102 protein-coding genes and 4 tRNA genes (2 of these 106 cut by a window edge) are annotated in these 115,343 nt (G+C 60.2%); 52 read left to right on the top strand and 54 right to left on the bottom strand.

Annotation, left to right across the window (positions count from 1 at the left end; translation table 11 throughout):
* From DES53_RS17500 to DES53_RS17490, 3 genes are all read left to right on the top strand, one after another.
* Positions 1–1,638, top strand: partial view of an efflux RND transporter permease subunit gene (locus DES53_RS17500; RefSeq protein ID WP_113959584.1) — the 3' portion only. Its footprint begins 1,494 nt before the window's first position; the window shows 1,638 of its 3,132 coding nt (coding positions 1,495–3,132); its start codon lies beyond the left edge, outside the window; its stop codon occupies positions 1,636–1,638.
* A gap of 113 nt (positions 1,639–1,751) precedes the next feature.
* A complete protein-coding gene (locus DES53_RS17495) occupies positions 1,752–2,180 on the top strand; it encodes a hypothetical protein (RefSeq protein ID WP_147263456.1) in 429 nt (142 codons plus the stop codon).
* A gap of 186 nt (positions 2,181–2,366) precedes the next feature.
* The gene (locus DES53_RS17490; RefSeq protein ID WP_113959582.1) at positions 2,367–2,717 is read left to right on the top strand and encodes a DUF3147 family protein; all 351 of its coding nucleotides are present in this window, start codon (positions 2,367–2,369) and stop codon (positions 2,715–2,717) included.
* A gap of 416 nt (positions 2,718–3,133) precedes the next feature.
* On the opposite strand, the gene DES53_RS17485 is transcribed toward DES53_RS17490, so the two are convergent.
* A complete protein-coding gene (locus DES53_RS17485; RefSeq protein ID WP_113959581.1) occupies positions 3,134–3,934 on the bottom strand; it encodes a tetratricopeptide repeat protein in 801 nt (266 codons plus the stop codon).
* Between the two features lie 82 nt (positions 3,935–4,016).
* On the opposite strand from DES53_RS17485, the gene lexA reads away from it, so the two are divergent.
* The 6 genes from lexA (at position 4,017) to DES53_RS17455 (ending at position 9,835) form a co-directional block, all read left to right on the top strand.
* The gene (gene lexA, locus DES53_RS17480) at positions 4,017–4,628 is read left to right on the top strand and encodes a transcriptional repressor LexA (protein WP_113959812.1); all 612 of its coding nucleotides are present in this window, start codon (positions 4,017–4,019) and stop codon (positions 4,626–4,628) included.
* 14 nt (positions 4,629–4,642) lie between these two features.
* Positions 4,643–5,311 (top strand): glutathione S-transferase family protein, encoded by a 669-nt coding sequence (locus DES53_RS17475; protein ID WP_147263455.1) that lies wholly within the window; start codon positions 4,643–4,645, stop codon positions 5,309–5,311.
* Positions 5,312–5,567: 256 nt separating this feature from the next.
* Positions 5,568–6,620, top strand: a complete 1,053-nt coding sequence (locus DES53_RS17470; RefSeq protein ID WP_211325590.1) for an isocitrate/isopropylmalate family dehydrogenase — start codon at positions 5,568–5,570, stop codon at positions 6,618–6,620.
* Positions 6,621–6,629: 9 nt separating this feature from the next.
* Positions 6,630–8,546, top strand: a complete 1,917-nt coding sequence (locus DES53_RS17465; protein ID WP_113959578.1) for an aldehyde dehydrogenase family protein — start codon at positions 6,630–6,632, stop codon at positions 8,544–8,546.
* 150 nt (positions 8,547–8,696) lie between these two features.
* Positions 8,697–8,782 (top strand) — tRNA-Leu (locus DES53_RS17460).
* A gap of 366 nt (positions 8,783–9,148) precedes the next feature.
* Complete coding sequence (locus tag DES53_RS17455) at positions 9,149–9,835, top strand: hypothetical protein (RefSeq protein ID WP_211325589.1); 687 nt, start codon at positions 9,149–9,151, stop codon at positions 9,833–9,835.
* An 826-nt stretch (positions 9,836–10,661) separates the two neighbouring features.
* On the opposite strand, the gene DES53_RS17450 is transcribed toward DES53_RS17455, so the two are convergent.
* The 5 genes from DES53_RS17450 to DES53_RS17430 form a co-directional block, all read right to left on the bottom strand.
* Positions 10,662–11,120 (bottom strand): hypothetical protein, encoded by a 459-nt coding sequence (locus DES53_RS17450; RefSeq protein WP_113959577.1) that lies wholly within the window; start codon positions 11,118–11,120, stop codon positions 10,662–10,664.
* Positions 11,117–11,335 (bottom strand): hypothetical protein, encoded by a 219-nt coding sequence (locus tag DES53_RS17445; protein WP_113959576.1) that lies wholly within the window; start codon positions 11,333–11,335, stop codon positions 11,117–11,119. The genes DES53_RS17450 and DES53_RS17445 overlap by 4 nt, the downstream gene beginning before the upstream one ends.
* A 26-nt stretch (positions 11,336–11,361) precedes the next feature.
* On the bottom strand, positions 11,362–11,625 hold the full coding sequence (locus DES53_RS17440; protein ID WP_113959575.1) for a hypothetical protein: 264 nt from the start codon (positions 11,623–11,625) through the stop codon (positions 11,362–11,364).
* A 38-nt stretch (positions 11,626–11,663) separates the two neighbouring features.
* Positions 11,664–11,858, bottom strand: a complete 195-nt coding sequence (locus DES53_RS17435; RefSeq protein WP_113959574.1) for a helix-turn-helix domain-containing protein — start codon at positions 11,856–11,858, stop codon at positions 11,664–11,666.
* Between the two features lie 179 nt (positions 11,859–12,037).
* Positions 12,038–12,235, bottom strand: coding sequence for a hypothetical protein (locus tag DES53_RS17430; RefSeq protein ID WP_113959573.1), 198 nt, complete (start codon positions 12,233–12,235; stop codon positions 12,038–12,040).
* Between the two features lie 212 nt (positions 12,236–12,447).
* Here DES53_RS17430 and DES53_RS17425 point away from each other — a divergent pair, with 212 nt between their 5' ends.
* Positions 12,448–12,720, top strand: coding sequence for a hypothetical protein (locus tag DES53_RS17425; RefSeq protein WP_113959572.1), 273 nt, complete (start codon positions 12,448–12,450; stop codon positions 12,718–12,720).
* A gap of 3 nt (positions 12,721–12,723) precedes the next feature.
* On the opposite strand, the gene DES53_RS17420 is transcribed toward DES53_RS17425, so the two are convergent.
* The 12 genes from DES53_RS17420 to DES53_RS17365 all read right to left on the bottom strand — a co-directional run bounded on the left by DES53_RS17420 (position 12,724) and on the right by DES53_RS17365 (position 21,475).
* Positions 12,724–14,529 (bottom strand): hypothetical protein, encoded by a 1,806-nt coding sequence (locus tag DES53_RS17420; protein WP_113959571.1) that lies wholly within the window; start codon positions 14,527–14,529, stop codon positions 12,724–12,726.
* Positions 14,526–14,960 carry a hypothetical protein gene (locus DES53_RS17415; RefSeq protein ID WP_113959570.1) on the bottom strand — a complete coding sequence of 145 codons (435 nt, stop codon included), beginning with the start codon at positions 14,958–14,960 and terminating at the stop codon, positions 14,526–14,528. Before DES53_RS17415 ends, DES53_RS17420 begins: the two co-directional genes overlap by 4 nt.
* A 32-nt stretch (positions 14,961–14,992) precedes the next feature.
* Complete coding sequence (locus DES53_RS17410; protein WP_113959569.1) at positions 14,993–15,598, bottom strand: hypothetical protein; 606 nt, start codon at positions 15,596–15,598, stop codon at positions 14,993–14,995.
* Complete coding sequence (locus DES53_RS17405; RefSeq protein ID WP_113959568.1) at positions 15,595–15,831, bottom strand: hypothetical protein; 237 nt, start codon at positions 15,829–15,831, stop codon at positions 15,595–15,597. The genes DES53_RS17410 and DES53_RS17405 overlap by 4 nt, the downstream gene beginning before the upstream one ends.
* 108 nt (positions 15,832–15,939) lie before the next feature.
* Positions 15,940–16,335 (bottom strand): hypothetical protein, encoded by a 396-nt coding sequence (locus DES53_RS17400; RefSeq protein ID WP_113959567.1) that lies wholly within the window; start codon positions 16,333–16,335, stop codon positions 15,940–15,942.
* 23 nt (positions 16,336–16,358) lie between these two features.
* The gene (locus DES53_RS17395; protein WP_147263453.1) at positions 16,359–17,216 is read right to left on the bottom strand and encodes a hypothetical protein; all 858 of its coding nucleotides are present in this window, start codon (positions 17,214–17,216) and stop codon (positions 16,359–16,361) included.
* Positions 17,217–17,233: 17 nt separating this feature from the next.
* Positions 17,234–18,067: a S49 family peptidase gene (locus DES53_RS17390; RefSeq protein WP_113959565.1), complete on the bottom strand. Its 834-nt coding sequence runs from the start codon at positions 18,065–18,067 to the stop codon at positions 17,234–17,236.
* Between the two features lie 6 nt (positions 18,068–18,073).
* On the bottom strand, positions 18,074–18,457 hold the full coding sequence (locus DES53_RS17385) for a hypothetical protein (RefSeq protein WP_113959564.1): 384 nt from the start codon (positions 18,455–18,457) through the stop codon (positions 18,074–18,076).
* 69 nt (positions 18,458–18,526) lie between these two features.
* The gene (locus tag DES53_RS17380; RefSeq protein WP_113959563.1) at positions 18,527–19,003 is read right to left on the bottom strand and encodes a Clp protease/crotonase-like domain-containing protein; all 477 of its coding nucleotides are present in this window, start codon (positions 19,001–19,003) and stop codon (positions 18,527–18,529) included.
* 239 nt (positions 19,004–19,242) lie between these two features.
* Positions 19,243–20,196 carry an ATP-binding protein gene (locus tag DES53_RS17375; protein WP_113959562.1) on the bottom strand — a complete coding sequence of 318 codons (954 nt, stop codon included), beginning with the start codon at positions 20,194–20,196 and terminating at the stop codon, positions 19,243–19,245.
* Positions 20,197–20,198: 2 nt separating this feature from the next.
* Positions 20,199–21,110: a helix-turn-helix domain-containing protein gene (locus DES53_RS17370; RefSeq protein WP_170157189.1), complete on the bottom strand. Its 912-nt coding sequence runs from the start codon at positions 21,108–21,110 to the stop codon at positions 20,199–20,201.
* 113 nt (positions 21,111–21,223) lie between these two features.
* Positions 21,224–21,475: a helix-turn-helix transcriptional regulator gene (locus DES53_RS17365; RefSeq protein WP_170157188.1), complete on the bottom strand. Its 252-nt coding sequence runs from the start codon at positions 21,473–21,475 to the stop codon at positions 21,224–21,226.
* Positions 21,476–21,566: 91 nt separating this feature from the next.
* On the opposite strand from DES53_RS17365, the gene DES53_RS17360 reads away from it, so the two are divergent.
* A complete protein-coding gene (locus DES53_RS17360) occupies positions 21,567–22,043 on the top strand; it encodes a hypothetical protein (protein ID WP_170157187.1) in 477 nt (158 codons plus the stop codon).
* Here DES53_RS17360 and DES53_RS17355 read toward each other — a convergent pair.
* The gene (locus DES53_RS17355; protein WP_113959558.1) at positions 22,033–23,256 is read right to left on the bottom strand and encodes a tyrosine-type recombinase/integrase; all 1,224 of its coding nucleotides are present in this window, start codon (positions 23,254–23,256) and stop codon (positions 22,033–22,035) included. The two genes, DES53_RS17360 and DES53_RS17355, sit on opposite strands and share 11 nt — an antisense overlap.
* Here DES53_RS17355 and DES53_RS33060 point away from each other — a divergent pair.
* The 6 genes from DES53_RS33060 to DES53_RS17330 all read left to right on the top strand — a co-directional run bounded on the left by DES53_RS33060 (position 23,249) and on the right by DES53_RS17330 (position 29,001).
* A tRNA-OTHER gene (locus DES53_RS33060) sits at positions 23,249–23,380 on the top strand. The genes DES53_RS17355 and DES53_RS33060 overlap by 8 nt on opposite strands.
* Before the next feature lie 199 nt (positions 23,381–23,579).
* The gene (locus tag DES53_RS17350) at positions 23,580–24,101 is read left to right on the top strand and encodes a hypothetical protein (protein ID WP_113959557.1); all 522 of its coding nucleotides are present in this window, start codon (positions 23,580–23,582) and stop codon (positions 24,099–24,101) included.
* Between the two features lie 97 nt (positions 24,102–24,198).
* Entirely contained in the window at positions 24,199–24,585 is a 387-nt protein-coding gene (locus DES53_RS17345) for a hypothetical protein (protein WP_113959556.1), read from the top strand.
* A 206-nt stretch (positions 24,586–24,791) separates the two neighbouring features.
* Positions 24,792–25,025: a hypothetical protein gene (locus DES53_RS17340; protein WP_113959811.1), complete on the top strand. Its 234-nt coding sequence runs from the start codon at positions 24,792–24,794 to the stop codon at positions 25,023–25,025.
* Positions 25,026–25,033: 8 nt separating this feature from the next.
* Complete coding sequence (gene treZ, locus DES53_RS17335) at positions 25,034–26,953, top strand: malto-oligosyltrehalose trehalohydrolase (protein WP_113959555.1); 1,920 nt, start codon at positions 25,034–25,036, stop codon at positions 26,951–26,953.
* Positions 26,950–29,001, top strand: coding sequence for an amylo-alpha-1,6-glucosidase (locus DES53_RS17330; protein WP_113959554.1), 2,052 nt, complete (start codon positions 26,950–26,952; stop codon positions 28,999–29,001). Before treZ ends, DES53_RS17330 begins: the two co-directional genes overlap by 4 nt.
* Positions 29,002–29,003: 2 nt before the next feature.
* Here the strand turns inward: DES53_RS17330 and DES53_RS17325 are convergent, their stop codons facing one another.
* A complete protein-coding gene (locus DES53_RS17325; protein WP_113959553.1) occupies positions 29,004–29,288 on the bottom strand; it encodes a plasmid stabilization protein in 285 nt (94 codons plus the stop codon).
* 21 nt (positions 29,289–29,309) lie between these two features.
* On the bottom strand, positions 29,310–29,567 hold the full coding sequence (locus DES53_RS17320; RefSeq protein ID WP_113959552.1) for a hypothetical protein: 258 nt from the start codon (positions 29,565–29,567) through the stop codon (positions 29,310–29,312).
* Between the two features lie 181 nt (positions 29,568–29,748).
* Here DES53_RS17320 and DES53_RS17315 point away from each other — a divergent pair, with 181 nt between their 5' ends.
* The 3 genes from DES53_RS17315 (at position 29,749) to DES53_RS17305 (ending at position 32,259) form a co-directional block, all read left to right on the top strand.
* Positions 29,749–30,366: an HAD family hydrolase gene (locus DES53_RS17315; RefSeq protein WP_170157186.1), complete on the top strand. Its 618-nt coding sequence runs from the start codon at positions 29,749–29,751 to the stop codon at positions 30,364–30,366.
* Positions 30,367–30,478: 112 nt separating this feature from the next.
* The gene (locus DES53_RS17310; protein WP_170157185.1) at positions 30,479–31,201 is read left to right on the top strand and encodes an ROK family protein; all 723 of its coding nucleotides are present in this window, start codon (positions 30,479–30,481) and stop codon (positions 31,199–31,201) included.
* Between the two features lie 185 nt (positions 31,202–31,386).
* Complete coding sequence (locus DES53_RS17305; RefSeq protein ID WP_113959549.1) at positions 31,387–32,259, top strand: helix-turn-helix domain-containing protein; 873 nt, start codon at positions 31,387–31,389, stop codon at positions 32,257–32,259.
* Positions 32,260–32,630: 371 nt separating this feature from the next.
* Here the strand turns inward: DES53_RS17305 and DES53_RS17300 are convergent, their stop codons facing one another.
* The 8 genes from DES53_RS17300 to DES53_RS17265 all read right to left on the bottom strand — a co-directional run bounded on the left by DES53_RS17300 (position 32,631) and on the right by DES53_RS17265 (position 43,894).
* Positions 32,631–33,914: a Gfo/Idh/MocA family protein gene (locus tag DES53_RS17300; protein ID WP_113959548.1), complete on the bottom strand. Its 1,284-nt coding sequence runs from the start codon at positions 33,912–33,914 to the stop codon at positions 32,631–32,633.
* Between the two features lie 194 nt (positions 33,915–34,108).
* Positions 34,109–34,846 carry a 3-keto-disaccharide hydrolase gene (locus tag DES53_RS17295; protein ID WP_113959547.1) on the bottom strand — a complete coding sequence of 246 codons (738 nt, stop codon included), beginning with the start codon at positions 34,844–34,846 and terminating at the stop codon, positions 34,109–34,111.
* Between the two features lie 54 nt (positions 34,847–34,900).
* Entirely contained in the window at positions 34,901–36,175 is a 1,275-nt protein-coding gene (locus tag DES53_RS17290; protein ID WP_113959810.1) for an outer membrane protein assembly factor BamB family protein, read from the bottom strand.
* 142 nt (positions 36,176–36,317) lie between these two features.
* Entirely contained in the window at positions 36,318–37,622 is a 1,305-nt protein-coding gene (locus tag DES53_RS17285; protein WP_113959546.1) for a PQQ-binding-like beta-propeller repeat protein, read from the bottom strand.
* A gap of 123 nt (positions 37,623–37,745) precedes the next feature.
* A complete protein-coding gene (pgsA, locus tag DES53_RS17280; protein ID WP_113959545.1) occupies positions 37,746–38,333 on the bottom strand; it encodes a CDP-diacylglycerol--glycerol-3-phosphate 3-phosphatidyltransferase in 588 nt (195 codons plus the stop codon).
* 148 nt (positions 38,334–38,481) lie between these two features.
* Positions 38,482–38,946 (bottom strand): ester cyclase, encoded by a 465-nt coding sequence (locus DES53_RS17275; RefSeq protein WP_170157184.1) that lies wholly within the window; start codon positions 38,944–38,946, stop codon positions 38,482–38,484.
* Between the two features lie 187 nt (positions 38,947–39,133).
* On the bottom strand, positions 39,134–39,517 hold the full coding sequence (locus DES53_RS17270; RefSeq protein ID WP_170157183.1) for a molybdopterin synthase catalytic subunit: 384 nt from the start codon (positions 39,515–39,517) through the stop codon (positions 39,134–39,136).
* A 54-nt stretch (positions 39,518–39,571) separates the two neighbouring features.
* Positions 39,572–43,894, bottom strand: a complete 4,323-nt coding sequence (locus tag DES53_RS17265) for a beta strand repeat-containing protein (protein ID WP_113959542.1) — start codon at positions 43,892–43,894, stop codon at positions 39,572–39,574.
* Between the two features lie 531 nt (positions 43,895–44,425).
* Here DES53_RS17265 and gnd point away from each other — a divergent pair.
* The 4 genes from gnd (at position 44,426) to DES53_RS17245 (ending at position 51,380) form a co-directional block, all read left to right on the top strand.
* Positions 44,426–45,865 (top strand): decarboxylating NADP(+)-dependent phosphogluconate dehydrogenase, encoded by a 1,440-nt coding sequence (gene gnd / locus DES53_RS17260; protein WP_113959541.1) that lies wholly within the window; start codon positions 44,426–44,428, stop codon positions 45,863–45,865.
* Between the two features lie 244 nt (positions 45,866–46,109).
* Positions 46,110–47,822, top strand: a complete 1,713-nt coding sequence (locus tag DES53_RS17255; RefSeq protein WP_113959540.1) for a chloride channel protein — start codon at positions 46,110–46,112, stop codon at positions 47,820–47,822.
* 203 nt (positions 47,823–48,025) lie between these two features.
* A complete protein-coding gene (locus DES53_RS17250) occupies positions 48,026–48,469 on the top strand; it encodes a hypothetical protein (protein WP_113959539.1) in 444 nt (147 codons plus the stop codon).
* Between the two features lie 397 nt (positions 48,470–48,866).
* On the top strand, positions 48,867–51,380 hold the full coding sequence (locus DES53_RS17245) for a hypothetical protein (RefSeq protein WP_113959538.1): 2,514 nt from the start codon (positions 48,867–48,869) through the stop codon (positions 51,378–51,380).
* Here DES53_RS17245 and DES53_RS17240 read toward each other — a convergent pair.
* Complete coding sequence (locus tag DES53_RS17240) at positions 51,346–51,594, bottom strand: helix-turn-helix transcriptional regulator (RefSeq protein ID WP_113959537.1); 249 nt, start codon at positions 51,592–51,594, stop codon at positions 51,346–51,348. The genes DES53_RS17245 and DES53_RS17240 overlap by 35 nt on opposite strands.
* Positions 51,595–51,610: 16 nt before the next feature.
* Positions 51,611–52,012, bottom strand: a complete 402-nt coding sequence (locus DES53_RS17235) for a hypothetical protein (RefSeq protein WP_113959536.1) — start codon at positions 52,010–52,012, stop codon at positions 51,611–51,613.
* 154 nt (positions 52,013–52,166) lie between these two features.
* Here DES53_RS17235 and DES53_RS17230 point away from each other — a divergent pair, with 154 nt between their 5' ends.
* Positions 52,167–54,119, top strand: coding sequence for a RecQ family ATP-dependent DNA helicase (locus tag DES53_RS17230; protein WP_113959535.1), 1,953 nt, complete (start codon positions 52,167–52,169; stop codon positions 54,117–54,119).
* Between the two features lie 157 nt (positions 54,120–54,276).
* Here the strand turns inward: DES53_RS17230 and DES53_RS17225 are convergent, their stop codons facing one another.
* Positions 54,277–54,933, bottom strand: coding sequence for an SH3 domain-containing protein (locus DES53_RS17225; protein WP_113959534.1), 657 nt, complete (start codon positions 54,931–54,933; stop codon positions 54,277–54,279).
* A 246-nt stretch (positions 54,934–55,179) separates the two neighbouring features.
* On the opposite strand from DES53_RS17225, the gene DES53_RS17220 reads away from it, so the two are divergent.
* Both DES53_RS17220 and DES53_RS17215 read left to right on the top strand, forming a co-directional pair.
* Positions 55,180–55,920 (top strand): RNA ligase family protein, encoded by a 741-nt coding sequence (locus tag DES53_RS17220; RefSeq protein ID WP_113959533.1) that lies wholly within the window; start codon positions 55,180–55,182, stop codon positions 55,918–55,920.
* A 14-nt stretch (positions 55,921–55,934) separates the two neighbouring features.
* Positions 55,935–57,053 carry an AAA family ATPase gene (locus tag DES53_RS17215; protein ID WP_113959532.1) on the top strand — a complete coding sequence of 373 codons (1,119 nt, stop codon included), beginning with the start codon at positions 55,935–55,937 and terminating at the stop codon, positions 57,051–57,053.
* On the opposite strand, the gene DES53_RS17210 is transcribed toward DES53_RS17215, so the two are convergent.
* Positions 57,050–58,315 (bottom strand): serine hydrolase domain-containing protein, encoded by a 1,266-nt coding sequence (locus DES53_RS17210; protein WP_113959531.1) that lies wholly within the window; start codon positions 58,313–58,315, stop codon positions 57,050–57,052. The two genes, DES53_RS17215 and DES53_RS17210, sit on opposite strands and share 4 nt — an antisense overlap.
* Positions 58,316–58,482: 167 nt before the next feature.
* On the opposite strand from DES53_RS17210, the gene DES53_RS17205 reads away from it, so the two are divergent.
* Positions 58,483–59,160 (top strand): hypothetical protein, encoded by a 678-nt coding sequence (locus tag DES53_RS17205; RefSeq protein ID WP_113959530.1) that lies wholly within the window; start codon positions 58,483–58,485, stop codon positions 59,158–59,160.
* A gap of 168 nt (positions 59,161–59,328) precedes the next feature.
* Here DES53_RS17205 and DES53_RS17200 read toward each other — a convergent pair whose 3' ends face one another.
* Entirely contained in the window at positions 59,329–59,928 is a 600-nt protein-coding gene (locus DES53_RS17200) for an SMI1/KNR4 family protein (RefSeq protein ID WP_113959529.1), read from the bottom strand.
* Between the two features lie 422 nt (positions 59,929–60,350).
* On the opposite strand from DES53_RS17200, the gene fusA reads away from it, so the two are divergent.
* Positions 60,351–62,459 (top strand): elongation factor G, encoded by a 2,109-nt coding sequence (gene fusA, locus DES53_RS17195; RefSeq protein ID WP_113959528.1) that lies wholly within the window; start codon positions 60,351–60,353, stop codon positions 62,457–62,459.
* Between the two features lie 66 nt (positions 62,460–62,525).
* Here fusA and DES53_RS17190 read toward each other — a convergent pair whose 3' ends face one another.
* Positions 62,526–63,374, bottom strand: a complete 849-nt coding sequence (locus DES53_RS17190) for a polysaccharide biosynthesis/export family protein (RefSeq protein ID WP_170157182.1) — start codon at positions 63,372–63,374, stop codon at positions 62,526–62,528.
* Between the two features lie 71 nt (positions 63,375–63,445).
* Positions 63,446–64,732 carry an NAD(P)/FAD-dependent oxidoreductase gene (locus DES53_RS17185; protein ID WP_113959526.1) on the bottom strand — a complete coding sequence of 429 codons (1,287 nt, stop codon included), beginning with the start codon at positions 64,730–64,732 and terminating at the stop codon, positions 63,446–63,448.
* A gap of 129 nt (positions 64,733–64,861) precedes the next feature.
* On the opposite strand from DES53_RS17185, the gene DES53_RS17180 reads away from it, so the two are divergent.
* Entirely contained in the window at positions 64,862–65,995 is a 1,134-nt protein-coding gene (locus tag DES53_RS17180; RefSeq protein ID WP_113959525.1) for a hypothetical protein, read from the top strand.
* A gap of 52 nt (positions 65,996–66,047) precedes the next feature.
* Complete coding sequence (locus DES53_RS17175; protein WP_113959524.1) at positions 66,048–66,707, top strand: GNAT family N-acetyltransferase; 660 nt, start codon at positions 66,048–66,050, stop codon at positions 66,705–66,707.
* Here DES53_RS17175 and DES53_RS17170 read toward each other — a convergent pair.
* Both DES53_RS17170 and DES53_RS17165 read right to left on the bottom strand, forming a co-directional pair.
* A complete protein-coding gene (locus DES53_RS17170; protein ID WP_211325588.1) occupies positions 66,640–68,724 on the bottom strand; it encodes a prolyl oligopeptidase family serine peptidase in 2,085 nt (694 codons plus the stop codon). The genes DES53_RS17175 and DES53_RS17170 overlap by 68 nt on opposite strands.
* Positions 68,725–69,234: 510 nt before the next feature.
* On the bottom strand, positions 69,235–69,612 hold the full coding sequence (locus DES53_RS17165; protein ID WP_147263452.1) for a hypothetical protein: 378 nt from the start codon (positions 69,610–69,612) through the stop codon (positions 69,235–69,237).
* A 192-nt stretch (positions 69,613–69,804) separates the two neighbouring features.
* Here DES53_RS17165 and DES53_RS17160 point away from each other — a divergent pair, with 192 nt between their 5' ends.
* Entirely contained in the window at positions 69,805–70,392 is a 588-nt protein-coding gene (locus tag DES53_RS17160) for a hypothetical protein (protein ID WP_113959522.1), read from the top strand.
* A gap of 18 nt (positions 70,393–70,410) precedes the next feature.
* Here DES53_RS17160 and DES53_RS17155 read toward each other — a convergent pair whose 3' ends face one another.
* The 3 genes from DES53_RS17155 to tsaD form a co-directional block, all read right to left on the bottom strand.
* Complete coding sequence (locus DES53_RS17155) at positions 70,411–71,646, bottom strand: serine hydrolase domain-containing protein (protein WP_113959521.1); 1,236 nt, start codon at positions 71,644–71,646, stop codon at positions 70,411–70,413.
* A 119-nt stretch (positions 71,647–71,765) separates the two neighbouring features.
* Positions 71,766–72,416 (bottom strand): EcsC family protein, encoded by a 651-nt coding sequence (locus tag DES53_RS17150; RefSeq protein WP_113959520.1) that lies wholly within the window; start codon positions 72,414–72,416, stop codon positions 71,766–71,768.
* A 114-nt stretch (positions 72,417–72,530) separates the two neighbouring features.
* Positions 72,531–73,565 carry a tRNA (adenosine(37)-N6)-threonylcarbamoyltransferase complex transferase subunit TsaD gene (gene tsaD / locus DES53_RS17145; protein ID WP_113959519.1) on the bottom strand — a complete coding sequence of 345 codons (1,035 nt, stop codon included), beginning with the start codon at positions 73,563–73,565 and terminating at the stop codon, positions 72,531–72,533.
* 101 nt (positions 73,566–73,666) lie between these two features.
* Here tsaD and DES53_RS17140 point away from each other — a divergent pair, with 101 nt between their 5' ends.
* Complete coding sequence (locus DES53_RS17140) at positions 73,667–76,216, top strand: hypothetical protein (protein ID WP_113959518.1); 2,550 nt, start codon at positions 73,667–73,669, stop codon at positions 76,214–76,216.
* Between the two features lie 47 nt (positions 76,217–76,263).
* On the opposite strand, the gene DES53_RS17135 is transcribed toward DES53_RS17140, so the two are convergent.
* Positions 76,264–77,151: a DUF6268 family outer membrane beta-barrel protein gene (locus DES53_RS17135; RefSeq protein ID WP_113959517.1), complete on the bottom strand. Its 888-nt coding sequence runs from the start codon at positions 77,149–77,151 to the stop codon at positions 76,264–76,266.
* Positions 77,152–77,290: 139 nt separating this feature from the next.
* On the opposite strand from DES53_RS17135, the gene DES53_RS17130 reads away from it, so the two are divergent.
* The 3 genes from DES53_RS17130 (at position 77,291) to DES53_RS17120 (ending at position 80,080) form a co-directional block, all read left to right on the top strand.
* Entirely contained in the window at positions 77,291–78,157 is an 867-nt protein-coding gene (locus tag DES53_RS17130; RefSeq protein ID WP_170157181.1) for a YicC/YloC family endoribonuclease, read from the top strand.
* A 234-nt stretch (positions 78,158–78,391) separates the two neighbouring features.
* Positions 78,392–79,387 (top strand): DUF3500 domain-containing protein, encoded by a 996-nt coding sequence (locus DES53_RS17125; protein WP_113959515.1) that lies wholly within the window; start codon positions 78,392–78,394, stop codon positions 79,385–79,387.
* A 162-nt stretch (positions 79,388–79,549) separates the two neighbouring features.
* Positions 79,550–80,080 carry a hypothetical protein gene (locus DES53_RS17120; RefSeq protein ID WP_147263451.1) on the top strand — a complete coding sequence of 177 codons (531 nt, stop codon included), beginning with the start codon at positions 79,550–79,552 and terminating at the stop codon, positions 80,078–80,080.
* Here the strand turns inward: DES53_RS17120 and DES53_RS17115 are convergent.
* Positions 80,054–81,244, bottom strand: a complete 1,191-nt coding sequence (locus DES53_RS17115; RefSeq protein WP_113959513.1) for a hypothetical protein — start codon at positions 81,242–81,244, stop codon at positions 80,054–80,056. The two genes, DES53_RS17120 and DES53_RS17115, sit on opposite strands and share 27 nt — an antisense overlap.
* A gap of 100 nt (positions 81,245–81,344) precedes the next feature.
* On the opposite strand from DES53_RS17115, the gene DES53_RS17110 reads away from it, so the two are divergent.
* The 14 genes from DES53_RS17110 to DES53_RS17045 all read left to right on the top strand — a co-directional run bounded on the left by DES53_RS17110 (position 81,345) and on the right by DES53_RS17045 (position 99,655).
* Positions 81,345–82,652: an APC family permease gene (locus DES53_RS17110; protein WP_147263450.1), complete on the top strand. Its 1,308-nt coding sequence runs from the start codon at positions 81,345–81,347 to the stop codon at positions 82,650–82,652.
* Positions 82,649–83,005 carry a diacylglycerol kinase family protein gene (locus DES53_RS17105; protein ID WP_113959511.1) on the top strand — a complete coding sequence of 119 codons (357 nt, stop codon included), beginning with the start codon at positions 82,649–82,651 and terminating at the stop codon, positions 83,003–83,005. Before DES53_RS17110 ends, DES53_RS17105 begins: the two co-directional genes overlap by 4 nt.
* Positions 83,006–83,341: 336 nt before the next feature.
* Positions 83,342–83,416, top strand: a tRNA-Thr gene (locus tag DES53_RS17100).
* Between the two features lie 62 nt (positions 83,417–83,478).
* Positions 83,479–84,663: an elongation factor Tu gene (gene tuf / locus DES53_RS17095; protein WP_113959510.1), complete on the top strand. Its 1,185-nt coding sequence runs from the start codon at positions 83,479–83,481 to the stop codon at positions 84,661–84,663.
* 127 nt (positions 84,664–84,790) lie between these two features.
* Positions 84,791–84,866 (top strand) — tRNA-Trp (locus tag DES53_RS17090).
* Between the two features lie 35 nt (positions 84,867–84,901).
* Positions 84,902–85,111: a preprotein translocase subunit SecE gene (locus DES53_RS17085; RefSeq protein ID WP_113959509.1), complete on the top strand. Its 210-nt coding sequence runs from the start codon at positions 84,902–84,904 to the stop codon at positions 85,109–85,111.
* 58 nt (positions 85,112–85,169) lie between these two features.
* On the top strand, positions 85,170–85,739 hold the full coding sequence (gene nusG, locus DES53_RS17080; protein WP_113959508.1) for a transcription termination/antitermination protein NusG: 570 nt from the start codon (positions 85,170–85,172) through the stop codon (positions 85,737–85,739).
* Between the two features lie 69 nt (positions 85,740–85,808).
* Positions 85,809–86,234, top strand: coding sequence for a 50S ribosomal protein L11 (gene rplK / locus DES53_RS17075; protein WP_113959507.1), 426 nt, complete (start codon positions 85,809–85,811; stop codon positions 86,232–86,234).
* Between the two features lie 69 nt (positions 86,235–86,303).
* Positions 86,304–87,008, top strand: a complete 705-nt coding sequence (gene rplA / locus DES53_RS17070) for a 50S ribosomal protein L1 (RefSeq protein ID WP_113959506.1) — start codon at positions 86,304–86,306, stop codon at positions 87,006–87,008.
* A gap of 18 nt (positions 87,009–87,026) precedes the next feature.
* Positions 87,027–87,542 carry a 50S ribosomal protein L10 gene (rplJ, locus tag DES53_RS17065; protein ID WP_113959505.1) on the top strand — a complete coding sequence of 172 codons (516 nt, stop codon included), beginning with the start codon at positions 87,027–87,029 and terminating at the stop codon, positions 87,540–87,542.
* Between the two features lie 140 nt (positions 87,543–87,682).
* The gene (rplL, locus tag DES53_RS17060; protein WP_113959504.1) at positions 87,683–88,063 is read left to right on the top strand and encodes a 50S ribosomal protein L7/L12; all 381 of its coding nucleotides are present in this window, start codon (positions 87,683–87,685) and stop codon (positions 88,061–88,063) included.
* A 331-nt stretch (positions 88,064–88,394) separates the two neighbouring features.
* The gene (gene rpoB / locus DES53_RS17055) at positions 88,395–92,234 is read left to right on the top strand and encodes a DNA-directed RNA polymerase subunit beta (RefSeq protein ID WP_113959503.1); all 3,840 of its coding nucleotides are present in this window, start codon (positions 88,395–88,397) and stop codon (positions 92,232–92,234) included.
* Between the two features lie 36 nt (positions 92,235–92,270).
* Positions 92,271–96,410 (top strand): DNA-directed RNA polymerase subunit beta', encoded by a 4,140-nt coding sequence (gene rpoC, locus DES53_RS17050; RefSeq protein WP_113959502.1) that lies wholly within the window; start codon positions 92,271–92,273, stop codon positions 96,408–96,410.
* 575 nt (positions 96,411–96,985) lie between these two features.
* Positions 96,986–99,655 (top strand): right-handed parallel beta-helix repeat-containing protein, encoded by a 2,670-nt coding sequence (locus tag DES53_RS17045; protein WP_113959501.1) that lies wholly within the window; start codon positions 96,986–96,988, stop codon positions 99,653–99,655.
* A gap of 233 nt (positions 99,656–99,888) precedes the next feature.
* Here the strand turns inward: DES53_RS17045 and DES53_RS17040 are convergent, their stop codons facing one another.
* The 4 genes from DES53_RS17040 to DES53_RS17025 form a co-directional block, all read right to left on the bottom strand.
* A complete protein-coding gene (locus DES53_RS17040) occupies positions 99,889–101,361 on the bottom strand; it encodes an MFS transporter (RefSeq protein ID WP_113959500.1) in 1,473 nt (490 codons plus the stop codon).
* A gap of 98 nt (positions 101,362–101,459) precedes the next feature.
* Positions 101,460–102,374, bottom strand: a complete 915-nt coding sequence (locus DES53_RS17035; protein ID WP_113959499.1) for a sugar phosphate isomerase/epimerase family protein — start codon at positions 102,372–102,374, stop codon at positions 101,460–101,462.
* Positions 102,371–105,133, bottom strand: coding sequence for a glycosyltransferase family 4 protein (locus DES53_RS17030; protein ID WP_113959498.1), 2,763 nt, complete (start codon positions 105,131–105,133; stop codon positions 102,371–102,373). Before DES53_RS17030 ends, DES53_RS17035 begins: the two co-directional genes overlap by 4 nt.
* Before the next feature lie 39 nt (positions 105,134–105,172).
* Positions 105,173–106,711: a formylglycine-generating enzyme family protein gene (locus tag DES53_RS17025; protein WP_113959497.1), complete on the bottom strand. Its 1,539-nt coding sequence runs from the start codon at positions 106,709–106,711 to the stop codon at positions 105,173–105,175.
* Between the two features lie 92 nt (positions 106,712–106,803).
* On the opposite strand from DES53_RS17025, the gene DES53_RS17020 reads away from it, so the two are divergent.
* Together DES53_RS17020 and DES53_RS17015 are read left to right on the top strand one after the other, a co-directional pair.
* Positions 106,804–107,253, top strand: coding sequence for a hypothetical protein (locus tag DES53_RS17020; RefSeq protein ID WP_113959496.1), 450 nt, complete (start codon positions 106,804–106,806; stop codon positions 107,251–107,253).
* Between the two features lie 35 nt (positions 107,254–107,288).
* Positions 107,289–108,512: an alpha/beta hydrolase gene (locus DES53_RS17015; protein ID WP_113959495.1), complete on the top strand. Its 1,224-nt coding sequence runs from the start codon at positions 107,289–107,291 to the stop codon at positions 108,510–108,512.
* A gap of 154 nt (positions 108,513–108,666) precedes the next feature.
* Here the strand turns inward: DES53_RS17015 and thiH are convergent, their stop codons facing one another.
* The 7 genes from thiH to DES53_RS16980 all read right to left on the bottom strand — a co-directional run.
* Positions 108,667–109,788: a 2-iminoacetate synthase ThiH gene (gene thiH / locus DES53_RS17010; protein WP_113959494.1), complete on the bottom strand. Its 1,122-nt coding sequence runs from the start codon at positions 109,786–109,788 to the stop codon at positions 108,667–108,669.
* Between the two features lie 36 nt (positions 109,789–109,824).
* Complete coding sequence (locus DES53_RS17005) at positions 109,825–110,889, bottom strand: prephenate dehydratase (RefSeq protein ID WP_113959493.1); 1,065 nt, start codon at positions 110,887–110,889, stop codon at positions 109,825–109,827.
* A 5-nt stretch (positions 110,890–110,894) separates the two neighbouring features.
* Positions 110,895–112,193, bottom strand: coding sequence for a tyrosine--tRNA ligase (gene tyrS / locus DES53_RS17000; protein WP_113959492.1), 1,299 nt, complete (start codon positions 112,191–112,193; stop codon positions 110,895–110,897).
* A 191-nt stretch (positions 112,194–112,384) separates the two neighbouring features.
* The gene (locus DES53_RS16995; protein WP_113959491.1) at positions 112,385–113,275 is read right to left on the bottom strand and encodes an MBL fold metallo-hydrolase; all 891 of its coding nucleotides are present in this window, start codon (positions 113,273–113,275) and stop codon (positions 112,385–112,387) included.
* 50 nt (positions 113,276–113,325) lie between these two features.
* Positions 113,326–113,709 carry a hypothetical protein gene (locus tag DES53_RS16990; protein WP_113959490.1) on the bottom strand — a complete coding sequence of 128 codons (384 nt, stop codon included), beginning with the start codon at positions 113,707–113,709 and terminating at the stop codon, positions 113,326–113,328.
* A gap of 55 nt (positions 113,710–113,764) precedes the next feature.
* Entirely contained in the window at positions 113,765–114,724 is a 960-nt protein-coding gene (locus DES53_RS16985) for a thiamine pyrophosphate-dependent enzyme (protein WP_113959489.1), read from the bottom strand.
* 66 nt (positions 114,725–114,790) lie between these two features.
* Positions 114,791–115,343, bottom strand: the final stretch of a protein-coding gene (locus DES53_RS16980; protein ID WP_113959488.1) for a 2-oxoacid:acceptor oxidoreductase subunit alpha. Its footprint extends 1,265 nt past the window's final position; only the last 553 of its 1,818 coding nucleotides appear in the window; its start codon lies beyond the right edge, outside the window; its stop codon occupies positions 114,791–114,793.

The raw sequence follows: 115,343 nt of genomic DNA, 5'->3' as shown, positions 1-115,343 counted from the left end.
TGCTCGCTGCTGCTGAAACCGAAGGAGGGCAAGGACCATGGCGATGGCTTCGTGGTGCGTGCCATGAAGAACCTGGTGCGTCACACCTTCCTGCGTGCGGCGCTGGGCGCGCCGCTCGTGGTGATTGCCATCGTGGGAGCCCTGATGGTGGCCGCGTTGCTGCTCTATCCTGTGATGGGCAAGGAGTTCCTGCCGGCCTTCAATGAAGGCAGCGCTACCATCTCCCTCGCGAATGCGCCGGGCACCTCGCTCGCGCAGACGAATGAAGTGGGCGAGCTTGGTGTGAAGATCCTCATGGACATCAAAGGGGTGAAGAGCGTGGGCCGCCGTGCCGGACGTGCCGAGCGAGATGACCACGTGGTGCCGGTGAGTGTGAATGAGTTCGACGTGGAGTTCGACGAAGGCGGCCGCCCGCGTGAGGAGGTCTTCAAGGAGATTCGAGAGAAGCTGGCTGCGATCCCCGGCACCGCGGTGAATGTGGGCCAGCCCATCGGTCACCGACTCAGTCACATGCTCAGCGGCGTGAGCGCGAAGATTGCCATCAAGGTCTTCGGTCCGAACATCGATGTGTTGCGCGAGAAAGGCGCGCAGATACGCGACATCGGCCAGAAGATTCCAGGTCTCACGGATGTGTATCTGGAAGCGCAGGTGCCGATTCCGCAGTTGAAGATTGAGGTGAACCGCGAACGTGCCATGGCATATGGCATCCAGCCCGGCGCGCTCAATGAACAGATGAGCGCTCTCATCGGCGGCACCGCGCTCACGGAGTTGCGCGAAGGCGAGCGCAGCGTGGACCTGGTGCTGCGCCTGCCTCCCGAGTGGCGCGACTCACCGGAGAAGCTCGGTGACGTGCTCGTGGAAGCCGCGGGTGGACGTCGTGTGCCCTTGCGCCTCGTCGCGGACATTCGCGAGAGCAAGGGGCCGAACGTCATCAACCGCGAGAACACGCAACGCCGCATCGTCATCAGCGCGAACACGAGCGAGCGTGATCTGCAATCCATCGTGCAGCGGTGGGAGAAGGAAGTGAAGGAGAAGGTCGACTTTCCCGAGGGCTACTACCCGAGCTTCGAGGGTGAGTTCCGCGCGCAGCAGGAGGCGGCCAGGACCATCGCCTTCTACTTCGTGCTCGTGCTCTTCGCGATTGTCATCCTGCTCTACGGCTACTTCCGCAGCCTGTCACTCGCCTTGCAGGTGATGCTGAATATCCCACTGGCCCTCATTGGCGGTCTCGCGCTGACGTGGTTCCTCATCAACAACATCAGCATCGCCACCATCGTGGGTTTCATCGCCGTGGGTGGGGTGGCAGCGCGCAACGGCATCATGATGATCAGCCACTATCTGCACCTCATGAAGCACGAGGGTGAGTCCTTCGGTCCGCAGATGATCATCCGCGGCACGCTGGAGCGACTCGTCCCCGTGGTGATGACGGCCTTGAGTGCGGGCATCGCTCTCATCCCGCTGCTGTTGTCCGCACATGAACCGGGGAAGGAAATCCTGCATCCTGTGGCCGTGGTCATCGTGGGCGGCCTGGTGTCTTCCACGTTGCTGGACCTCGTGGTCACACCCGCCGTCTTCTACCTCTTTGGCCGAAGCGCCGCTGAATCTGCCGTCCGGAATGAAGCTCCCGCGGCACACTGAAAAACCAACCGACAAGAACTGACAGGACAAACATCGAAATCATTTCTGACTTGAATCAGAGAACCAACCCAATCGTCAAACCAACCCAAAGCCAAACCCACTAGATGAAATCCATGAAAACGAAATTGATGACCCTCGCGCTGGCGCTTGTAACCAGCTTTGCCTTCGGCCACGGCGGTGTGCCTCTCGGCCCCAAAGGCGGACGCCTGCTGGAACTCAGCAAGGATGAAACCGTACACGCCGAGGTCACCGTGAAGGATGGGAAATTTCAAATCGCGCTTCTCGACAAGGACCTCAAGCCCATGAAGGCAGGCGAGGGCACGCTCACCGCCACCACCGGAGATCGCAAGAACCCCGTGAAACTGGAAGTGACCAAGACGGAGACCGGCTTCACCGTGCCCGTGGTGAAGGATGGTGAATGGCTCATCGTCCAGTACAAGGCCACGCCCAAGGCCAAGGCTGTGACTGCCCGCTTCGAGTATGACACCGGCGAGTGCGGCGAGTGCAAGAGTCCCGAGTGGCTCTGCAAGTGCAAGGAGTGAGAAGGCTGAATAGATTTCTGCCAAGGACGCCCGCTGCCGTGAGAGGTGGCGGGCGTTTTTCTATTTATGATTGATGATTTGTGATTTTTGATTGGGGCAGCGCCTGCGGTTGAACTCGGCGCGAGCCTGCGATGCAGACATCTGGCACGCATCACTCCAGCATTCCAACACTCCAACACGTACCCCATGTTCTACTACCTCATCAAACTCGTGCTCAGCGCCGGCATCATCGTGGTGGTGACGGAGACGGCGAAGCGGAATAATTTTGCCGCGAGCATCATCCACTCGCTGCCGCTCACTTCGCTGCTGGCCTTCATCTGGCTCTATGTGGAGAAGAAGGACACCGCGCTGATTGCGAATCACGCCTTCGGCACCTTCTGGTTTGTGCTGCCCACGCTTCCCATGTTTCTCGTGCTGCCGTGGCTTCTGCGTCAGGGCTGGGGCTTCTGGGCGGCGCTGGGTGTGTGCATCGTGGGCACGGTGGGATTGTATTTTGTCACGATGAAGCTGTTGAAGGTGGCGGGGGTGGATTTGTGAGTGGGATTGACTACAAGCGACAGATCCAGATGCTGTGACGCGAAGCGGCCTTGGACTGTGACGTGCTTCAAAAGCCAGGCAACTGTCTGCGCCTCTGAATTGGAATTAACTTATTGAGATTTGGGCAATAGACTGACCAATTCCCAGTGTTATTCGACTTGGCCAAATACTCGAAGCAGACCCTGCCCTCCTCTCCTGGACCCCTTCAGGGTCCGAGGGTTTTTTTCGTCTACCAGGGTGTCGGTCGCCAAGACTCCCTAACCCCGGGCTGGGCTCCGGCAGCCCTTCAGGCTGCAACTTCGAATGTGCCATCCGTCTTGTGCCGCTTGAAGCTCTTCTGTCTGTCGATAGCGCAAGGGTCCATAGGCCCGCACCGCCATCGCAAAACCCTATTCACAAGGCCCGCTCTCCCCCCCTCAATCCTTCAGCTTCTCCTCCACCAGCTCATCACGAGCCGCGCCGAGGGCGACGGCTTTCTCATAGTGGCGTTTGGCAAGCTCCAGGGCCGGGGGCTTGCGCTCGAGGTACATGATGCAGAGATTGAAGTGCGCGTTGCCGTAGTTGGGGTCCAGTTCGATGGCGCGAAGCAGTTCCGCCTCGGCGGCGTCCAGCCAGCCGAGTTTTTTCGACACAGCAGCGAGGTAGTTGTGCGCACGGGCATCCGTGGGGTCCTCATGGATGGCACGGCCAATGGCGTGCAGGGCGTAGTAGAGGTCGCCCTTTTCATAACTCACCAGCCCCAGCGCGACCCAGGTCTGCTGCAAATCCGGATTGATGGCGACGGCGCGGCTGAAGAGTGCCTGCGCTTCCTTGAGCCTGCCCGCCTGCTGCTCCACGGCGCCAAGGTTGGCATGCGTCAGCGCATTGAGCGGGTCATCACGCAGCATCTGCTCGTAATACTTGCGCGCGGTCTCCCAGTCCTTGCGACCAAACGCCTGCGCGGCGAGTTCCGAGATGCTGGTGTTGTTCGGAGGAAGTGTGCCGGTCTTCATCTGGTTCGGAAGTCCGAGCGTGGCGGCGTCCTGGGGTTTTTGCCCGGCATCGGCACTCTCCTTGCCCTCCTCTTTTTTTGGTTCGTCCTTTGGTGGAACGGCAGGCTGCGCCGCAGCGGGCTTCGCGGCAGGTGGGGAGGCAGGCGCAGGCTTTGTTTCCTGGGAAAAAACTGGCGAGATGATGAGTGTAAGGAGCAAAATCCAATACTGAGCGGGGGCGGGCATGGCGCAAATATCCTCAGGGTGAGCGCGCAGGCAAAACAGATTTCTCTTGCCTGGCTGCCTGAACAGTGTTCAAATGCGCCTCATGCTTACCGAACGTCAACAGGAACTTGTCGGATTCTTACGCACCTACCAGCGTACGCACGGTGTGATGCCCAGCACAAGGGACATCCAGCAGCACTTCGGATTCGCCAGCCAGACGGCGGCGATGAGCCACCTGAAAGCCCTGGAACGCAAGGGCGCCATCCGTCGCCTGGCCGGCAAGGCACGCGCCGTGGTCTTCCCGGAAGACATGGAGCGCGATACGGTGGACATCCCCTTCTACGGCCTCATCCCTGCGGGTTTCACCGCAGACAATCCCCAGTTCGCCGACGGCAAGCTGAGCATGGACCTGGGAACGATGGGTCTGCGCCCGACCTCGAAACCTTTTGCCCTGAAAGTGCGCGGCGACTCGATGATTGGCGCCCACATCTGCCACGGTGACTTCGTCATCCTGGAGCAGAAAGAGCCCAAGCCTCGCGACATCGTGGCCGCCCTCATGGACGGAGAGACGACGCTGAAGCGCTACCTCATCGACAAGGGCCGCCCCTTCCTGCGTGCTGAGAATCCGGCGTACCCGGACCTCGTCCCCGTTCGCGAATTGTCCATTCAGGGTGTCATGGTGGGACTCTTCCGTCCCAATCCGAACGCCGCCTGACGCTGACAGTGACCATGAGCGCGAGCCTGACCCTCTACGACCTGCCTCACAGCCCCTACTGCCTGCCCATCAAGCGCATCCTGCAGGCGTATGAGGTGCCCTTCGAGATCGTAGACGTGCCGAACTGGGACCGCCGTGCGGTCATCGAGGCGAGCGGTGGGCAGTACTATCAGGTGCCGATGCTGGTACACGAGGGCAGGGCCATCTACGAAAGCAGTGCCGAGAGCAATGATGTGGCGCGCTATGTCGACAAGACCTTCGCGGGCAGCACCCTCTTTCCCGGGACTCTTGCAGGACTGCACGACATCCTCATCGCGTATCTCGATGATGAAGTGGAGGGCGCGACCTTTCGCTGCACGGATGTCTTTTACGTGCCCTCCATTGAAGACCCCGTGGGCCGCATGATGACCTTGCGCCACAAGGAGCGCAAATTCGGTCGCGGCTGCATCGACCAATGGCGGGCCTCCCTGGCAGAGCTGCGTGCAGGGTCCGCGAAACATTTCGCCCGCTTCGATGCCATGCTGCAGCATCAGCCGTTTCTCCTGGGCAGCTCTCCCGTGTTTGCAGACTTCCTGCTCTACGGCATCCTCACCAACTACACGTGGAAGGGTTGGAATGAACTTCCCCCGGACATGCCCACACTCAGGCTGTGGCTGGAGCGCATGCGCGGGTGGAGGGCCTGAGGGACAGGCACCTGAAAAACGACAGGGGCATCCCTGTCTGCAGCAGCCTGGGATATGGCAAACCCGTGTTCAAGGGTTGTCTCGCACCGGAATCGCGTTAGCATGGCGGTCAATTCAAAAACCTTCCCGGATGTCGTCTGTCCCCCGCCCCCCCAGACTCCTCCCATCGCAGGTTTCAGCAAGTCACTGCAGCAACTGGATCAGCGCGGTGACAGGCCTGAGCCCGCGGCGGCGTTTTGACACGCCACTCATCGGCGTGTTGCCAGGTGAAGGTATCGGCCCGCAGGTCACGCGCGCGGCATTGCAGGTGCTGGAGGCCGTGAGCGCCGTCACCGGCATCCGGTCGGAAGTGACCACAGGCGGCGACATCGGGTGCGATGCGGAGAAGACCGGTGGCAATCCACTGCCGGAAGACGTGGTGGCATTTTGCCGGGATGTTTTCGAGCGCTCAGGCGCCATTCTCAATGGCCCCGGCGGCAGCAGGTATGTGTACGACTTGCGCCGCCAGTTTGATTTGTTTTTCAAAATCAGTCCCATTCAGGCCCATTGTGGTCTGGCGGATGCATCCCCACTGAAGACGGACCTGCTGCAAGGGCTCGACTTGCTGATTGCGCGGGAGAACATCTCCGGTCTGTATCAGGGACTGGGTGACTCGATCATCGATAGCGATGGCGCTCTCATCACGCGGCACGCATTCACCTATCGCGAATCCGAGGTGATGCGGTTCCTCAACGCGGCGGCGCGACTCGCAGCCACGCGCCGGGGCATTCTCACCGTGGTATTCAAACAACACGGCGTGCCCACCATCAGCGCGATGTGGCAGAAGTGCGCCCAAGAGGTCGCCAGAATCCAGGGTGTGCTCTGCAAGATGGTGGACATCGACCTGATGGCCTATCAGTTGATCAGCCAGCCCTCGGAGTTCGACGTCATCGCGGCTCCCAACATGTTCGGCGATGTGCTTGCGGATCTCGCCGCCGCGCTGCTGGGTTCGCGGGCGATGTCCTTTTCAGGGAACTTCACTCCGCTGGGTCATGGGGTGTACCAGACGAACCACGGTGCGGCCTATGACCTTGCGGACACGGACGACGCAAGCCCTGTCGGCCAGATTCTTTCCCTCGCCATGATGTTGCGACACAGCTTCGGCCTGGAGGCAGAGGCCAGCGCCATCGAGCAGGGAGTCCAGCAAGTCTGGCGTGATGGATGGCGCACGCGGGAAGTGATGGCAGAAGGCGCGAAGCTGGCCGGTACGCGAAAGATGACGGAGCTCATCACTGAAGCTGCCGCGAATGCTGCGGAGAGGGCCCAGTAGCTTCTCCCTATGAAGCCAGTGCTTCTGCTCGTGGACCTCCAGAGGGACTATCTCGACGCGCCGGGATTGGAGCCTTCGGCCGGACAGCTCATCCACGAATGCAGCCGCTTGCTCAATGCCTGCCGGGCGCGGGGCATCCCCGTCATCCACATTTGGACGAGCGTCTCACGTGAACGCGATGAGCGCATGCCCCACTGGAAGGCGGCTGACAGGTGGCGCTGCGAAGTGGGGACCCCGGGGCATGCACCTCCTGCATCACTGGCGCCCCAGCCCGGTGAGCACACCGTGCACAAGACCGGATTCAGCCCTTTCACGAAGCCTGAGCTTGGGCATCACCTCGCGGAGGGCGGGTTCGACCATGCAATCATTGCCGGCGTGCATCTTCACGCGTGTGTGAGAGAGACCATCCTGGGGGCCTATGAGCGTGGCATGACGGTGTGGGTGGCAGATGGCGCCACCGGCAGCGATGATCCACTGCATGCCGCCATCACGCGGCGCTATCTGGGTCAGCGTGGGATTCGTTTCGCGAGTGTCGCTGACATCTCCGCGATGCTGGAGTGCAACGGCACCGTGGTAACGGCGGCCCGCCCTGCCATCATCCCGACTCACACGGATATTCCAGTCCCACGGCCTGCTTCAGAAGGGATGAATCTCGTCCCCATGGCAGAGCGCGCGCACCTTCTCGAAACTCTCGCCCGCCAGCTCGAGCATCAAGCTCATGAGCTGGCACGGGCCATGGCAGATGAAATCGGCAAGCCCGTATACCATGGCGAACGCGAGGTCCGGCACACGGCGGCCATGCTCCGCAAAGTCATGCAGCGCGCCGCGGACGATGCCGCCACCAATCACGGCGATGCACCGGAGGTGCGCCACCGCCCGCTTGGCACCGTGGCAATCGTCACTCCGTGGAACAATCCCTTTTACATCCCACTGAGCAAGATCGCCCCGGCCTTGCTCTACGGGAATACGGTTGCCTGGAAACCATCGCCACTGGCCCCTGGAATCGCGAGGCGTGTCATCCAGATGCTACAGGAGAGCCGCCCAGACCTTCCCCTTCCCAGCATCCTCACCCTCGTGGAGGGAGGGAGAGAAGCCGCCGCACAGCTCATGAATCACCCGGGCATCCATGCCGTCACGCTCACCGGTTCGCTGGAGACGGGTTTCAGTGCTCACGAGATCTGTGCACGACGGCATCTCCCCTTCCAGGCGGAACTTGGAGGAAACAACGCCGCCCTTGTGTGGGAAGATGCGGACCTGCCCGAGGCCGCACGCCTCATCGCCAAGGGCGCCTTTGCCCAGGCGGGACAGCGCTGCACCGCCAACCGGCGGGTCATCGTCCATACCTCCTGCAAAGATGCCTTCCTGTCGCACCTGCAGCAGGAAACGCGACGCCTGTGCTGGGGCGACCCGCTGCAGGAGAGCACGCGCATCGGCCCCATGGTGACGCCCGCCCACTGCGAACGTTTTCGGCGGCTCCTCGACCGTGCTGAGACTTCCGGCGGGACATTGACCTGTCCCCAAGAGGAGCGCGAACCCCACCCCTCGTGGGGGCATGAGGGAGCCTGGCATCCGCCCGCCATCATCTCCTGCGACAATCCACGCGCTGAAGTGGTGCAGCATGAATCCTTCGGACCGCTGCTGGTGATGCAAACCGCAAACCGCTGGGACGAAGCCATCTCACTTCTCAATGGTGTGCCCCAAGGGCTGGCGGCAGCTGTGTTCACCCGTTCCGAGGAAGTCACCGCGCGCTTTCTCGCGGATGCCCGAGCCGGGATTCTCAAGGTGAACCAATCCACCGCCGACGCCGGGCTCGACCTGCCATTCGGCGGCTGGAAAAGTTCAGGCATCGGCCCACCCGAGCACGGGCGCTTTGACCGGGAATTCTACACCCGTGCGCAGACGGTCTACGGCATCGGCCGCGGGTGAGAGGGATGCAACGAATCTGCCTCAGGCTGAAGCAAGGTAGAATTTACCGGACATCGCCCTCATCCGTAGTACGTTGCGCCGCGGATGGAACAATTGACGCTTGCGCAGTCAGCCTTGCTCTTCAAAAGACTCCATCCCGCAATGCCCAAGGCCGACATGGCGGAACCGGTAGACGCAACGGACTTAAAATCCGTTGGTGGGCGACCACCGTGCGGGTTCGAGTCCCGCTGTCGGCACTCTCTAAGTCGCTCACACTGAACACATACCTCTTGGTAATCGCCTTTGGCAGCTCATACACCAAGACGCATAAAGACACACCAAAACACACGAAAATACACTGAAAATTGGCAGTTTTTGGCAGTAGAACGCATATGAGCGCCACGATTTTATCTCCAGGCTCCCCGAACGAGGATGAAGTTTCCTTCGCTGAGTTCCTTGAGTCGTGCCCACCCAACCAAACGAGAGGCATATCAAACATCGTGGGTTCACACCAAGGGACCACACGTTATTGCATAGGACCAGAAATTCAGCTTCACTGCCCAAATGAGAAATGCAACGGCGTACGAGTGTTTAGACCTGCGAGTACGCCGCCTTTCCTGTCCGTGGAAGGCCTGAGGAACAGCTATTTCATCTACCGATGTTCGAACTGCCAAGTCTTCACCAAAACCTTCTCGCTGGCACTTCAGGAAAACAACCACAATGATGGGGGCACTGCGTACAAGTACGGAGAGTCTCCCCCGTTCGGTCCGCCGACCCCGGCCCGGTTGATCAGTCTAGCAGGCCCGGACCGCGACGCTTTCTTGAAGGGTCGGAGGTGTGAAAACCAAGGATTAGGCATCGGCGCTTTCATTTATTATCGCCGTGTCGTTGAGAATCAAAAAGCTCGGATCATCACCAGAATCGCGGATGTGGCGGAGCGCCTCCAAACTTCACCTAGCGATGTTCAGAAACTCCGTGCAGCGGCTACGGAGGACCAATTCGCGAAGGCTATGGAAATGGCTAAGCCATACATACCTCAAAGCCTGCTCATAGACGGCCACAACCCACTCGGGCTTCTTCACTCCGCCCTGAGTGATGGTGTCCACGCTCAAGCTGATGAACACTGTCTCGCTTTAGCAACGAGCATTCGCGTGGTTCTTGCGGAGCTGTCGGATCGCATGACGCAACTTTTGAAGGACGAAGCCGAACTGAAGCATGCACTGAGCATCATTCTGAAGAATGATGCTGCATCAAAGAGTGAAGAGGGGCCACCAAAAGGTTCCACCAGCAGCGCTGGAGGGGGCTTATGAAATTCCATTCCGGTCCCACCCCTGGCTTTCCGCTGGAATCGGAACCGGAATTTCACGCTGACACACGCACGAGCCCCCCTTGCCTCGAATAGTCTGTGGCCCGCCAAGTGGGAGCTTGGTTGGTCGTTCAAATGTGTTTGATGTGTGTGCCCGCTGGACGAATGGGAGTTCTCCAGCGGGTCTTTTTTGCGCACGGCCTGACGCTCGGCGAGGTCATCAAGGCGTGGATGATGTGATTCTCGCAGGAGCTTGACGCCCCTTCGACACGGCATCATGTTTCAGTGTTCCCGTCGGTGAGGGATTCACCACTGTTTGAGTCGGCGGGGACGGCGGCTGGCCTGGTGATGGCACAGAAGCAGCAAACAGCACCAAAGCGCCCTCAAACTGTTTCGACGGCTTGGGGGCGTGTTGCGTTCGGGCCTCTATTTTCCATTCCGGTCAGATCATGGACTTTGGTCGGAATTGGAAGGCGGAATGATTGGTCATCCACAAGGACCAAGTTCAACCAGTCACCGCGAGTGACTGGTTGATGGTCACTGAGGAGTACCATCTATTTAACTTCGGCAGTCATCCTCGATGACGACCGAGAAGGTGCGGTACCCAAGAGTGACCGCACCTCAAAAGTGCCCTACGCGACAAGGAGAGCACTTCTCCACGCGGTCCACGCGAATGACCGCGTGGACCGCACCTCCGTGGTGGTCGTGGTCGACCACGGGGATTTGGTTCCCGAGAGGTACCTATTAGGCGGTCGTTCCGCTCGACCGCCTAAACGAAACCCGCCAGCACCACGAAGGCACTGACGGGCTCGCATTCGCTCAAGGATGGCCTACCGCTGGCCAGACGGTGTAAGCGCCAGCCTTGCCCCTGCCAGCCTCTCCACGGCCACGGCATCACGTTCTATGGCCAGCTTGAGGCATAGCCACAGTTCGACGCCCGGACCGCCGTTCTTGGCCCGCTGCTTGCCCTCCTCGCCATGCTGGAGGCAGAATAGCACCCACTCGGCACGAAGCCGGTTGAGCTCCTCTCTGGCCTCCTGTGCATCGCGGTGGAGGTCGTCCAGGGTGGGACCCTTGGTGGCGTTCTTGCTCCCAAGCTTCCGGCCACGGCGCGAGGGCTTCCGCAAGGCTGCACCGACCGCCACTTTGCCGGTGGTGTGGTACTCCTGCAAAACCCTGTCCGTGCCGATGCGCACGAGGTGAGCCACGGAATGGCCCGTCTCTTCCGCGCAATCCTCGATGGCAGCGCCCATGCCTTTCCATGGGCCGATGAAGTAGGGGGAGTTCATACTAGAACCCCCTCGCTATCGGCGTGGAGCTCAGTGGCCGCGCGAATGTACTCCGGCAGCGCATCAAGCAGCACCTTCGCCTCCCGTGGACTCAGGATGACATGGGCAATGTCCTTCGCATTGCCATCGCCCTGCATGATGTTGATCCAGCCCGCTTCCGTCACACGCAGGAGGAATCCGTTTTGCGGAAGGAGCACGGTGTCGGCTGGAGCCATGAGCGGCTTTGTGTTTCGTGACCTCTTCATGCTGCGGCCCTCCTTTCCATGTGAGCGGCGCACAGCTTGGTCAGATTCGCGATGAACATCACAGCGGGGTTTTCGTGCCCCTGCTGGCTGGCCATCTTCCACAGCTCGCGATCCTTCGCCTTGGAGACGAAGATGCACGCATTCTTTCCGCTGCGGCTCTCCACATACTGAAGGCTCCGAAGGCCGGGCGCAACGCGGTAGTGCAGCCAGCGACCATGATTGCCGGGCTGGGGGCGGCGCGAGAACGGGACGCGGGGCAAGCCAGCGTGGCGAGGTCCGCGCTTGTCACCCCGCCATTTTACTTCTTTCCCTTTAGGATGGCGTCCAGCTTTGCGTTGAGGGCTTCCAGGGCGAGGCCTCGGGGTGTTCGCTGGTCGTTCTCCCAGCCTATCAGCGTGCGTGTTGGCACGCCCAGCCTTGTGGCGAACACTACCTGCGTTTCGCCCACCAGTTCGCGGGCGGCTTTCAGCTTGCGCACTAGCTCTTTTGACATACGATCTCATTGTTGATGATCCTCGGTGTAGGATTGTTACATGCGGGCTCGGTCGGTGGTGCAAACACTGGCCGGGCCTTTTGCTTCCTGCGGACTCCCGCAGTTCACAAGCGCATTATTACTCAATGCGTAACTTACTCAATGAGTAACTGCATATTATTTCCATAGAGGGGAAAGCCTTATGGCAGCTTCTCGATGAGATGGCTCAAGCACTTGTAGCGGAGCCATTTGATGACTTCAGTCTTCGGGAAGACGACGCCGCGCACGCCGGGGCGCTTTTCACCCCCTTGAAGGCGACCTCTATGCCTCTCCATGCAAATGGCGCTGGGGGTGCAGCCAACAATCTTCGCGAGCTGCGTGCTGGTAATGTCAGCCATGGCTTTTACGGGTGTACACGAGCAATGACCGCACGCCGTCACGCCTTCAACTGAATGAACCTTCGTTTCTCCACGTCGGCACAAGACTCAGAATCTTGTGTGCTCTCCTAGTGAAATCGGCTTTTGCTACGGATTTTCGACCAATTTGTGGTCAATCCGCACTGCGTGATTCCCCCTTGCATCCCGAAAGTTTTGCCGTTCCTTACCCGACCATGGGCATCATGACCAAAGTCTGCCGGTCCTACGCTGCGCTTCTCGCGCTGCTGGCCGTTGGACTCGGCTGCACGGTGCTGCTGGTGTTCCATGTGGTGGAACTGCCCAAGGCCGATCCCGTGTGGATGGTGAAGGTGATTTCCCTTCCTGTCACCGGGTGCGCGTGTGGCACCATCTTGTCCCTGATGTGCGTGGAATACAAGCGCAGGCGCGGTGAGTTGCGCATGCTGGAGGGTCTGGTCTGGCCAGAGGATGAAGCAGACCGCACGTAGGCCCTAGTCCTCGTGGGGCGCAATGCTGACATCTACACCGAGATGCCAGAGGTGCAGGTGCGGCTCTGCGCGAACGTTGGCCATCACCACAATCGTTCCATCCATCGGATCGATCTCTGTCCACTCATCCTCAATTGCCGTTGTCTCTCCAGTGAGAATAGTCACCTCGTGCGACTCCTCCTCAACAACCCAACTATTTGTAGCATAGGTGTATGTCTTCTTGTCGTACTTCACCTCAATGGTGACGGGAAACGGGCGGTTTGATGGAATGGTGACCTGAAGCTTGAACCTCCTCCGCAGCCTGGAGTATGCCGTCTCCCCAATGAACAGCCTGCGATGAGGGTTGGTCATGGTCGAAGGTGCAAGGTTCTCAGGGAGCGGAGTTCCCCATGCGGAATCGAGGTGCGAGTCCACGGGCTGGGTAATGCTATCGGTGGAGACAAGGCCGCTCAACGTCATCACCATTCCATCCGGCCACTGCCTTTGCGTGGCGGTGTACTGGCGGGACTTGCTGCCGAATGGATTGCCACCAACTCCTGACACGCGTTCAGGGTGCGCGGTGACTGAGGCACTCAGGGAGCTTTCGATATTGAAGAACTCGTCCACTGATTGGGAGCCAGAGAATGAAACGCCCGTCTCAGTGTTGAGGCCGGAGGCGGTTTCCGTGGCGTACCATTGCGCAGTCGTGCCAGTGTGGATGTATGCCGGGAAACCATATTTCACCTTCGAGGCATGCAAGTCTTCACTAACTATGCTCACCTGCGCCCTGCCTGGCATGGTCACAATGCGATAGGTCCCCTCAATCTCTGGAGCGGCAATATAGTGGTCGGCAGTCCGTGCAACTTGTGTGCCCGACTCAACTTCCACATCTTCCGTAAAAGGTTCCTCGCCGTAAATGTACTCACTCCCATCTGCCGGTATGAACACCTCTCTCCACTCAAATCGGATGTTTGTTGTTCCAGAGGGAAGCGGGATGCGTTGTGATATTCCATCCTCTCCACTCCGCTCTGCCATGTCGAATTCCAGCCGATAGAACCCGTCCCGCCTCTCATCTGCCGTGAGGTGGGCAATCGTTCCGTCTCGACCAGACACAAACCACATCTCAACATCTTCCCCTGTGGCCACGGAAAGATTGTGCTCAGCGCAGGCGAGTTTGTAGATTGCGACATCAAGGTCGCGTTGGATAAGGTCGAGTTGCCGTTGTCCTTCATAAAATTCAGCGTAGGCGTCTCCAACATTCGTTCTGGCAGTGATATAGAGATTGTTTTTGTCGTGGTAGATGTGATCTGAGAGCTGCGATTGAATCGCCGCCTGCTCTGCAAGGGCTGCGGCCACACCAGCCGGGTCGTTCCTACGCGTGAATGTCTCTTCTTTGATTCGCGCTGAGGTGTGAGCGTTCTGAAGCTGGCTGTAAGCGATTCGGGCTGATTGCATCTCAGCCAACGCTGAATCCGCCTCAGTATTCCGGTCTCCGACAGCCTCGCTCAACAATTCCTGCTCCAAGGTCTTGTCGTCGAAAATCACCTGGGCGTCGTCCCTTTCGCTGGTCGCAACTTCAACCGCATCTTCGAAACCTTCCTCGCACGATGGATTTTCTTCACCGCATCCGCCAAGTTCAATGTCTACGACGCATTCGTAGGCTGGTTGGTCTGCGCCAAGAGATATTTCCGGGTCTGTATCGAGTGCCGCTCGCCGGGATGCAATCAGGACTGAGCCGAGCCATGGGCCGCAGCAGTTTTCACACGGATCAACCTGCTTTGTCCAGTGGAGCGCGGCTTGGTCTTGAGCTGTTGGGGTTGGGAAGATCATCGTTTGAATTTCTCAATCCACTTCTGACCAAGCATGCTTTCATCACGGGCGAGGATCTGGATCTCCCGTTCATGCCGGGTCCAGAACTCCTTTTCCAAATCGGGATGCAGGAGCGCCCTGAAGCAGTGGTGAAGCTGCCCTAGCTTTTTCTCTGCCTGCTGCCTGCGCTCCTCCCGTGCGAAGGGCAAGCAATTGTCGGGCCGCTCCGAGAGCTTCGCGATTGCCGCCTGAAGCTCTTCTTCACCGGGGATGCAATGGCGGATGCACCGCACGTGTGGAAGCTGTGCCCATTCCCGAAGCAGGATGAGGGCTTCATCACTGTTCACGAAGTACGTGACCGCAGCAATCTGCGCCGTCTCTCTCGCCGTGGTGGTGCAGAAAGTCGCCAGTGAAGCGCGGGCCGCGATGAGTTGGGGAGATTCAAGGTTCATGGAAGGAATGAATACTTTGATGGCTTCCGGCCCTACACCACGCTGACAACCGCATTCACCTCCAGTCGTCCTCTCGCGCTCCCGTCAGGAATTCCGGTGACTTCTCCAACCAAGTTTGTCACAGTCGTCTGGCCGACTAACTGATAGTTCTTGAAGACAGCGAGCAGGATATAATACTCGCCTGTGTTGTTCGGGCCGTACGGCTGGTTGATTTGCGCATCCGTCACGATTGTTGCGCTCGTCAGCGTGGCATTGTTGACGTGGTCGTGGACCACAAGGAGAGAGAATTTTAGTTTCAGGTAGACCCAGCAATCAAAGAGATCGACTTCCAGGTGCGGCTCTTCTGAGATTGGAATCCCTTCAAGGGTCGGGTAGATGCCATTGATTGTCCCTGGAGCAACTTGGATGATGTTCCGGTTGTGCCTGAGGCGGTATCTCCTCACGTAAAAGGGATGCCTGGGGCGCGGTGGTGGAGGTGCTGGGGCCAACTCAAGCACACGACCAGCAGGCAAAGGCTTGGTGAACATGCGGTGCCGCGTTGGAAGCGGCGTCTGTGCGACCGTGTTCTCACGGAAACGGGCCTCCTCGCCAAACTTGTGGTGGGTGCCGGGGTATTGTGGGCCTTGTGCGCTGCTCATGGTAAAAACATGTGGATCCACCGGGTTCCTTTTCTTGTCTCGATGGCGGAGAGGTGGACAATCTCCTCGTCGTATTCCGACCAGAACTGTTTCCGTGCGCTCCGCGTGTTGAGTGCGGACGCCATGACCTGCAATTCCTTCAGCCGGTCTTCTGCTGCCTGGCGGCGGGCTTCTGCGACCTCTGCTTCGGTGACGCGTTCCTCAAGTGGTGGTTCAAGGTAAACGGTGCTCATGGCGGTCTGAGGTGTATAAGATGTGGTGAGCGCCCCGCCGGGCTACTTTTCCATGTTCAATCTGGCGGGGCGCTCGATGACCTGCACAAACGGGTGCAGGGCAAATTGTCAGATAGGCATGCGGTAGAAGCCTCCACCGTTGCGCCCGAAGAACTCGACTGGGCCGTCCTTCACGAAGGGGTGCGCAACATGCACAAATCCATCCTTGAAGCTCAAAAGCTGCACCTTCAAGATGCCAGATGGAAGCGCCCGCGCCTCGTGGAAGCCGACAAACTTGGCCTTGAGAACTGCAAGCTCGCGCTCCTGGTCCATGGTGCGGATACCCTTGGCGCTTTCGTAGATCATCACGGCTTCGTTTTCCACGCGGGCAGGCTCAACCGGGGTCGTGCCCGGTGGGTCACCCGTGACAAAGTTGTTGAAGCAAGTGAGCGTGTCGAGTTCCACTTTGGAAAGCGCGGCTACTTCACTCGTAGTGAGGATGGGTTGCTCTTTATCGTAGGGCATGGGGTGTATCAGGGTGGAGGTGGTTAGCGGGTGATGTGGGTGTTGATGCCAGTGATCCGTGTGACGAAGAATGCGATCCAATTGCGTGAACGCTTTGTTTCGTTCTTGGCGTGGTCCTCCACAGTCTCGTGGTTGCGTTCCCACCAGATGCGCCTCAGTTCTTCATTGTTGATGGCCTCGAACTCGGTGAGCATGGCGACCAGCTTATCTTCAGCGGCACGGCGCTCAGGTTCCGCGACCTCGCCGGGTTGCTTGAATGGCTCTGACTTTCTGCGGCTGATACGTGCCTCGTCGTTCACCGGAGCCGCGCCGGGGAGCAGATAGCCAACGGGACGGCTAGACTTTTCAGCCTTCGCCAGTGCTTCTTTGCAACGGGCATCGTCGTAGGCCCTGAATGATTTGTCGTGGTGGCTCGCGCCCCATGCGATCATGTGCGGGGTGGCATCAGCCATAGACAAGCCGAACCCTTTCAGCAACGCCACAGCAACGTCATCAGGATCCTGCATGCGCACGATTGACTCTGCCGCTACATCGTTCGCGTTCCCGTGCTTCACCTCACGCACGAGAGAGCCGCCATTCCGGATGAATTCGGCTTGCTTGGCGTGCCCCAGGGCGTCGAACTGCTCACGGGTCAACAGGCTTGATTCCTTGAGCACGTCGAACTTCGCCGGGGGTGGCGTCGATGCAGCGGGCGCTTTCGGTATGGTGGGCGGAGTGGTCATAAGGGCGGGTGTGGGTGCAGGTTTGGCAATGGGTGCAGGTGGAGGCGTGGAAGCGGCGGGTGCGGGCGGTGGTGTGCTGGCCACGAGAGGCGCAACCGGCGCAATAGCGGCGGCTTGCCTGCTGAACCTTTTCCAGAATTGTTTCGTAAGGATCTTCATTGGTGTGCTGGGGTGTATTAGGAGGCGATGGCGAGCGCGTATTCGTCGGCGCTCATGTTGGTGATTTCGTCCACGAGTCCGCAGGCGAGAGCTTCCCGCCCATCGAACCATTGACCCTCCATGGATTCAGGTTTCACGCGGCGGAGGCTCGTGACAGCGGCTTTGAAATCGGCATGGATGCGGTCCACGCTGGCTTGCATCATCTTCCGCTCTTCATCCTCCAACGGCTTGAAGCTGGCACCCATGGCCTTGAACTTTCCGGCCTTCATCAAGTTGACCGTGATGCCAGCAAGTTCCAAGGCGCGGGATTCGTCCAGGGTCGCCATGTAGACGCCAATGGAGCCGTTGGTAGACGAAGGGGTGACCACCACATGATCCGCTTGGCTCGCGATGTACGTGGCCGCAGAGCAGCACATTGTTTCCGTGAAAGCGTGAACCTCCTTGGTCTTCCTCAGGTTCGCCACGCGTGCTGCTGTCTCCGCTACGCCGGTCACGCTGCCGCCAGGGGAGTTGAACTCCAGCATGACGGTGTCCACGGATTTGTCAGCCTCGGCAGCAGCAAGGGCGCGGTCCACGTCCGCGAGATCGCACCCGCCGAAGCACTCCATTTCCAGCGTCGAGAGCTGCTTGTCGATAGCGCCGTAGATGCGCACGATGGCGAGGCGTCCGCGCTTCTCGAGCACACGCTTCATGCGCCACGCCTTCTCCTCTCCCTCCATGCGGACGGGAGGGCGTGAGGCGTCCGTGCTCATCTGGCCAAGCAGGTAGGCCTCGAATCCTGCGCGGGCCGGTGCATGCAGCATCAGCGGTTCGGCAAAAAGCTTGGTGAAAAAATGGGGCAGGGTGCGCATGGGAAGTTAGGCAAGGAAGGTTGCGTACCACGTGTTGCTGTTCTGGCCGGACTCCCTGATCGCTGTGTCGATGTCGGCACGGTGAAGCCGGAAGTAGGACTCGCGGGCCCGCTTCGTGGAGAGCTGGCCCTGCTTGACCACGTGCTCATTGAGCTTCGTACGGGCCTGCTCCTGCTTCTCCGCCTTGGTGGAGGCTTCGGCGCGCTCCAGAGCGGCGCGAGCGTCAGCGGTGCGCATGCGCTCGTTCAGGATGGCAGCAGCTTTGGCTTTCCCGTGAAGCTTGCTGATGTCCACGGGTGCGGGTGTCGGCTCCTGCTTGGGTTCAGGAGTGGGGGAGGTTTTGGCGGGCGCACTCCGCTTGGACCAGAAGGATTTCGAGAATAGTTTCATGGGGTCAGTGATGTGCTGTCACATGTAGTGGATTCCGCCGTTCCACTGGCACATGGCACATTCCCCACCTCACCCCAGCGGCGTGATGCCAGCGCTTGCCATGCGAGAGAGCAGGGCGTTGTGGATGTCGTACAAGCTGCGGGCAGGATCGCGTAGCGTCTTCTCCAGGCGCATGAGTTCGCGTCCGCTAAGCCGGTCAATGGTCCGGCGTGTCATCATGGTCCACAATCCCACCCTGACGGCGTCGGCACCGTCCACGATGGCTGTGATGGGGGCAAGGCTTGCCCCGGTCTGTTGCGCCAGCGCTTTGCGTTCGGCTATGACTTTCTGACGGCGTAGGGTGTCTAGACGCTCTTGGATGTATTGCTTCAGCTCCGGTGTGAGCGGGATAGGCCACGGGTCGCTATGCCGTCCCTCTGCCCGGCCAGCGGTGCCAGGAATGCGGCCTTCCTTCGCAAGCCTGCTGCACGTCCTGCGCGGCATGTTGGCCATGACGATGAACTGCTGTTGTGTGAGCATGACGAAGGGCGGGGTCTCGGCAGTCATGGGAAGCATGGTGTCTAGAAGGTGTCTAAACAGTTGGTGAATTGGTGTCTAGTCAGTTGACCGAGAGCAGGTTTCGCAGTTGGTTGGGCGTGAGGAGCATGGGAAGTTCAGAAATTTGTTATTCGTGCGAAAATGACGGTAGATGCTTAAACCGCACTGGATGAGGGGTTAAAAGAGATTCCTTACCCCCGGTGGTGGGGCATCCCCTGATACCTCCTGCCATGGTGTGAGTGCCGCTCTCATGCGTGGTAACCTCCATGCAGTTGCATCTCCCTTCCACGAAACCCAAGACCTCCGGTTGAGGTGAAAGGGCAATGGCTCCAGCGGATACTCTCGCGCTGCTCCTTGGTGTACACCTTCGTGCCCGGCTGTCTCAAGCTCTGCCATCCACATTCCACCACGCCGCCAGTCTGCGCCATGCGGTCGGAGATGGATGGCCCGAGATTGGTTGCCAGCTCTGCGGTGCTCAGGTTGCCAACAATGAGAGTGGGTAGCAAGCCCGCGTAACGGTGGTCCAGCACGTTGACTAGTATCTTGTTCTCCCATTCAGATAGTGTCCGCTCCTGTATCTCATCGATGACAAGGAACTCGGCCTCCCTGAATCGGTTCATCAGACTTTCCTCTGTCTCCCTGCTTGAGGAGCGACCTTTTTCCCATGTCCCCTTGATCAATGAGAATACATCAGCAGCACGTACGTAGATGCCGGGCTCTTCGCGGCGCTCGCGTCGCCACTGGGCGATCCTTGCAGCCATGACGGTCTTGCCGCGCCCACGGTCACCAATCAGGCCCACCATCGCGCCATCGGATAGCAGTCCATTGATTACCTTGGCAAGTCGTAACGGCTCCCCGCTGCAATTCTCTTGGTCCAGGATGGCGCGCTCCGGCCACAGGCTCGGCCATGGGGCCAACGGGCGATTCTCCCATGCAAGCCGCTTCTCTTCTTCAGCCTTCTTCTCGCAGGCTTCACAGATGAAGTTGGTGCAGATGGCTCGCAATACGTCATCCTGCTCATCCATCTCGGTACCACACTCCCGGCATTTGATGGGTATAGCCTTCGGTTTCTCAGGTGAAGGTGGCGGCGGATTGCGTTCCGCTTCCAGGCGTTGGTGAACCTGAAGGTACGTCAGGTGGGACGGGAAGCGATGCGCTTGCGCCTCGGCCTCTCTCTGTTGCTCAGGTGTAAGGAGTGTCATGGCTATTTGATTCTTGGGATTTTGTCTGCGGTGACGTCTGTTTTGATTTCGCCAGGACGCTGGCCGCGATCATCACGTCCGTTCTTGAAGCGCATCACGTTTCCCCCACCACGTGCTCGCTGAAGCTCCAGAGTGATGTCATTCCATCGGCTGCATAAGCCGGTGATGGTGGCTGCACTCGCACACTGGCGGGCGTAGGGATCTTCTTTGGCTCGCTTCCATGCCTCCTGTGCTCGGTGTAGGAACTGCTCAGCGGTGGTGCTGGAATCGTCGGCAAGGAAGCGCTTCAGGTTCGAGACGTCCTTTTTATTGAAGACATAGCTCTGACCATGGAACGCTCTGTAGGTCGATCCCCATTGGGATGTTATCTCATGATGCCTTGGGTCTGCCTCACTCTTCACCTTCTTGGGTTTTGAAGAATGAGATTTCAAAGGCTTTCCCTGCTCGCCCCCGTCGTCCGCTGAAAGCGACGCGGGAAAAAGATTCATGTTATCTTCCTTTTCAATATTCCTGTTAACTTCCTGTTTGGATGAACCACGTTCATCCCCCACCTGCACGACGTTCATCCCCTGGGGTGAATCTGGTTCAGGGGTGGGATGAACCACGTTCAGGGGTGAACAACATTCATCCCCCTTCTCGATGTCTGGAAATGGGGCGTTAAGGAAGGGGAGGCGGTACGCTGAAGACGTGGTGCCAGTCCCTCGGATCACGTTGATGATGCCCTGCTTCTCCAAAGCCTTGATCGTCTTGGACACGGCTCGTGTGCTCAAACCGGAAGCGCGTGAGATCCGCCCAAAGCCTGGATGACATCGGAGATCCTTGTCATTGCAATGGTACGCCAGCACGAGAAGCACGAGCTTTTCAGTGGGAGTGACCGGCGCGAAGATGCTGGCCTCTATGTGTTTGAATCCCATGCAGCGGATGGCAATAGGGTTTGATATTCCCGTTGCGCCTTGGCATGCCATCGCCTAAACTCTTCCCATCACAGTCACGTGCGGGCCGGGCGGGCGAAAGCTCCCCGGCTTCTTTATGCCGACACCCGCTTCCCCGGTTTATCGGAGACAGCGCCAATTGTCAGACGGTCCAGCACGGATTCCACGGCCTCGGGGCGATACCGCACGGCGCGGTTGCTCAGCTTGATGACCGGCAACACGCCGCGCTTGGTCATGCTCTCCACGCCCCTCCGCGTGAGAGCCAAAGCGTCTGCTACTTCTTCGATGGTGAGCAGTTTGCGGAGTAGCGGGGAACCGTGCTGCGGACTGGGTACTTGCGTTTTCATATGTCTATGGCACGGTGTCAAAACGTAATTGCACATTGCACATATGGAGGATTCTTCGGTGCGACTCATTTCGAGGGAGGAGCTGGCGAAAATGTCCGGGCTTTCCAAGCGCCAGATCAGCAACCTTGCACCCATGCCTGGAGGAATACCTGGGGCGAAGCCCTTCAAGCGAGGGACTTACACTCAATACTTTCCCGTAGTGTGGAGTCCAGAGTTAGAGCAGTGGGCAAAAGACAGGCGAGCTACCACGAAGAAGGTTAGGTTGAAAAAAAGGAAAACCCTCAAGCTTCTGGAGCGCGGTGGCCACGCGACAGAATTTTTCAAGGCGCTGACCTCCGTCCGTGCGTACGTCGAGGAGCTTGAGTCATACAAGTGGAAGCCGGGAGAGGGTGGGCTCGACTACCGAATTCCTGAAGACGCTTACAGCATTCACTTGCGCCTTATGGGGTTCGCCAAGTTCTATGCAAAGCTAAAAAAGGTCATGGCCGAGGCCAAAGATCAGCAGTGGATCAAGCAGTATATGAGTGATTGGAGGGGGTGGACGCCGGACAAACCCATCAAGGGATGACGGTTGGCATCACCTCCCAATACTTCGCCGCATCTGCGGGGCGGACTAGCTGCCTGTAGTGTCTAAACACCAGTACCGAGTTGGTGTGTCCCATTTCCAGCGAAACCTTCGCGGCGTCGTTGTGCTTGGCGAGGTGATAGCTGGCGAACGAATGCCTGAGCGCATTGTGCCGCCATGGCATGAGCGCCACCCCCTTCCCTTTCTCCTCGTCAGTCTCCGTTCCAGGCGTTCCGAATCCCGCCGCCCTCTTTGCTTCGTCCAGGAGTCTCCTGCCGCGTTCCTTCTGGTCTGGCCAGACTGAGCCGGTCCTGCCCTCATACGGTGCCAGCCACGCGGCGAGATTGTCGCTCATAACAACGATGCGCCTCTTTGCTGACTTCGTGTTGGTTCCAGCTACCACCACCTCTACGAACCTTTCCGGCAGGTTGATATGGCCCCACTGAAGCCGCCCGAGCTCAGAGCGTCGCAAGCCAGCGAAAGCGCCAACGGCGATCACTGGAAGGATATCAGGGTCGGCATGGTCCAGGAGCGCCTTGCATTCCTCCGGCGTCACCACCTCGGTTTTCCCGCTGTTTTCTTTGCGGAGCGTGGTCTTTTCAATCTCGGTCGCATTGCACCACCCGCGCTTGCCAGCGAACGCCCAGAGAGCGCACAAGTGCCTTCTGTAGCCATTCCGCGTGGCGGCCTCCACTTCCAGGTCATCCAACCATTCGTCGATCTCCTCGGCCTCCACCTCTGCGATCAGTCGATCGCCAAAGGTTTCGGAGAAGCGCCCCAAGCGGAGCCGGATGTCTCGGAGGTGGGGCTTTGAAAGGTTGCGGGCTGTGGCGTTGCTCTCGTAGGCATCAGATGCTTCCAGCACGCTTTTTGAGGATTGGAGCGCCTTCAGGTGCGGGACGTAGAATTCCACGGCATCCACCAGAGTCTTGCCGAACGGTGCCAACATCGCCAGCGCTCGCTCTGCATCGAGACGTTGATCGCCCTCCAGGCTGAAATAACCAATGCCCTCGTTCTGACGGCGGATGCGAGCCTGACGCGCCACTTCGTTAGCTTCCTCAAGCGTCGGCTTGAACACACGGGAGCCCTCGCCACGTAAACGGGTGTCCACCATGTAGGCAATGCTGCCATTGCGGTATTTGGTCCGCTTCACGATGGGCCACTCCCGGCGCTTCGGTTTGCCCTTCTTGGTCGCGGTCTTCTTTGTGGCTGCCATACTTGCGTATTTTGGCAGTCTATTGGCAGTCGGTCAATCTTTCCCTACTGCTGCCTTAAACACAAACGGACTTAAAATCCGTTGGTGGGCGACCACCGTGCGGGTTCGAGTCCCGCTGTCGGCACTGGAGCAAGTCCACTATGGCTCTCCCGCGCGGTCCACGGGGCCGGGTCCTTCATGCCAGCATGAGGTTTTGGAGTTGGTCGGTCATGAACCAACAAAGATATGCCCCATTTACTCACCCGGGGAATTGTGATGTCCTGTCTACAAAAGAAAGATAGCAGACATAGCAGAAACTTGTATTACTGGCACTCCTTGGCTCCATGAAGTACATCGCTGGCATCATCCTTTTGCTGATTGTGTGTAGCGCGCTGATGCAGCGAAACACGAAGCTTCCTTTCGAAGTCAAAGATGATGGGCGCATCCCACTTGTCGAAGAATGGATGTCCAGACAGGTCGCTTACCCCTATACGAACATCGCAAACTGGGGACCTGTGCGCCAGGACACGGCACTTGGAGACTACACCACCCAGGCGACCATCCGGCAGCACGAGCATTCACAATACTGGAGGCTCACTCCCTACCAGTTTCGCATCAGCGCTGATGGAAAGGTGGTTAAAGGACGGGAGAACACTGGGGCGATTCCCTACGAAGAGGAGCTTCGAGCACGCATTGGGGAACTGCAGACAGAGATTGCCGGCTATAAGACCCGCCTGAAAGATGAGGCCGCTCTGCTGGATTCCCAGGCGAAGTACTTCCTCAATCACAATGTCACCACAGCGGAGAGCTCTCTGAACGACGTCACTGCCGAGCTCCGCAGGCTCATCGATGGAAACTACCGATAAGACAGGACGAGCTGGTACCAGCCGTGTCCCCCATCGGTCAGCATATCGAACCCGCCCATGAAGCAAAGGCTCCTCTAGCTCAACATTGTATTCCGGCATGAAGTACACGATTGGGACACTGATTCTCGCCATCATTGGGCTGGGTCTGCTGGTGAGGCCTGAGAAGGAGACCTTTCGGCGCGAAAGGCACCGCACTGTCCGTCTTCACCACGCCCCCGGTGGCACTCCCGCTCGTGCTTCGGAACCTGGGAACAAGGGCATTGTAGATCCACACGCTGCCGTCAAAGCGGAGATCAGAACCATCGAAAGACAAATTGCCGTCGTGGAAAGGCAATTGGAGGACGAACGCGGAGCTCTGTCATCAGCCAGGGCAACGGGGAAAATCACCTCCCGGGGCATGAAGGTCGACGGACTCTACCAGCAACTTCGAGCGCTTCACCTCCGGAGGGGCACCCTCGAGGCGGAACTCTACAAGGAAGGTTGACCTCGTGCGGGCAATCCTGCGCAATCGGCGTGACCATCATCTGCCTGGTCATCCTCCGAGTGGTCGCCTGGATTGCATCACGCGTCACGGCCAGGTCGTAGCCGTGGGTTTGGCGCATCGCATGCTGGCTTCAGGGGATTACCACGGAATCCTGCCAGCCGTGATGTGGCTTGCGTGCGATGAAGGGGAGGAAGGAGAACACGACCATGGCTACCTGTGAAACCTGTGGAAATACCTACGACAAGTCCTTTGAGGTGATGATGGCTGGAGAAAGCCACACCTTTGATAGTTTTGAATGTGCCATCTCCGCGCTGGCACCCAAATGCGCCCATTGTGGTTGCAGAATCATCGGACACGGCCTGGAGGCAGATGGCACCATGTATTGCTGTGCCCACTGCGCCACCCATGCGGGTGAAACTGGACTGCGCGACCGGAAGTGATCACAACCATGTCCGAATCTCAGAAGGATACCCAGTTGCGAAATCACCAGACGGCGATGCCACGAACATATCCGGTGGGTCCGGAACTCCACGGCGACAGAGGTGCACGCTTCAGGGTGTGGGCTCCCTCTCGCAAGGAAGTGGCTGTACTCGTGGGTGGAGATGCCACGCGTGAGTCACATGCAACGCGGCAGATGCTGGAGCCGGAGAAGGATGGCTACTTCTCCGGACTGGTTCCCGGGGCGACGCCGGGCATGCTGTACCGCTTCGATGTGGAAAGTGGCGCCTTCCCGGATCCCGCCTCACGTTTCCAGCCCTCAGGACCGCATGGTCCTTCGCAGCTCATCGATAGCAGCGCCTTTCCATGGACTGATGAAGATTGGCCGGGAGTTCCGCAGGAAGGGCAGGTCATCTATGAGATGCACTTGGGCACCTTCACGCCAGAGGGAACATGGGCCGCGGCCGCCGCACAGCTGCCGGAGCTCGCTCTACTCGGCATCACGCTGCTGGAGATCATGCCGGTGGCGGATTTCCCGGGCGAGCGTGGCTGGGGCTATGATGGCGTGAACCTCTTTGCACCCACGCGGTTGTATGGCTCACCGGATGACATGCGTGCCTTTGTGAATGAGGCGCATCGTCACGGCATCGGCGTGATCCTTGATGTGGTATACAATCATCTCGGCCCCAATGGCAATTACCTGGGCCAGTTCTCGCCCTACTACGTCCACCACAAGCGGATTTCCGAGTGGGGTGATGCACTGAACTTCGATGGCGAGAACTCCGGCCCGGTGCGTGAGTTCTTTTGCACCAATGCCGAGTACTGGATCCGCGAGTTTCATCTCGACGGTCTTCGACTCGATGCCACACAGCAAATCTTCGACGACTCCGAAGAGCACATCCTGACTGAACTCACCCGCCGCGCCCGCGCTGCTGGCAGCCCAAGGAAGATCTACATTGTCGCCGAAAACGAATCCCAGCATTCCAAGCTGGTGCGACCATCCGCGCGCGGTGGCTACGGCCTCGACTCCATCTGGAATGATGACTTCCACCACAGCGCGATGGTGGCCATGACGGGACGCAATGAGGCCTACTTCACGGACTACCGGGGTTGGGCCCAGGAGTTTGTTGCCTCCGCGAAGTGGGGTTTTCTCTACCAGGGCCAGTACTACCAATGGCAAAAGAAACAACGGGGAACACCCTGTCTGGACCTAGAGCCGTGGAACTTCGTGACCTTCCTGCAGAATCACGATCAAATCGCCAACTCGCTCTGGGGCCAGCGCATTCACAACATGGCCAACAGGGCGACGCTGCGCGCGCTTACCGCGCTGCTCCTGCTGGGCCCCAGCACGCCCATGCTTTTCCAAGGACAGGAGTTTGCCTCCTCATCCCGCTTTCTCTACTTCACGGATCACGATGCCGATCTCGCGACCTGCATTGGTGAAGGTCGCGTGAAGTTCCTGGAGCAGTTCCCTGGCATTGCGACGGACAAGGCGCGCGCGGTGCTGTCCGATCCGCAGAGTGATGAGACATTCCAGAAGTGCGTGCTCGATTTCAGCGAGCGGCAAAAGAACGAGGAGATGTACCGTCTGCACCGGGACCTCATTCAATTGCGGAAGAACGATCCTCTCCTCGGCAAAGTGAAACGCGGCGAATACGACGGCGCTCCTTTGGGCAGGAATGCGCTCGTCTTGCGGTGCTTTGGCAGGGAGCAGAATGACCGGCTCCTCATCGTGAACTATGGCCCCGCGATGGACTTTGATCCGGCGCCGGAGCCCCTGCTGGCCCCAGTGGACGGCTGCACGTGGCACCTGCACTGGTCCAGTGAAGATCCTTCCTATGGGGGCAGCGGCACGCCAGCATTTGAGTCCGTAGAAAACTGGACTGTGCCTGCCATGTCGGCCGTGGTCCTCATCCCTGCAAAGCCATGACTTCTTCCCTGACCCGACAGATCAGCCTCGCGAATGCTGAGCGGTTGCACACGCGCCAGATGCTGCGCCGCGAGTGGCTCGTCACCAATGGCCTCGGGGGCTACGCCTCTGGTACGATCTCGGGCAAAGTGACACGCCGCTATCATGGCCTGCTGGTAGCCTCCCTTCCCGCTCCCCTGGGACGCGTGGTGATGCTGAATCACCTTGAGGAGCACCTGTGTCTGCCAGATGGGACGAAGGTCCACTTTGGGGGAGATGAGCCGGCGGAAGATTCCAACGGCGAACGCCAGCACCATGCTCATGAGTTCGGACTGCGCGACGGGCTGCCCTGGTGGCGTTACAACGTGCAAGGCTACCAGTTCAGCAAGACCCTGATTCTTGCTCACGGACAGAACACGGTATACCTCGGGTACCATCTGGAGTCAGGTCAGGACGTGTTGCGCATTGAGCTGCGTCCCTCCATGCATTTTCGCCGGCACGAAGATGATGTCGCGGGGCCACTGGAAGGAGACTTCACACTCACCATTCAGGGCATGCGGTATGAAATCTCCACCGGTTCGCCCGTGCAAACCTTGCGGCTGACGGCGCAAGCGCCGGAAGTTTCGTTCACACACGATGGCGGAAAAATCTGGGAACACTTCTACCAGACGGAGGCTGACCGCGGCTATCAATCCAAGGGCGTCTTGTGGAGCCCGGGCACCTTTCGCCTCGTAGCCACTCCGGACACCTCGGCGACGCTTATCGCCTCCACGGAGGACTGGCCGCGCGTGCTTGCCTTGAAGCCTGAAGAAGTGCTCTCTACGGAGCTGGAGCGTCGTCAGCGTTTGATCTCCGTGGCTGATCCACGGGTGCGTGAAGGAGCAGCGGCAGAGCTGGTGCTGGCTGCGGACCAGTTCATCATCCGTCCGGCGGGGCGCGTGGAGGACATGGCACGGGCACGTGCCGCAGGGGATGAAGTGCGTACGGTCATCGCTGGCTACCACTGGTTCACCGATTGGGGACGGGATACGATGATCAGCCTCGAAGGACTCACGCTTACGACAGGGCGTCATCATGAGGCAGGGTGGATCCTGCGCACCTTTGGCCACTACATTCGCGATGGCCTCATTCCAAATCTCTTCCCCGAAGGTGAAAACGAAGGCCTTTACCACACAGCGGATGCCACGCTCTGGTTCTTCCACGCGCTCGACCGCTATGTGGATGTGACAGGCGACAGGGCCACTCTGCGACACCTGCTGCCAAAACTCGCCGATGTGGCAGAGCATCATTTGCGTGGCACGCACTTTGGCATTGGCGTGGATCCAGACGACGGCCTCTTGAGACAAGGAAAAGAAGGCTACCAGCTCACCTGGATGGATGCGAAGGTGGACGGCTGGGTGGTGACACCGCGCCGTGGCAAGGCAGTGGAGATCAATGCCCTCTGGTACAATGCTCTCCGTCTGTTGGAAGCATGGCACCACGAAGAGCAGAAGCCAGAAGAAGCCGCACGCTATGCGTCCGAGGCGGACCGTGTTCATCGTTCCTTCAACCAACGCTTCTGGTCAGACGAGCTGGGATACCTGTATGATGTCGTCGACGGAGAGGGAGGGAATGACAGTGCCTGCCGCCCCAATCAGATTCTCTCCATTTCACTGAGGCACGAGGTGCTGGAAGCCACGCACTGGGAGGCCGTCTTCAACAAGGTGAAACAGGAACTGCTCACCCCCGTGGGGCTGCGCTCACTGGACGCACACCACCGCGACTTCAAGGCACGCTACTTTGGCGATCTGCGTGCCCGCGATGCTGCCTACCACCAGGGCACCGTATGGGGTTGGCTGATTGGCCCCTTCATCGATGCCTGGCTGAAACTTCATCCGAAAGACGTGCAAGGAGCGCGAGGATGTCTCGATGGTCTTGTGGCCCACATGAATGAAGCGGGTGTGGGCACACTGAGTGAAATCTTTGACGCGGAAGCGCCCTACACCGCGCGCGGCTGCATCGCCCAGGCATGGAGCGTCGCCGAAGCGCTGCGTTGCTGGGCGAAGACTTCGGCGCAAGACTCTCCGTGATCCTACTTCTTTGAAGTTCTCTTCTTTGAGGCGGTCTTCTTGCTGGCCGCCTTCTTCTTCCGCACCGCTCCACCTTTCTTTCCGCCCTTCTTGGCAGGGCTCTTGTCGACTTTCTTTCCTCTCCCGGAGCCACTCTTCTTTCCACCTTTGGTGGACTTGTTGACCGTGGCCCAAGCGCGGGCCTTGGCCGTCTTCTTGGAGACGCCCTTCTTCTCGTAGCCTTCTTCAATGTGCTCCGCCTGGCGTTTCTGTTTCGACGTGTACTTGGATTTGTCGCCTCTGGGCATGGCCGCGGTGGGTCGGTAGTTTCAGTAGGACACACGGCCTGTCTTGCCGGTCGCGGAGTCCTGGAAGGTAGTGGGACGAAATCCCTCATCGTGGAGGGCTCTCTTGATGCTTTGTTCGTTGATATCCTCAGGCCGGTAGCGCATCCAGATGCCTCCCGGAATCAGCCTGGCAGCTTCCACTCCGGGAAGCCTTCCGATCACTTCAGCCGCGCGCTCCTCCATCAACTCCGTGTCCATATTGGCGATCGCCAGATCAAGCTCTGCAGTCAGTTTTGACATGATCGTAAAATGGGTTCTAGGATCATCGCGCGGACGCAATCCCATGGACGCCGCAGGCGGCATGGTGCATCCACGGACCACATGCCCGTGAATGCATTTGAGCCGCCACGGCAACCGAAGCGCGGAGCGCGTGCGAACTGCTGCCAGACCCATGATCTGCTCAGCGCCTGCCGCGTGGAGCATGAACCTCTCAACGGCTACGGATATGGACACCACCTCTTCCTGGAAGGCGCTTGCCACCGACTTTGATGGAACTCTGGCGGAGGATGGCCTGGTGCTGCCGGAAGTATACGAGGCTGTGTCGCGGGCGAGAACCAGCGGGCTCAAGGTCATACTGGTGACCGGGCGTGAGCTCCGTGATTTTGAGTTGCTCCAGGTGGATTTGCGTGTTTTCGACCACGTCGTGGCAGAGAATGGAGCCGTACTCTATGAGCCTGCCACGGGCGTGCAAACCCTGCTGGCACCGGCACCGTCACAGGAGCTCGTGGAAATGCTGCAGGAGAACGGCGTGGACTCACTTTCCGTGGGGCTCACCATCATTGCCACCTGTGTCCCGCATGAAATCGTCGCGGTGGAATGCATCAAGGCATTGGGGCTGGAGTTGACCATCACCTTCAACAAGGGCGCAGTGATGATCCTTCCTCCCGGAGTGAACAAGGCCTCAGGGTTGAAGGCTGCACTCAAGCTGCTCAACCTCAACCCCGGTGAGGTCGTAGGCGTCGGTGATGCCGAGAACGATCATGCCTTCCTCAGCTTCTGCGGATGCGCCGTCGCGGTGGACAACGCCCTGCCTCGCTGAAGGAAAAGGCCCATTTCGTCACGGACGGGCGCGCGGGTGCGGGCGTGGTGCAATTGCTGGAGCTGATGGTGAAAGGCGAACTCACACCCGCCACACTTGCGCAAGTAGTGTCATGAAGATCCTGATGATTGATGTGGGCGGCACGAACGTGAAGCTCATGGCCACCGGCCGGAGAGCAGTCGTCAAAGTTCCGTCAGGGAGGAAGATGACCGCGGCACGCATGATCAAGGAGGTGCTGAAGGCCACCGAAGACTGGGACTTTCAGGCCATCACCATCGGCTATCCGGGCGTCGTAAGAAATGGGCAGCCTGCAAGCGAACCACCGAATGTCGGCGGAGGATGGCTGCGCATCGACTTCAAGAAGGCTTTCGGCAAACCGGTCCGGTTCATCAATGACGCCGGTCTGCAGGCGCTGGCCGCACACAGGACAGGGCGCATGCTCTATCTGGGCTTCGGCACCAGCACTGGGGCGACCCTCATTGTGGACGATGTCATTGTGCCCTTGGAAGTCGGCAGCCTATGCCTGCCCGATGGAAAGCGCTTTGGGAAACATCTCTCCGACAAGGCGTTTCAAAAACGGGGACAGAAGCGCTGGAAACGCACCGCGCTCGCAGGCATTGAACTTCTGCGTGAAGTGTTCAAGCCTGATCACATCATGCTCGGTGGTGGAAATTCAGATGCCATTCGCCCGCTGCCACCCGACTGCAGCCAGCAGGACAACCGCGCGGCATTTCGTGGTGCCGTACGTTTGTGGCCGGGTGCGGACATGCTGGCTGAGCCTTACGGCGCATCATGGCGCATCACACGGAGGAAGACAAAGAAGTCTCCCAAGTGAAAGTCGGGCACAGCAGGTGCCAGGATACCCTGCGTCCATTTATCGTGTTTCCTGCAGGAAACTGTGCGATTTATCACCCCGGCTGGCCATTTTGTGGCCGGGGGGATGAAGGACAGTCCTTGTCATCCCGGAGTGACGGAGTTTATTCAAGTTCCCCTCATCCCTCTTTCAGGGATCTCCCCTTCATGAAAGCCTTGCTGGAAAAGATACCGGTGACTGCGCAGGAGTCGTTTCACTGTGAGATTATCCGTGCTCCAGACTTTGGCACGCCCTGGCACTTTCATCCGGAATATGAGCTGACCCTGGTGCTGAAGAGCAGCGGCTACCGCATGATTGGCGACAATATCACCGTGCTCTCCCCGGGTGACCTGGTGTTTGTGGGTTCCAACCTGCCTCACGTGTGGCATCAGGATCAACAGCGCAACGGCTCCTCTGACGAGAACGTGCACGCCGTGGTGGTGCAGTTCCTGGATGGTTTCCTGGGCAACGGTTTCCTCACCGCCCCGGAACTCTCCGATGTGCGCAAGGTCTTCCAACTCGCCGGCCGTGGCCTGCAGGTGAAGGGGCGCACGCGCGACTCCATTGCGAAGAAGATGCAAAAGCTCGCGGACACCTCAGGCTATGCACGGCTCATGGAGTTGCTGGCCATCCTGGGTGAATTGGCAAAGTCGGATGAACTGGAGCCCGTGGCCAGCGCTGGGTTTGCGCCTCAACTCGATCTCACGGATAAGGAGCGCCTGGGACGCGTGTGCCAGCACATTGATGACCATCTGGCCGAACCACTCAGCCGTCAGAAGCTGGCGAAGCTCGCGCACCTGAGTCCTGCCGCATTCAGCCGCTACTTCCACGTGCGCACGGGGCGCACGCTGCCGGATTATATCAATGAACTGCGCGTGGGGCGTGCCTGCCGCCTGCTGCTGGAAGAAGTGGAGATGGGTGTGTCCCAGGTGGCTTTCGCCTGTGGGTATGGAAGCCTCTCCAACTTCAACAAGCGCTTCCAGGCACGCATGGGAATGACACCCACGGAGTATCGGGAGAAGGTGTCGAAGTTGACGTGAGGTGCGGTGAGGTGAAGTGGATGCTCAAGCGGGCCTATGACCAAGGCGCAAATGTCAGCACGATCCTGCGAAATGGATCTGCGCTTTGCGTCGTGGAGTGCGGTGGCAGAGGCCTCCCTTGAGGCCGCGACACCGCTTTGAGCGGAGCCCCAGATTTTCTCCCAGGGATGAGACTCACCAATACCCTGCCCAATTTCATAGGCCAGGGGTGTTGGGAGGCTGTGGAGGACGGAACGTTTGCTCACTCCGTTCAAAGCGGTGTCGCGCTTGAAGCTTGCCACCGCACTCCAAGACGCAAAGCGCTCCGTCACGTCCAACGGTCACTTCACTGTGAGCACCGCCGCTCAATCAAGGGGACTGGCACCTCACCGCTACAACGGCCGGTCATACACCTTCTTGAACACACCCTCGACCCCTTCGCTCGCGCGCATGGGATCCACGATGGTGATGCCATCGGCACCGAACCTAGCCGTTACGGGCGCGCCCTTGCCTTCCTGGGTGTACTTGAAGTTCAAGTCACGCACCTCAGCCGCGGCATGGACGATGGCAGTGGTGATGCGCGCCTCTTCCGCGGTGGGATAAAGCGACGCCACATCATCTCGTGATGCACCATGATACTTCATGCGGCAGATGGCGGCGAGGCCCACGGTGAGGCTGTCGACACCGTAGCCAAGGTAACCGCGCGTGCCATCCGGACGAGCGACATCGCGGGTGAAATGGTTGTTGCTCGTGCGTGAGCCACCACCGTTGTTCCAGAAGCGGAAACCACGGTACTGCTGGTCGCTCTCCACCTTGCCATCCGCGCCAACGATTTCGTGGCCCTGGTTCACCGGCCCTTCGAAGTCGGCAGGAGTAATCCAGTTGTTGTGGTAGTTGATGCTCATGCCGTTCTCGTAGTCCACGCGGACCTGCACGGCGTCATAGGCATTGATGCCATCACGTACGAGACGCTTCTTCTGGCCGATCGCGGTGAGTGAAACGGGCTTGCTCTGGTAGTAGCTGTGAATCAGATCCGTCCAGTGCGGCCCCACGTAGCTGAAGGGGTCGCTGCTTTCCACCCATTTGAAGGTGCTGGTGCTCACCTCCAGCGGCTCCTCAAGATACGCGGTGCCATACAGGGGGGCGCCGATGCGGTTCTGGATGTCGTTCTTGATGCGCAGGTGGTCCGGGTCGTAGCGTTTGTGCATGTCCACCGCGACCACGCGATTCCTTCGCTTCGCGAGGTCGATGATCTCATCCGCCTCATGAATGCTCAGGCACATGGGCTTCTCCGTGATGACATGCACTCCCTTGTCCAGTGCCGCGAGAATGGGCTGGGTGTGCAGGTGGTCCGGCGTGGCCACGGCAAGCACATCAAGGTCCGGGAAATCACGCAGGATGTCCGTCCAAGGTTCATCACCGTGATAGGCGCGCGGCTCATGACCGGTGAGGTCCTTGAAGTTCGCGGCGGCTTTTTTTGCAGAGGCTTCGGAGCGCGTGGCCACGGCCACGAGGTCAAAACGGATGTCCGCGAAGTCGCGATTCCACATGTCCAGTCCCACACGGGCAAGCTGGCCGGCGATGCCAAAGCGCTGCAGGTCTGCGTACGCTCGGGCGTGAACATCACCGCCGAACATGCCGGCGCCGACGAGGGCGATCTGGATGGTTTGAGACATGGGAAGGTGGAAAAGCTGGCTGCGGTTGTACCGCAGCCCAACAAGCCAGTACAGCCCCGCTTATTCTTCGCAGCTTGTGCCCGGTTCTGGGCTTTTGCTGCGAGGAGAAAGTGGGAGTAACTGTCGGGTCGGAAGACCCAACATCCACTGTCAGGCCAGAAGGCCTAACCTCCAGAGGCTCGGCGGACTACTTTCTAGCGTGGCGTGATCTTGATGTTCCGGTAGGCGACGGGACCGTGGTCACCCTGGAACATGATGGGACCTTCCGCGGCTTCCTTGCCGGTGACACCAGAGGGAGTGGGGCCGGGCATCTCCAGATTTTCGTGCATCACCTTGCCGTTCAGCTCCACCTTGATGAACTTCGCATTGGCAATCTTCTTGCCGCTCGCATCGAACTTGGGTGCCTGCCAGTCGATGACATATTTCTGCCATTCGCCCGGAGCCTTGCAGGCATTCACCTTGGGCACAGCCGCGCCATAGATGGCGCCCATGTCTCCGGGACCCATCTTGTCATCGGCCTTGCCGGAGGAATCGAACACCTGCACTTCATATTCACCCATCACGTAGATGCCAGAGTTGGAGCCCTTGGGCACCATGACTTCCAGCTCGATGAGGCACGAGCCGAACTTCTCCTTGGAGTAGATGTCCACGCTGTCGCCGTGTTTGGTGGCGAAGTTTACCAAGCTCGACTGAGAGCTGATGATATCCCCAGCAAGGCCTCCGATTCCGGAACCGGAGCCGCCCCCAGCCCTGGTCAGCAGCTTGGGATTGGATTCATCCACCTTCGCCGCTGCCACTTCCCACTTGGGCGTTCCTTTCCCGGTCTTGAAACTCCAGTTGTCGAGGTCCTTCCCATTGAAAAGGGAGACGGGCTCAGCGGCAAAGCCGAGTGTGGAAGTCGCGAGGAGAATGAACAGGGAGAGAGGCTTCATCTCCTCACGTACGCGACCGGAATCGAGTCTGTTTCGTGAAGAAACAGCCTAGTGTCACTTCCCAATGCACCACAGGTTCTGGTAGCTGCGGATGAAGAGCTGGCCATCAGACACGGCGATGCTGCCGATGATCTTTTCACCGAGCGAGTTCGTCGCCAGCAGCTCAAACTTCGGGCTCGCCTTGAAGACAAAGCAGTCACCACCCTGATTGGCGGCATACAGCTTGTCTCCGGAACGCACGAGGGAGGACCAGTTCTGCCCCGTGGGGCCGGGTCCTTTGAGTCGTTCGTTCCACACCACCTCGCCAGTCTTCAGGTCACGGCACTCGGCAATGCCACCGTCCGTGAGGATGTAGTAGTGACCCTCATGGATCACACCGGAACCGATGCGCTGCTGGATCTTGGGCAGGTGCCACACACGGTGGCTGCTGGTCACGTTTCCATTTCCACCAGCCTTCACCACCATGCCGGAGCCACCGTAGCTGGACACCGCAACCATGAGGCCATCCGCGTACACGGGTGAGTTGTAGACGAGTTGCGTCATGCCTTCGCAGGTCCAGAGCTCCTTGCCCGTCATGGGGTCAAAGGCGCACGCGCGACCCGGATAGGTCATGAGGAGTTCATAACGATTGTCCACCTTCCGGAGCAACGGGTCGCTCCAGGAGCCCAGCCACTTCTTGCCGGAGCCTTCACCTGAGGCGCCACCCGGCTCATTGTGTTCCCAGAGGGTCTTTCCGGTCTTCTTGTCAAAGGCGTACAGCACCGTCTTCTCCCCGGGGCCGAAGTTCAGAAACACGCGATCTCCCGCGATCACTGGCGAGGTGCCATTCCCCCAAATGTGATGCTGGCGTCCCAGATCCGTGCGCTTCCACAGTTCCTTGCCATTCATGTCATAGCAGTACACACCTGCGGAGCCGAAGAAGACCACTACGCGTTCTCCATCCGTCGCAGGCGAGGCGGAGCAGTAGGGATTGGTGGCGTGCGTGAGCTCGGCCTCCTTGTAGGTGATGCCGGATTCCCACAGCTTGTTGCCCGTCTTCTTGTCGAAGCAAAGCAGCAGCCGCTTCCCTTCACGCTCGATGGGTTGGGTGAGGAAGACCTTGTCCCCCCACACCACCGGGGTGGAGTTTCCACGGTCCGGCAGGGACACCTTCCACTTTACATTTTCCGTCGTGCTCCACTGGAGCGGCAGATCCGTTTCCTCAGTGACGCCGTCGTTGGTGGGTCCCCGCCACATGGGCCAGTTCGCCGCGGAGGCAGCGGGCAGGAGGCAGGACGAAAGGGTGACGGTCAGGAGACAGGCTGCCCAAAGAGGCTGGGAAACTTTCATGGGAAAGACGGGTGAGCGTGGGATGCGAGCGACTGATGGGGCATTCATGTGCCCCAAATTGCAAACGTGCAATACCGCCCGGCCTTAGCGCGGAGTTTTCCGCGCCGGCCAGACGGCGAGATGCATGAGCAGTCCGAACTGCTTATTTCTTCAGGTCAAAGCAGGAAACGAACTCCTGGTCCCGCAGGTACAGCTTTCCATTGCTGACCACGGGGTGGACCCAGATTTTGCCCTTGGGATTGCGGTTCGTCGTCTGCGGCTCCAGGACGAATCGCCCATGCTCATTCCAACCGTTCGGTGACGCCTCAATGAGCACCACGGTGCCGGTGTTTTCCTCCAGCAGGTAGAGCATGCCGTCCGCGCAGTGGATGGCGCCCTTCTTGAGCTTGCCGTTCTCCGCCCACTTCACCTCGCCAGTCTTGAAGTCCTGGCAGGTCCAGCCGCCCTTGTCAGAGTGGCCGTAGAGATAGTCACCCACGAGGATCACACCGCCGTGATGGTTCACCATGTTGGTGTTTTCATAGAGCACTTCCGGCTCGGCGCTGCCCGTGAGTTTCACGGACTTGCAGCCCACGCCGTAGCCAGCTGCCACATACACCTGGCCATCCTTGTAGATGGGGGTGGGAATCACGGCCGTCTTGCCCGGGAAGGCGGACTTCCAGACGACCTTGCCATCCGCCGCATTCACTCCGGCAAAGTTCTGCATGGTGAGCTGCACGTACTGACGCTTGCCGCCGTGCTCAATCACGATGGGGCTGGCGTACTGCGCGCCGTCCGTCCACTCCTCGCTCTGCCAGACCTGTTTGCCGGTCATCTTGTCGAGCGCCATCAGGGTGCCTTTGGGGCCGCCGGGGGTGCAGATGACGAGCTTGCCATCCACCAGCGGAGATTCGCAATAGCCCCAGCCGGGGACCTTGCCGCCCGCTTCGGTCATGCTGGCCTTCCACTGTTCCTTGCCATCCTTGGCGCTGACGCACACGAGGTCGCCCTTTCCGCCCATGGCATAGACGCGGTCACCGTCCACCGTGGGTGTGGCACGTGGGCCATCTCCCCAGCCATTGGTCAGCAGCGGCCCGATTTCCGCGGCCCACTTCTCCTTGCCGGTGTTCGCGTCCACCGCGACGAGATACTCCACCGAGTCACGCGCTCCGAGGGTGTACAGGGTGCCACCTGCGATGGCGAAGCCGGAATAGCCGAAACCGGCATTTTCATAGGTCCACAGTTTCTTGGGTCCGGAAGAAGGCCACTGCTTCAGCAGTCCGGTTTCCTTGGAAATGTCCGTGCGGTCGGCTCCGCGGAACGTGGGCCAATCACCCACGGCAGCCGTGGCAACGGTGACGCCCCCGCGAGGAGGCAGACTGGAACGTGTCTGCGCAGGCAGCAGGGTGGGAAGCGCCAGAGCGAGCGCGAGCAGGGTGGTGCGGGTGGCGAAGTGGGTGGGCTTCATGGTCGGATGGTTACGATGAGCAGAGCACCCAGCTTACAGCGATGCAGTGGGCACTTGGCAATAACGTTTTCACCTCCCGCAATACCGGATCATTTCGCTCCGGCAGAGAGAGTCACGACATGCTCAGGCGTCGCCAAAGAGCTTCCGGTTCTTCCAGAAGTAGCTGAACCCTGATATCATGGTAAGGCCCGTCATCATCACCAGGCAGAACACGCCGAAGATGCCGGGAGACATGGGTTTCCATGCGAACATCGCATCCAGCCAACGTGTGTTCGGCTCCAGGCTTGCCTGCAGCATGAGAAAGTAAATGGTGGTAATGACCTGCCAGACCATCTTGTGCTTGCCCAGCTTCTCCGCCGCGAGGATGACGCCGTTGTTCGCTGCCACCACACGGATGCCGGTCACAAAGAACTCACGCGCCAGCACGGCCACCACGATCCACGCTGGAATCGGGTGCAGTTCCGCCACGGCCAGAAACACCAGGGCCGCCGTCATCAGCACCTTGTCCGCCAGGGGATCCATCAGCTTGCCGAAATTCGTCACCAGCCCCCGGGCGCGGGCGATTTTCCCATCCGCCAGATCCGTGAGCGCGGCCGCGATGAACACCAGCAACGCCAGTCCCACGCGGTTCTGCAGCGGGACGTAGAACAGAATGACAAACACCACCGTGAGAATGAAACGGGCAACGGTGAGCTTGTTGGGAAGATTCATGCAGGCGGCGCGGAACAGGAAGACAGCGAGGGAATGATGCCGTCTTCACCTCTGAATAGAAACATCATGCGCCACTGTCAACGCACGATTCCGTGAACGTGGCCGTATGGCGGAATCTTCCTCCGCCCGCTCACCCAAAAGCGGGACGTCACACGGCTTGCGACATCTGCGCAAACAGGCCGCCCTGATTCCAGCAGTCCCAACCTTCCACGATCACACCATTGTCCACGCGGAACCAAGTCATGCCATTGAAGGCGAGTTTCCGGCCGGACGAAGGAATACCGAAGGCCGTGCCCGTGTGTGTAGCGGTGGCCTCCCAGTGCACACAGACATCGTCTCCATCGGAAAGGACATTGCGCACCGAGATGCGCAGGTCCGGCATGGCCTTCAGTAGATTCTGGTGGAACACGATGAAATCCCTCGCTCCCACAACCTCCTGCCCTCCCTCCATGTGACCCCGGGCATCCGGCGCGAGCAGTTCCGTGATGACATTGACGTTCCGCTGATTCCATACCTCCTCAAACCAGCGCCTTCCGATTTCTTTCGGTGAGCATTCCACGGTGGTCATGTTTGCCTCCTTGTTGCCGCAGCTATCAACTCGGACACGAAACATGCAACTATAAAAAAACCGAAGCAACATTCATTCCGTCTGCATCGCCAAAAGTGGCCTGACCACTCCGTGTGCGGGTCAGGAGGTGACAGACATACACATCGTCCTATCCAGCGTGCGAACTGCACTGAGAAGTGGATAATCAGGAGACGTGCATTGCATGCCGCACACGGAGTGGGCAAACCACCGATCACGCCCAGACCGGCTTCTTCCAGATGGGCACGGAGGTTTTGATTTCGCGCAGGTACCAGCGGCAGAGCTCAAAGCCCTCGGCACTGTGTTTTGTCTTCACGCGAATCACAATGCTGGGCTCCCTGGCAGGCACGAAACCGAGACGGTGCTGAATCTCCACCCGATGGGGCGAAAGTTCGCCCTGGGCACGATGACAGATGCGCTCCAGCTCGCGGTCGGCCATGGGGCGGTAGGCGCTGTAGTCGATGCCGGAGATGGCCCGTCCATCTTCCTCCCCACGGACAGTCCCAAGAAACTGCACCTCCGCCCCCTCCCCATCGGCAAAGGTGGGGACTTCGCTGACGATGGGCGTTTCCGAAAGGATGATGGCGTAGGGAGGCACGGGAAAACGTAGACACGCATTTCCCTTCGGCAAGCTCCGGTCGTCTGCTGATGCCTATCTGCGGCGGCGGCGCGGGAGCAACAAGGCGCCCAGTCCCACCATGAAAAGCAGGGCCCTTCCCGGCTCCGGCACGAGGGAGATGGTCCCGGAACTGCCGAACCGGCTCACGTCCCAGAAATAGTCACTGCCCAACACGGTGACGTCCGGAAGGATCAAGCCAAAGGCCTGGTTGTCCGCTCCGGTGCGCCTTCCATTTCCAGCGAAGTCATAGAAGGCGCTGTCGATCGCGCTGCCGCCATTCACACTGGCCCAGTCCAGCAGATCGAACACACTGCCCGAGGTGGCATTGTACCCGGCAGCCAGCGTGACGGTGATCTTCGCACCCGAGTGGAGCGAAATGTCACCGGTGATCAGAAGGCGATCGTTCCCGCCGTCCTCCGAGGTTCCAGAGACGGAGGTGAGCATTTTGGTAACGGCATCGCGGGTGACCGTCAGGCCATGGGTGCCATCGGTCTTGATTTGCAGAGCGAGATTGGCACCGGTGCTGACGGTCAGATTATTGTCAATCTTCAGGGTGCCCACATCTGTGTTCAGGCCGCTGACGCCGTTGGCAATCGTGGTGGCGTTGCCCCCGGGGGCGAGCGTGGCGCTGGTATTGACCGTCACGGGTCCTGCCACACGTCCGTTTCCGCCAAAGGTGGTGCCTCCGTTGACGGTCACGGTGTTGCTGCCCGTGGCGGAGCTCGTGCCGGTGTAGGTGTTGTTCACCAGCAGGGTGCCCGCACTCACCGTGGTGGCGCCGGAGTAGGCATTGTTCCCTTGCATGACGAGCATGCCGGTCGTGGTCTTGCTGATGGCAGCGCCGCCATTGATCTCACCCGTGTCCTTCAGGGTGCCGGAGGCGAGGGTGAGGGTGTTGATGGTGTTCGCGGCGGAGCCGATATTGTGGCCGGTCATGTCGAGCGTGCCTCCATCCAGCTTGATGACCGTGTTCGTGTTGCCGGTCGTGGCATTGGTCCCGCCCACCTCGACGATGTCCACATTGGAAACCAGGGTGCCGCCCGTGATATTCACGGTGGCATTCACACGACCTGTGGCTGCTGGACTTGAGAAGGTGGCCATCCGGAAGGCGCCACCGGCATTCACTGTGAAAGTACCGCCGCTGATGTTCAGCGTGGTGTTGATGGTGCTCGAGGTGCCTACCGTCAGGATGCCCATGTCCACATTGTTCACGGTGAAAGTGCCACCGCCGAAGTTCAGCACTCCGGTGGCAGCGCCGCTCGTGGTGGTGCGGCTGCCCATCACCAGATTGTTGGCCACCACGGTCGCCATGTGACCGCTCAAGTCCAGGGTGCCACTGGGCCCGGCGGCCGTGATGGTGTCACCGGTGGCTCCGAGGGTGATGTTCGTGGCAGCGCCTGACTTGCCGCGAATCTCAACCGTGCCGGCCGCCGAGAGAAATTTCAACGTGCCCACGCCCTTGGAGATGCCGATTTCGAGATTGTCTGTGAGGAGCACATTGGTGCCGCCGCCCAGAAACAGGGTGCTCGCCTGGGCATTCCGCCCATCGCTGTGGGAGATTTGAATGGCATTCGCGGTAATCGAGTTCGCCGTGTTGGAGAGGTTCAAGGTCGTGGCATTGTTCATCCCAAAGCCCACGCGGAAGTTGTTCACGTTGGCCGTGACGGACGACAGCCCGGTCATGTCCACGACTGTCGTGTTGGCATTGCTCGCGCCATCGAAAGTCGGGTCGCCTCCTGGGCCCACTGTCATGCTGGTGTTTGGCTGGATGCCCGCTTCGAAGTTGGCTGCGGTGTTGTTCACCACCAGGGAACCGCCGCCCGAGAAGGTGGCGTTTGTTTTGACCTTGTAGGTGCCTGCCACACCGACCTTGAATCCACCACTGCCCGTCACGGAAAGCGTCTGCCCGGCTCCGATGGTGACCGTGCTCGTCGCGGAGACGTTGGAGGCCACGTGCAAGCTGCCCACGGTGAGGCTGGCGGTGCTGGCATCCAGATGGGCCGCGAGCCCGTCCGAGCCAATGGTCAATGCAGTGCCAGTGGGCAGGGCATTGTTGACCCCAATCTTCAGTGTTCCCTCACGCACGGTGGTGGCTCCAGTGTAGTTGCTCACCGCGGAAAGCACCAGGGTGCCGGTGCTTGTCTTGTTGATGCCACCCGTACCGGTGATGGCCACACCGATGTTTGCGGTGATTGAAGGATCCACGCGAACCTCTGTAGCAGCCGCCGTGATGGCCAGCTTGCCCACGTTGCCGCCGGCATCCACGAGGTTGTAGCTGCTGCCAAACTGCAGGCCTCCCACGGCGATCGTGTCTGCCACCTGGACATCTCCTGGCGTTCCCAGGAATACCGCCGTCTGCCCTGCTGACCAGGCTGCATTGGTACTGCCAGTGCCATTGGTCCAGTTCGTATTCCCTGCCACATTGCTCCAAATACCGGGACCTCCATCGATGGATCCATTCTGCGATGTGTTGCCTCCATCCCAAAACTGCAACCCCGTCTGGTTCACCTGCAGATTCACCTGTCCCGCTCCTGACGTGATGGAATAATTGTATCCTGACAATGGACCTGCCAGCGCCAATCCCGCATCTGCCAGGGTGCCAGTGTAGGAGAAGAGCGTGTAGGAGGACGCCTCTCCAAACCCCACGCCCTGATGGATGCGCAGCACGCCATTCAGCAGGAGATTCCCGGTAACGGCGACCCGGTCGCTATCCGTACCGAGGTTGAAGTTCAGCGAGGTCTCATTCGCAAGACTCAGCCCTCCTCCGATGCTCAGTGTCCCCGTGCTGCCGGCCACGAGAGAATCACCTGCGGACAGGGTGGAGCCGTTTACCAAAGTGACCGCGCCACCCATGGTGCCTGAGCCTGCCAGGGTGCCACCGGTCTGAACAGACACCTCGCTGGTGCCCGTGGTGCCCAGCACATTGAACGTCGCGCCAGTCTGCACGGTGACCTCCGTATTGCCCAGGCTGCCTGCGCTGCCGATGGTCAAGGTGCCGTTGGTGACGGTGGTGGCGCCCGTGTAGGTGTTGGCGCCGTTCAATATCCAGTTGCCCGCACCGGACTTGGTGAGGCTCTTCACACTGGCATCCATGGCACCGGACAGGCTGCCATTCCCCGCGCCCGTGAGGGTCAGCACGCTGTTGTTTCCCACGACTGCCGCAGTGCTGGTGAGGTTCAACTGGCCTGCAAGCGAGGCGATGGTGGTGTCTGCCCCCAAGGTGAGCGCGCCCCCGATGATATTCGTGCCGCTGACATTCACCAGTGCCCCTGCCTGCCCCGTAACGCCCACGCCACTGAGGGTCAAGGCCTCCGCGCCAAGATCAATATTCCCCTGCACCTGCAACGTGGTACCACTGCTCACCACCGTTCCCGCGTCCGCCGTGCCCAGTGCGCTGTTGCCTTGCACATTCAAGATACCCGCGGTCACCGTCGTGAGACCGGCGTAAGTATTCACCCCGGAGAGGACCAACGTGCCCGCACCCGTTTTTGCCAGGCCGCCGGTGCCGGTGATGACATTGGCCACGGTCAGCGTGAAGCCCGTCTCCACATCAAAAGTGCCGCCGCTGGAGCCCAGCGTCACACCACGATTGGCATCATCGATCGTGAAGGAGGCAAAGGCTCCCAAGGTGCCGCCATTCAGTGTGAGCAATCCTGCATTGAACGCAGCAGCGTCTCCGCCGAGATTCGCCTCGGCATTGATCCGCACCTTGCCCGCGTTGATGGTCGTGGAACCCGTGATGGCGCCTGCGGCATTGCTGCCCGCAGGCCCAGCGGCTGAGCCGCTGATCGTGAGCGTGCCTGACCCATTTTTGATCAGGCTCATGTCATAGGTATTCGACCGGCGCTCGAACCTGGCCACGGTGGTATTCCCAGAGCCGTCGAAGGTGAGCACCTTGTTCCCGGACCCCGACGTGCGGTGATACATGATGCCGTTGTTGAAGTTCAGCGTCCCGTTGTTCAGGATCGTGGTGTCCCCGGGAGCGTTCAGACGCACGTTCCCCGAGTTGAAATTCTGCGTGCCTGAGGTCACCTCGATGCCCTGATTCCCCACGTAGAGCACCCCGACATTCACGTTGATGGCGTAGCTCCCGCTTCCGTTGAAGAGAACCCCGCCCACAAAACGGTCCTCCCCTGTGTTGATACTCAGGGAGGCGCCGGCATTGCCGAAAATCACGCGGTCGCTGGCCGTTGGCAGCGTGGGATCAGAGGTCCAGTTCGTGGCCGTGCCCCACACGTTGGTGGTGCCTTTCCAGGTGACGTCCACACCCTGCACCCACGTGAGGCATGAGAAGGAAAAGATTGCCGCGAGACTAGCGATACGAAGGAAAGGACGGCAGAGAGACAATCGGGCCATGAACGACTGAAAATGAAGAACAGATATAGGAAGAAGGGGGACGAGTAGACAGGGCGACCTGCCTTAAGCAGGCTTCGCCATTGACTCACTCCGAGGGGAATCCGCAGAACGGAAATCAGCAGGGCGGCATCGTTTGCCACCGAGGCGTGAAGGCAGCCGAAGGTGGGGCTGCCAGAGGGTAAGGGAAGCAGGGGGAGGAAGCTTTCATTGGGGGGGCAAAACAAACCCCGCACCCCCAAGAATCTTTCATTCAACTCGCACCGAATCCCCCCTACCTACCGCTAAAGCCGCTGCCTACCTGCCCTTCTGCCCATCAACCCGCCTCCGCCACCTTGCCCGTGCCGTTGACTCAAAACGCCTCCTGACCTCACCCCGGCTTGCAGCCGACTGGCTGAGCTCTGCAACCCGAGTTCCCGTCATGGTTTCCATGAACGAATTCCCGGTTGCGATCTGCCCTCCTGAGGTTAACTCCCTGCCCGCCAATCCCAATTTTGGCGGGCTTTGTTCCACTGCAAACACCCTGCTGATACTATGTCTAAGAGCGACTTCGGATTGATTGGCCTCGCCGTGATGGGCCAGAACCTCGTGTTGAACGTGGAGAGCCGCGGCTTCCAGGTTTCCGTGTTCAACCGCACCACTGCGACCACGGATGAGTTCATCGCCAAGCACCCCGGCAAGAAGCTCGTCGGCTCCCACACCCTCGAAGAGTTCGTCCAGAGCCTGGCCACTCCCCGCAAGATCCAGATCATGGTGAAATCCACCGCCGTGAAGGACACCGACCGCGACGCCGTGGACGCCGTGATCGAGCAGCTCATCCCCCTCCTCGACAAGGGCGACATCGTCATCGACGGCGGCAACAGCTTCTACCAGACCACCGAGCGTCGCGACGCCTACCTCGCGGAAAAAGGCCTGCGCTTCATCGGCGCCGGCGTTTCCGGTGGTGAAGAAGGCGCCCGCAAGGGTCCCTCCATCATGCCTGGTGGCCCTGCCAGCACCTGGGAAGTGATGAAGCCCATCTTCGAAAGCATCTCCGCCAAGGTGGACGGCGAGCCCTGCGTGATTCACATCGGCCCCGGCGGCGCCGGCCACTATGTGAAGATGATTCACAACGGCATCGAGTACGGCGACATGCAGCTCATCTGCGAAGCCTACAACATCTTCAAGCAGGCTGGCATCACCACCGACGAGATGGCTGCCATCTTCAACCAGTGGAACGAAGGCGACCTCCTCAGCTACCTCATCCAGATCACCGGCAAGGCGCTGGAGCAGAAGGACGCTGAAACCGGCAAGCCGATTGTCGAGCTCATCGTGGACAAAGCGGGCCAAAAGGGCACTGGCCAGTGGACGCTCCTCAACGCCGCTGAGAACGCGGTCGTGATCTCCACCATCAACGCCGCCGTGGAGGCCCGCATCCTCTCCAGCCAGAAGAAGCAGCGCGTCGCCGCCAGCAAGGAACTGACCGGCCCGAAGGTGAACATCACCACGGACAAGGCCGAGCTGGTGAAGAAGGTGCACGACGCCCTCTACGCCTCCAAGATCATCTCCTACGCGCAGGGTCTGGACCTCATCAAGACCATGGGCGAGAAGAAGAGCTGGGGCCTCGACCTCGGCCGCATCGCCTCCATCTGGCGTGGCGGTTGCATCATCCGTGCGAAGTTCCTCAACCGCATCACGGACGCCTATCGCACCAACCCCAACCTGGTGAACCTGATGCTCGACCCCTTCTTCAAGGACGTGCTCAGCAAGACCCAGCAGAACTGGCGCGAAGTGGTGTCCCTCGCCACCCTGAACGGCATCCCCGTCCCCGCCTTCTCCGCCTCCCTGGGCTACTACGACAGCTACCGCGCCGAACGTCTCCCCGCCAACCTCCTGCAGGCCCAGCGCGACTTCTTCGGCGCCCACACCTACGAGCGTCTCGACAAGCCCGAAGGCCAGATGTTCCACACGGAATGGCCTGAGGTGATTGGGTAAGGCCCAATAGTGGTCCGCACACTCCGTGTGCGGGCTGTCAGGCAAGCAGCCGACGAGGCGAACAAATCACAGCCAAACTTTCGAGAGCGGCCCGGGAAACCGGGCCGCTTTTTCTTTGCTCAATACTCTGTGAAGCGTCCTTCGTAGGACCCTGAACTACCCCAATACCGGTAGGACACTTTATTCTTGTCTGCGGGGCGTGTTGCCAAAGAGCGAGGCTCGATCCTTGCTTTGAATTGCGCTCATGAATTTACGTGAGGCACTGGGCAGGCTGGCACCGCGGACGCGGCTGTATCTGGCTACCTGCGTGTATGGGCTGGCTGGTGGTGGCGTGGCGGTGGCGTTTCACCAGTGCATCCATCTGGTGTATGGCCACACGTTCGAAACGTGGGCGAAGGAATCTCCGGAGACGTTCCTCTGGCGCACGCTGGCGCTGATGGTGGGGGTGGCACTCGCGGTTGGGCTTCTGGTGGGCAACTGGTGTCCGCAGGCGGGAGGCAGTGGCATTCCGCAGCTCAAGCTGGCTTACTGGAAGGAGTTTGGATGGTCGTCACCCAGGATTGTGCTGACGAAGTTCGTGGCGGGCGTGCTGAGCATCGGTGGTGGGATGAGTCTCGGTCGTGAGGGGCCTTCGGTGCAACTGGCGGGCACACTGGGCTCAGCCGTCGCGACGAGACTGGGTGTGGCGAAGTCGAGGCATCGCATGCCTGCAGCGGCAGGGGCAGCCGCAGGATTGGCGGCAGCGTTCAACACCCCACTCGCGGCGGTGACGTTCGTGTTGGAGGAGATCATCGGGGACCTCAACAGCCGCTTCCTGGGAAATGTGCTCGTCGCCTCGGTGTTGGGCGCGCTGGTGGCGCATGGCCTGCTGGGCGCGCAGCCCGCCTTTCAGATGAGCGTGATGGACCAGCCAGGGTGGAAGGTCTATGCGCTGACTCCTTGGGTGGCGGTGTGTGCGACGCTGGCTGGGGTGCTCTTCCAATGGTCCTGCCTGAGGCTGCGGGGCTGGAGCATCATGCAAAGACGCCTGCCCGTCTGGCTCCTGCCACTGCCGGCGGCGCTGCTCACCTGGGGCATTGGGGCGCTCGTGTGGACGCACACGGGGCGGCTGGGGGTCTTCTCGCTCGGATACGAGGACCTGTCCGATGCGCTGGCGGGAGACCTCGGATGGCAGTTGGCGCTGGTGCTGCTCGGCGCGAAGCTGCTGGCCACGGTGACCTGCTACGGCATGAGTGGCTGCGGCGGTGTCTTTGCGCCGACACTCTTCTTCGGTGGCATGGCGGGACTGGCAGCTGCAGGACTCGCAGGTCTGGCGCTTCCGTTGAGCAGTGCCGACATCGTAGTGCTGGCCGTCGTGGGAATGTGTTCCTGCCTGGGAGCAGTAGTTCGCGCACCGGTGACGGGCATCCTGATCATCTTCGAAATGACCCATCAGTTTTCCCTGGTGCTGCCGCTGATGCTGGGCGCGCTGGTGAGTCAATCGATCAGCCGGCGCATGGTGAAGACCAGCTTCTACGAGGCGGTGCTGGAGCAGGATGGACATGTGTTGCACCGCATCATTCCTCCGCGTGATCTGGAAAGCTGGCATCAGCTTCCGGCGTCCACCGTGGCCAGCTTCCAGCCTGTGTCATTGCCGGATCTCGCGCCTGCGACGTTGCGAGACACACTCGCTGCTCATCCCTACTCACTGTTTCCTGTGGTGCTGGATGGAAACATCACCGGAATAGTGACGCGCCAGGCGATGGAAGATGCCCTACACCATGATATACCGCCACCGATGGTTCCCGCTGTCACCGTTCAACCTCACGAGACCATCGGCTCCATTCAAGCGCAGTTCCTTCATTCCAGCATCCCGCTTATCCTGGTGTGCGACGACCGGAGGGCACTACTGGGCTTGATCACTCCGCATGACCTGATGAGGGCACAAGTGGCATTTGGTACGACCCTCGCAGCCTAGGCGGCGCCACTGACAGATGTGCGCACGAGGGTCAGCGGGTCCATGCAAGTTGCCCAGAAGCCTGACGTCTCGTCGGCATTTTGCAAAGCACCGCCGAGGCTTTGGAACTGGCTGATGGATACGTTCCCCTAGTGAAAGGCGCTTTCCGCAACGCTGGCACAACGTCTGCACAAGGGTGCCAACCCCATCCTCCATCCAGCGTCATGAACACGAATACCTCCACCTCCGCCTCCTCCTTCTCCTCTCTCCCCAAGCACTACCTCTTCATCCTCTCCGAGGCGATCACGCTGGATGAGCAGCATGAAGTCGTGCAGGCTGCGAGCAAGCTGGCGGAGGAGGGGTATGTGTACCTGGCCAGTGCGCATGTGAAGACGATGGAGGACCGGGACAATCTGCGCTTCATGCCGCTGCATACAGACCGCCTGCCGTGCTTTGGCGAGGTGTCCGGCGTGCTGGTAGCGCGGGACCAGGACCTGGCGAGGACAGCGAAGGAAGTGTATCGCGATGCGCCGGTGATGGTGTTTGAACCGGGAGTGCCGTTTGATAGTGTTTCTGAGAGCCGCGCCATTGAACGGGCTGAGGATACGTCGGCACCAGCTTGGAAGCCGCGGTACAATACCGTCAGCGAGCTGCGGCAGGCGGCTTGAGGCGCTGGGTCGACAGGCTGGATGGAAGAGACGCGTGGCAGCTCATCTCGCAGGGGAGCGGCACTTGCCAGGTGCCGGCGGTTGGGAGCTTGGGGTGCGGAGCGTAGAGGCGGGCGGTGTCGATGGGTCAAGGCGATGTCGGCTACTCTGCCTGCATGACGGCACTAGGCTAGTGCCGCTCCCTTGGACGGGGGTGCTTCGAGGTGCTTGGGAGATGGTGTACGCCGGGTTATGTCGCATCCGCCTCTCTGCGCAGTGCCCTTGCTGGATGAGGGCGGGTGGGTGGCGGTGACCAATGTCGTAGACAGTTCCCTTTTGGACCTCTACGATTCCCAAGGTTTCTGCTGCTGGCACGTATGGCCCATGGTGGCTGTGCGGACCGCACCCCGCTTCGTCCATGAAAGTGCACGCCTCCCTCCTCTCCCTGCTGATGCTCGCGACGCCGCTCGCGGCCCAGACGCAGACACCGCCTGACTCGACGGCGCTCTCGGCAGAGGCGCGGGAGTGTTTTGAGTGGTTCGGCACGCTTGGCTACCCGGATGTAAGCGAGGGCATGTGGGCGGAGGTGTGGAATGGCAACTGGATGCAAGTCTCCAATGCAAAGCCCTATGCCATCACCCAGCAGACACTCGTGCTCTCCCATGGCGAGATGGACTTCACCTTCGTGGGCCGCTACCTCATGCCGGAGACGCTGGAGTTTGATCGCAGTGAGGAGCGCCCGGTGAGTCGCAAAGGATTCGAGGAGCGGTCCTTCAGCGAACATGCACAGAAGACCCTGGAGGCCTTGCGAAGCCCCGAGCCCAAGGCGTGGCCCCACAGGTCCTACGACTCACGGGTGGGTCCGGTCACCCAGGTGTTCTATCTCGCGTACATCGCGTGGCGCAGGGGGGATGCTGCGACGGCACAGGCGCTCTTTGACGAAGCGAAAAAACTCCGGAAACGTCCCATGAGGGAACCCGATTCTCCCATGCATGAGGACATGAAACTCTCGCTGGAGCGCGAGCTGGGTCTGACGGCCTACTGGCGCGCCATCGAGCTCATCGGCGGAGGCCCCATGGGTCATGACGACGACGACTCACTGATGCCTCGTGCCCAGTTGCTCGCCGAGTTCCAGAAAATCGTTCGTCTCTATCCGAGGTTTGAACATATCGACCAGGCGCAAGGTACCGTGCGCATCCTCGCGCGCATGGTGATCGAGGACGTAAAGCATCCCAAGCGCACTGCGGAACAGATTGCCGCGCTCCCCGTGGATGATCAGGTGCGCGAGTACATTTTCCTCCTCAGGAACCAGCACGGGCGGCAATGGAGCCAGCCAGGGAGATGTGACATCTTCAATGACTGGGGCACCCAAAAAGGCGACAGCCCTGCACACCAACTCGTGAGGATTGGCTACCCTGCCGTGCCCCAGTTGATTGAGGCCATGACGGATGATCGCCTCTGCCGTTCGGTGCAGTATGGCCGGGATTTTTACTTCTCACACCGTGCCCTCACGGTGGGCGACTGCGCATGGGCAGTGCTGAACCGCATCGCGGGAAAATATTTCGTACCCACGCGCGAGGCCTACGCAAAAGGGGAGGGAGAAAAGCCCGCCGTCGTGCAGGCGGTCGTGCGCGCATGGTGGGAGGAATTCCAGGCCAAGGGGGAGAAGGCGACTCTGGTGGACGGCATCTCCTCAGGAAAGGAATACCCGGGAACGATGGCCACCACGCTCAAGGAGAGGTATCCGGATGCCCTCACTGCCGCCGTCCTCGCTGGTGCGGAGCGCGTGCAGGAAGCGAATCTGAAGCCGGCATACGTGGAACTGCTCGGCGAGATACCAACCGCGGACGCCACGGCGATCCTGCTGAAGTGGGCAGAGACAGAACAAGCCCTGCCGCTCAGGCTCGCGTGCCTGCGCCAGCTCTGGAATCGCAATCATCCCGATGTGCTCAAGGTAGCCAAAGCCATGTGGCAGGCGACGCGGAAGGACGCGGTCGGATACCATGCTGACGATGCGCACTACATCACGAAGTTCCTCGTGGAGACCGGCCAATCCGATGCCGTGAAACTGGTGACGCAGAGCTGGGATGAGCTTTCATCCGACAACAAGTTTGCCTTCTGCAGCAGTGTTTGGGAGGCGTGGCGCAACGGCAACTCACCCCACCCGAGTTCATCGCTGAAAGGCGCCACGCTGGAGCCAGCCGCCCGGAGTGAGATCGTGCGCACACTTGAGAAAGCCATCGAGACCAACACGGAGACCGCCAATGTCGGCGGAGGCTTCTCTGACTACTCGTATGTGAATCCCCGTGTCTGCGATGTTGCGCTCTGGGCGCTGCACAAGCTCGAACCGGACACCTACAAATTCAGCCCCAAGGCGGACCGGAAGCGGCGTGATGAGGAGCGCTTCAGCGCCATCAATATCTCGCGGCTCGCTAATGGTCTGCCCGAACTGAAAGCCCCCGACTATCCCACCGCCATACTCGAACCCAAAGATGCCATGCGCCTCACTCTCGTGAGAGTGGATGCCAGGGGTGTCACTACGGCAGGCGACTTTGAGAAACTCCTCAAGAGTCTGGAAGGCAGCGAGCTCACGACGGAATTGCTACCGCGAATCCTGCTGCAATTTGCGAAGGAGGAAGTGCCCGGGGTGCGCGGTATTGAAATCGAGCTGGTACGGAACTCCGATCTCACGGGAGTGACGCTGGACGTGACATACCTTCCTGGCACCTATCCCAGGAAGGAGTCATGGAGCTATGCGCACTCGGGTGAGCTGGATGGTACGCAGGTGCCCAGTTCCGGAGGCTCCTGTGCTCCTGACATGATTTCCAATGCTGAGCAGTGGAGGAGTCTGGAGAACATGCTCAAGCCCGTGATGAGTGCGGAACCTCGCTCGCACTTCATCCTGCGGGCGCATTTGAAGGCGGGCCGATGACATTCTTGGGCGCGGAGACTTCGTAGGGATTCTCGAAAATCTCCTCCGTGCCCAGACCGAACAGGGCGGAGATGCGGTAGGCGAGATCCAGCGAGGGGGAATGCTTCTCCGTCTCCAGGGCATTCACGGCCTGGCGGGAGACGCCGAGTTGCTTGCTGAGGTCTTCCTGGGTCCAGCCACGCTCGGCGCGGAGTACTTTGAGGCGGTTTTTCATCTTCGTTGGCAGGCAGTCAGTGCGAGGTGCGGACGAAGGGGCTGATGACACCATACGTGAACCAGAAGAGCGGGAAGATGAGGAAGCCCGGGGCATGCCATGCGCCCGCGTAGGTCTCCATGAATCCCCAAGCGGAGGCAAAGCAGAAGGCGATGCCGGCGGCCAGGATGAACCGCTTGGCCATGAGGCCCCGCACGAACTCGTCGGAGTCGCGCCAGTAGGCCAAAGTTGCCCATGTATGCCCGATCAAGGGAGCCGTGACAGTGAGTGCCAGCCCCGCAGCCCCACTTCCCCGGACATCATCGAACGCGCCGAAGATGGCGGCGAGATTCACGGCCACATAACCTCCCATGAACAGGAGGGTGCGGATGATGTACTGGCGCTGGACGAGCTCGGGAGAAGGGTGGGTCGCAGTCATGGCAATGCATTTAGTTAACAATGTCAGGTTAACCTTACTCGGGAATCGTGTCAAGAAAACCTGACATATTGTCATCACAACCTTCCAGATTAAATGTTCGCATGAACACAAAATACTTGCAGCGGGGCGACTTACCGACGTCACTTCGCCCACCATGCCAGCCACGACGGAATCCCTGCACGAAACGCTCCGTACCCAGTTCGGTCATGCGGCGTTCCGACCCGGGCAGGCACAGGTGATGGAGACGCTGCTGGAGGGGCGGAGTGCACTGGCACTCTTCCCCACGAGTGCAGGGAAGTCGCTGTGCTACCAGCTCCCGGCGGTGCTCATGGAGGGGGTGACGCTGGTCATCTCTCCGCTCATCGCGCTCATGAAGGACCAGGTGCAGGCACTGCAAGCGCGTGGCATCGCCGCCGCGCGACTGGATTCCTCCCTCAGCGCTGACGAGGCACGGGAGGTGTATGAGGATCTGCGCACGGGCACGCTGAAGCTGCTGTACATCGCGCCGGAGCGGCTGATGAACGAGGCCTTCGTGGAGCGGTTGAAGAGGTTACGCATCGCGATGATGGCCGTGGATGAGGCCCACTGCATTTCCGAGTGGGGACACAACTTCCGGCCTGAATACCTGCGGCTGGCGCATGTGGCGAAGGAACTGAACATCCACCCGGTGCTGGCACTGACCGCCACGGCGACTCCATCGGTGGCCAAGGACATCCGCAACGCGTTCGGCATCGAGCAAGGTGATCATGTGCAGACATCGTTTCATCGGCCGAACCTGCACTACCGCATCACCCCCTGCGCTGCGGACAAGAGGAAGGCATACCTCACCAGGGTGCTGCTGAAACGGAAGGTGCCCTCGATCGTCTACGTGACGCTGCAGAACACGGCGGAGGAAGTGGCGACGCATTTGCAGAAGAGTGGCGTGAATGCGCTGGCGTATCACGCCGGCCTGCCGGATGAGCAACGGCATGAAGCGCAGGACAGATTCATGTCCGGTGAGGTGGACGTGATCGTGGCCACGATCGCGTTCGGCATGGGCATCGACAAGGCGGACATCCGCGCGGTGTATCACTACAACCTGCCGAAGACGCTGGAGAACTACATGCAGGAGACCGGTCGTGCGGGTCGCGATGGCAAGGTTTCCGTGTGCGAGCTACTGGCGTGTGGGGATGACTGCATCGTGCTGGAGAATTTCACCTTTGGCGACACGCCTACATCGCAGGCACTGCGACAGCTCATCGACCACCTGCTGCGTCAGGGCGAGGAGTTCGACTTCTCTCTGTACGAACTCTCCGGTGCCACGGACATCCGCCCGCTGGTGATTGAGACCGTGCTCACGAATCTGGAACTGCGTGGCATCGTGCGCCCGCTGGGTTCCTTCTACTCCACCTACCAGTATCAATTCGTGCAGCCGGAGTCGCGTATTCTGGCGGGACACAAGCCGGAGCGGCAGGCGTTCCTGAGGAGATTCTTTTCCAGTGGCAAGCGCGGCCGTACGTGGACCACGGTGAATCCTGATGAAGCCGCTGCAGAGATGGGCGAGCCACGCGAGCGCATCCTGAAGGCACTCACCTGGCTGCAGGAATCCGGCGATATCACGCTCAAGCCAAGCGGCTCCCGGCAGCGCTATCGTTTGTGTGCCGATGCCACGCAGCGCGATCCCAATGTCATCGCGCAGCAGATGCAGGAGCTTTTTGCCAATCGTGAGGTACGCGACATCGCCCGTCTGCGGCAGGTGCTGGAACTCGCCGGGCATCGTGGATGCCTCGTGCGCTGGTTGTTGCGCTACTTTGGTGAGGAGTTGGAAGCGGACTGTGGCACGTGCACGAGCTGCAAGGAGAAGGCGGAGGGCTTGGACACGAGCGCCGCGCGTGAGATTCCGGTTTCCACGAGGCTTGCCATCACTACGGAGCATGTGGCCACCATTCGTGAGCTGCTGGATGGCAGGCCCGTGTCCCTGCGCACGCCGAGGCAGCTCACGCGTTTCCTCTGTGGCATCACCAGCCCGGCCACGACGCGGGAAAAGCTCACGAAGCACGATGCGTTTGGCATGCTGGAGAAGGTGCCGTTTGCCGATGTACTGACGCAGGCGGAGACGATGTTTTGATTTTCATGGTGGTCCGCACACTCCGTGTGCGGTCAGGGTGCTGCCACGCGAGTGCAGGTGACCCACATGGATACGCCATGCTCTGTGCAGGAAACGGCTCAGGAGCTGTGCCACGTGCCGCACACGGAGTGTGCGGACCACCATGGAGACACCACCATCAATCCCCAGCTACCAGCGCGGTCATCACCCACGCGCCGTTCTTCTTCTCGAAGTAGGCGCGGAACCCGATGACCAGACTCAGGAACTCCTCACGTACGAAGCCTTCGCGGCCGTTGGCGAGTTTTACTTTCATCCACGCCTCCTTGCCATTTTCTCCGTCGGTGGGCACGAGCGTGAGTATCTCGTAGGAGAGCGTTGCCACGATTGCGCTGCCAGCATCCGGCTTCTCACGCACCCGCACATTCTCCCCCATGATGGCGACGTACTCGAAGGGGTCCAGATCCTCGGGCCATGCGGCACTGGTATATGGTGCGAGGAAGGAGCCATCCTCGTTGAACTTGCCCCCCAGCGCGAGCACGCCTGCCAGTACATGCCAGAGTCCGGAATCCTCAGGCTTCGCCAGGTCCCACTTCTTCTTGAAGGCGGCGCTGCCATTCTCGCCATCGAATCCGGTCTGGATGTCCGGCGCGATGATGCTCAGCACAAAGGCTGCATCTTTTTTAGCTACGGCTTCCTGAAGCTTGGCACGGAAGAGGAAGAAGGAGGGATTCTTCGCTGCTTCATCCACAGGGAGAAGTTTGCGGGAAGGTTCCGCAGCTTGAGCAGGCAATGCACAAGCGAGCAGGGTCAGTAAGAGATGAGGGAGAAATTTCATACGCATAGTGGGTACGGGATGGAGCAATTCTGCCGGAGCAGGATTCCGCCATCAAGCTGCATCGCTGACGATGCACTTGCGTGACAAAACTTCTGTGGAATACTCACCGCTGTCATGAACAGGTAACTGCACCAGTCGCGAGCTTCAGAGAAAGCCGCCCTCACCGCCTGCAAAAATATTCAAGCGGGCATCACCTGTTTCACATTCTGGCTGGATTGCACATCCACCCAATACCTTTTGCACGCCATGGGCGCTTCCCGTGACCATTTCACCAAGTACCCGCGCACCCCGCATCTCTTCGGCTCGAAGGGCACGGATGATGATCGTCATCTGGGTCCCAGGGAATCCGCTGCGTTTGTGAAGGATGCCTCGCTCATCGTGGAGGAGAAGCTCGATGGCACGAATGTGGGCATCCACTTCCTGAGCAACGGCCGCCTCTTCCTGCAATGCCGCGGCCATGAGATCACGGAGGGCATGCATCCACAGTATGATCTCTTCAAGCAGTGGACCGCCGTGAAGCAACCGGTGCTGGAGGAGATGCTGCGGGATCGCTACATCCTCTTCGGCGAGTGGCTCTATGCCAGGCATAGCGTGCACTACCACGCGCTGCCGCACTACTTCTTCGAGTTCGACATCTATGACAAGGAGGGAGAGGTCTTTCTCTCACTGGAGCAGCGGCTCATCATGCTGGAGGGCACGGGCATTCACACGGTACCAGTAGTGCATCAGGGCCCGGCGACGGAGAAGCAACTGCAGGCCTTGACCGGCCCCTCGGCGTACGATGCCGAATTCGTGCATCCGGGCGATGACGGCACGGACAACCGCATGGAAGGCCTCTACCTGCGCACGGAGTCGGATGGCGCCGTCACGGGGCGCGCCAAGGTGGTGCGCCCGGAGTTTGTGGAGAAGATCAAGGAGAGCACCCACTGGCAGCACCAGCAGATGGTGCCCAATGAACTCGCACCCGGTGCGGATATCTGGAGCTGATACACCATCACACCATGAGAAACTGGCAGGACATCTTGAAATCAACCAATGCCGAGCTGCTGGCCTGGGCCGGGCAGACCTCGTGGGCTCATGACATGCGCTCGTGCCAGCAGGACTCGGAGTGGCATGCCGAGGGGGATGTGTGGACGCACACCACCATGGTGTGGCATCAGGTGGAGATGCTGGATGAGTATGCAGACCTGGACCGCCTGTCGCAACTCAAGCTGCTCTTCACCGCCCTGCTGCATGATGCGGGAAAGCCTGCCACCACAGCGCGGGACCCCGAAAGCGGACGACTGCGTTCCCCAAAACATTCCATCGTCGGAGCCTCGCTAGCGAGGCAGGTGTTGCGTGAGGTGGGTTGTCCACTGGAGTTGCGGGAGGAGATTGCGCATCTGGTCCGCTACCATGGCAGGCCGCCCTACCTTCTTGAGAAAAGCGCTCCCGAGCATGAGGTGATTCGACTTTCCTGCCTGCTACGGAATCGCCTGCTGTATCTCTTCGCGCTGGCGGACACGCGGGGGCGCGATACCCGTGAGATGAGCCGTCCGGAGGAAGCACTCCACCTCTGGCAGGACCTGGCCACGGAACTCCACTGTCTGGATGCGCCCTATGATTTCGCCAATGGTCAGGCGCGATTCCTTTTCCTGCGGCAGGCAGGTGGCAATCTCCACTACATCCCACATGAAGACTACCGCTGCGCAGTCACCATGATGTGTGGTCTGCCCGGTGCTGGCAAAGACACCTGGCTGGCGAAGTACCGCCCCACCCTCCCCGTGGTCGCTCTCGATGCCATCCGTGAAGATCTTGATGTGGATGCCACGGACAACCAGGGGCACGTGATCCAGGAGGCGCGTGAGCGCTGCCGTCAGCACCTGCGTGCCGGGGCGGACTTCGCCTTCAACGCGACGAACGTCACCACGAGTGTGCGGAAGAAGTGGATCGATCTCTTTGCCGACTACGGTGCGCGCATCGAGATCGTCCACATCGAGCCAACGCTCACCACCGTGCTGCGCCAGAACGCAAAACGACCTGACCCGGTACCCTCAAGTGTGATTCACAAGCTGGCTGCGAAGATGGAAGTGCCGGACATCACGGAGTGTCATGGCATCACCTTTGTGGAAGGCAGCTAGTCCACCCGCACTGCCGCGCACACCATCTCCAGCACGCGCCACAGCGCCTGCCCACCGAGCGTTCCCTCATGGAAACCGGTGGCCGGAATGGGTTGCCAGTTGTCGCGGTCGAGATTGAGTGGCGGCTGGGGCAGACCGGTGAGGGCCGGGTCATACTGACCGTCCTTGCCGCCCAGCTTGTAGATGACTAGGTCGAGCGAAGGCACGACATAGAGGCAGAAGCCACCGGCACCGGATTTCCAGAAGGCGTCCTTCGGCGCGCCAGCTACGTGGCCGTCCGCATTGTGCTCCCACTGCAGGCTGAAGGGCGTGTGTGGATTGTAAGGACTCCAGGTCTGGCATTTCTTGATGTAGTCCGCGGGCACGAGCTGCTGATCCTTCCACTTGCCCCCTTGGGCGAGGCAGTAGCCGAAGCGCACGGCATCCGTGGCATGCAACGCGGTGCTGCCAGCGCCATTGGCATGCGGCATGAGGAAGTCACCACGGTGCAGGCAGTAGCCCCATGCACCCCAGCCCTGGGGCTTGCCAAGCTTCGCCTGCAGATAGTCCTGCAGTTCCATACCTGTCACGTGGCGGAGCACGATGCTGGCAATGTGTGGTGAGGGGGAGGAATAGGAATAGCCCGCGCCCGGGTCGCACCACAGGGGAACATTGAGGGAGGACTTGTCGAGGTCGCGGATGTCCTGCCCCTTCACCGGCTTCAGGGGCTCGGGCTTGGCCACACCCTTCTTGTAGCCTGAGGGAGCCTGACCTTCGCCCCAATAGCCACCGGTCATGCAGAGGAGCTGGCCAAGGGTGATGTCCGCCTTGCGCGGATCATTGAGAGGAAAGGCCTCGGGCAGGTGCTTTTCGGTGAAGACCTTTGTGTCCAGTCCATCAGGAAGCTTGTCCTTGAACTCATCCAGCATGATGCCGCAGGCGATGCTGGTAAAGGCCTTGCCGGTGGACGCCATGTCGGGATTCGCATTACGGCTGGCGCGTCCGAAGTAGCGCTCAAAGCAAAGATAACCGCGCCTCACCACCAGCAGGCCACCGTGCGCAGTGGAGCGCTGGGTCACTTCATAGGCGGGCTCCAGCTTGGAGAGATCGATACCCGCCTGGTCTCGCGCCTCTTTCTCGTCCTCCGGCGTGCGCCATCCGCCCTCGTTATCCGGCGGCGGAAAATAATTATCTGCCACCGCCTTGGTTGGGGCGATCCACAAGGAGACGGAAGAGAGGACGGCAAGGAAAGGACGAAGCGAAATGCAAAGTGAGGAGGACATGGCGGGAAGGCGGCGGGTCTGCAATCAGGCGGCACAGGACTGCCACGTCCATGGATTTCTGGACAGGAATTATTTTCTCAAGGTGGCTTCGAACAAAGACTTCCCATCCTTCGTCGAATCCTGTAAAACCATCTGGCATACCCAATGCTAGACATCGTTTCATCCCTATGATGCGAGTCCCCCAACCCGGCTGCTGGTATCGCTTCACCCCTGCCGACTGGCAGTTTATCGGCGATATTCTCGCGCTCTCCGAGCGCAATCGTACAAGCCTCGCCAAGCTCGGCGACGACCCGGACGCCGTGCGATCCATCGCGGACGAACCGCGATTGTTCGAGGCGCTGCTCATGAACCAGCGAGCGGCGCTGGTCTCTCCGGAGCTCTTCTTCTTCGTGGTGGTGCGACAGACACTGAAACGCATCGGCGTTGAGGACCTCGAGGTGGCGGACTACGTGGCCGTGGTCTGTGCCGACTTCGGCGTGCCCACCAACCCCTCCGCGGACCGCGAGCAGGAAAAGGCCAGCCTGTACAGCGTGGACTATCTCCAGGCCCTGGAGAGCGCGGGAAACCACGAGCGATTTTTCATCCATGTGCAGTGCGCCAACCAGTTCCTGGTACTCACGTGTTTGTATCCCTCCTTCCTGCATCACCGTGCAGAGAGGAAGGGCGCTCCAGATGTGAAGTTCTACGACGGCGTGGTGATGAATCACCTTTCCGCCGCAGCCAAACACATCCTGGCTTCGGAGTTCGCGCTGCATGACGTGCTCATGAAGCTCTCTGAAGCATTTCCACCCGTGCGCCGTGCCATGAACTACACATTGCGCGAGTACCTGCACCTGGGAGCGTGAGCGGAAGGGAGGATTGAATTTCGGAAAGGAGGTGAGCCATTGCATGCGGGAGACAAGGCGCTATCATGTGCCTGTCTCCCGCCATCATCGTTTCATGGCGGTGATTTGTGATGAAGCGTACCCTTCATTTTCTCTGGAAGACCATCCCATGGTGTTTGCTGACGAAGCTCACTGGCACTCTTCAGGCCTGAACCACGGCCCCTGCTTGTGGAAGTAGAGTCTCGTGTGAAGGGACCTTGAGATGGGTCCTCTCATGCGCGGCTTATTGAATACTATTCTATAGAGGAACTCGGCAAAATCCACTGTTAGAACCTCCACTCCAGAGTCCTCTATGAGAACAATCTTGGGTTTTGAGCCTCTGGACACCGTTCCTACTTTACTTTCCAATCCCTGAAATCCTGCAAGTAATCGGTAAGAAAATGAGGCAAACAACAGAATGCCCCCTGCATGAGGATAGAACTCATGCCCCGGGTACAATTGGGCCAGTCTGTCACCCGCCACACTCTGGCAATGATTAGTTAGGCGTCGCCACTCATCCCGGCGATTTGGCCCGTACAGGCTGATGTAGTCTCCGAATACACCAGGCCCAAACGTTGTGGCAATTACCTTGAAACTATCCGGCAATCGGACACCGAGATCCTCCTCACACCTCGCCCAGTCTTCTGCACTCGGTCCGGGCTTGAGCTGATACAACCCTTTCTTGGCGTGTTCACAGAGCAGCTCCAGATACGACTTTCTGCTGACGTCCAAATCGAGGGGAAGCTGCATCAGTGCACATCGTACCAAGCAAAACTCCACTCACAAGAAAAGAACCCAATTGGGAGGGAGGTGGAATTGCGCCCGCTGTGTGAGTGTCGGCGTAATTGACTTTTGCAGGAATACCCGCATCTTCTTTTCACCATATGTTCCCCGTTGCACGCAACTGCATTCAGCACCCTGGCTGTCGCCAGGGCAGGGATGCTTTTGCGTGCAGTCAGGCCGAGGCCCACTGATGGGGCCTTCGTCGTGTCTCGTGAAAGGACATGACTTGATGCGCCGCAGCCCGGCCGCCTGATTCGCAGCAACGACTTTCCCTGAGAGCCCTGGAGACCTTCTCCAGGGCTTTTTTTGCGTTCCGGGGATGTGCCGCAAACCACCGCTATGTGAGGACGCACACGTGGCAGGACCCAAACAAGAAACCGTACCTCGTTATGAAAACGACCAACACTACCGCAACCGCCACCCAACGCGAACGCATCCGTAACATCGGCATCGCGGCCCATATTGATGCAGGCAAGACCACGCTGACGGAGCGCATCCTGCTCGCTGCCGGCGCGATCCACCACGCAGGTGACGTGCATGAAGGCAACACCACCACTGACTTCGATCCGCTGGAACGTGCCAAAGGCATTACCATTTCCGCAGCGGCGATTCCCTGTGCCTGGACACCACGGGAGGAGACTGGCATCAGCAAGCTCTTCGCGGGACAGCGTCATGCCCTGAATGTCATCGACACACCCGGCCACGTGGACTTCACGGCCGAGGTGGAGAGATCCATGCGCGTGCTGGATGGCGCGATTGCCGTGTTCAGCGGTGTGGATGGCGTGCAGCCTCAATCTGAAACCGTGTGGCGCCAGGCGGACCGCTATGGCGTGCCTCGACTTGCGTTCGTGAACAAGATGGACCGTACCGGCGCGGACTTCATGCGTGTGGTGCAGCAACTGCGAACCCAGCTCGGCGCCAACGCTTGGCCTGTGCTCGCGCCCCTCGGCGCGGAGGACAACCTGCGTGGCCAGGTCGATGTCATCAGCCAGCGTCGCTACATCTTCTCCAGAGAATCCCAGCAGAGCTGCACGGTAGAGGAAGGACCCTCTGATGATGATGGCCCTGCTGCCGAACTGCGCTCTGAACTCGTGAATCGCATCGCGGAGCTCGACGATGTGGTGGCGGAGCTATGGCTGAATGACCAGCCCGTGCCCGACGAGGTGCTTCGAGCTGCGGTGCGCCGCCAGACCCTTGCCGGCAAATTCGTGCCGGTGATTGGTGGCAGCGCGTACCGCTATGTCGGCATTGAGCCCCTGTTGGACGCGGTGGTGGACTTCCTTCCCTCCCCGCTCGATCGCGGCACGACGGAAGCGCACAATGACGAAGGTGAATCCATCTCCGTGGACAACGGCGTGGACGCGCCGCTGGCAGCGCTTGCCTTCAAACTGGTGCATGACTCGCAGGCCGGACGCCTCGTCTATGTGCGTGTCTATCGTGGCGTGTTGGAGCGCGGCATGACGGTAGCGAATCCCCGCACAGGTCAGCGCGAGCGCATCGGTCGCATGGTGCGTGTCGTGGCGGATCGCCGTGAGGAGTTGTCACGTGCTGAGGCAGGTGACATCTGCGCCGTCGTCGGACTGCGTGGTTTCCTCACGGGAGATACGTTGTCAGACCTTGATGCCGTGGTGTCGCTGGAGCCTCCGCAGTTCCCGCAACCGGTCGTCTCCTTCGCCGTGGAACCACGCACCAGCGCGGACCGCGAGCGCATGAGCGTGGCCCTGCAACGACTCGCCGAGGAGGACCCGACCTTCCGCACCTACACCGACGCTGAAACCGGACAGACCATCATGGCCGGCATGGGCGAGCTGCATCTCGAAGTGCTGCTCACCAAGCTCGCGCGCGACCATCGCGTGGCGCTGAACTCCGGCGCTCCGCAGGTTGCGTGGCGTGAGACCATCGAACGCAGTGCCGAAGCCGACCACCTTCTGAAGAAGCAGAACGGTGGATCGGGCAGCTATGCCCGCGTGTCACTCCGTGTGGATCCCCTGCCTGCGGGCAGTGGCAACCGTGTGGAGAACCGCGTGCAAGGCGGCGCCATTCCTTCGCAGTTCATGCGCTCGGTGCATGCGGGTATCGAGTCCGCACTCACTGCCGGTGTGCTGCGCGACAGTCCTGTGGTGGATGTGCTGGTCACCATCCTCGATGGTCACGCGCATGCAAAAGACTCGAACGACCTGGCCTTCCGCCAGGCTGCCATCGAGGCCACGCGTGAGGCACTGCGCGCGGCGCGTCCAGTGCTGCTTGAACCTCTCATGGCCGTGGAGTGCACCGTGCCGGAGTCTCATCAAGGTGACATCCTCGGTGACCTCAGCCGACGTCGCGGCCAGGTGCTGGGGCTGGGGATGCCCGCCCAGAATGGCACCACCATCGTGCGTGCTGAAGTGCCGCTCGCGGAACTCTTCGGGTATGCGGATGCCATTCGCAGCCTGAGCAAGGGCCGTGCGAGCTACACCATGAAGCCTGCCCGGTATGAGCGGGCTCCCATGGCGGCATAACAACGCGCCGACTCCATGTCCGATAGATGCTTGCTGCCGGGTGATTTCAAGGATTGCCCGGCAGCTTCAACCAAAGTACTGCTTTTCAATTTCGACTCTGATCAAGTTGGCGAGTTGCCGACAGGTACGGCCTGCGGCCCTGACTTTTCCGATGTAAGGCACTTTCACAAAGCCGTCCTGCCCCACGGTCAGCATGTGCTTTTCCGGGCCCACCGAGGTGAATTGGACCGAAACCACATCACCTGCCCGGAGCAGTCGGAGATCGTCATGCGCGCTGACTGCAAGCTTGCCTCGCGGCTTCCAGATCAGTCCATGCCGCTTATTGTGAGCGCGGTCGTCGCTCGCAAAGAAAAATTTCTTCGTCTTCAGATGATAGTGCACGGTCCAGTCCGCGCGATAGGCCTCACCGCAATGGGCGGCCGTGAGCCTGAGACGCAGCGTTTCACCATCCGGCTCCCACCCGAGAAATCCGCACCCCGCATGGTAGCGTTGGGTGGCATCACCCGCGAGCGAGTAGACCCTGTCAAACTCTGCCCAAGCCAGCTCATCAAGCGTGCTTCCTGCATCTGTTCGCACGAAAGTTTCCTGCTTGGTGATCCGGTACAGCACAACAACATTGTCCCCACTGCCCGTCTTCTGAGTACGCAGCAGCCACTTCTCAGAGGGATGGAAAGAGAACCCCGCGCCGTACATGGCTGGGTCGCGAGCGCCCGTAGACAGCTTCACTGGAGGTGCGCCCCCTTTGCGTGAAACCCAAAACTCCCAGTCCCAGATATCTCCACCGGTGGTGTGATACTGATCGATGCGGAAGCGTTCCGATGGAGAGATGCAGGCATGCTCCTCTGCCTTCACCAGCGAGGCGTCCTGCGCCATCGAAGAACCTCCTCCCATCACTGCGAGGAGAGCGGCTGCCATGGAGATGGCGTTTCTCAACATGGCCGGGATCTTACCCCGGAGCCATGCCGTTGCACCAGAATTCCGGCGTCTCAACCTTTCTTCGCCTGGCCCACACTGGTGATCAGCCTCGCGCCCTGCGCGCGGGTGAAGTAGGACCACACCCAGATGAGGAACACGGATACGCGGCTGCTCATGTTCATGAGGAAAATGAGGTGCACGAACACCCACGTGAGCCAGGCGGGCAACCCGCTGAACTTCACGAAATGCAAATCTGCCACCGCGCGGTTGCGGCCGATGGTGGCCATGCTGCCACGGTCCCAGTAGGAGAACGGCTTGGCCGCCTCACCCTTGATGCGTGCGAGGATGTTCTTCGCCACCCACTTGCCCTGCTGCATGGCCACGGGCGAAACGCCGGGGAGCGGCTTGCCGTCCTTCCCCGCACAATTCGCCGTATCACCGATCACATAGATCTCCGGATGATCTGGCAGATTCAGTTCTGACGTGATCTGGATGCGGCCTGCGCGATCCAGCGTACCCGGAAGGCTTTTCATCAGTGGTGAGGCCGCATTCCCCGCAGCCCAGATGACTGTGCGCGCATGGATGAACCCGTTGGCCGTGGCCACGCCGGACTCGTTCACGTCCTGTACCGAAACTTTCAAGCGCACATCCACCTTCAGATTGCGAAGCTGGCCTTGCGCCTGCTCAGACAGCTTCGGGTCAAAGGCCTGCAGCACACGATCTGCCGCATCCAGGAGGATCACTCTCGCCTCTGAGGGATCAATGTGATGGAAGTCACGCAGCATCGTTTCGCGGGCAATTTCGGAAATGGCTCCGGCCATCTCCACACCGGTGGGACCTGCACCAACAATGACAAAAGTCATCAAGCGCTCACGCTCCACGGGATCCTTCTCCGCCTCAGCCTTCTCGAAAGCCATGAGCAGCCTGCGGCGGATGCCCAGCGCATCGTCCAGCGTCTTCAATCCCGGCGCGTACTGTTCCCACTCTGGATGACCGAAGTAGGAGTGTCGGGCTCCGGTGGCGACAATGAGGTGGTCATAGGGAAAGCTGCGCTCACCGGCCAGAACCAGCTTCTTCTCCACATCAAAACCCGTCACGTCCGCCATGAGGATTTCGATGTTCTCCTTACTCCGCAGGATGGCGCGCACGGGTTGGGCGATATTCGCCGGAGAGAGGCCTGCGGTCGCCACCTGATAGAGCAGCGGCTGGAAGAGATGGTGATTCTCCCGGTCGAGCACGGTGACTTGCACCTCCTTGTTCCCCAGGGCTTTCGCGGCGGAGAGCCCACCAAAGCCCGCTCCCACAATCACCACGCGAGGCACGCCCTGCGTTTCTGAGTTCGCTGCGTTCGTGTTCATACCTGATTGCGAGCATATGTGGAGCCATTCGCATCCCCGGGCGAGCGGAATTCGACAACGGGCAACGCTCATGCAAACGCAGGTGAACGGGCATTTGCGTGTCGCCCGGCATCTGCTTTGCTATGAGTCATGAGACTCGCTTTTTACTGCCTGCTTGCGCTTGCGTCCATGGTTCCGCTGCAAGGGCACGGTCAGGATAGCATCCTGAAGCAGGTGACCTTTTGCCGTAGTCTTGCGGAGAACCAGACTCCGGGCGAGAAGGTGGAGTCCTTCATGCCGGAAGATACAGTCTACCTTTCCGTGGAATTGAAGGGACGGCCCAAGAGCGGTGTGGTGGGGTGCCGGTTTCTCATCGAGGAAACGCTCATCGCCGAGGCCAAGATCGATGTGGCGGGCGTGAACAAAGGGGTGCTTTTCTCCGTGGGCCAGAGCACTTTCGCCGGCTTCAACCTCACCCACGCGAATCCGTTGCCAGTGGGCGACATGTACCGCGTGGAGTTGAGCCTGGATGGCAAGGCTCTGGGGACCTACCCTTTCCGCATCTCGCCCCCGAAGGATTCGCTTCCGAGCAAATTCAAGTCAGGCATCTTTGAAAAGGAAGTGGCGGGCGAGCGGCAGTCCCTCGAACCGGACGCCTCACTGGCTCCGGAGGACAGCGTGATCTTCAAAGGTGTGGCGGATCTCGGCGTGAGCACCTGGCTGCGCATCAACTGGCTGGTGAATGGCAAGGTCGATGCCAAGGGCACCCGCAGCCTGACCATGGAGGAGAACAAGGCCGATTGTGGATTCTTTTTTTCCTTCCGCCCCGATGAAGGCTGGCCGGCGGGCAAGCATGAAGCGGTGCTCGTCATCAATGGAAAAGAAGCAGCACGGCAGGCCTTCACCGTGAAAAGCACTCTTGCAACCCGGATGTCCACCCAGGTGGGACAGATCCAGCCGGTGTCCTTCAAACTTTATCGAGGCGATGAGAAGGGCGAGAACATCACGGAGGTGAGTGCCTTCAGCACGAGTGATACCGTCCTCTTCGCCGAGTGGAGCCTCAAGGTGCCTGCCAATGGCGCGGGCGTGCAGTTTGTGTGGACCCTCGTGGACGCGGGCGGCGAGAAGAACGTAGCGATTGCCAAGGCCGACCTCACAGAGGGCATCTACCGCCGCCTGCGCAGCAGTCTGAAGCTGAATGGCGCTCCGCCGGTAGGAAAGTACCGCGTGGACCTTTTGCTCAATGGCAAGTTGATCGACAACCAGCCGTTCGAGGTGAAATAGTGCTCGGGGAGGGTGAAAACTCAGGAGCGCCCTCAGACAAGCAGCAGGGTTCATGATTTCCTTTCTCAAGAATCTCTGCTGGAGGGCAGTCTACCCATGGCCACGCTCCATCGTGGAGGGCATCCGTCCCCTGCGAATCTCAGTGTGCCCCGAATCCAGGTTCGCAGAGTGTGAACGCTTGTTCGACGAGAACACCGCCCATGGGATTCCGGCGAATCACCGCGATGAATACCAATCCTCCCTGCGGAGTGGCAGGCTGCTCACCCTCATTGCCGAAGATGCGAACGAAGTCGTCGGCACCTTTGGCGTGCAGTATCTGGAGCAGAAGAAGAGCTACTGGCTCTGCTATCTGTTCATCTCACCAAAGCACCATCGAAAGTGCATAGGCACCACACTGTTCTTTGCATCCATCGCCTTGCTGCCCCAAAACCACCCTGACGTCAGTGTTTGCATCTGCAATCTTCACGGCACCGCGGGATTTTACAAACGATTGGGGTTCCTGCAGGTGGGTGAAGTGGATTTACCTGAAGGAGAACGTTCCCAGGTAGCCACGTTGTATCTCTGGCCTCGAGCGGCGAAGAAGATTCGTGCCTGGCTCTTCGCTGCGGGGACCAGACTTCCCGAGCCTGGCTATGGCATTCCCATCATCTCGCTCGCTCCACCCCCAGCACCTTCACCAGAAACGCCCATTCATCCGCCGTCTCCTCAATGACCTTGCTGAGCGCGGTGCCACCGCCGTGGCCGGCACTGGTTTCGATGCGAATCATGACCGGAGGACCGTCTTTCGCCTGGCACTCCTGGAGGCGGGCGGCAAACTTGAAGCTGTGCGCGGGCACCACGCGGTCATCGTGATCGGCGGTGGTGATGAGTGTGGCGGGATAGCGCGTGCCCTCCTTCAGATTGTGCAGTGGCGAATACTTGAGCAGCGCCTTGAATTCATCCGGCTTCTCGCTGCTGCCGTAGTCGCTCTTCCACGCCCAGCCGATGGTGAACTTGTGGAAGCGCAGCATGTCCATCACACCCACACCGGGCAGCGCTGCGCCGAACAACTCAGGGCGCTGGATCATGCACGCGCCCACCAGCAGGCCGCCATTGCTGCCTCCCTGAATGGCAAGCTTGGACGGTTGAGTGTAGCCCTCCTTGATGAGCCATTCGGCGGCGGCAATGAAGTCATCAAAGACATTCTGTTTGCGCAGCTTGATGCCTGCCTCGTGCCACTCAGAGCCGTACTCGCCTCCACCACGTAGGTTGGCCATGGCGAAGACACCGCCCATTTCCATCCACACGGCGCGGCTCACGGAGAAGCCCGGTGTGAGACTGATGTCGAATCCACCATAGCCATAAAGCAGGCAGGGATTGGAACCATCGAGCTTCAATCCCTTCTTGTGGATGATGAACATGGGCACACGGGTGCCATCCTTGCTCTGGTAGAAGACCTGCTTCGCCTCGAGCTGGGTGCCATCATAGTTCAGCTTTGGCTGACGCCAGATGGTGCTCACGCCGGTAGGCACATCATAGCGGAAGATGGTGGTGGGTGCGGTGAAGCTGGAGAAGGCATAGAAACTCTCCGAGTCTGCATTCTCCCCACTGAATCCTCCGATGCTGCCGATGCCGGGCAGCGCCACCTCACGGATGAGTTTGCCCTCAAGGTCAAAGGTGCGCATCGCTGACTTTGCATCCTGCAGGTACTCACCAATGAGCTGCCCACCGAACATGGCCACGCCCTCCAGCTTGTGTTCAGATTGCGGGATGATTTCACGCCACTGTTTCTTCTCCGGCTTGGTGACATCGATGGCGATGACACGGTAGCGCGGCGCATCGAGATCCGTGTGGAAGTAGAAGACCGTTCCCTTGTTCTCCAGAAAGTTGTAGGCCGCATCAAAGCCCTTGAGCAGTTCCACAAAACCGGAGCGCTCCTGTGTGAGGTCCTTGTAGAATACCTGGGACTTCGGGCTGGTATCCTTGTTGACACTGAGGATGAGGTAGCGACCATCCTCAGTGACGTACGGGCTGTAGCTCCAGCCAGGTTTGTCCGTACGAGCGTAAATGAGCTGGTCCTCATCCTGTTTCTTCCCAGGGACATGGAACCACACGCTTTGGTTCTCATTGCGCTCCGTCAGGGCTGCGCCGCCTTCCGGTTTGGGATAGCGGCAGTAAAAGAAACCGCTGCCATCGCGCTTCCAGCTCGCACCGCTGAACTTGATCCACTGCAGCACCTCCGGCAAATCCTTGCCCGTTGCGATGTCCTTGATGCGGAACTCCTGCCAGTCGCTTCCCGCACTGGAGGTACCCACCACCATGAGCTTCCCATCTTCACTCACCGACGTCTCCGTGAGCGAAACGGTGCCGTCTTCCGAAAGCTTGTTGGGATCCAGCAGTTCGCGCCCTTCCTGGTCCAGCGAAGGAGTCACGTACAACACGCTTTGATTCTGCAGGCCGGTATTGCGTGTGTAGAAGTACTGTCCGCCCTTCTTGAAGGGCACACCGAAGCGCTCAAAGTTGAACAGCTCCTGGATGCGGTTGCGAATCTTCTCCCGCTGAGGAATCTGCTCCAGCCAGCCAAAGGTGACCTTGTTCTGCGCTTCCACCCAGGCCTTGGTCTCCGCGCTGTTGTCATCCTCCAGCCAGCGGTACGGGTCCTGCACCTTGGTGCCGAAGTAATCATCCTCGACGGATTGTTTCTTCGTTTCCGGGTAGGTGAGGCTCTGGGCCACCGCGATGCTTTGCATGAGAATGAATACGACCAGCGCGCGCACCAGGCGTGCTGGAACAGAAGGCAATGGCGAGCACACGGGATTGTCGGTTCTGCGTCGGCGGCATTTCTTGAAGATGATCGTCAATGGCAACAGGCAGCTCATTCGTACTAGTGTGGTAAGTGATTCATTCACATATCAATCCAACGAACTACGTTGCGGCTCTTGGTAGCTCCTACGCCGAAGGCGTTGTACATTGAATAGCCCGAGGTCAGCCCGCGAAGCGGGCGCCACCTCGGGAATGCTCCCGAAACTTGCTGAACGCCGTAGGTGTTCCACATATGCGGCGTCGTGGTAAGAAGTACGGCACGCCGCATGAGCTGCCTTTATCGAACACCTTCGGCGTTCATGAAAAACTACCTCCCCCAGGGTGGCGCCCGCTTTGCGAGCTGACCCTGGGCTTTGCATGTTCAACGCCTTCGGCGTAAGAAGACCCAACGACATTTATCACGAATTTACCCATCACCACCCTCGTTGGGAAGAAACTCAGGAACCAGCTGCCTTCAAAAACAAGAACGCGGCACCCTGCATCTTGCCCAGATACGCCGCACAGCCACCCAGCAGAATTGCAATCCAAAGTACTGCGTTCGCCGGCAGCATTTTCCGTTTTGCCAACACTGGGAGAACAAGACCCAAAATGAGGAAAATCGCGTATTTCGCAATCAACCAAGGCTCCGTGTAGGACATGGACGGCATTCCCTGTTTGATCTTCGCAATCATCCCAAATCCCGCGATGAGCAGGATGAGCAGGCCAATGCCGTGATACATCATTCCCTTCCGATTGCCGGAGGCGAGCGCGCCGAATCCGACGAAGAGGAGAATCAATCCAACCAGGTGAGCAATATGGTAGAAAGCAGGACTCATGGCCGCATGCTGTCACGGAGTTGGCGGACGCACAAGCGGGGATGCACGGAGTCTTGGCAACCACGATGGGAACCTGTCCGAGTTGTCATGAGATTTTTTACAGACAATTGACAATATTTTCCCTATATAGGCGTTGGCTCTGTGACAGGTCTTGGCTTACGTGAAAGAACCTACCTTCATCACTTTCTCCCTATGAAACGTGTCTCCCTTTTCTTGATGGCAGCCTTGCTACTGACCGGCGCGGCCTCCGCACAAACGAATGTACCGGCAGCCCTCCAGAAGAAGTTTCCCAGCCTGAGGGTCCAGCCCAAGGTGGCGACCAAGCGCGACCCTGTCCAGGGCTCCTTCTACATGCAGAAGATGACCATCACACCCTCGGTGATTGTGGAAGGGGCAGCCACCCAACCCCAGGGCGCCATGGAGGCTACGATGCTCATCATCGCCATGGACACCGGGGCGAAATACCGTGAGCGCCGTGAAATTTACAAGGTGCACGCGGCCGAAACCATTCAAATCGCCGCCGTGGACAAGGCGATCAAGCGGGAGCTGGAATTCAGGCCGTCCAAGACTCAATTTGACTCCTACCGCGACACTTCGAACGTGGGTGGCGCTGTCTACAAATGGTATGTCTTTGGTCTGCGCGATGCGGAGACCAAACAGCTGCTGCACTTCGAAACCAATTGCGTTCCCTTGCAGAAGCACACGGCGTCAAACCCGGACGGTCGCAGCAAGTTCCTGGCTCTTGCGACCGGTTCGTTGTTCGACACTGAGTTCAAATGAGCGAACCAGGCGACCCACTCACTGCGCCGCCGCCTCTTTGCCAAACGCATCCACCGCGGCCCGCTGGAGGGCCGCGCGCATGTCGCTCTTGTCCGAGTTGGGCAGACCGGCGCGCTGGATGAGGAGGACGATGGCGAGCTTCCTGGTGGGATCGATCCAAGCCTGCGTTCCGTAGGCACCTCCGTGGCCGAAGCTGCCGGGGCTCAGCGCCTCCGTGACCCCCACGGGAGTATTCACGATATGGAAGCCCAAGCCCATGTGCATGCCGTCGGAGAAGCTCACCTTGAGGTCACCGGTCTGGTTGGTGGTCATGAGCTTGAGCGTCTCCTCCTTGAGATAGCGCTTCTTGCCCAGCTTGCCGCCGTTGAGCACCATCTGGTACATCTTCGCGAGGTCTGAGGCAGTGGAGAAAAGACCGCCGGCAGCGAGGGGCATGCGCTGCTTGTCCTTCAGATTTGGGCTCAGATACTTCACGGTGGTGGCTTCGAGACCTTTGTTGTCAGGGCCGGGCTTGTAGGAAGTGGCGATGCGCTTGAGTTGCGCCTCGGTGGGCCAGAAGGTGGTGTCCTTCATGCCGAGCGGCTCAAAGAAGCGCTCCTGCATGAACTGGGCAAAGGGCAGGCCGCTCTTCACCTCGATGAGGCGACCGAGTGTATTGATGCCAGGGTTGCAGTACTGCCACTTGCTGCCGGGCTCGAATTGCAGGGGTGAAATGGCATAGCCGACCACTGCGCCGTGCAGGGTAAGCGCGTCCAGTACGCTGCCTTCACCGGGGAGATTACCGGTGAGGCCACTGGTGTGGGTGAGCAGGTCCTTCACCGTGATGGGACGCTGCGGTTTCTTCAGCACGACGCGCTCCGGAGTCTTCTCCTCGATGATCATCTGCCCCTTGAACTCGGGCAGGTGTTTTTCCACCGGGTCATCGATACTCAGCTTACCCTCTTCGACCAGCATCATGAGTCCCATTGCCGTCATGGGCTTGGTCATGGAGGCAATCCAGAACATGGCGTCCTGCTTCATGGTCTCCTTGCTCTCCAGATTCGCGGAGCCCACGGTTTCCAGGGCGAGTACCTTGTCCGGAGAGGTGACCATAAGCACGGCGCCGGAAATGGTGCTGTCATCCACAAACTTCTGCAGTGCCGGAGCGAGCACGGCGGGCTTGCGATCGTCCTTGGCCCACGAGGTGGTGCAGGTGCAGAACATGGCCGCGAAGGCCGCAGCACACAGGGTGGTGGAGAAATGGAAACGCGTCATGGCGGGGATGTTGCGATGAGACAAGCGGAAGTGTCAAGGACACCATAACGTAGCTCGCGAGTCCCTTCGCGAGTGTATTTCCAAGGCAATTCTCGCGAAGGGACACGGACCTACGTGGGTCAGGCCGTGCGCCTCTTCCGTCGTGGATAGAACAGCGCCTTCGCCGTGCGTCCCACGACATTGCAGGCTGTGGCGTCGAAGACACCACCCACCACACCTCCCAGCAGGGGAATGCCGCGGGCGAGGCTGGCAGCCCCTTTCTTCGCGGCGGCAGCCATCAGTCGCTTCCCCACCTGTGCCTGCACTTCCGCCACCACCTCGGCGGAGAGTTTGTTCATCATGGCCTTGGTGACACCCTGCGTGAGGTCGAGACCGGCAGCCTTGCCCACGTCCTTCACAGCGTCACCGGCGAGACTGGCAAGGATGAAGGTCTGCACGCGATCCGAACCCAAGTCGAACCCACAGATGCGCGCAATAGCCGCGGACATGCGTGCCTGAATAAGCCAGGAGGCCAGCATGTCTGCCGGCACACTCACGGGCATGGTGAGAATGCCGCCCAGCCCGGTGATGAAACCCGCAGTGAAGTTTTTCGTGGTCTCCCACTGGATGAGGGCATCGATGCGCGCGCCATCATCCGCGTAGGATTCATCGATGAGGTACTCCTGCGCCAGATTCTCCGCAGTGGAAAGTGGCGCAGCGCCATTCACGGACTTGTCCATGAGCCACTCCATGAGGGAGGCTGCATCCTTGGGCGCGCTGCCGGATTTCATGGGCGCATGGTAGGCACACGCGCACCACGAGCTCAATGAGAAAACGGTGCGGCACCTCCACCATCAACGGCGGCCAAAACAAGCCCCTCCTTGGAAGGGACCGCTTTGGGATGACTAACCCACCAGCGGCAAGTTCGGATTCACATCCACCTCCAGCGGCGAAGAGTACCCCGCCTTCCACCGCTGCACGGCGGCGAAACCAATCATGGCGGCGTTGTCCGTGCTGTAGCTTGGTTCCGCGAGCTGGAGGGTGAGGCCGAAGTCCTTCGCGCGTTTTGCGAAGAGTTCGCGCACACGGCTGTTGCAGCTCACGCCGCCACTTACGGCGACAAGCTTCTCCCCACAGGCACGCGCAGCGCGCACGGTCTTTTCCACCAGCACTTCCACCACGGCTTCCTGGAAGGAGGCGCACACATCCGCCATGACCCGCTCCGAGGTGAGGTCCACCTTCGGCAGGAGATAGAGCACGGAGGTCTTCAGCCCGCTGAAGGAGAATTCGTTGCTGCCGCGTTCCATCATGCTGCGCGGGAAATCATAGGCATCGCGACGCCCTGCTTTCGCGCGGCGATCGATTTCCGGTCCACCGGGATAGGGCAGGCCGAGCATCTTCGCCACTTTATCGAAGGCTTCGCCAGCTGCATCATCGCGGGTGCGGCCCAGTAGCTTGTAATCCCCCACGCCACGCACGTGCAGCAACATGGTGTGACCTCCGCTTACGATGAGTGCCACGTGTGGGGGAATCTCCGGCAGCGTCTCCGGAGCACTTTCACCCGTGGGCATGAAGGGCGAAAGAAGATGTCCCTCCAGGTGATTGATGGCGAGGAAGGGACGCCCCTCCGCCAGTGCGAGCGCCTTGGCAGTGGTGCTGCCGATGAGCAGTGAACTCACCAACCCGGGACCACTCGTGGCGGCGAAAGCCCCGATGTCCTTCAACGTGACCCCAGCCTCCTCCACCGCCTGCTCCACCAGCGCGCGCATGTGCAGGATATGATTGCGCGAGGCCACCTCCGGCACCACACCGCCATAAATGCGATGTGCCTCGATTTGCGAGGCTACCACACTGCTCAGCACGGCACCCTCCGCGGTGAGCACCGACGCAGCAGTCTCATCGCAAGAGGTTTCGAGGGCAAGGAGTCGGGCAGAAAGCATGAGGGGAAAGGGGCCGGGAGCATACCATGCTTCTGAAACAAAGCGATCTTGCACCTCAAACTTAGCCCCTCTATGAAGGAAAAGTGTTTGTCCTTCCTCCCATGCCCCACGCGCTAACCACTTGGTGGGAGACGCGTCCGGCTGCGCTCACCGCGCTCGCGACTGCTGCTCTGGGTCTGCTGCTCCTGCTGGCCGCCGTGGTGCAGGATCAATTCGGCACCCTGTCCCAGCGCATCTGGCCCATGCCGGCAGCAGAGAAGCTGAAGCAGGACGGCTTTGCCTGGAAGACCAAGCTGCCCGAGTGGGGCCGCGGCTCCGTGGCGGCGCATGAGGTGCAGTTCCTGAAAGATGGCGTGCCCACCGGCATCCGGGTACCGCATGCCTCCACCATCGTGGAGAAGGGACAAGGCACGTACAAGATTCAAAAGGACTACATCTACTTTTCCCTGCCGGGAAATGAGAACCCGGAGCCCTATGTGCGGAGCCTGGCCCTGCTGCTGCCCCGTCCCGTGAGCGAAGGTTGGTGGGTCATCTCCGTTCTCCTGCTCGTCGCTGGCGGTACGGCTGCCGCGAGGCACCCTGAGGCGAGAAAGATGGCGGCAGACGCGGCGGACAAGCTGAACGCTGTGTCCGCCCTGACCGTTGTGGGCGCCGTATTCGCCGTGGCGCTGGTCACCACGCTGTGGCGCCTGCCTGCTGCGTTGGAATACTCCGAGGGCTGCTTCTCAGTGAAAGGGGTGCCCTACTCAGATGCCGCAGGCTGGGATGAACTGGCCATCAACATGGCGGCGGGACGAGGATTTGAGGGTGGCTTTGCTGCTCAACGGCCACTGTATCCGGCGATGGTGAGTTTGATCTACATGCTCACCGGACCCTCGCTGCTGGTGGCGAAAATGCTGAACGCCTTCTGGCTGGCACTGGCTGCGGCCGTGGTGTGTGCCATCGGGGTGAAGGCGGGGTCGCGCCTCGCGGGTCTCGCGGGTGCGATGGAGATTGCCTTTGGAGAAGACTACATCTCCTTCTCCCAGCTCATGCTGACAGAGACGCTCGGTGTGCTCTTCGGCACGGCAGCGGTGCTCGCGCTGGGCGTGGCCCTGGCAAAACCAGAGGTGTGGCGCATCGCTCTTGCCGCTGTGCTGCTGGCTTGCGCGAACCTCGCCTCGGGCTTCGGATTCTTTGCCCTCATCGGCTATGGTCTCGTGGCGTTTGTCACGTGGAAGATTCGCAATGGACTTTTCAGCGCCTTGGGGCGCACGATCTTTCTCGCGTTCATGGTCGCTCTCACCTGGGCTCCCTGGATTGCGCGGCAGCATATCGTACATGGGGTGAACAACCTCTCCACGAGCAGCGCGAATCTCATGTACGCCACGGCGACGGAAGACGGTCGCTGGAGCACGGAGGTGGCAGCGGAGTGGCAGCAGGATGGCGTGGCCAATACACACGGCGAGCGCTACCGCTACTACATGGAAAAATACAGGGCTGCGGTGAAAGACCACCCCGGTCGCTATCTCCAGACCATCTGGCGTGGCATCACGACCTTCTTCCAGTGGTGGGAGTTTCACGGACCGGATCACTTCGGTGTGGTGCTCATTGGACTGCTTGGGGCAGCGGCGTTTCTCTTCCGGCAAGTGGAAGCATGGGCAGCGGCAGTGTCTGCCGTGCTCGTGCTGCTGGCCACGCTCGCTCTCCACGGCCTGTCTGCAGTATGGATGTGGCCGCTGGCAACCATTCTCGTGCTCTATGTGAGCCCTCCGGAGCGACGCCCGCTATGGGCACTGGTCGCAGTGGGCATCCCCTTTGTGGCTCTGCTCACAGGTATGACAGGTGGCAGCCTCGGGCGCCGCATGTGGACCTGCTGTGAGTGGGGCATGCCTCTCATGCTGGTGGCCGGTGGCGCGGGCTTCATGCGGGTGCTGGCGACGCTGCTGCTGCGTGGCGCGCGGCGCCAGAGTCACGGCCCCACCTTTGTCCCGACGGTCGCCCCTGTGGTGCAGGACAAGCGCAATTCCAAACAGAAGCGCCGCAGCACGGGCTACCCCGCACGCGGAGTCACCTCCTTCGCCTCTCTGGTGGGGGTCCTGCTCATCGCGCATGCCAGTGTGGCCAGCGTGGCAGCGACCGCCTTCTACCTGCTCAACAAAGACAAGCCGAAGGCCGTGCTCTCCGTGTCACCAGAGACGCGGCAACAAATGCTCGATGCCGCGCGAAAGGAGTACCCTGTGCTCGGAGATGCGAGGACAGATGACCCACGACTCCTGATTTCCGTGTGCAAATTCGGCGAGTATGTGTGCGAGCTCGGTCCTTCGGAAAACCAAAACCACTGGGCCCGGAGCTTCGAAACCCGTCCGTATGAGCGCACGGTGGCGTTTGTCCAGCAGCTTGAGCATGCAGGCACCGGGCGTGCCACGCTGCAACTGCGTGCCGTGCCCGCGGACATTCCCCGGGGCGAGCCAGTGCTCGTGATCGGGGTGCGTAACATCGACCCGAAGGCACATCTGGGTCACGATGTGGAAATGATTGAAGTGCTCGGCTTCGTTCCAGTGAGCGTGAATGCCCAGCAGCAGGTGACCATTCCTGACATGACCAAGGCCACATGGCCGAGGCTGAATCCGGAGGCCGAGAAGATTCTGCAACCGGTGGGCATTCCCTAGCCACCTTGAGAAGGCGCACGGTCCCCGCTCTCCTTGCTACTCAGGAGCTAGAAACTCCACTTCACGGCGGCAGCAGCAAAGATGGCAGGATCCAGGTCAGTATCGCGTAGCACGCGTTCGCTCTCACTGCGGAGCTCCAACTCACCACCAAAGCTCACCCCCGCGCGCAACGAGAAGCTCCAATGGTCGCCCACACTCTTCTCCAAGCTGAGCGCAGCACGCCAGAGGGTGAGGTCGATTTGACGAACCTCTTCTTCACCTGAACCAACGCTCCAGCCACCACCTGCAGGGTAGGTTACCAGGGCCAGCGTCCAGGAATCTACAGGGCGCCATCCTACGGCAACAATGGGGGGTGTAGCCTGAACGATGAACTCTTTCGAGGGCTCCCAAATAAAGCCCAGCGCTGGGTAGACCTTCACATCGCCAAGGTCATATGTCATCACCACGCCACCGGCAAAATCCAGCGTGTCACTCCACTGGTACCCGGCGATGGCGAGCGCCGTAAGGTTGAAAGCGTCACCATCCACATCCTCGAAATCAGTGGCGAGTCCCGGAGTGACGAATCCGAGGCCCCACCAGCGGGAATCCTTCGGTTGCCAGCGCACAGCAACCTGGGTTTCCAGGACATGCAGATCGGTATCGATGGGAATCTCTCCCCCCAAATCAAAGCCGCGCGCCTCATAGCCTAGTGAAAGACCGAACATCAGGTTTTCATCTCCAAACTTTGCCAGGGGCACCAGCGCTCGTGCCTCCCACATCTCCAGCCCTCCGGGACCGTCGTCGAGGGAAAGCTCATCCTGCCAGGTGAAATCCAACGCATAGGAGGGCTTGCCGAAACCGCGGGCCGCAGGATCAATCAATTCCGCTGCCGGCACCAGAGCCGTGGTCAGAGCCGTGAAGAAAACACTTAGGCAGGAGTGAAAAAGGAGTCGCATGCGTCAACCCTACGCTGTTGCCCCACCGGACGGCTGCCGCACCACTGAATATGACTGCTCCCATTTTGCAGGTCTGGCATCGCCTCATTCCACTATTGCAATTTTGAACGTTTCGCCACAAGCATTGGGAATGCACAGCATGACAGGATTTGGCCGCGGCGAATCAATCGCCGATGGCATTGTATGGCGCGCGGAAGCCTCCTCCATCAATCGTAAGCAGCTGGAGCTGGTGATCAGCCTGCCGCGCGAACTGTCGGAGCTTGAGATTCCCCTGCGCAATCGCTGTGCCTCACGACTCTCGCGTGGCCGTGTGCAGGTGAGCATTTCCATGGACCAGGGCTCGGGGACAGGGAGCACGCTGCGCGTGGATGAGGCACTCGCCCAGCAGTATGCCAATGCCCTGACCAACCTCGCCCAGAAGATGCACATCACTCAAAACCTCTCCCTCACGGAGATGACGCGGTGGCCAGGTGTCTTCACAATTGAGCAGAGCTCATGGACCCCCGAGGAGGCCCTGCCGCATCTGGAGAAGGCGGTGGATGCCGCCGTGACGCAGATGATCGCGATGCGGAAGACGGAGGGCCTGAACCTCAAGCAGGACATCACTTCCCGACTGGATGCGCTGCAGGTGATGCTGAAGGAGGCACGTGAAATTTCACCGCAGATCGTGCAGCGCCAGCGGGAACTGCTCCGCCAGCGCCTGGAAGACGCAGGCCTGCCGCTGCCTTTGGATGACGAGCGTCTCGTGAAGGAAATCGCGCTCTTCGCGGACCGCATTGATACGACAGAGGAGCAGACGCGCGCGGAGAGCCACATCGCGCAGTTCAGAACCTATATGGACAGCGGCGAGCCCGTGGGTCGGTCACTGGATTTTCTCTCGCAGGAGCTGTTCCGTGAGTTCAACACCATGGGCAGCAAGGCGAACCACGCCCAGCTTGCGCAGTTGGTGGTGCGCGCGAAGACGGAGTTGGAGAAGATTCGCGAGCAGGTGCAGAATGTGGAGTGAGGGGGGAGGAGCAGCGTAGCCAATGCCACCCCAAGGAGCGGCTGCTTTAGCTGCCGTGGAAAGATGAATGGAGCAGGCTGAGGTCTTGCTTCCCCATCAGTCCGCCGCCTGCAATCCTCTCATCTAGGGTGAACTCAAGGCCAGGGCTTTTTCCCGGCGTCGCATCGGAAGCGCAGCTTGCCCCGGCGCACGAAATTCTTGTAACATGGCAGCCGCCGCCTCGTAACTCCTGCCATGAACACGCCCACGCCGACCCGCCGCGATTTCATTCTTCAGGGCCTCACCGCCGCTGGCGGTGCCCTCATGGGAAGCCGCGCCTTTTCTGAGGCCAGTGCCGCCACTGCTGCTGCTGCGCCCAAGCTGCCTGCTTCCGAGACGCTCGTGACCACGCTGTACAAGTCACTCGATGAAGCGCAGCGCAAGGAGCTGTGCTTCCCGTATGAGCACAAGCTGCGGGGGAAGGTGGACAACAACTGGCACATCACGCCCAAGCGCATCGACCAGGTGCTGGGCAAGGACCAGCAGGCGATGGTTCGTGAAGCCTTCGACAAACTCCACAGCGACGAGTACAAGGCGAAGGTCTGGGAGCAGTTCGATGCGGACAACAAGGGTGACGGCGGGTTCGGCAGTGCGAGCATTGCGCTCTTCGGCGAGCCGGGCACGGGCAAGTTCCAGTTTGTGCTGACCGGCAGGCACTGCACGCGGCGTGCGGATGGCGACAGCCTTGCGGGCACGGCGTTCGGAGGTCCGATTTTCTACGGACACGCGGCGAAGTCCTTCAACGAAGAGGCGGACCACGCGGGCAATGTATACTGGTACCAGGCGAAGCGGGCGAATGAGGTCTTTGCAGCGCTCGATGGCAAACAGCGCGAGGTCGCCCTGGTGGATCACCTGCGCGGTGAGCAGGGGAATAATACCGTGAAGCTCTCCGGCAAGACCAGTGGGCTGGATGGCATTCCTGTCGGTTCGCTGTCCGCGGATCAAAAGGACCTCGTGCGCAAGGTGCTCGCGGACCTGCTGCTGCCTTTCCGCAAGGAGGACGCGGCGGAGTCCATGAAGCTCATCGAGAAGAATGGCTTCGACACGCTGCACATGGCCTTCAGCAAAAACCACGACATCGGAAACGATGGGGTGTGGGATGTGTGGCAGATTGAGGGACCGGCGATGATTTGGTATTTCCGTGGAGCGCCCCACGTGCATTGCTGGGCGCACATCAAGGACTCGGCGTAAGTCAGCACGGACCGGTTCCATGCCCGGCGTTGCACGTATGATTGCAATGCCGGGTTGCTAAATAATGCCTCAGATTTTTACCATACGGTTTCCAATCAGCGTGCAGGGATTTAAATTTTCGTCCATCCCGTGATGTGCCTCGACGGGATGAATCGAAGTCTTATGAGTTTCCCTTACGAATCATTGAGCGTTGGCTTCCTTGCTCTCGCTGCCGAGACTTATGTGTCCCTGGGTGTCCTGCTTGCAGGCGCTTCTGTCGTGTGTTTCGTCTTCTGCTGGTTTCTGCTCAGCACCTCCAAGGTGTTTGATGGCCTGAAACGATTTCAAATTCAGACCTGCGACTTTGGGAAGCTCAGAGTCATCAAGGAGCACTGCAAGGTCAATGAGCTGACCATGCGGCGCAAGCTGTCCTGCTATCAGGATGGACAAATGATGATCCTCTGCCACGAGCCACTACCCCTCGGCATCGGGAAGCGCTGCTGGCGCATCCCCCTGAGTGAATTGAAACCGCGGGGAGATGCGGTCTATGATTTTGCCATCGCGACGCCCAAAGGTCCGTTGCTCTGCTTCTTCGGCCAGCAGTTCCGGAAGCAGTTCATGGTGCCGGTGGATGCGACCAAGCCCAAGGAGAATTCTCCCCTCGGGGCCGTACCGGCGGCGGTGTCGTCAATTGGGGCGCGCCAGCATCAGTGAGGTCGTGGCAGGATTGGTGAGGTAGCCGATGCCAAAGCCAATGGGCTCCCCTCCGCCGGTCTGGTAGGCGGAGGAGAGGTCAGGCTGCTCGTACTTCTGGAAGATGTCGAGCGTGCGCTGGTAGTTGCCATAGAGGCGCACGTTCCATCCACGCTCGGCAAAGGAACGGTAGGGGATGCCACTCGGGTCCTGGACAATGCCGCGGCAGTGGGTGAGCACGTGGTTGCGCACATGGCTGAAGTAGGGCTCGTGCATGAGGTAGCTCGCGCTCTTGGCGAGGGCGGCGGGTTTGCCCAGGGAAGAGGCGAAGCGCAGGAAGGGGCCACCGGGTTTGCACGCGCCGTCACCGAGGTCCTGGGAGAAGTAGAAGATGCGCTTCGAGCCACCCACGCCACTGTAGCGGATGAGGAGACCGGGGGGGGTGCCGTTGGATTTCGAAATCACCTCGGGGTTGCCGTTTCCGTCGAGCCGCACGGCATCGATGCTCTCCACCACGTGACCGGTGCGCGCGAGGAATACGAGGAAGACGGGCAGTACCCCGCGGAAGCGCGTGGACTGCAGGTCTGACTTCATCTCCTTCGTGATGAAATAGGAGAACTGCAGGATGTTATCGAGTGAGTTATAGAGGCCATCGCAACCGGAGGCGATGTCATCCGGTGTGAGCCAGCCCCAGTCGGGGAGAGGGTCGCAAGGTTCCAGGCCGCAGAGCAGGTAGGTCTCCGCATGCGGGTAGAAGAGATGCGCAAAGAGGAAATCCGGACCGCTGAACGGATAGAAGACGGCATTGGCACGGCGCAGGTCGCCCATCTCCGCGCTGGCCCAGTTGCTGACAGGCTGGCCGTGGCGAATCGTGAAGTCATGCCACAGGCCATTCATGCGAGTGGCATGGCTTTGCCACTGCGGCGAGGCGCGCAGGTCACGAAAGGCATCCTGTCCGCCGAGCGGGGGCATGCCCGCCAGAAAACGCGCCGCGTCATTCAGGGCGATGTTGCTCTTGGGAACATTGAGCTCCACCGGAGCGGGGAAGAGCTCCGTGCCATCCACCGCCTCCGCGCGGCGTACCTCCGTGGGTCCGGGCGGGGTGCTGCACTGGGTCAGCAAAAGCGTCGCGCTGAGTGCACTGAGGAGGGAAACGGACCGCAGGGGGGAGCGATGGCGTGACATGCGACGGCAGGCTAGCAGGATTCCTGTGCGCATAAAGCAAGACTCAAGCGGAAGGAGAAAATTCCACATGCCATCGGCGGATTCTGTGGATTCATGAGCGGTGTCCGACGCCCGCCCCCCGAGCCTTTCCCTGTCTGCCGCCACTTCGATTGTCGTGGCCAGCATGGTGGGCACGGGGGTATTTACGAGTCTGGGGTTTCAGCTTCCGGGCATCCCTTCGGGCTTCCCCATCCTGGTGCTCTGGGGGGTGGGTGGCATTCTCTCCTTGTGCGGAGCACTCTGCTACGCCGAGCTGGGCGCCATGCTGCCGCGGTCAGGCGGGGAGTACCACCTGCTGACAAAGGCATACCATCCGCTGCTCGGCTTTCTGGCAGGGTGGGTGAGCATGACGGCGGGATTCGCGGCACCCATAGCGGCGGCGGCCCTGGTGTTCGGAAGCTACATGCATGGCATCTGGCCCCAGTTGCATCCGCAGGCGCTGGGCGTGGGCCTGGTGCTGGGCATCATGCTGGTACAGCTCTGCCATCTGCAGCTCATCGAGCGCTTTCAGTTGGGCTTCACCGTGCTGAAATTTGGCCTGATCCTGGCATTCATCGCCGGGGCATTTTTCATGGCGGGGAAGGACTGGTCGCTGCTGGCCCCCAAGACAGGGGACGGCAGGTTGTATGTCAGCGAGTCGTATGCGGTCTCGTTGGTGTATGTGATGTATGCGTATGCAGGGTGGAATGCCGCCGCCTATGTCGCCGGGGAGATTCGCGACCCGCATCGCAATGTGCCGCGCGCCCTGGTGTGGGGCACGGCTTCCGTGCTGGTGCTTTATGTGATGTTGAATGCGGTGTTCCTCATCACCACGCCGTGGGAGGCGATGGAAAATCAGGAGCAGGTGGGGCTCATCTCAGGGCGTGCCATTTTTGGCCAGAGTGGGGGAGATGCTGCCGGCGCGCTGATTGCATTTGGTCTTATTGCCCACGTGAGCGCCATGCTCTTCTCGGGTACACGGGTGCTGCGGGTCATCGGGCAGGATGCGCACGCGCTGCGTGCGCTGGACCGTCCCAACCGCCTCGGTGCGCCGTGGCTCGCGGTGGTGCTCATCACCGCCTTTGTCCTGGTGCTGATGTTCACCGGCCGGGTGGAGCAGCTCCTTCTTTACATCATGGGGCTGCTGCAAGTGTCCTCCTTCCTCTGCGTGCTGGCCGTGCCGTGGCTGCGGCGGCGCATGCCGAAGGTGGAGCGTCCTTTCAAGGTGCCGTTCTACCCGCTGCCGGTGATTCTTTATTCCCTGGTGAGCATCTGGATGCTCGTCGCCCTCGCCATCGACAAACCCGTGGAAACCGCCTGGGGGGCTACGACCTTGATCATTGGGGTGGTGTTGTATTATGCCACCCGGGGAAAGGCATCTGCGTCATGAAACTCACCCTCAAGTGGTCCTCCTTCCGGTGCGCTTTTGCCGGGCTGGTGGACCTGCTGAAGACCCAGCCGCATGCCCGATGGCACCTGCTGGCGTCCGTGGGGGTGGTGGGGCTGGGACTGGGGCTCGGACTGACGCGGACCGAGTGGCTGGCGTTGATACCGGCCATGGCTCTGGTGTGGGTGGCCGAGGCCGTGAACACGGCGATTGAGCTGACTTGTGACGCCGTGACGCGGGAGCGGCACCCCTTGATTGGCCGGGCGAAAGACCTGGCAGCAGCGGCGGTGTTGCTGGCGGCTCTATTTGCAGTCGTGGTCGGCGGGCTGGTGTTTTTGCCGCGACTCATTGGTTGAGTTGGTGCAGGAGTAGGCCTGCTACACCTTGGCTTTGAATTGTTTGTGTGGTTTCAAGGTCCGAAATGATCCGGAATCACCGCCTTCCAAGCGGCGTCGACTCCTGCTTCAGCCATCGGGACTGAGTCTGTTTGACTCAACAAGGCCCGCACCCGTTAAGATCCGTTAGGGAAAATGCTCAAAAAAACATCAAACTTTTTTTGACAGAAATTGCCAGGCCAGTACCTTGCGGACCTCTTTTTCGGCAAGGACCGGGAGATCTCTTCTCTACGCTAGCGCGTGGAAGGGTCTTTTTGTCTTTGCGGGATAAGGGCGCGTCTCCACAGACGTTGGTGCGCTTGTGTAGCTCAGGGGTAGAGCACGTCCTTGGTAAGGACGAGGTCGTGGGTTCAATTCCCACCACAAGCTCCATTCGTCTCTCGGATTTCGCAACTTTCCCCCAAACACCAAACGAGCACTACTAACCCAAGACAATGGCCAAAGAAACATTCCAGAGGAACAAGCCGCACGTCAACATCGGCACGATTGGCCACGTTGACCACGGCAAAACCACGCTCACCGCTGCGATCACGACGACGCTGTCGGAGAAGGGGTTCGCCCAGGCGAAGAAGTATGATGAAATCGACGCTGCTCCTGAAGAAAAAGAGCGCGGTATCACCATCAACACCGCCCACGTGGAATACGAAACCGACAAGCGCCACTATGCGCACGTCGACTGCCCTGGACACGCTGACTATGTGAAGAACATGATCACCGGTGCTGCCCAGATGGACGGTGGTATTCTTGTGGTTTCCGCTGCAGACGGCCCGATGCCCCAGACCCGTGAGCACATCCTGCTCGCCCGTCAGGTGGGTGTGCCTGCCATTGTGGTTTTCATGAACAAGGTGGACATGGTGGACGACGCCGAACTCCTTGACCTCGTGGAAATGGAAGTGCGCGACCTGCTCAGCAAGTACAACTTCCCTGGCGACGACATCCCGATCGTGAAGGGCTCCGCCCTCAAGGCCCTCGAAGGTGACGCTGACCAGAAGGCGAACATCTTCAAGCTCATGGACGCGGTCGACAGCTACATCCCGCTTCCCGAGCGTCCGATTGACCAGGACTTCCTCATGCCGATTGAAGACGTGTTCGCGATCGAAGGTCGTGGAACCGTTTGTACCGGTCGTGTTGAGCGCGGTATCGTCAAGAAGATGTCCGAAGTCGAAATCGTCGGCATCCGCCCCACCATCAAGACCACCGTCACGGACATCGAAATGTTCCGCAAGCTCCTCGACGAAGGTCGTGCGGGTGACAACGTGGGCCTCCTTCTCCGTGGTGTGAAGAAGACCGACGTCGAGCGTGGCCAGGTGATCGCCAAGGTCGGTTCCGTGAAGCCTCACAAGAAGTTCAAGGCTGAGGTGTACGTCCTCTCCAAGGACGAAGGTGGCCGTCACACGCCCTTCTTCAGCAACTACCGCCCGCAGTTCTACTTCCGTACGACGGACGTGACCGGCACCGTCAAGCTCCCCGATGGCGTGGAAATGGTGATGCCTGGTGACAACGTCTCCATCGAAGTCGAACTGATCACCCCGATCGCCATGGAGAAGACGATGCGCTTCGCCATTCGCGAAGGTGGCCGCACCGTGGGTGCCGGCCGCGTGGGCGACATCCTCGACTGATCATTTAGTGCCGTTTGGAACAGCCGCCGCGAGGCTCGAAGTCTCGCGGCGGTCTTGTCGCCTCAAGGCACTTGCTTGAAATCTCTTCAAACCGCATTAGAAATAACGACAGTCCGTCAAGTCATACACGCCAGTAGCTCAATTGGTAGAGTAGTGGTCTCCAAAACCATTGGTTGGGGGTTCGAGTCCCTCCTGGCGTGCCAATTTTCCGGAAAGTCCAAGCCTGCTTGACGTTCACATGACCCGCCTGACGCGCTATCTTACCGAAGTGATGGCTGAGCTCAAGAAGGCCACCTGGCCCTGGGACCCCAAGGAAAAGGGTTTCGCCAAATACAAGGAGCTCACCGATGCCACCATCGTGGTGTTCGTTGCCATGATTCTGCTTTCCGGATTCGTGGGCTTCTTCGACTTCGCGCTGCGCATGTTCTTCCGCATGTTTACGGCCTAGCCCGTGCTTGCGCCGCCGGTCCTGCCGCCTCCAGATTTTCATTTTTTTCGTTTCCCTCATGCCTATCATCCCCTCACCTCGTGATCAGTGGTACGTGATCCACGTCCGCGCCGGACTTGAGCAGCGGGTGCGTGAGAACATGGAGCGCCGCATCCAGACCGAGGAGATGGGCGACTACATCTACAAGGTCATCGTGCCCACCGAACGTGTGGCCGAGGTCAAGAAGGGCAAGAAGAGCGAATCCACCCGCAAGGTGTTCCCTGGTTACATCCTGGCCAACATGTGGCTCTTGGATGAAAACAACAAGCCTGTCGTCCAGACCTGGCACTTTGTGAAGGAAACGGACGGCTTCCTCAATTTCGCCGGTACCAAGGATCATCCCATTCCGCTTCGTCCGAAGGAAGTGGAAACTCTCCTTGGCCAGATCAAAGAGCGCGAAGAAGGCGCCAAGCCCAAGTTCTCCTTCTCCGTCGGTGACAGCGTCCGCGTGGCGGATGGTCCCTTCGAAAGTCAGACCGGCATCATCGAAGAAGTGGATCCCGACAAGGGCCTGCTTCGTGTCTCGGTCAACATCTTCGGTCGCGCCACGCCGGTGGACCTCGAGTACTGGCAGGTCGAGAAGGCCTAGTGGCCCGTTCAATTCGCCCCGCGCTATCCAATTTCTAAACACCTAACGCACAACACGGAGTAATCAGCAATGGCCAAAGAAGTCGTCAAAGTCATCAAGCTTCAGATCAAGGCTGGAGCCGCCAATCCTGCCCCCCCGATCGGACCTGCGCTGGGCCAGGCGGGCGTGAACATCATGGCGTTCTGCAAGGAGTTCAACGCCGCCACGCAAAAGGTGGCCGGTGACATCCTGCCAACCGTCATCTCCGTCTACAAGGACAAGAGCTTTACCTTCATCACGAAGCAGCCCCCGGCCTCCATCCTGCTCAAGAAGGCGGCCAACCTGGCTTCCGGATCCAAGGAGCCCAACAAGACCAAGGTGGCCAAGCTGACCCGCAAGCAGCTTGAAGACGTGGCCAAGGCCAAGATTGCCGACCTCAACACCACCGATCTGGACGCCGCCTGCCGCATCATGGCTGGTACCGCCCGCCAGATGGGCATTGAGATCGCAGGCTAAGTTTTTCAGTCGTCATAACATCCAAATCCGCAGGAGAGCCTCACAGCTCGCTACCACTGCACCCCATCCATGAAACAAAGAAGCAAGCGCTACAACAAGGCCGCCGAAATGGTGCCTGCCGACAAGCTCTTCTCCCTCGAAGAAGCTGCCGAGCTGATCAAGAAGCTCCCGACCGCCAAGTTCTCCGAAACGGTGAGCTTGTCCTTCAAACTTACCGTCGACCCCAAGAAGTCCGACCAGATGGTTCGCGGCACCTGCCCGCTGCCCAACGGTTCCGGTAAGAGCGTGAAAGTGGCCGTGTTCGCCCAGGGCGACGCCGCTGCCGCCGCGAAGGCCGCTGGTGCGGAAATCGTCGGTTATGAAGACCTCATCGCCAAGGTGAAGGATGGATTCACGGATTTCGATGTCGCCATCGCCACTCCCGCTGCGATGACCGAAGTGCGTAAACTCGGTAAGCAACTTGGACCTCGCGGTTTGATGCCCAACCCGAAGACAGGCACCGTGACGGATGACACCGCAGGTGCAGTGAAGGCTGTGAAGGCCGGCCGCGCCGACTTCAAGCTCGACAAGAACGGCAACATCGCCGCCGGCATTGGCAAGGTAAGCTTCGACGCGAAGGCCCTTGTCGAGAACGGCAATGCTCTCATTGAAGCCGTCATGCGTGCCCGCCCCGCCAGCGCGAAGGGCCGCTACGTGGCGAGCATCACGCTCGCTTCCACCATGTCCCCCGGCGTGAAGGTGGACGTCACCAAGTACCTCAAGATCGCCGCCTAACGGGAAGGACCCCAGACCATGAAAGCTGAAAAGACTGTTTTGATTGACCACCTTCTTCAGAAGGTGAACGCCTCCCCGTTCCTGTTCGTCGTGGACTACGCTGGTCTCACCGTCGACAAGTTCGAAGAGCTGCGCAAGCGCCTCCGCGCCTCCGGCGCCGAGATGCATGTGTACAAGAACACCCTCGTGAAGCAGGCCACCACCAAGGCTGGTCTTCCCGCCGAGCTGGGCGAGTCCCTTACCGGACAGACCGCCATTGTGACCGGTGAGAAGGACGTCTGCGCCGCCGCGAAGGTGATGAAGACCTTCTCGACCGAGTTCCAGAAGCCCCAGCTCAAGGCTGGCGTGCTCGATGGCAAGTACCTCGGCGTCGACAACATCAACAGCCTGGCCGACCTGCCTTCCCGCGAAGTGCTCCTCGCCCAGCTCCTTGGTGTTCTCCAGGCCCCCGCCTCCACGCTGGTGCGCCTCCTCAACGAACCCGCCGCCTCCCTCGCTCGCGTCCTCAAGGCCAAAGGCGAACAAGCAGCGTAATCCTTATTTCACCCCTTTGATTAGATGGCGGGGGCAACCCCGCCTGAACGTCCAAACATCCAATGGTCCCTTGCCGGGCTGGAAGCATCCAGTCTCAAAATACCCGGAGCTCCGGGTGACGGCGATACCGAAATACTACTATGGCAGACCTGAATAAAATCGTTGATGAACTCAGCGGCCTTACCGTCCTGGAAGTCGCTGAACTTGTGAAGACCCTTGAAGACAAGTGGGGCGTGAGCGCCGCCGCTCCTGTCGCCGCTGCAGCTCCTGCAGCCGGTGGTGCTGCTCCTGCAGCCGCCGTTGAGAAGACCGAATTTGACGTCATCCTCGTTGATGGTGGCGGCAACAAGATTGCGGTCATTAAGGAAGTGCGCGGCCTCGTGGCAGGCCTCGGCCTCGCCGAAGCCAAGGCCCTCGTCGAAAAAGGCGGAGCCAAGGTCAAGGAAGGCGTCAAGAAAGAGGAAGCCGAAGAAGCCAAGAAGAAGCTCGAAGCTGCCGGCGCCAAAGTCGAGATCAAGTAAGTGCTTTTACAACCGTGCTCCGCGGTCCCTGTGGCCGCGAAGCACACCTCCCCGAAAACAGACACCCGCAATGCCGATTTTTTCCCCTTTCTGCCAGTCACCCCGCACCGGTTCCGGTGTGCCGTGCCTGCAGAATGGGTCGCGGTCTGCCTCTCTGTTTTGCGCCCCGGATGCGTTCGCATCCGGTGGCGTTTTTGTCTTCAAATTCAGTGCCTAAACATAGGCCCGCTGCCGAGTCCCGGTCAGCGTCGCCGCCCTGCCGCCCCCCATTTCACCGGAACGTCCTTCCGGATTTGCTCCAACCCTTGCCAACTCACAGCCACCCCGTCGTATGTCCCAGCGCATTAACTTTGGCAAACTGAAGGAACCTGTTGACCCGCCGAATCTGATTGAGATTCAGCTACGGTCCTACGAGGAGTTCTTGCAAAAGGACGTCACTCCGAGCAAGCGCAAGGACATGGGCCTTCAGGCCGTCTTCCGTGAAGTCTTCCCGATCGCCAGTTACGACGAGAAGATGACGCTCGATTTCACCCACTACGAAATCGGCGAACCCAAGCTTTCCCCCCTCCAGGCCATCCGCGATGCGGAAACCTACAGCGCCCCGCTGTACGTCACCTACGAACTGCGTGACGAAGCCGGTGCGAAGCAGGAGCGCGTGTACATGGGCGAACTGCCCATGATGACCACCCGCGGCACCTTCGTCATCAACGGCGCCGAGCGCGTCGTGGTGAGCCAGCTGCACCGCTCCCCTGGCATCTGCTTTGAAACCCAGCAGCACCTGAACGGCCGCTGGTTGTTCGGCTTCCGCATCATTCCTGACCGCGGCACCTGGCTGGAAGTGCAGTTCGACACGAACGACCTCCTCTACGTCTACCTCGACCGCCGCCGCCGCCGCCGCAAGTTCCTTGCGACCACGCTGCTTCGCGTGATCGGCTATCCTGGCGACGAAGACATCCTCAAGCTCTTCTATCCCATCGAGGACCTGAAGCTGAAGGAAACCATGTCCGAAGAAGAACTGGCCGCGAAGGTCATCTTCAAGGACGTGCTCGATGGCGAGCTCATCGTGGCCCGTGCCTACGAGCCCCTCACGCAGGGCATCGTGCGCCAGCTCATCCAGCTGGGCCACAAGAGCCTCCGCTGCGTCACCGCTTCCCAGGACGACCTCATCATCGCCTCCCTCCGCAAGGACGTGGCCCACGATGAAGACGAGGCCCTCAAGGAAATCTACCGCCGCCTCCGCCCTGGAGACCCGCCCACGATCCCGAACGCCCGCGCCCTTGTGAAGCGCCTGTTCTTCGATCCAAAGCGCTATGACCTGACCCGCGTCGGCCGCTACAAGATCAACCAGAAGCTCAGCATCAAGGTCGACTCTGATGAGCGCATCCTCATCTCCGAGGACGTCGTCTCCGCCCTGCGCTATCTCTTCAAGCTGCGCGCTGGTGAAGGCGTGCTTGATGACATTGACCACCTTGGCAGCCGCCGCGTGCGTGCCGTGGGTGAACTCCTTGCCAACCAGTGCCGCGTCGGCCTCGCCCGCACCGAGCGTCTGGTGAAGGAGCGCATGACTCTCTTTGATGTGAACATGGATGTGATGACGCCCCAGAAGCTCATCAATCCGAAGGCGCTCAGCGCCGTGGTGCGCGACTTCTTCGCGCGCTCCCAGCTGAGCCAGTTCATGGACCAGATCAATCCCCTGGCCGAGTTGACCCACAAGCGCCGCCTCTCCGCTCTCGGACCTGGCGGTCTGAACCGTGACCGCGCCGGATTCGAAGTGCGCGACGTGCACACTTCGCACTACGGCCGCATCTGCCCGATTGAGACCCCGGAAGGTCCGAACATCGGTCTGATCAACTCCCTCTGCAGCTACGCCCGCATCAACGAATTCGGCTTCATCGAGACGCCGTACCGTCGTGTGGAGAATGGCGTGGTGACCGAGAAGATCGACTACCTCACCGCCGACCAGGAAGAGAATCACACGGTCGCCCAGGCGAACAACGTCACGGACGACAAGGGCAAGTTCAAGGAAGAGAAAGTCACCGCGCGTTACCGTGGTGAGTTCCTCGAAGTGCTTCCCGCGCAGGCGACCTACATGGACGTCTCGCCGAAGCAGCTCGTGTCCGTGGCCGCCTCGCTGATTCCGTTCCTCGAGCATGATGACGCCAACCGCGCTCTGATGGGCTCGAACATGCAGCGCCAGGGCGTGCCGCTTCTTGAAGCAGAAGCGCCGTTCGTCGGCACCGGCATGGAAGGCAAGGCCGCTCGCGACTCCCAGGCCGTGATCGTGTCCGACTCCGCTGGCGTTGTGGCCAGCGCTACTGCGGACTTCATCATCGTGACCAAGGATGGCCAGCTGCCCGTGAGCGAGAAGGTCTTCGCGACCGAGCCCACGAAGGTGGTGACCGACCCTGAGAAGGGCGTGTACTTCTACCCGCTGCGCAAGTTCATGCGCTCCAACGCGGGCACCTGCATCAACCAGCGTCCGCTGGTGAAGCGCGGCCAGAAGATCAAGAAGGGTGACGTCCTTGCCGACGGTCCCTGCACGCACAACGGTGAACTCGCCCTGGGCCGCAACATGCTCGTCGCGTTCATGCCGTGGAACGGTTACAACTTCGAAGACGCCATCGTCATCAGCCGCAAGGTGGTGAAGGAGGACATCTACACCTCCATCCACATTGAGGACTTCGAAATCGGAGCCCGTGACACGAAGCTCGGCCCTGAGGAAATCACGCGAGACATCCCGAACGTGGGTGACGAAGCGTTGAAGAACCTCGGTGCAGACGGCGTGGTGCGCATCGGCGCGGAAGTGAAGCCCGGCGACATCCTCGTCGGCAAGATCACTCCGAAGAGCGAAACCGAACTGGCTCCTGAAGAGCGCCTCCTGCGCGCCATCTTCGGTGAAAAGGCCGCGGACGTGAAGGACACCTCCCTGCGTGTGCCCTCCGGCTGTACCGGTATCGTCATGGACGTGCGTGTGTCCTCCCGCACCGGCGCTGACAAGGAGCGCCTCTCGCCTGCCGAGCAGAAGAAGCAGACGAAGCAGATCGTGGAAGACCACAAGCAGAAGACGGAGCAGCTCACCGAGCAGCTGACGGAGAAGCTTTCCGAAATCCTCCTCAACGAGAAGATCCCGCTCGACGTGGTGAACGGCGAGACCGGTGAAGTCATCATCGGCGCGAACAAGAAGATCACCAAGACCCTCCTCCGCACGCTGGCTGAAAACTGGCGCACGATTGAGATCGACCAGTCCCCGGTCCGTAACAAGATCATGGACATCGTCGCCGCCTTCGAGGCGAAGTTCGACGAGGCCGACACCGAGCGTGAACAGTCCCTCGACCGCATCGAGCAGGGCGACGAAATGGAGAGCGGCGTGATCAAGCAGGTCCGTGTGTTCATCGCCAGCAAGCGTAAGCTGAGCGTCGGTGACAAGATGGCCGGTCGTCACGGCAACAAGGGCGTGGTGGCCACCATCGTGCCTGAAGAAGACATGCCCTTCCTTGAGGACGGTTCCCCCGTGGACATCTGCCTCAACCCGCTCGGCGTGCCTTCCCGTATGAACGTGGGCCAGGTGCTTGAGACCCACCTTGGCGTCGCTGCCAAGGCCCTCGGGTTCACGGTCGCCACCCCGGTGTTCGACGGTATCAAGGAAGAGAGAATTCTTGAATACCTCAAGGAAGCCAAGGCCAAGTCCGGCTACGAGTGGATCGGTCTGAACGGCAAGAGCAAGCTCTATGATGGCCGCACTGGCGAGCCCTTCGGCCAGGAAGTCGTTGTGGGCTACATCTACATGCTGAAGCTCGGACACCTTGTGGCGGACAAGATTCACGCCCGCGCGGTTGGACCTTACTCCCTCGTGACCCAACAGCCGCTGGGTGGCAAGGCCCAGTACGGTGGCCAGCGTTTCGGTGAAATGGAAGTGTGGGCCCTCGAAGCCTACGGTGCAGCCTACACGCTGCAGGAACTCCTCACCGTGAAGTCGGATGACGTGCAAGGCCGCACGCGCATCTATGAAAGCATCGTGAAGGGTGACAACGCCCTCGAAGCCGGCACGCCTGAATCCTTCAACGTGCTCATCAAAGAAATGCAGAGCTTGGGACTCGACGTGAAAGTCGTGAACCGGAACACCAACGAAGAGGAAATGCTCGGCGGGTTCGCTCCTGCTGTCGGCATGTAATTTCCGAAGAGAAACCACCATCCATACCAAGAACCCATGAGTTTTGATAACCATCTCAAGGAAATCTTCGGGGAGTCGCACAAGACCGGCGGCTTCGACATGGTCTCCATCTCCGTTGCTTCACCGGATCGCATCCGCTCCTGGAGCCACGGCGAAGTAAAGAACCCGGAGACGATCAACTACCGTACCTTCAAGCCTGAAAAGGGCGGTCTCTTCTGCGAGCGCATCTTTGGTCCCACTCGTGACTGGGAGTGCGCCTGCGGCAAGTACAAGCGCATCAAGCACAAGGGCGTCATCTGCGACCGTTGCGGCGTGGAAGTGACCCTGAGCCGCGTGCGTCGTGAGCGCATGGGCCACATTGAGCTGGCCGTGCCCGTCACGCACATCTGGTTCTACAAGTGCATGCCTTCCCGCATCGGCCTCATGCTCGACATGACGGCCCGCTCGCTGGAGCGCGTGATCTATTACGAAGATTACATCGTCGTCTCCCCTGGCAACACCCCGCTGCAGCGCGGCCAGCTCCTCACGGAAATGGAACTGCGCGAAGCCGAGGACCAGTACGGCGCCGAGAGCTTCAAGGTCGGCATGGGTGCCGAGGCCATCCGCGACATTCTCGCCCAGGCGAACCTGGCGGAAATGGTCAAGGAGCTCGAGCAGGCCATGACGAAGACCCGCTCCAAGCAGCTTCGCAAGAAGATCGCCAAGCGCCTCAAGCTTTGCCAGGGCTTTGCCACTTCGCACACCCGTCCGGAGTACATGGTCATGGAAGTGCTGCCGGTCATCCCGCCGGACCTCCGTCCGCTGGTGCCCCTCGAAGGCGGCCGCTTCGCGACCTCCGACTTGAACGACCTCTACCGTCGTGTCATCAACCGTAACAACCGTCTCAAGAACCTGCTCTCGCTCAAGACGCCGGATGTCATCATCCGCAACGAAAAGCGCATGCTGCAGGAAGCTGTGGACGCCTTGTTCGACAACGGCCGTCATGGCCGTGCGGTGACCGGCGCGGGCAACCGTCCGCTGAAGTCCCTGTCCGACATGCTCAAGGGCAAGTCCGGCCGCTTCCGCCAGAACCTGCTGGGCAAGCGCGTGGACTACTCCGGCCGTTCCGTGATCGTGATCGGTCCGGACCTCGGCCTGCACCAGTGCGGTCTTCCCAAGAAGATGGCACTCGTGTTGTTCGAGCCCTTCATCATCCGTCGTCTCAAGGAGCTTGGCCTCGTGCACACTGTGCGCTCCGCCAAGAAGATGATTGAGCGCCGCACTCCGGAAGTGTGGGACATCCTCGATGAGGTGACCCGCGGACACCCGGTGCTGCTCAACCGTGCGCCGACCCTGCACCGCCTCTCGATCCAGGCTTTCGAACCGAAGCTCATCGAAGGTGAAGCCATCCGCGTGCATCCGCTCGTGTGTACCGCTTACAACGCGGACTTCGACGGTGACCAGATGGCCGTGCACGTGCCGCTCTCGATCGAAGCGCAGATGGAGGCCCGCCTCCTCATGCTCGCTCCGAACAACCTGTTCTCCCCTGCGAGCGGCAAGCCTGTGATGACTCCTTCACAGGACATCCCGCTGGGCTGCTTTGCCCTCACCTACCTGCGCGAACTGCCGCAGCATGACGACGGCAAGAAGAAGAAGGATGCCCCGCGCCTCCCGCTCTTCAACGACCCGTCCGAAGTGGAATTCGCCCTGAGCGAAGGCGCTGTGGAAGTGAACCAGAAGGTGCTCTACCGCAACCCGGACTACCAGAGCAAGGGCCGCACCTATGGTGATGCCTCCAAGGCGGTCATCGAGACCACCGCTGGCCGTATTCGCTTCAACGAAATCTGGCCTGACGAGCTGGGTTATTACAACAACACCGTCGGCAAGAAGCAGCTCTCCGACATCATCTGGCGCTGCTTCCAGAAGGCAGGTCACCAGGAAACGGTGGCTGCGCTGGACCGCCTGAAGAACCTCGGCTTCCGCGAAGCCATGAAGTCCGGCTGCTCCATCGGCATCACTGACATGGTGATTCCGAAGGCGAAGTACGACAAGGTGGACGCGGCCCGCGCCGAAGTCACCAAGGTCGAGAAGCAGTACAAGAACGGTATCATCACCGCCGGTGAAAAGTACCAGAAGGTCATCGACATCTGGACCGGAGCTGGCGACCAGGTCACCGACGAGGTGTTCCGCACGCTCGAGTTCAACGACGGCAAGAAGTACCACAACCCGCTGTACATCATGGTCACCTCCGGTGCCCGTGGTAACAAGACGCAGATCAAGCAGCTCGCCGGGATGCGCGGCCTCATGGCCAAGCCCGACGGCTCGATCATTGAGCGTCCGATCACCTCGAACTTCCGTGAAGGCCTCACGGTGCTGGAGTACTTCATCTCCACGCACGGTGCTCGTAAGGGTCTTTCCGACACCGCTCTGAAGACGGCGGACTCCGGCTACATGACCCGTAAGCTGGTCGACGTGGCGCAGGACGTCATCGTGACTGAGGACGATTGCGGCACGGTCAATGGCATCCACCTCTCCTCCATCTACCAGGGTGACGAAGAGGTCGTGGATCTCAAGACCCGTATCTACGGTCGTGTCTCTTGCGAAACCGTCCACGACCCCGTGGATCGCAAGAACCTCATCGTGGAGCACGGCCAGCTCATCACCGAAGACGTGGCGAACAAGCTCGTGAAGATCGGTGTGGAGAAGCTGAAGATCCGCTCCGTGCTCACCTGCGAAAGCAAGCGCGGTTGCTGCTCCAAGTGCTATGGCCTCAGCCTCGCCACAAGCCGTATGGTGAAGGTGGGTGAAGCGGTCGGTATTGTCGCAGCCCAGTCCATCGGTGAACCCGGAACGCAGCTCACCATGCGTACGTTCCACGTCGGTGGTGTGGCGAGCGGTGCCTTCAAGCAGCCCATCATTGTGGCGAAGAACAACGGTTCCCTCCGCTTCAACGACATCCGTGTGGTGCAGACCCCGGATGGCTGGATTGCCCTGAACAAGAACGGCACCATCAGCATCATCGATGAGGATGGCCGCGAGCTCGAGTCCCACAAGATTGTGCTCGGCGCTGTGATTGCGAAGGAAGAGCACGGCAAGGTGAAGAAGGGCGAGACCATCGTCACCTGGGATCCGTACAACGTGCCGATCATCACGGAGAAGGCGGGCAAGATCGAGTTCCGCGACATGATGAGCGGCGTGACCTTCACGAAGGCCGTCAACCAGGCGACCGGCAATGAAGAAACCGTGGTCATTGAGCACAAGGAAGACCTGCACCCGCAGATCGTCGTGGTGGATCCGAAGACCAAGGAAATCCTCGCCAGCTACACCATCCCTGCCGGCGCTCACCTTGCGGTGAAGAACAACGAGAAGATCGAAGCCGGTACCATCCTGGCCAAGACGCCTCGCAAGGCCTCCAAGACGAAGGACATCACCGGCGGTCTGCCGCGTGTGGCCGAACTCTTCGAAGCCCGCAAGCCGAAGGACGCGTGCGAAATCGCGAAGATCGACGGTGTCATCGAGATCGCAGGCCTCGTGCGCGGCAAGCGCAAGGTGCTCATCACCGATCCGAAGTCCGGCCAGCAGGAGGAACACCTCATCCCGCGCAGCAAGCACATCTTTGTGCAGAACGGCGATGTGGTCACGAAGGGCGACCAGCTCACGGAAGGCGCGGTTGTGCCGCACGAAATCCTCGAGATCCTCGGACCTCAGGCTCTGCGCGAGCACCTGGTGAACGAAGTGCAGGAAGTGTACCGCGCCCAAGGCGTGGAAATCAACGACAAGCACGTCGAAATCATCATCCGCCAGATGCTCCGCAAGGTGAAGGTGACCGAACCCGGCGACACCACGTTCCTCTGGGGCGATCAGGTGGACCGCCTCCAGTTCGAACACGAGAACCAGCGCGTTTCCGACGAGGGCGGCAAGCCCGCCAGCGGCGAGCCGGTACTCCTCGGCATCACCAAGGCCAGCCTCGAAACGGACAGCTTCATCAGTGCCGCGAGCTTCCAGGACACCACCCGTGTTCTTACCGAAGCCGCCACCCTGGCGAAGAACGACCTGCTCCGTGGCTTCAAGGAAAACGTCATCATGGGGCACCTCATTCCTGCTGGTACCGGTTTCAAGGCGAACCGCGACTTCCACATCAACGAGACCGTCAAGGTGGCCTTCTCCACTGCTGACACTCAGGAAGAAGTGGCGTAAGCCAGCCTGTACGCGAGCAAGTAGAACTCTTACCGAAAGACCCGCCTGTGAACCAGGCGGGTTTTTTGTTTGGGTGGTTGGGGTGAGCCAAGGGGAGTGGCGCTGTTGTGCGATGGCTCAGGCAAAGTAGCTACGGCTTTAGCCGTATCAGTAGGCGGGCGACGTTTCCAATTCGGCTGAAGCCGAAGCTACTTTGAGAGCGCCCCTTCACGGATTGGGGACATTCCTGTCCCCGCAGCGCGCGGCATCCTCTGTGGCTTTGCCAAGGAGGCTCACGCTGCCCCCTGCGTGAGTCGTCATCCAATCGCAAAGAGCCTGTTCATCTGAGCTGGACGAACAACGGGATGAGCATCCTCTCCAAAATGTCATGTGAAATGACGGACGCGGTCCTGGGAGCGCTGCCGTCTCGGCGGCGTATTGGGTTGCCATCTCTCGCGACGCAACAGCCCGAATACGCCGGCCGGAGGCCAGCGCTCCCAGGGCTGGTGGAGCTCGAAACACGCCATCGAGCAACATCTGGGTACGCCGCAATGCCGCCGCATTGACACTGCATCATCGCACGCCCAATTGGACCCATGCATCGCATCACCACTGCTTTTGCTCTCGCCTTCACTGCCACACTTCTCTTCTCTCCGAGCCTCTCGCGGGCTCACGAGATCCATGTCTCGTCCAGCGGCCCCATCAAGTCCCTCACTGAAGCGCGCGATGCCGTTCGGGTTTGGAGAGCCGGTGACGGTAAAGACAAGGCCGAACCCATCCGCGTCATCATCGCCGATGGCACCTACAGCATCCCCGAACCCTTTACTCTTGAGCCACAGGACACCGGCACCAGCACTTCGCCCATCACCTACGAAGCCGCACCCGGAGCGAAGCCCATCCTCAGCGGCGGACGCCGTATCACGGGATGGAAGCAGGAGAAAGATGGGCTCTGGTCTGCCGAGATCCCTGAAGTGAAATCCGGGCAATGGTACTTCCAGGAACTCTGGATCAATGGCCGTCGTGCCACACGGGCACGCACGCCCAACAAGCGGTACCTGCACGCTTCCAAGCCAGCGCTGGAATCGCGTGCTGGCGCTCCTGAGATGAAGGCACCGGAGAACACGGCCTTCTACGCTAAGAGCGAAGACCTGAAGGCACTGGAGCCTCTGTCTGCGAAAGAGCGCGAGGACGTGGAGGTCATCGTGTTTCAGACCTGGCAGATCGCCCGCCACCGCGTGGCGTATCTCGAAGCACCGGCGGGCTACATTCAGTTCACCGCACCCTCGCGCTGGCCCTTCCTCGTGTATGAGGCGGGACAGCGCTACATCCTGGAGAACTTCCGTGGCGCGCTGGATGAGCCCGGTGAGTGGTTTCTTTCGCGCGAGGATGGCAAGCTGCTGTACAAGCCGCTTCCCGATGAGGAGATGAGCAAGGCCGAGGCGATTGCGCCTGTGGTGCAGCACTTGCTCGTGGTGAAAGGTGACCCTGCGAATGGAAGGCTCGTGAAGTACGTTTCCTTCAAGGGGCTTCGGTTCCATCACACGGGCTATCACATTCCCAAGGAGGGGCACATCGACAGCCAGGCAGACTCGAAGATTCCGGCCGCGGTGATGCTGGATGGCGCAGCGCAGATCACCTTTGACCGTTGTGAGATCGCCCACACCGGCACTTATGCGATCTGGTTCCGCAATGGGTGCACGGACAGCAGCATCACGCACAGTCACCTGTATGACATGGGTGCCGGCGGTGTGCGCATCGGAGAAGGTGGCGTGGATCCGAATCCCGCAGGTCGCACCCATCACATCACCGTCGACAACAACATCATCCAGAATGGTGGCCGCTACTTCATGGGCAGTGTAGGTGTCTTCATCCAGCAGAGCAGCGACAACGTGGTGACTCACAATGACATTGGCGACTTCTTCTACACTGGCGTCTCCGTGGGCTGGGTGTGGGGCTATGGCGAGAGCCTTTCGCATCACAACAAGATCGACTTCAACCATATCCACCATCTTGGCTATGGGGTGCTGAGTGACATGGGAGGCTTCTATGGGCTCGGTCCTGCGTCCGGCACCTCCGTCTCGAACAATCATGTGCACGATGTGCAGGGCTATCGCTACGGCGGCTGGGGCCTCTACACGGATGAAGGCAGCAGCGGCGTGCTGATGGAAAACAATCTGGTGCACAACACCCGGCACGCGACCTTCCACCAGCACTACGGGAGGGACAATGTCATCCGGAACAACATTTTCGCCTTCGGGAGTGAAGCACAGATCCAGCGTTCACGCAGTGAGGAGCATCTCAGCTTTACGTACGCGAACAACATCGTGCTCTTCGACAGCGGGGTGCTCTACTACGGCCAGTGGAACAAGCCGAAGGTACGCATGGAAAGCAATCTCTACTGGGACTTGCGGAAGGAACCCATCGACTTCGCGGGCAGTGATTTTGCCGGCTGGCAGAAGCAGGGCTTTGATCGCGGCTCGCGTGTAGCGGATCCATTGTTCGTGGATGCAAAGGGCGGGAACTATCAACTCAAGTCGGAGTCGCCCGCGCTCGCGATGGGGTTCAAGCCCTTCGACTACACGAAGGCCGGTGTGTATGACACGGGTGCTTCGGATGGCTGGCGTGCCCTTGCTGCGGCACGCACGTACCCCGAGGTGGATTTGGAGCCGGTGCCGCTGTTCAGCTACGAGGATGACTTCGAGGGCACTCCTGTGGGCAAGCCACTCTGGAATGCCCGCCTCGACGTGCACAACAAAGGAGACAGCATCGCGGTCACGGAAGAAAAGGCAAAGGGCGGCAAGCGCAGTGTGAAGGTGCAGGACGCTCCGGGTCTGCCCAATCCGTGGACACCGCATTTCAACTTCGACTGCAATCACAAGACCGGCACCAGCCGCGTGTCGTTTGACCTGTGGATGGAACCCGGAGCAAAGTTCAACCACGAGTGGCGGAACAAACTCGCCAAGTATGAAGTGGGTCCGTCCATCGATGTGCAGGATGGCGCTCTCTTCAGCCGGAAGAAGGAGCTGATGAAGCTACCGGTGGAGCAGTGGGTGCACTTCGAACTCAGCGCGGCGCTGGGAGAAGCATCCAAGGGCACCTGGGTCCTGAAGGTGGTCCTGGCAGATGGAAGCGAGAAGGCCTTCGAGGAATTGCCGAATGGCAGCAAGACGTGGAATACACTGGAGTGGCTGGTTTTCGTGAGCAATGCCACGGAGAAGGCGGCGTTCTATCTCGATAATCTGGTGATCAAGAATGTGGTGCCGTAGCTGGGAAAGGAGCGCGGCCTTTCCAGGCCGCTGGGTGAACCTGTCTGTGGTGCCGCGGTACGTCGAAGCTGGCGGTAGCCGATGTGCGATCCTTCTCGTGAATGGGACGATGCGGCCTGGAAAGGCCGCGCTCCTTTCCTGATGCCTCGCGCTCTCTATGCCAGAAACGAACAGGGCCGCTGAAGTGAATCAGCGGCCCTGTTTGTTTTTCAAAACTCAGCGTGCGGGCATTCTCAATGCTCCTCTTCCTCCGCCTTCGGCTCGGGCAGCCACTGCGTGAGGATAGCGCCTACGAGGGCGTAGCCACCGGCCACAAAGGCACCCATGAGCGCGATCTTGGCGGGATTCGGGGGCTTGGATTCGGCGAGTGTCAGTGTAATCCATGCCGCGGCCGTACCGATGACACGGCCACCAATGTTTGCCGCGAAGCTTTCACCGGTGCCGCGCAGATGCACCGGGAACACGCGAGGGATGTAGTTCCCCCAGAAGCTGAACTGCGCCACCGTGAGGAAGCCTGCGATGAAAATGCCTGCTTGAATCATGGTCAGGGTATCGCCAGTGAGGTTGTTGGAGACCCACCAGAAGTACAGCGGCACAAAGATGAGCGCGGGAATCTGGAAGATGCGCAGCAGGGTGCGACGACCGACAATGATCACGGCAAGGAACGCGAGTGCGCAACGACCGAGTAGACCACCCATTTCCTGGATCTTCGTCACGTGAGCCACGGTGCCATCGATGGCGTTGGCGCCGATCTGCTTCAATTTCCCTTCGGGAGGAGCAGGCTTTCCAGCGGCTTGCGCGTCGGCGATGGCCTTGTCCTGAGCAGCCTTGCCAATGGCCAGCACTTCCTTCTGTCCCTTGCCTGGAGCACCGAGAATCTGGGGAAGCTGCTGGATGGCGCCAAAGGCGATACCATAGCTCGCGGCAAACACGATGGTCGTGGCGATGGTCGTGCGCCGCAACTCGGGACTGAACAGCGCACGAATGCTGGGGCGCTTGAGCTGGCCAGCCTCGCGTTTCCGCTGCCACACCGGGGACTCGGGAAGGAACGGGCGGATGAGAATCAGTGGCAGCGCGGGAATCACGCCGGAGATGAGCGTGTAGCGCCAAGCCTCATGACCGCCATGAATCGCAGGGAAAGTGCCCGCGTGTTCGGCGGCGTAGCCATTCATGAAGGCCACCAGGAAGCCACCCAGTGAGGAGAACGCCTGCGTGTAGCCCAGTACCTTTTCACGCTGCTTTGGATTTGGGAAAAGCTCTGCGAGCCACGCCACCGCCGCCACAAACTCCACACACACACCAATGAACACAAGGCAGCGCAGGAAGAGAAGCTGGTACAGGTTCGTGGCGTATCCCGCTGCAAAGGCCGAGATGGCGTACAGCAGGATGCTGTATGTCAGCACGCGGCGACGTCCGAGAAGGTCGGTGAGGTAACCACCGAGCAGGCCAAATACGCCGCCCGCCAACGCTGGAACGAAGAACAGCATGCGTGCCCATTCCACATACTCCGGAGAGCCTGGCAGCAGATTCGGTATTCCGGCCTCATTCACCCCACCCAGCGAAGCCAGCGCAGGTTTGATGATGAGCGGCAGCATCAGCAGCTCATAAATGTCGAAGGCAAAGCCAATGCTGGCGATGATGCAGATGAGCCAATGCGTTCGGGTGAACTTGAGTGGCTCCGGGATGGTCGGGGTGGGAGAGGCCATGGATGCTGTCTAGGGACGTGGGTGGGCGGGAGTTCGAGGCGTCGCCGGGCAAGAGATACAGTGATCTGCCCGGCGAATTGGACAAAACTTCGTCAGCTTCAGGCAAGCTGCGGCTTCAGGTCAGCGAGGATACGTGGCACGGCCACAAACGGGTCTTCCTTTTCCTCGTATTCCAAAGTGAACCAACCCTGATAGTTGGCGTCCTTGAGTATCTTCAGCACGCGAGCGGTATCGACAGGTTCGCCCTCTTTGGAGTCCTTGGGCTTTACCTTCATCTTGAGCTGCACGTTCACCGCATAGGGCGCGATCTTGGCCATGTCGCCGTAGGGGTCTTCGGTGTGGAAGTTGCCGCTGTCGAAGTTGATGCCAGCCCAGGGGCTCTTGGCCGCCCTCACCATTTTGATGAGGGGCTCAGGTTCGGCGACGATGCCGCCGTGATTTTCCAGGCCGAGGAAGACACCCTTCTTGTCGGCGAAGGCGAGGCATTCATCGTAGCATTCCTGGCAGTTCTTCTCGGCCTCTTCCGGGGTGCTGCCCTTCTGGACGGTGCCCGCGAAGACGCGGATGTGGGGAGCGCCCATGATGGTGGACTTCTCGATCCACTCCTTCACGTAGGCTATCTCCTTGTCGCGGGCTTCGCCCTTGGGATGGGTGAAGGTGTTGCCTACCGCAGTACCGGTGATGTTCACGCCGCGCAGGTAGGCACGGCGTTTCACCTCGAGGAGGTACTTCTCATCGCAGTCTGGCGGGAAGAAGTAGCTGGTGAGCTCGGCCCCGGGGCAGCCTTGGTCCGCGCAGTAGTCGATGAAGTCGAGGATGTCCCAGGCGGGGCCGCCTGCCTTGAGCTTGGTGTTCTCCTTGCCCTTCATCCACTTCATGTTGTCGCGGAAGGAGTAGGCGGCGAGGCCCAGCATCATGCGCGATTTCCCCTTGCGATTGATGGGTTCAATGGCGGGCAGGGCGGATGCGCCGAGCGCGGCGGCAGCGGAGGAAAGGAAATGGCGGCGGTTCATGGATGCAACGAGGAGAACACAGGGAACGCCCCTGCGGCAAGCGCGCTTTCACCCACTTGCGGCCCATCCCAAAGGAGGGCTCGGTAAGCCGCCACCATGCGCTCCATGGAGAAGTGCTCCTCCACGTGCAGACGTGCGGCGCGGCCCATGGATTCGCGTAGGCCTGGGGAACGGGCGAGGTCCACCAAGGCGGCGGCAAAGGCGCGGGCATTGCGTGGCGGAACGAGCAAGCCCGTGGCTCCATTGAGGACCTGCTCGGAAGCGCCACCCACGTCCGTGGCGACCACAGGCAGGCCGGAGGCCATCGCCTCAAGGGAGGCATTGGGGCAGCCCGCGGGCTCGGAGATCATGGCAAAAAGGTCCAGCGAGGCGTGGAAGTCGCGCAGGTCACGGTGCTCGCCCAGCCAGCGGACCGGCAGGCCTGTGGTCGAGGATTTCAGGTCCTCGGCATAGGCCTCGCTGCCGGTTTCGGCTTCTCCAGCGATGAGGAGCTCGCAGGGCGGGAGGTCTGGCAAGGCGACACGGAAGGCTTCAACGAGGTCTTCGATGCGCTTCTGCGGACTCAGCCGGGCAGCGGTGCCGATGCGGAAGGGCGCAGCGGGTTCCCGGTCGCGGTGGAGAACCGGAGGGAGGGCGATCCCATTCGGAATCGACTTCACGGAAGTGCCGAGCGCAGCGGAAGCACGGGAAGACTCCGCTGCATACTTCACGATGATCTTGGTGAGCCTCGCTCCGTACTCGGCCGCACTGCGGTAGGGCAAAGCCGCCGGTGGATGCTCAAAGCAACGGTCCAATGAGGTGTAGTACATCTCGCCTGGGCTCACGTCGAAAACGGACACGTACCACAGCGCGTCCGCCAGCAACAGTTTGCATGCCGGGATGGCATTCCAGAAACACACGCTGTGCGGAGGATCCGCGTCCATCTCCGCAAGGATATCGGCAATCACCTCGGCAGTGTCCATGGTGCCCACGGGAGACGGCACGTGGACAGGCACGCCTTCGCGCATGAGCTCAAGGCGGCCCGGGGTGGGATGCCCGGGATATTCCTGCAGGAGCGCCACGCGCACGGGGATACCCTGGCGGTGGAAGGCTGCAGTGAGGCGTTTGAGCGACGACTGGGCTCCTCCGGTGGAGAGGTTGTTTGTGATGAACCACACCGTATCGCCGCGTCTGTGACCAGATGCCACTCGCTGCAGGAGAGCGGCCGTGCGCCGGGCCATGGCATGCGCGGAGAAATCACGTTCCATCTCAACGCGGCCGCTCTTGGGATGCAGGAAGGCATTTGCGATGGCCTTCGCGTAGTCCCTTGCCATGGCATCCAGCGGCAACAGCGTGACCGCTGGATTGCGCCATGCGAGCTCAGCGGTGCCGCCGGCATCTGTGGTGACCAGCGGAAGTCCTGCGGCGAGGCCCTCCAGATGCGCGAGGCTCAGGCCCTCGTAGGCACTACAGGAAATCATCACGTCGCTTTCCGTGAGCACTTCTTCCACAGGGCGCTCCCCACGGGTGAAGTTGATATCATCGGATACACCAAGGCGTTCTGACTCCTCGTGGAGCTGTGCCATGCACTCCAGAGCTTGCGGGCTGCGTGGTGAGGCTTCGCCAGCAAGGATGAGTCGGGCTTTGATGGCGAGACAGCGCTGGAGCAGTTCAGCTTGCGTGGCCTTCAGGATGCCTGGAAGGAGGTGGAGCCGCTTCTGGTGCCGGGGATTGGCGACGCACACAAGGGTGAGTGTCTCTTGCGCGCTTCGTTCATTCGAACCCCGAACAGCGAATCGGTGCGGGTCGATGCCGTTCCATACCGTGCGTACAGGAAGGTGTGGCAGTGTCTCCTTCAACTCGCGCTCGACCATTTGAGCGCAGGCGATGAGAAGAGCACAGTCGTTTTTGCGCAGGCCCTGCGTGCCTTCAGGCCATGCCTGTTGCGCGTTGTGGATGGTCAGTGCGACCGGGAGAATCTTTGAGAAGAGACGGGTGTCTTCCGCATCGATGAGATGTCCGTGCAGCACATCTGCGCCGTAGTCCAGGGTAGTCTCCTCCAGGGCGGCAGCGCGGCGTTCGCGACTGAGTCCTGCGAGATCCACCATGGATGCCGGGCGTGGTAGCTCCTGCCGCAGGGGCGAACCCAACACCACCATGCGTGAGGAGACGCCATGGTGCGGGAGAAGACGATTCAACTCCCAGGCGATGCGCTCCGCGCCGCCGTGTTGCAGGCTGGTCACGACCTCAAGGGCGCGTAGATTCCCGTCATGCCCGCAATCCAAAACGCTCCAGTGGATGAGGCGGTGCGGCTGTCGCCGCCAGCGTGTGGGAAGCAATCGTTTCGCGCGTGAAGGAACTGGACGTGCCAGTCCTTCCAAGCCCGCGAGTCGTTCTGCGAGCAAACCAGCTCGAGCGGCATGCTCATCATACCATTCGCAGATGCATGGTGGCAGTTGAGCCGAGTGCGAAAAATCGCCCCCGTGTTTTTGGAAGAAGACCTGCCATGCCTCGCGCGGTGCTCCACTGCACACAGGAAATCCAAAGGCCACCAGAGGCTTGCCGGTGCCACTCGCAGGTGGTGCGGCAAATTTCAATGGCTTCCGCAACCATGCACCTGACCGGATCAGCAGGGTCGCCTTCGCAGATGGATGAGGCGGTGTTTCCACATCGCCTTCCCAGATGGTGATGTCTTCCATCCCCGCAGCCCGCAGACTTCGCTGCGTGCGCTCCAGCAGCCACGGCTTGCGGGGATCAACGGCGAAGATCAGGGCACGCATCACAAGAGGTGGCGATGCAGTCAGGGAAGTGAGGAGGCGTTAGTAGGCCGAAGGATAGGTCGGAGGACGATGGTCATCGTCGCGGCGATCATTCGAGTGCAGCGATGACGGTGAAGAACCTGACGTGAACACATCGCTCATAGGCACACCACCTGCGCTGACGACCCGCACGCTTTCCGGACGCACACCCGTGTACACGAAGTGGCCCTCCGGTCCAGGCTGGTAGTTCACGGAGCCGCGAGCCTCCATGCCACCTCTCGGTCGGAAGACGTAGTCGATCGTGGTACTTGGGACGACATCAAGAAGCATCCAGAAGCCGTCATCCACGATACGGAGCTTGGGCGTACCTTGCATCGTGCCGGGCCGGCTCAGTGCATCGGCCATGGCTCTGGCTGTGGTGCCCGCAGTTCCGGCCGTTGACGTCGCTCTTGCGTTGCCGCTCACCTTTTTCATGATGAAGAAGATGAGGCCACCCAGAAGAAGGAGGGGAAGCCCCAGGCAGCAGACGAACCCGAGCAAGGTATCCACCCAGGTGGCAGGTCGCGAGGAAGAGTCCGAAGTGTGGGAATCACTGGGAGTGAAGTCCGGCTGCGTGCCCGGACTCGAGGTGGAAGGCGTGGAGGAACGGGAGGGCTGAGAACGCGGCAACAGAGGCGCGTCCGATGCTGGAGCGGGCGGAGGCGTGACGACGGTTGCGGCTACAATGCGGAAGCCGATGTCTGCATTGCGGCTGCGGGCATCCGAGCGAAAGCGTGCCGCACTGCGTGTGTTCTTGCCATCGCGATTCCACGATCCACCACGCAGCACACGGCGGGGTTTGTCAGAGAGGTTTTGATTGGTTTGGATGGGATCGCTGAGGGGTCCATTCTCATAGGGAGCGTACCAGTCCTGGCACCACTCGGCCACGTTGCCGCCGACATACAATCCCCAGCCGTTGGGTTTGGTGGAGGTGACGGGGTGCGTGGTGAATCCGGCGTTGCCCTTGTGCCACGCGACTTGATCCGCAGAGGCGGGGTCGTCGCTTTCATTGTGCCACGCGGTGGTAGCGCCCGCACGGCTCGCGTACTCCCACTGTGCTTCGGTGGGCAGAGTCACTTTGCGCCCGACCTTTTGGGACAGCCATTTGCAGAAGGCTTCCGCATCTGGGTAGGTGATGATGGTTACTGGATGGGTGGCGTCTTGGGCGAAGCCGGGATTGCGCCAGGTGAAGTCCTTCCGCTGAGTGAGTGCCTTCCCATCCCAGCCGAAGCCGCCGCTCGGTCCGCTCTCGGCTTCGGTACGGTAGCCGGTCTCTGTAGCGAATCGCTCCCACTGGGCGCGAGTCACCGCGGTCCTGCCGATGTAGTAGTCCTTGGAGAGGTGCACAAAGCGCTGGGCTTCGTCCGCACCGCGTTCAGGTTCACTCGTGGGCGAGCCTTGCATGAAGCCGCCCGAGGGGATGAGCACGAGATCAAGCTTCACGCCGTTGCCGAGGTCCAGTGCGAGGGTGGGATCCGCGGCGTACAGCACCGGGGTCAGGGTGAACAACAAGGCGGCTGTGAGAAGTCCGATTCCCGAGGACAGGCGGAGGGTGCTCATGGGCGCGACGCTAGCGCTCCGGGCCTTTCTGCCAAGCGAAGAAGTTGCGCGGCGGGCTTGCCAGTGCTGGGACGTTTTGGTCAGATGCGGGCATGCGAGCCTTCGTCCTCCTGATTCTTGCCGCAGTACTCACTGCCTGCTCCTCTACGAAACGTCATGCGGACCTGAATCAACGCGAGGCCCAGTACAAGCAGACACTGGGTGTGCTGGGGAAGGGCGCCACCCGGGCCCAGCTTGATCGCGCCTTCCCCAAGATGCGCCGGATCACGCCCGAGCACGGACCGGGGGATGACTCTGCGCTCACAGGGGTGGAGCGGTTCCGGCTCGACCCGTACCATCAGCTTGAGGTGAAGTTCATGTATGCGGCGCCGTACCGCATTGCTGCGGGAGCCACACGACTGGGCGCGCAGAAGGCGGCGGGTGAGGGGCCATCGGCCTGGGAGATCTTCAAATACGTGCGCGAGACGTCGCGCGGAGCCTATGCAGAGTCGCCGTATGATGAGGTGATCTCGGCACGTGTTCTTCGTGTCTCCTCGTACTGAGTGGGCTCTTGTCTTTCTCAATTCAATTCAACCTTATGCTCCCCTCATTGCTCCATCGTCTCCTCATTGCTGCCGGTGTCGTCTCCTTCGCGGCGGGATCGCTGCATGCCGCACCGGAAACCATCAACCTGTGGCCGGAAGGTGCGCCGGGCGCGAAGGGCACCCGTCCTGAGGACACACCGCGAGTGGATGTCTACCTGCCCACGGCTCCATCCTGTGGAGCTGGAGTGGTGGTGCTGCCGGGTGGAGGCTATGGCGGACTCGCTGCGGATCACGAGGGCAAGCAGATCGCACAGTACTTCAACCGGCTTGGTGTCACGGCGTTCGTGTGTTTCTACCGGCTTGGTTCGCAGGGCTATCATCATCCCATTGAGATGAATGACGCGAAGCGTGCGGTGCGCTTCGCACGAGCGAATGCGGAGAAGTACAAGCTGGATGCAAACCGCATCGGCCTCATCGGCTTCAGCGCGGGCGGACACCTCGCCAGCACGGTGGGCACGCTCTTCGACAGTGGCGATGCCAATGCAAAGGATCCCATCGACAAGGTGAGCAGCCGTCCGGATTTTCTCGTGCTCGGCTATCCGGTCATCTCCATGTCGGATGACTTCATGCATCGCGGTTCCCGCAACAACCTGCTGGGGGATCAGAAGGACAATGACGAGGTCGCACGCGGACTGAGCAACTATCTCAATGTGACCGCCAACACGCCGCCGACCTTCATCTTCCAGACGGATGAAGACTCGGTCGTGCCCGCGGAGAACGCGGTGCAGTTCTACCTCGCCCTGCGCAAGAACAAGGTGCCTGCGGAGATGCACATCTACCAGCGAGGGCCGCACGGCGTGGGCCTGCATCTGGGTGACCCGGTGCTCACTACCTGGAGCCAGCACCTCACCGACTGGCTGCGCAACAACGGCTGGCTGAAGCCCGCGAAGCGCGCGGCGGTGGAAGGCACCGTGAAGATCAACGGAACGCCGGGCAATTGGGGCACGGTCATCTTTACCTCGGAAGATCCAGTGGCGCCTGTCGCCTCAGCCCGTCTCATGAATGGCAAGTTCCAGCTTCCCGAGCGTGACGGCGCCGTCATTGGAAAGAACAAGCTCAAGGTCACATTCAGCACCGCAAACCTCACGAATATCGCAGATGCGAACAACACGGGCGTGATGAGCACGAGCAAGCTCACGCCCGATGCTGCGGAAGAACTCACTTACGAGGTGAAGGAAGGCGCGAACAAGCTCGCACTGGAGATCACGGTGAAGTGATAGGTCTGCGAAAGCGACAACATCACTGAAGGTTAGCCGCAAAAAAACGCAAAAGGCTCAAAAAGGAAAGAGCATCACGAGGGCACTACTCGCGCCCTCCGCTCGCCTTCTTGAGCCTTTTGCGTTTTTTGCGGCTAAGAATCAGTACTTGGAATCACGCCTGCAGAATCGCCTTATCCCAATCCTTCCACACGGGGTCAAAACCCCGGCGGGTGATGAGGTCTGAAATCTCCTGCGGAGTGCGATGGTCCGAAATGTCGAACTGGCCTGTGGCTTCATCGCAGGAAGATTTCTGCTGAAGCTCGACACGGCGACCTTTCACGGTGAGGTGCAGATCATCGCGGCCTTCGCCGGTGTAGCCGCCGGGTTCGGTGTGGCTGCCGGCGCTCATGGTGGTGATGCAGATGGGCAGCAGCGCATCACGCAGGGCGGGGGACTCACGCGTGCTCAGCACGATGCCCACCTGCGGGAAGCAGAGGCGGAAGGCGCAGAGGAGTTGGATGAACTTCGCGTCATCCACCGGGAACTTCGGTTCGAAGCTTCCAGCGGCAGGACGCAGACGTGGGAAAGCGATGGTGTAGCTGGCCTTCCAGCCATGGTTCTGCATGTACTCCAGATGCGCGGCGAGCCCGAGTGCTTCCGTGCGCCAGTCCGCGAGACCCAGCAAGGCACCGAGGCCGATGCGGCGGAAGCCTCCATGATAGCCGCGCTCGGGGCACTCCAGACGCCAGTCGAAATCCTTCTTCGGACCGGCAGTGTGGTATTCATTGTAGGCAGTGCGGTCGTATGTTTCCTGATACACCACGAGGCCCTCGGAGCCGGCGTGCACCATGCGTTCATACTCCGGCTGCTCCATGGGACCGACCTCGATGCCCACGGTGGGGATGAAGGGCTTGATGGCGCGGATGCACTCCTCCAGGTAGCCATTCGAGACGAACTTCGGGTGCTCACCCGCGACCAGCAGGATGTGGCGGAAGCCCTGGGATTCCAGGTGCTTCGCTTCCTTGATGACCTGATCCACGTTCAGCGTGACGCGGAAGATGGGATTGTCCCGCGAGAAGCCGCAGTACGCGCAGTTGTTCACGCACTCGTTGGAGAGATACAGCGGGGCGAAGAGCCGCATCGTCTTGCCGAAGTGCAATCGGGTGAGTGCCGCCGCCTCCGCGGCCATGGCTTCGAGCTGCTTCGGAGACTTGGGCTCCAGCAATGCCATCAGCTTGCGAAGCAGGGGTGATTTCTGCTCGGGCAGGGCATTGAAGGTATCGACAAAGGACATGGATGACTAACTTGAGCGGAGCGTGTGGGATGGGGTTCAGTCGCCCCACTTCATCTCCTTGGGATAATAACGTTCGCGGAAGCCGCGCTGATGCTCCGGGTGCTGCTTCAGCAGCTCGGTGTTCGGGAAGGAACCCAGCCACACACACGAGGGCGGGCTGTCCGGGCGCTGCGGGTAGGTGGCATTGATGCCCTCCAGCACGGCGCGCACGGCTTCATCATGGATGTGGCCCTCCACCTCCACGAAGAACATGTACTCGAAGTCGCGCTCCACCCGGGGGAACGGGTAGATGATGGAGAGGAAGATATTCTCCCGGCGGATGATGCCCAGCGCCTCGTGCAAGGTGCCTGTTTCGTTGGGCAGGTTGAAGAGAAAACAGGTCTTGTTCAGCGTGTGCTCCGTGCCGTTGAGCCTGGCGGTGCCCAGCTCCATGAGATGGCGTTCATCGCCCAGAATCCAGAAGCGGGTGAAGCCATTGGCATAGTCCGAGAGACGCTCTGTCTGCTCCAGGCCGAGCTGGTGATCACGCTCCAGCACCGCGAGATCCACGGCACGCAGACGGTCGCTGTACACATCCAGTGCTTCACGGGAGGCGATGGCCCCGATGGTGGGTTCATTGGCCGCTTCCACGGTGGCAGCTCCGGTGCTCTCCGCCTGCTCCACGCGGATGTTCAGGTGGTCCTTGAGTCGCTGTAGCACCTTCGAGCACTGGCGGATCGCGCTGTGGTGGCTGCGAATCGCCTCCACGCCATCAAGCGTGCCGCTCTGTGTCATCAGGAAGTGCTGGATGGGAAGAAGCTCCTCCCACACCACCCAGGTGCGACGGGTCTGGTTTCCTTCAAACAGACGCTCCAGATCCTTCACGCATTCCACGATGATGCCATCGAGGGTGTTCTCGATGGCGATGACTCCGAAATCGATGTCTCCGCGCGCCTGCGCCGCGATGACCTCCGCGTGCGAAGCGAAGGGCACCGGCGTGAAGGCATCCATGCCATCGATGCGACCGGCATGATGCGCGGCAAAGCGTGTGGCAGCCGTGTAGCCGTTGGTAAGACGGGCGGGACGAAGGAATCCGATGCGCTTGGGAGTGGACACGCTCATGCTTGCTAGAGGGTGAGCAGCGCGTAGTTCCGTTTGCCCTTGCGCAGCAGCAGATAGCGACCGTAGAGCGCAGAGTCCGTAGTGACCTTTTGGGTGGCGGATGCGGCGCGTTCGCCATTGAGATATACACCACCGCCTTCGATGTCCTTGCGGGCTTGCCCCTTGCTCTGGGAGAGGCCAGCAGTCACGAGGGCGTCTACCAGTGACAAGCCTTCACCACCGAGCTGCTCGGTGGTGACCTGCGCGGTCGGCACTTCCTCGCTCAGGATATCGAGCGTGGACTCGGAGATGCCATCGAGCGTTCCACCGAAGAGGATCTCGCTCGCGCGGATGGCGTCATTGCATGCGACGTCTCCGTGAATCAGCGTGGTGATGGACTGGGCGAGTGCCTGGTGCGCGCGACGAGCGCCGGGATTGTCCACATGAGACTTCTCCAGGTCCGTGATCTCACCATGCGGCAGGAAGGTGAAGAACTTGAGGTACTTCACCACGTCGCGGTCATCTGTGTTGATCCAGAACTGGTAGAACTTGTAGACGCTGGTGCGCTTCGGATCGAGCCAGATGGCGCCACCTTCGGTCTTGCCGAACTTCGTGCCGTCCGACTTCGTGATGAGCGGCAGGGTCATGCCATAGGCATGCTGGCCGAGCTTCTTGCGCACAAGGTCGATGCCCGTGGTGATGTTTCCCCACTGGTCGGAGCCACCGATCTGGAGCTCGCAATTGAACTCCTTCGCGAGGTGGTAGTAGTCGTAGGACTGGAGCAGCATGTAGCTGAACTCCGTGTAGCTGATGCCCACGTCGCGGTCCTCCATGCGGGCGCGCACGCTCTCCTTGGCCACCATCTGGTTGACGGTGAAATGCTTGCCCACGTCGCGCAGGAAATCGAGGTAGGTGATGGGGCCGAACCAGTCCGCATTGTCCATGAGGCGGGCGGGGTTCACCTTCGTGTCGAAGTCGAGCAGCTTCGCGAGCTGGGGGCGCACCGCGTCCACGTTCGCCTGGATCTGTTCCTTGGTCAGCAGGGAGCGCTCGGCAGACTTCCCGCTGGGGTCACCGATGGAGCCGGTCGCCCCACCTGCCACGGCAATGGGGTGGTGCCCTGCCTTCTGGAAGCGGCGCAGTGCCAGCAGGGGCACGATGTGGCCCACATGCAGGGAGTCTGCCGTGGGGTCAAAGCCGCAGTACAGGGTGATGGGCTTGGCAGCCAGACGCTCGGGAAGGGGCAGGATATCCGTGCGCGACTCGGGCACGCCGGTGTAATCAGCGATGAGGCCGCGGAATTTGAGGTCGTCGAGAATGTTCATGGCACCCGGCAGAGGGTCGGCAAGATGGGGTGGGGGGGGCTGGGAGTCAACCGCTGGCGAAGCCAACGTAGTCCGCGAGTCCCTTCGCGGTCAGGGAGGGGTGGATACCGGGTAATCCGGAAGGAATGGCCGCAAAAGAACGCAAAAAACGCAAAGAGGTTCCTCCGCGGCCAAACTGGAGGGAGGGGCTTCTATCGAGGGGATTTCTCACAGAAAAGTGCAATGCCATCCGCGCACATGGCGGTGTTGTTGGCGCCCTCGTATTTGGCCCAGTCGGCGTCGCTGACTCCGACTTGGGTGGCGATGGCACGCTCGGCCGCGCCGTAAGCTTCGCGGAGGGCCTCGCCTTTGAGGCCCTGGGCGAGCAGGTCGGAAATGCACTCGTAGCACTGCTCCACACGCGAGGCATAGCGGGAGAGATGCCCGGCCACGTCCGTGACCTCGCCGAAGTGGGTGAGGTACAGTTTGGAAAAGTTCGCCGCGTGCAGGCGCTGGAGGGAGTCACCGTAGGCCACGGGGTCGAACTGCGGAGGTGCGGCGGTCACGCTGACGTAGCTGCTGTGTGGCAGCTTCATGCCGGCGACATCGCCGGTGAAACACACATCGCCGATGGCATAGGCGTGGTGATGCCGGGCATGACCGGGGGTGTCGATGGCGGTGATGACGGTCTTGCCGAGCTTCACGGCGTCTCCGTCTTTCAGCGTCACGACACGCTCGGCGGGTGCGGGGAGGATATCACCCCAGAGGGTCTGCATGCGGTCTTGGTAGATTCGCTGGGCACTCTCGATAAGTTTGGACGGATCCACCAAATGTGGCACGGCTCTGGGGTGCGCATACACCGTCGCACCCTGCTGAGCCCACCAGCCTGCAGCGCCCGAGTGGTCGAGATGGATATGGGTGACGAAGACGTGCTTCACCGCTTCGGGAGAGTAGCCGAGAGTACGGATCCCTTCCAGCAGCGTGGGCAAGGTGGAGCCCGGTCCGGTTTCGATGAGCGCGAGATCCTTGCCCGTCTCAATCAAGTAGGCCGCGATGATTTCGGTCTGGCCTTGGAAGTGGAGATCAATGGGGTGGATTTGCATCAGGCACCTTTGGGGGACTTGGACGCGGGGTCAAGGAGTCCCAAGGCTGTTCAATCCGTGCTTCTAAATCGCGCGTGGTACTCGGCCACGTGGTGGGGAAACTCCTCGTCATAGAATGGGTAAGGGATCCCAAGGATGGTGACATCGTATCCTCCATCTTTCATCCCGTTGATGTGAGAGCCTAAACCTTCAATTTCGCTACCGTCTTGGCTGTATATCCGCAATTCTGGAATGCATTGGGTGTCGATGTATTCAAGATTGGCATCCAGGTCGTTGATGGTCACGTTATGAGACCGGCAGTGCTCAAGAAAGAGTTCGTAGAGCGAGACTTCTCCTTGAAAGAAAATCTTCCCTCCTACAACGCCCATGGATGGCTCTGCTTGCTCCAGCAAAGTCCATCCAATCTCCACATTGTCCAAAACGACGCGGTACATAAATAAAAAATGGCGAGCGCTTTGGGAGCGCCCGCCATAGTATACATGCTAGCGCCTACCGCATCGTCTCCAGGCGCTTCTTCAGCACGTCTTTGGGAGTCATGCCGTTCATCTTGGACTGGGTGTCATCGATCCACTTCTGCTCAAGGGCATTCTTCGTGGGGCGATTCACCTGGTAATACACGCCGAATTTTCCGGGGGTGAGATTCTCGGCCATCTTAAAGGCGGCCGTTTCGTCGGTGACGTCATGCTGCGCTTCATCGATGGTTTCGAAGACGCCACCCTTGCGCGGAGTGGAGTCGTCGAAGGCGCTGGCGTAGAACATCACGCACTCGCTCAGGCACTCGACGACGCTGAAGCCGTCGTGCTTGATGGCGCGCTCGAACATGGCTTCCATGTGCTTCACCTGCGCGGCATGGGTGCGGGCGATGAAGGTCGCGCCGCTGGCCAGAAGCTGACGCATGGGATTGATGGGGCGGTCGATGGCGCCGGTCGGGTCCGTCTTCGACTTGAAGCCGATGGGCGAGGTGGGGCTCGTCTGCTTCTTCGTGAGGCCGTACACGAAGTTGTCCATGATGATGTAGGTCAACTTCACGTTCTTGCGCGCGGCGTGGTTCAGGTGGTTGCCGCCGATGGAGAAGCCATCGCCGTCACCACCGAAGACGAACACATGCAGATCCGGACGGCTCAGGCTCACGCCCGTGGCCAGCGGCAGGGCGCGACCATGGATGAAGTGAATGCCGTGTGTGTTCATGAAGTACGGGAAACGGCTGGAGCAGCCGATGCCCGCGACGCACACGATGTTCTCATGCGGGTACTGGAGCTTCTCCAGCACGCGGTAGAAGATGTTCAGCACGGCGAAGTCGCCGCAGCCGGGGCACCAGGTGGGATGGTCGGCAGTGAGCGCTTTCTTCGTCAGCTTATCCGCAACCGGTGCGGCGGGTGCGGGAGCAGCAGGGGCTGGGGCGGCGGCGTCTGCAGAAGCGGCGGTGAGCACGTTGGACTCGGTAGACATGGCAGGTGAGGAAAGGGTGGAGCGGGCGAAAAGGAAATGACGGTAACAGAACAGGACAGCGGGAGATTAAGCCCCGCCGGCGAGGTGCTTTTCCACCCCGGTGACGATGTCCTTGATGCGGAAGGCGAGGCCGTCCGTCTTGCACACCGAGCGGATGGCCGGATTGCAGAAGCGGGCGCGCAGCAGCATGGCGAGCTGACCGTAGCCGTAGGCGCCGTAGTCATTCATCTCCACCACGATGATGTGCTTGTAGTGGTTCAGCACCGGCTGGATGCCATCGGGAAGCGGGTGGATGTGGCGCAGGTGCAGGTGACCTGCCTTGTAGCCTTCCGCGCGGAGGCGGTCGGTGCTCTCGCGGATGGGACCATAAGTGCTGCCCCAGCCGACAAGGAGCACATCGCCTTCCTGATCCCCATGCACCTTGGGCGCGTGGATTTCGGCGGCGGCATCGAGCAGCTTGCGGCGGCGCTTGTTGGTCATGGCGCTGTGCATCTTCGGGCTGCCGCTGGGGTGGCCCCACTCGTCATGCTCCAGGCCGGTGACCACGGGATACTTGCCGCCGAGCATCTTCGTGCCGGGGGCCGCGTGGTGCGTGTTGCGCTCCAGCGGGTACGGTTTG

Origin of the sequence: Roseimicrobium gellanilyticum (assembly GCF_003315205.1) — a bacterium.
In the GTDB taxonomy this organism is placed as follows: domain Bacteria; phylum Verrucomicrobiota; class Verrucomicrobiia; order Verrucomicrobiales; family Verrucomicrobiaceae; genus Roseimicrobium; species Roseimicrobium gellanilyticum.
This window is presented reverse-complemented; position numbering and strand designations above follow the sequence as displayed.

Coding starts and splice junctions, on each gene's coding strand:
- DES53_RS17375 (WP_113959562.1), bottom strand. CDS start 20,196: ATGACACTCCTTACACCTGAGCAACAGAGAGAGGCCGAGGCGCAAGCG.
- DES53_RS17035 (WP_113959499.1), bottom strand. CDS start 102,374: ATGAACCGCCGCCATTTCCTTTCCTCCGCTGCCGCCGCGCTCGGCGCA.
- DES53_RS17005 (WP_113959493.1), bottom strand. CDS start 110,889: ATGAGCGTGTCCACTCCCAAGCGCATCGGATTCCTTCGTCCCGCCCGT.
- DES53_RS17290 (WP_113959810.1), bottom strand. CDS start 36,175: ATGAAAGTTTCCCAGCCTCTTTGGGCAGCCTGTCTCCTGACCGTCACC.
- DES53_RS17140 (WP_113959518.1), top strand. CDS start 73,667: ATGCCCCACGCGCTAACCACTTGGTGGGAGACGCGTCCGGCTGCGCTC.
- rplK (WP_113959507.1), top strand. CDS start 85,809: ATGGCCAAAGAAGTCGTCAAAGTCATCAAGCTTCAGATCAAGGCTGGA.
- tyrS (WP_113959492.1), bottom strand. CDS start 112,193: ATGAACATTCTCGACGACCTCAAATTCCGCGGCCTCATCGCTGATTAC.
- DES53_RS17200 (WP_113959529.1), bottom strand. CDS start 59,928: ATGCAGCTTCCCCTCGATTTGGACGTCAGCAGAAAGTCGTATCTGGAG.
- DES53_RS17125 (WP_113959515.1), top strand. CDS start 78,392: ATGAACACGCCCACGCCGACCCGCCGCGATTTCATTCTTCAGGGCCTC.
- DES53_RS17180 (WP_113959525.1), top strand. CDS start 64,862: ATGAGACTCGCTTTTTACTGCCTGCTTGCGCTTGCGTCCATGGTTCCG.
- DES53_RS17170 (WP_211325588.1), bottom strand. CDS start 68,724: ATGCAAAGCATCGCGGTGGCCCAGAGCCTCACCTACCCGGAAACGAAG.
- DES53_RS17420 (WP_113959571.1), bottom strand. CDS start 14,529: ATGATCTTCCCAACCCCAACAGCTCAAGACCAAGCCGCGCTCCACTGG.
- DES53_RS17285 (WP_113959546.1), bottom strand. CDS start 37,622: ATGAAGCCCACCCACTTCGCCACCCGCACCACCCTGCTCGCGCTCGCT.
- DES53_RS17385 (WP_113959564.1), bottom strand. CDS start 18,457: ATGAAACTATTCTCGAAATCCTTCTGGTCCAAGCGGAGTGCGCCCGCC.
- DES53_RS16985 (WP_113959489.1), bottom strand. CDS start 114,724: ATGTCTACCGAGTCCAACGTGCTCACCGCCGCTTCTGCAGACGCCGCC.
- DES53_RS17205 (WP_113959530.1), top strand. CDS start 58,483: ATGATGCGAGTCCCCCAACCCGGCTGCTGGTATCGCTTCACCCCTGCC.
- DES53_RS17175 (WP_113959524.1), top strand. CDS start 66,048: ATGATTTCCTTTCTCAAGAATCTCTGCTGGAGGGCAGTCTACCCATGG.
- DES53_RS17130 (WP_170157181.1), top strand. CDS start 77,291: ATGACAGGATTTGGCCGCGGCGAATCAATCGCCGATGGCATTGTATGG.
- DES53_RS17250 (WP_113959539.1), top strand. CDS start 48,026: ATGAACACGAATACCTCCACCTCCGCCTCCTCCTTCTCCTCTCTCCCC.
- rplA (WP_113959506.1), top strand. CDS start 86,304: ATGAAACAAAGAAGCAAGCGCTACAACAAGGCCGCCGAAATGGTGCCT.
- DES53_RS17340 (WP_113959811.1), top strand. CDS start 24,792: ATGGCTACCTGTGAAACCTGTGGAAATACCTACGACAAGTCCTTTGAG.
- DES53_RS17105 (WP_113959511.1), top strand. CDS start 82,649: ATGAAACTCACCCTCAAGTGGTCCTCCTTCCGGTGCGCTTTTGCCGGG.
- DES53_RS17325 (WP_113959553.1), bottom strand. CDS start 29,288: ATGCCCAGAGGCGACAAATCCAAGTACACGTCGAAACAGAAACGCCAG.
- DES53_RS17015 (WP_113959495.1), top strand. CDS start 107,289: ATGCTCCCCTCATTGCTCCATCGTCTCCTCATTGCTGCCGGTGTCGTC.
- DES53_RS17215 (WP_113959532.1), top strand. CDS start 55,935: ATGAGAAACTGGCAGGACATCTTGAAATCAACCAATGCCGAGCTGCTG.
- nusG (WP_113959508.1), top strand. CDS start 85,170: ATGCCTATCATCCCCTCACCTCGTGATCAGTGGTACGTGATCCACGTC.
- DES53_RS16995 (WP_113959491.1), bottom strand. CDS start 113,275: ATGCAAATCCACCCCATTGATCTCCACTTCCAAGGCCAGACCGAAATC.
- DES53_RS17425 (WP_113959572.1), top strand. CDS start 12,448: ATGGGCATCATGACCAAAGTCTGCCGGTCCTACGCTGCGCTTCTCGCG.
- DES53_RS17415 (WP_113959570.1), bottom strand. CDS start 14,960: ATGAACCTTGAATCTCCCCAACTCATCGCGGCCCGCGCTTCACTGGCG.
- rpoC (WP_113959502.1), top strand. CDS start 92,271: ATGAGTTTTGATAACCATCTCAAGGAAATCTTCGGGGAGTCGCACAAG.
- DES53_RS17255 (WP_113959540.1), top strand. CDS start 46,110: ATGAATTTACGTGAGGCACTGGGCAGGCTGGCACCGCGGACGCGGCTG.
- DES53_RS17495 (WP_147263456.1), top strand. CDS start 1,752: ATGAAAACGAAATTGATGACCCTCGCGCTGGCGCTTGTAACCAGCTTT.
- DES53_RS17150 (WP_113959520.1), bottom strand. CDS start 72,416: ATGAAATCCGGCAGCGCGCCCAAGGATGCAGCCTCCCTCATGGAGTGG.
- DES53_RS17300 (WP_113959548.1), bottom strand. CDS start 33,914: ATGTCTCAAACCATCCAGATCGCCCTCGTCGGCGCCGGCATGTTCGGC.
- DES53_RS17475 (WP_147263455.1), top strand. CDS start 4,643: ATGAGCGCGAGCCTGACCCTCTACGACCTGCCTCACAGCCCCTACTGC.
- DES53_RS17155 (WP_113959521.1), bottom strand. CDS start 71,646: ATGACGCGTTTCCATTTCTCCACCACCCTGTGTGCTGCGGCCTTCGCG.
- DES53_RS17135 (WP_113959517.1), bottom strand. CDS start 77,151: ATGCGACTCCTTTTTCACTCCTGCCTAAGTGTTTTCTTCACGGCTCTG.
- DES53_RS17450 (WP_113959577.1), bottom strand. CDS start 11,120: ATGAACTCCCCCTACTTCATCGGCCCATGGAAAGGCATGGGCGCTGCC.
- rplL (WP_113959504.1), top strand. CDS start 87,683: ATGGCAGACCTGAATAAAATCGTTGATGAACTCAGCGGCCTTACCGTC.
- DES53_RS17030 (WP_113959498.1), bottom strand. CDS start 105,133: ATGCGTGCCCTGATCTTCGCCGTTGATCCCCGCAAGCCGTGGCTGCTG.
- DES53_RS17400 (WP_113959567.1), bottom strand. CDS start 16,335: ATGCCCTACGATAAAGAGCAACCCATCCTCACTACGAGTGAAGTAGCC.
- DES53_RS17345 (WP_113959556.1), top strand. CDS start 24,199: ATGAAGTACACGATTGGGACACTGATTCTCGCCATCATTGGGCTGGGT.
- DES53_RS17350 (WP_113959557.1), top strand. CDS start 23,580: ATGAAGTACATCGCTGGCATCATCCTTTTGCTGATTGTGTGTAGCGCG.
- DES53_RS17430 (WP_113959573.1), bottom strand. CDS start 12,235: ATGGCTGACATTACCAGCACGCAGCTCGCGAAGATTGTTGGCTGCACC.
- DES53_RS17190 (WP_170157182.1), bottom strand. CDS start 63,374: ATGGCAGCCGCTCTCCTCGCAGTGATGGGAGGAGGTTCTTCGATGGCG.
- rpoB (WP_113959503.1), top strand. CDS start 88,395: ATGTCCCAGCGCATTAACTTTGGCAAACTGAAGGAACCTGTTGACCCG.
- DES53_RS17165 (WP_147263452.1), bottom strand. CDS start 69,612: ATGAGTCCTGCTTTCTACCATATTGCTCACCTGGTTGGATTGATTCTC.
- DES53_RS17405 (WP_113959568.1), bottom strand. CDS start 15,831: ATGAGCACCGTTTACCTTGAACCACCACTTGAGGAACGCGTCACCGAA.
- DES53_RS17240 (WP_113959537.1), bottom strand. CDS start 51,594: ATGAAAAACCGCCTCAAAGTACTCCGCGCCGAGCGTGGCTGGACCCAG.
- DES53_RS17310 (WP_170157185.1), top strand. CDS start 30,479: ATGAAGATCCTGATGATTGATGTGGGCGGCACGAACGTGAAGCTCATG.
- DES53_RS17045 (WP_113959501.1), top strand. CDS start 96,986: ATGCATCGCATCACCACTGCTTTTGCTCTCGCCTTCACTGCCACACTT.
- DES53_RS17390 (WP_113959565.1), bottom strand. CDS start 18,067: ATGCGCACCCTGCCCCATTTTTTCACCAAGCTTTTTGCCGAACCGCTG.
- DES53_RS17490 (WP_113959582.1), top strand. CDS start 2,367: ATGTTCTACTACCTCATCAAACTCGTGCTCAGCGCCGGCATCATCGTG.
- fusA (WP_113959528.1), top strand. CDS start 60,351: ATGAAAACGACCAACACTACCGCAACCGCCACCCAACGCGAACGCATC.
- tuf (WP_113959510.1), top strand. CDS start 83,479: ATGGCCAAAGAAACATTCCAGAGGAACAAGCCGCACGTCAACATCGGC.
- DES53_RS17355 (WP_113959558.1), bottom strand. CDS start 23,256: ATGGCAGCCACAAAGAAGACCGCGACCAAGAAGGGCAAACCGAAGCGC.
- DES53_RS17085 (WP_113959509.1), top strand. CDS start 84,902: ATGACCCGCCTGACGCGCTATCTTACCGAAGTGATGGCTGAGCTCAAG.
- DES53_RS17360 (WP_170157187.1), top strand. CDS start 21,567: ATGTCCGGGCTTTCCAAGCGCCAGATCAGCAACCTTGCACCCATGCCT.
- DES53_RS17305 (WP_113959549.1), top strand. CDS start 31,387: ATGAAAGCCTTGCTGGAAAAGATACCGGTGACTGCGCAGGAGTCGTTT.
- DES53_RS17395 (WP_147263453.1), bottom strand. CDS start 17,216: ATGAAGATCCTTACGAAACAATTCTGGAAAAGGTTCAGCAGGCAAGCC.
- DES53_RS17295 (WP_113959547.1), bottom strand. CDS start 34,846: ATGAAGCCTCTCTCCCTGTTCATTCTCCTCGCGACTTCCACACTCGGC.
- DES53_RS17265 (WP_113959542.1), bottom strand. CDS start 43,894: ATGGCCCGATTGTCTCTCTGCCGTCCTTTCCTTCGTATCGCTAGTCTC.
- thiH (WP_113959494.1), bottom strand. CDS start 109,788: ATGTCCTTTGTCGATACCTTCAATGCCCTGCCCGAGCAGAAATCACCC.
- DES53_RS17370 (WP_170157189.1), bottom strand. CDS start 21,110: ATGGGATTCAAACACATAGAGGCCAGCATCTTCGCGCCGGTCACTCCC.
- lexA (WP_113959812.1), top strand. CDS start 4,017: ATGCTTACCGAACGTCAACAGGAACTTGTCGGATTCTTACGCACCTAC.
- DES53_RS17120 (WP_147263451.1), top strand. CDS start 79,550: ATGAGTTTCCCTTACGAATCATTGAGCGTTGGCTTCCTTGCTCTCGCT.
- DES53_RS17115 (WP_113959513.1), bottom strand. CDS start 81,244: ATGTCACGCCATCGCTCCCCCCTGCGGTCCGTTTCCCTCCTCAGTGCA.
- DES53_RS17465 (WP_113959578.1), top strand. CDS start 6,630: ATGAAGCCAGTGCTTCTGCTCGTGGACCTCCAGAGGGACTATCTCGAC.
- DES53_RS17275 (WP_170157184.1), bottom strand. CDS start 38,946: ATGTTTCGTGTCCGAGTTGATAGCTGCGGCAACAAGGAGGCAAACATG.
- DES53_RS17210 (WP_113959531.1), bottom strand. CDS start 58,315: ATGTCCTCCTCACTTTGCATTTCGCTTCGTCCTTTCCTTGCCGTCCTC.
- DES53_RS17330 (WP_113959554.1), top strand. CDS start 26,950: ATGACTTCTTCCCTGACCCGACAGATCAGCCTCGCGAATGCTGAGCGG.
- DES53_RS16990 (WP_113959490.1), bottom strand. CDS start 113,709: ATGTACCGCGTCGTTTTGGACAATGTGGAGATTGGATGGACTTTGCTG.
- gnd (WP_113959541.1), top strand. CDS start 44,426: ATGTCTAAGAGCGACTTCGGATTGATTGGCCTCGCCGTGATGGGCCAG.
- DES53_RS17230 (WP_113959535.1), top strand. CDS start 52,167: ATGCCAGCCACGACGGAATCCCTGCACGAAACGCTCCGTACCCAGTTC.
- DES53_RS17225 (WP_113959534.1), bottom strand. CDS start 54,933: ATGAAATTTCTCCCTCATCTCTTACTGACCCTGCTCGCTTGTGCATTG.
- DES53_RS17235 (WP_113959536.1), bottom strand. CDS start 52,012: ATGACTGCGACCCACCCTTCTCCCGAGCTCGTCCAGCGCCAGTACATC.
- pgsA (WP_113959545.1), bottom strand. CDS start 38,333: ATGAATCTTCCCAACAAGCTCACCGTTGCCCGTTTCATTCTCACGGTG.
- DES53_RS17185 (WP_113959526.1), bottom strand. CDS start 64,732: ATGAACACGAACGCAGCGAACTCAGAAACGCAGGGCGTGCCTCGCGTG.
- DES53_RS17315 (WP_170157186.1), top strand. CDS start 29,749: ATGAACCTCTCAACGGCTACGGATATGGACACCACCTCTTCCTGGAAG.
- DES53_RS17220 (WP_113959533.1), top strand. CDS start 55,180: ATGGGCGCTTCCCGTGACCATTTCACCAAGTACCCGCGCACCCCGCAT.
- DES53_RS17320 (WP_113959552.1), bottom strand. CDS start 29,567: ATGTCAAAACTGACTGCAGAGCTTGATCTGGCGATCGCCAATATGGAC.
- DES53_RS17380 (WP_113959563.1), bottom strand. CDS start 19,003: ATGACTGCCGAGACCCCGCCCTTCGTCATGCTCACACAACAGCAGTTC.
- rplJ (WP_113959505.1), top strand. CDS start 87,027: ATGAAAGCTGAAAAGACTGTTTTGATTGACCACCTTCTTCAGAAGGTG.
- DES53_RS17485 (WP_113959581.1), bottom strand. CDS start 3,934: ATGCCCGCCCCCGCTCAGTATTGGATTTTGCTCCTTACACTCATCATC.
- DES53_RS17245 (WP_113959538.1), top strand. CDS start 48,867: ATGAAAGTGCACGCCTCCCTCCTCTCCCTGCTGATGCTCGCGACGCCG.
- DES53_RS17435 (WP_113959574.1), bottom strand. CDS start 11,858: ATGTCAAAAGAGCTAGTGCGCAAGCTGAAAGCCGCCCGCGAACTGGTG.
- DES53_RS17040 (WP_113959500.1), bottom strand. CDS start 101,361: ATGGCCTCTCCCACCCCGACCATCCCGGAGCCACTCAAGTTCACCCGA.
- DES53_RS17160 (WP_113959522.1), top strand. CDS start 69,805: ATGAAACGTGTCTCCCTTTTCTTGATGGCAGCCTTGCTACTGACCGGC.
- treZ (WP_113959555.1), top strand. CDS start 25,034: ATGTCCGAATCTCAGAAGGATACCCAGTTGCGAAATCACCAGACGGCG.
- DES53_RS17365 (WP_170157188.1), bottom strand. CDS start 21,475: ATGAAAACGCAAGTACCCAGTCCGCAGCACGGTTCCCCGCTACTCCGC.
- DES53_RS17025 (WP_113959497.1), bottom strand. CDS start 106,711: ATGAGCACCCTCCGCCTGTCCTCGGGAATCGGACTTCTCACAGCCGCC.
- DES53_RS17445 (WP_113959576.1), bottom strand. CDS start 11,335: ATGGCTCCAGCCGACACCGTGCTCCTTCCGCAAAACGGATTCCTCCTG.
- tsaD (WP_113959519.1), bottom strand. CDS start 73,565: ATGCTTTCTGCCCGACTCCTTGCCCTCGAAACCTCTTGCGATGAGACT.
- DES53_RS17020 (WP_113959496.1), top strand. CDS start 106,804: ATGCGAGCCTTCGTCCTCCTGATTCTTGCCGCAGTACTCACTGCCTGC.
- DES53_RS17410 (WP_113959569.1), bottom strand. CDS start 15,598: ATGAGCAGCGCACAAGGCCCACAATACCCCGGCACCCACCACAAGTTT.